Below are 114,994 nucleotides of genomic sequence, written 5' to 3'. Positions count from 1 at the left end.
CAGCCGCATATCCGTTTACCGTCTTCCAGCTAGCCTTATCCCATCTGACGATGACACTGAACCATGTACGAAATACCCTCAAGAAGAATAATCAACTCACGCTTGATTCAGTCTCGGATGGTCTAATGCTGCCTGTCAAAGACGCGGAAGATATTAGTGAAGTACATGAACACTTCTATCGGATGTTTGATGAGCTTGGTTCCAAAGTCGAGGAGAAACGTACACTGAAGCACGAAGAGTTGATTCGTAAAATCAATGGCATAATTGAGCGGGACTATGCGGACCCCAATCTCTGTCTAACCTCCATTGCAGATGAACTGGGCATGTCGCCCATCTATGTGAGCAGGCTCTACAAACAGCTCACACTGAAAGGGCTCACGGACGTGATTAACGAAACCCGCATAGCCAAGGCCCAGCATCTGCTGGTAGAGACAGAGAACTCCGTTGCCGATATTGCCGAGAGAACGGGATTCACCAACAGTTCATACTTCTATCGCATGTTCAAAAAGTTCAATGGTGTTACACCAAACGATTATCGCCGCAAAGAGTTTCATTCAGAGAACTTTTGAAATCATCCCAGACTTGAGTTTATGGAGTATAGCACATCGATTGTTAATGAAAAAAAAGAGCGACCTATGAGAATGAAACCATTCACCTCATGTGTCGCTCTTCTTTAATAAGTTTAAGTTAGATTTTGATTTTATTCCTGTTCCTGATCTTCGCCGGACTCATCAGAAGCTTCACGAACTTTATACTTGTCCAGACGTGTCTGCTGATACTCACGCAAGGCCTCTTCACCAACAATCACTTCAACCCGGTGAATGTTCATACCTTTACCCATGAATTTCTGCTCGTACTCCGTCATCACATGTTCTTCATTCAAACCATCACGATGCAGATTCAAAGAAATATTGGTCATTTGCAGGCCGAAGTCGGCAATGGCGTTGAGTGAGAAATCAAACAGTGTCTCCGAATCGGTTTTGAAATGAATCTGACCTTTGGGATTAAGCAGTTCCGTGTATTTCTTCAGGAAGCGCGGATGCGTCAAACGACGACGTGCATGTTTTGCTTTTGGCCAAGGGTCACTGAAGTTCAAATAAATGCGCTCCAGTTCTTCCGGTTCAAAAACTTCTTCGATCTGTTCAATATTTGCCAGCGCAAGCTTCAGGTTCGGAGGTGTCTCCACATCAGCCTGACTCCACGCATTACGAGCTTTCTCACTGGCACGACGCACCAGTTCATCATACATATCAATACCGATGAAATTATATTCCGGATATTTATAACTCATTTGGCTGATAAATTGGCCTTTACCCATACCAAATTCCACGAAGATCGGGTGATCATTGCCAAACAGTTCAGACCATTTTCCTTTATGTTGCTTGGGGTCCAGTACAACAAGATCAACTTGTTGCTCCAGATTTTCTCTTATCCCTTTTCTGCCACGTAAACGCATTTTATTCCTCCGTTTGTCCCATACTTGTCTCAGACTTATTTTGCCGAAGAACTGGCAAATTGTAAAGAGCAATGAAAAGGGAATCTTCGGATCTGCCACTTTGGGCAAATCTCAAAGATTCCCTCTTCGATTTATTTGGAATTGGGGTCCAACTACTTTAGTAGTTCATAGTCTACCTTATCTTGGTGTGAAAAATCAAATGTCTTTTCGAAAGCATCGCGAACTTTTTGTCTTGCAGCCGCTTTCACTTTCGGATTTCCATTAAAACGAACACCTGTTAAAGCCAGTGCTTCTTCTGCCGTCAATTCAACAGACACATGATTCAATTCTTTGTTTTTAACTTGGGAATTCATTCATATCACCTCACGGTATAGTATGGTCCATGACGTCAAAGTTGATTCAAATGCTATGATGAATAATACCCATTAGATGGTGTCTGACGCTGATTTAAATATAACATAAGGTGTAAACTATAGCAAGGAGAAAACCTTGATTTTACGGCCTATTTTTGCGTTTCGATTCCCTTTTTTTTTAGTTTTTTGATACAATGATAAAAGTTCATGAAGACACCTATAATCGCTATCCATCGTCTATGACGGAAATCGCATAGCGCTTCTTCTTTTGTTCACGTATGATTACGGTAATTCGACAGCCAAAGGAGTACCCTGAAGATGAATGCACCTGCATTACAGTCCCCTCTGTTGTGGGGAGATAAACGATTCCATACCTGGAATTATGAGATGCGAGATCAATTTAACAATAAGGTTTTCAAAGTGATGCTGGATGCTGGATTCACCTGTCCCAACCGCGACGGTTCCATTGCCAAAGGTGGTTGCACCTTCTGCAGTGCGCGTGGATCAGGCGATTTTGCTGGCAGCAGACGTGAAGATCTGGTCACCCAATTCAATACAATTCGAGATAAACAGCACCTCAAGTGGCCTACAGCCCATTATATTGGCTACTTCCAAGCCTATACGAATACGTATGCTCCGGTTGAGGAGCTGCGCGAATATTTTGAAGAAATTCTTGAGCAACCCGGTGTTGTTGGTTTGTCCATCGCCACTCGCCCGGATTGTTTCCCAGATGACGTTGTTGATTATTTGGCTGAACTGAACGAACGCACCTATCTGTGGGTTGAGATGGGCCTTCAAACGATCCATGATTCCACATCAACATTGATTAATCGCGCGCACGACACGAAGTGTTACGAAGAAGCGGTTGAGAAACTGCGCAAACGGAATATACGTGTGTGCACACATATCATATATGGTCTGCCTCAAGAGACACATGAGATGATGCTGGACACTGGACGTGCAGTTGCCAATATGGATGTACAGGGAATCAAGATTCACCTGCTGCATCTGATGCGCAAAACACCAATGGTGAAGCAATACGAAGCTGGTCTTTTACGTTTTCTGGATCAGGACGAGTATATCAAGCTGATCGTAGATACACTGGAGATGCTTCCACCGGAAATGATCGTACACCGTCTTACAGGCGATGCACCACGTGATCTGTTGATTGGACCGATGTGGTCCATGAACAAATGGGAAGTGTTAAACTCCATTGATCGTGAGCTGCGAGAGCGGGATTCATGGCAAGGTAAGTATTGGAGGCGAGCATAGATGGGCTTTCTTTCGGTTCTCAGCTGTGCGCATCAGTGGATTGCTTCCCGTCTGCAGCCAGGTGATCTGGCGATAGATGCAACGGTGGGTACAGGAGCAGACACACTATTTTTGGCACAACAAGTAGGCAGACGTGGTCAAGTCATTGGATTCGATATTCAAAGTGAAGCCCTCACGCTGGCACAGGCCCGGATTCGAAAACAAAATGATGAAGCCAAGCTTGGCTCCATCTCCATGCTTCAACTAAGCCATGATCGAATGGCAGAAGCAGTGCCTGAGTCATGGCTTGGTGAGGTTGGTGCAGTTATGTTCAATCTGGGGTACCTGCCTTCAGAAAGTGCAGATTCCTCCATCATCACCGAGACTGACAGCACGATCGCTGCACTTGAGGCTGCACTCGCTTTATTACGCCCTCGCGGAATTATTACGGTTGTGCTCTACCCCGGTCATGACGGAGGGGCACAGGAAGCAGAAGCTGTATTAGACTGGTCCTCTGCCCTTCCGGTGGAACAGGCACAGGTTGTGATGTATCGCCAATTGCAGCGAGAAACTTCTCCTTTTCTGATCGGAATCGAGAAAAAATAATTTCCTTTGTTCACCAAATACAATAAACTAGACACAATCGCAAGGCGAGCTATTAACGGCTTTTTCTTACTGCGATCTGTGTTCTACATCTACATATGCAAACGTATTCACTTGTTTGCTCATGGCGACTACATGCCCATGACTGATTAAAGCGATCCACCATTTCATATACTAGAGGAGAGATTACTGATGTCTACGCCATACCCATTACAATTCCAACCTGAGTTCAAAGAACGTGTGTGGGGCGGTCGTGCGCTGGAGCAATTCGGCCTTACGCCCCCTGAAGGACATATCGGAGAAGGATGGATGATTGCAGATCATCCCAACGGTACAACCAAGGTATTAAATGGAGCACTGGCTGGCAAGGGTCTGGATGAAGTTCGTGAACAACTTGGCACCGAATGGCTTGGAACCAAAGGTGTCTCTGAAAAAGGCGGCCGTTTCCCCCTTCTGATTAAACTTCTTGACTGCAACGATGACCTATCCGTTCAGGTTCATCCAACTGACGAGTATGAGGCACTTCCTCCTGGCGAGCTTGGCAAAACAGAAATGTGGTATGTACTCGACGCAAAACCGGGCGCACACATCATCTATGGCTTGAATGAAGGCGTTGATCGGGCAACATTAAAAGAAGCATTGGAAAACGGCACGGTGATGGATACCCTTCGTCAGGTACCTGTAGAAGCTGGTGATACGTTCTTTATCCCTGCTGGAACAGTGCATGCGCTCTGTGCAGGTGTTGTTGTCGCTGAGATTCAGCAAAACTCGGATACGACCTACCGGATATACGATTATAATCGTCCAGGGCTGGATGGCAAACCACGTGAGTTGCATGTTGAAGACTCATTAAATGTCACCGCCTATGAGGGCGCAGGTGCCTCAAAGATGAAAACAAATAACGCTACTCCTGGTGAATGGCTCAAGCTTGCGGAATGCTCTTATTTTGTAGTTGAAAAAGGTATTGTGAATAAACGTTGGGAACTCTCCACCAATCCTGACAGCTTCACAATTCTCGTTGTCTGTGAAGGAGAAGGAACTTTGGAGTGGGCACATGCTGAATCAGACAGCATTGAATTGAAAGCTGGACAATGTTATCTCTTGCCAGCCAATCTGGGTTCTTATACATTAGATGGAAATACCACTGTTCTTCGCTCTTATCTGCCCTAAATCAAGCTTATATGTAACCTGTGAAGGAGGAATTACACGAGATGCAGGAATCTACCTTTGCCTTGGTCGCTAGTGAAGGTACCCGTATTCATGTGTACCGCTGGCTTCCCGATCCGGAATGCAACGTTAAAGGTGTCGTGCAAATTGCACATGGCATGGGCGAGACGGCAGCCCGATACGCCGAATTTGCCGAGTTTCTTACCCAAAATGGCTATGCGGTTTATGCCAATGACCATCGGGGTCATGGCAAAACCGTGGAGAATGCCAAGTTGCTTGGTAATGCTGGTGTCGATGCCTTCCGCTGGATGGCGAGTGATATGATCAATCTGGGCGAAGTAGCCGCCAAGGAGAACCCTGGGGTGCCCCTGTTTCTCATGGGACATAGCATGGGCTCATTCTTGGTGCAACATCTCATGTACGCTGGTCATGAGCAGTACCATGCCTTTATTTTATCCGGGACAAACGGCAGACGTGGTCTGCTCCGATTTGGAGAGAAGCTCGCCTTTTTGCAATGCGGCATTCAGGGGGCTACTCATCCCAGCATGCTGCTCAACGCGATTGTATTTGGTGGATTTAATCGCTCTTTCCGCCCTGCAACGACACCGTTTGATTGGTTGTCCCGGGACTCACAAGAGGTTCAGCGATTCATTGATGATCCCCTGTGCGGAGCAGTCTGTACAGCAGGCTTTTTCCGCGACTTCTTCAAATTGCTGCTTGAAGTACACCTTCCACACAATATGGAGCGCATCCCCAAACACAAACCCGTATACCTGTTCTCAGGTGAGAAGGACCCTGTCGGACTTCATGGCAAAGGCGTTCTTAATCTGGTCTCCCAGTATAAGAAGCTTCAGCTGGAGAATATTGAGTATCGCCTGTATCCGGATGGACGTCATGAAATGCTGCATGAGATCAACCGAACAGAAGTGGCTCAGCACGTTGTAGACTGGCTAGAGCGGAATACCCCTGGCTCGAATACAAACGAAAGTCCGTTGAACCCTACTGAGACGGCTGACTCTATATAATAGAGTCGGAGGCAACATACCAAGAGCAACAGCAAAAGAAACCCCTGAATCGGATGTGCAGCTCACGCTGCGCTCCAGTTCAGGGGTTCTCTTGTTAAGCGATATGAATAATAGCCATGTTCAAACGTTATGGATTAACCTTCAATTAACAGGGATTCCGGATCTTCAAGCAGTTCTTTCACGGTTACGAGGAAACGAACAGCTTCACTACCGTCGATAATCCGGTGATCGTAGGACAACGCGATGTACATCATTGGACGGTTCTCCATCCGCTCTGCATCAATCGCCACTGGACGAAGCTGGATCTTATGCATCCCCAGAATACCCACTTGAGGTGTATTCAGAATTGGCGTAGACAACAAGGAACCAAATGTTCCACCATTGGTGATGGTGAACGTTCCACCTTGTAGATCAGATAACGCCAGCGTGTTGGAGCGAGCTTTGGATGCCAGGTCCGCAATGCTCTTCTCGATCTCGGCAAAGCCCAGACGATCGGCATCACGCACAACCGGTACAACCAGTCCTTCCTTCGCAGATACAGCGATGCCGATATCATAATACTTTTTGAGCACAACATCTTCGCCATCAATCTCTGCGTTAATTGTAGGGAATTTTTTCAGAGCCCCCACAACCGCTTTGGTGAAGAAGGACATGAAGCCCAGGTTGATCTCATGTTTCTCTTTGAACTTGTCCTTACGGCGTTTACGTACATCCATGATCGCAGTCATATCAACTTCATTAAATGTAGTCAACATGGCTGCTGTCTGCTGCGCCTCTACCAGACGTTTGGCAATGGTCGCACGACGGCGAGACATCCGCTGACGCTCCACCGGTTTGGTATAGGTGGAACTTCCAGCTGCCGGAGCACTTGGTGCTGCTGGAGCTTTACTCGCAGGTGGAGCAGCAGGAGCAGGCGCCTGATTGTTATGGCTCTTCACATCATCCTGGTATACCCGTCCAATCGGATCTTTGCTCTGAACCTGATCCAGTTCGATACCACGTTCACGTGCAAGCTTACGGGCAGACGGTGAAGCCGTCTTGGCACTATCGGATGACTCCGGTGCTGCCGCAACAGCTGCTGGTGGTGGTGTTGGAGCTTCAGGTGCAGGAGTAACGGCCTTTTTCTCTTCAGCTGCCGGTTCGGAAGCGGGTGCACCGCTTCCTCCTCCAGAACCAGCTGAGAGTGTACCGATCGTTTCACCGATCTCTACCGTCTCTCCTTCCTGACGAATGATCTTCTCCAGCACGCCGCTTTCTTCTGCGCTAATCTCAATATTTACTTTATCCGTTTCCAGTTCAAGAAGCACATCACCCTGATTAACGGTATCCCCTTCTTTAACCATCCATCTGGATACAGTTCCCTCAGTTATTGACTCACCCATTGCAGGTACTTTAATTTCACTCACAGCTGTTACCTCCCCAGTGGAATATTATTCTTCGTCGTTTGTTTCAACGCAGATGTAATAATCTGTTGCTGTTCCATACTATGCACAAGCTGATAACCGCTGGAAGGACTTGCGTGTTCCGGGCGACCTTCGTATCTAACGGTTGTGCCTTCCGGAGCGACTTCACGAAGACGAGGCTCCATGTATGTCCAGGCACCCATGTTTTTGTTCTCTTCCTGTACCCATACCAACTCTTTTACATTACTGAAACGGGCGAGGACACGTTTGATCTCTTCTGCCGGGAACGGATACAACTGTTCCACACGAATAATGTGAAGCCATGACCGATCTGCTTTATCTTTTTCAATAGCATCTTCCAGGTCAATGGCAACCTTGCCACTGCACAAAATAATGCGCTCTACACGATCCGGCTGTGTCCCCAGTCCAGCTTGTTCCAGTACAAGTTCAAACTTGCCTTCACTGAATTCGACTGCCGGTGATGCAACACGCGGGTTACGAATGAGACTTTTTGGTGACATCATCACAAGTGGACGAGCATCTTCCGTTTCAGTCAACGAAGCTTGACGACGCAACAAGTGGAAGTACTGAGATGCACTCGACAAGTTGGCAACCGTCATGTTGTCTTCTGCACAAAGCTGCAGGAAGCGTTCCAGACGAGCACTTGTATGCTCAGGTCCCTGACCCTCATTCGCATGTGGAAGCAACATGACCAGACTGGATTTCTGAGACCATTTGGCACGACCCGCTGATACAAACTGATCAAAGATAACTTGTGCACAGTTGGCAAAGTCACCGAATTGAGCTTCCCAGATGACCAGAGTATCGGGTGAATATACGTTATATCCGTATTCGAATCCAACAACGGATTCTTCAGACAACGGACTGTTATAGATTGCAAAGGATGCTCTTGCCTGTGGCAAGTGATGTAATGGGCAGAACTTTGCTCCATTCTCCGAATCATGCAACACCAGATTCCGATGAGCGAATGTAGCACGCTCGGCATCCTGTCCACTAATCCGAATTGGCTTGCCATCTGCCAGAATGGTTGCAAATGCGAGTGTCTCCGCAAGGCTCCAATCCACTTTTTCCCCTTCGTTCAGGGAAGTGCTCCGGCGTTGCAAAATCCGCTGTAACTTCGGATACACATTGAAGTTCTCAGGCCATTTCAGCAGATCGGCATTAATGCCACGCAGATTCTCCAGTGGTACCGCAGTCGGCGTAATCGTAACAGCTTCCGGCTCACTGATTTTCCGTTGATAATATTCATGTACTTCATTTTTCTTCATCTGGTCATAAGCTTCTTTTAATTTGTTCGTTACTCCATCGCGAATGCTCGTAATGGACGCATCATCGATAACCGATTCCTGTTTCAACTGATCCTGATACAAGTGGCTTACCGTTGGATGGTTTTTCACCTTGTCATAAACGATAGGTTGAGTCGTTTCGGGATCATCGGTTTCATTATGGCCGTAACGACGGTAACCGATCAAGTCGATCAGGAAATCCTTTTTGAAACGATTGCGATACTCTGCTGCCATACGAATGGCTGCAATACAAGCTTCCGGATTGTCCGCATTCACGTGTACAATCGGAATTTCGTACCCTTTAGCAAGGTCACTTGCGTAATACGTTGAACGGGAATCACCGCTATCTGTAGTGAAACCCAGACGATTGTTGACGATAATATGGATGGTTCCGCCATTCTGATATCCTGGCAGAGCTTTGAAGTTAAGCGTCTCGGCAACGATCCCTTCGCCAGGGAATGCTGCATCACCATGCATCAAAATGGTAGCTGCCTTCGTCACGTCCTGCTTCGGATATCCAGGGTCACGACGGTCATCCTGAGCCGCACGAGCAAACCCTTGTACAACCGGATTAACGTATTCCAGATGGCTCGGGTTATTCGCCAGAGTAAGGCGTGCCTGTACAGTTTCCCCGTCTTTTACAAAACGGTTCGCACCCATATGATATTTGACATCCCCCGTCCAACCGTAGTTGATTCCAGTCGAACCTTCCGACGGAACCAAATCTTTGTTCGGAGCATGATGAAATTCAGAGAAAATTTTGCTGTACGGTTTGCCCAAAACATGAGCCAGTACATTTAACCGCCCACGGTGGGCCATACCCATCAGGATGTGGCTTGATCCGGCTTCCGCCATGATGCGAACAGCTTCATCCAGCATCGGCACAAGCACATCGTTACCTTCGATGGAGAAACGTTTCTGCCCAACAAATGTTTTGTGAAGATAATCTTCAAACTGCTCAACTTCAACCAAACGTTCCAGCAAAGCCTTACGTTCTTTCGGCGTAAGTGGAGCCGGTGATGTACGGGATTCCGCACGACGATTCAGCCACTCACGCTCTTGAACTTCGTGCACATGACTGAATTCGTATGCCATGGGTCCAGTGTATATCTGACGCAAACGTTGGATTGCATCCCATCCGGTTGCTGTCTGCCCATCTGCACCTTCCCAGATCAGGGAAGCAGGCAAAGCTTTCAGATCTTCTTCGTTTAATTCAAAATGCTGAGGTTCCAGCAAAGATGTGTCTGTATCTTCACTGATTCCAAGCGGATCTATATCTGCAGCAAGATGACCATAGGTGCGGATGTTCCATACCAGTTTACCCGCTGTAACCGCTTTCTGTAATAATTGAATGTCTACGCTTCCGGAAGCCAATTGGGCGTTGCCGGAATTCGAAGTTGTGCGTGCATCCCTGCCAGACATCGGCGGTGCACCCCATTGTTCAAATAGTTCACGATAAGCCGGTGTAACCGAACCAGGGTCTTGAGTAAATAATTCATATTGTTCCTGTACGTATCCCATGTTGGGGCCATAGTAACTTTCCCAGGGCTTCTTGTTGCCTTCCACGATCGTCATCGACGTTCCCTCCGTCTTGATTTAGTCATAAGTTTTTGACGGAAATCATTGACTAAGCCGTAATTTGCGTTCGTTCAACATTTTAAGCGAAATTTTTCATGAAGTCCAATAATCGTGCTGTTGGTGGTAGTAACGTTAGTCCGACGCTCCCGTCAAGGTTTGTCTGCGTTTTCAAAATCAAAGTAAAACAATGATTGTATATACCGTCGCACAGATGTCGAATACTGTCCTGATCCGTTCGAAGGTTACACTTTCTCCACTTCTTCAAGTGAAGTCCGTGTTCTAATATCTATTCTATAAACTTTTACGCTCAGGAGCATTTCCTATTTTTAGTTCAATTGATGCATAAATTAGATGAATCGAATAAATCGATCAATTTGGGTAGAACAACGAACGCTTAATTACAACAAAATAGGCATACGATCTCCCATTTTACCTCCTTAATTGAATTGTGGTCCATTATGTGCAAAAACAAACCGTCAAGTTAAACATTAACCATTTGACGTCACATTCAACAAATAATTGGGGTTTTCTTCAGGAGACCCACAGCAAAAAGCTGGCCCAGACATAAATTATCCGAGCCGCTTCTTTGGATTCAGCAATTTTCACCTCAGCAAATACTTCCTATTTCTTTTCATCCTCTGTAACAGCATCCAGATCTATGGCCATACGGATCATATCCACACAGCGGATACCGTCCTCTATAATCTCTTCCTCATAATGCCTCACAAAGAAGTCACGATCAACCCCGATAATGCGAAAACCGCAACGTTGGTATAACTTCAATTGATGAAAGCTGGAGTTGCCCGTCCCGATCTCGAGAATCCGGCAGCCCAATCTACGTGCAGCTTCCATCGCTTCCTTAATCATGTGTTTGCCTACGCCTTGTCCCTGCAGTTCTTCCTGTACGGCAATATTAACAATCTCCGCAGTCTCTGGACGAGTCTTCAACAATACGAACTCCCCAACCATCTCTCCTTCATACTCGGCAATAAAACAAACACCCCGACTCAGGTACTCATCCACAATTGCCTTTGAAGGATCAGCCATCAATAAAAGTTCGTAGGGTCTCTCTTCTTCCCAGTCCAAAATCCGGAACGACAATTTCATGCCAATCTCCACCTTTTCATCGTACAATATTCATTTACGTTCTGTTTGCAGAAGCCTATGTATGGCAAATCCACAAATATATCATTCTTCATTTCAACAAACTAGTTTACTCAATCTATTAATCACACACTATTACCCACAGACTAGTCATCTCCTATAAAAATAGTAAACTTCATTATATCATAATATTTGGATATAAATATATAGATATGGATGATACATTTTGAGGCATTCTTTTTATCCTAACCCAAGCTTAAATGCTCATGGATTAATTTCCATTCCCCATCAAGCGTCGCCGCAATGTATTCTTCCAGGGCATGCTGGTATCCCATGATTTTTCCTCCTTCTGACGGTTTAACTTATTTGGTCCCACTCTGTTCAAGTACCGAATCGCTATACATCATAAATGTCTCTTGCAGTGTACGTCCGGATGACTTCTCCCAGATCACACTCCGCTCAAAAGTACCTTTTTGAAAAAAACGCGGGAAACGTTCAGCAAACCAATCCTGCATAGGCAGCTCAAAAACCCGCTTCATAGGCACCCATAACAGTTCGCCTTCGGGCGGATCTTGCAATAACTGACCCTCGAATGAAGTCGCCAAATAGTTAAATACCATGTACCGCAATCCTTGTTCGGGATCACAAAACTCATCAAGCCCTTTATACGTAATCTCATTGACTACTAGCCCCGTCTCCTCCAGAACCTCCCGCACGGCACCATCCACGATACTCTCCGGAAAGTCTACCTTCCCCCCAGGAGCGATGTATCCCGGAAATCCTTTGCGATCCGGCCGATTCATTAACAACACCTGATCATTCATTTTGTCCCATACCATACACATCGTTAAAATCTCTATTCTAGTATCCATATTCGTCCTCCTGCTAACATGCGCTTCTCTGCTGTACACTAACATTTCTGGGAATAACCTGTGTTTTCCTTCTTTATTCCCACTCTGATTCATTCGTATTTTCACCGGTCTCACAGTATAGTCTATGATGATATATATGCATGCGAAAGGCGGACGCCCTGTACACCTGTACATCAGAAGCCCGCCTGTTTTGTGATATTCTATGCTGCTCTTTCCTCAAGCCTGGAGTTGCCAGTTCTCATTTCAATTCCGTAATCAACACCCGGCGTTCCTTCCATTCAGCCCGGCGATAAGCCTGTTGCATACCAAATTTGCGGATACTTGCCTTTGGTACCGATTTATATGGTAAAACGATCGTAAAGTCCTCATCAAACGGAAAAAAAGACAGACCTACCTTTTCATTAGATAACCACTCTGCCTGAATCGGCTGTCTGGAACAGGCATCAAACGTACAACTGAGCCCTTCTGCAAAAAAATCATAACGCGCAGCAGGTGTTCCAGGTTCCTCCATACATAGAAACAGACTGAGCTGATCACAGAAAAGCATAATCTCCACATCACTTTGCAGCCTCTGTTTCAGTGCTTCAGCATTACCACCAAGCTGTTTCTCCCAATCCAGCTGACGTTCGTGTTCTTGTTGCAGATAATCTCGAATGTCATCATCATCCTGAGCATTGGCCCCCAGATTTTTCTGAAATAGCTCCGTGTACATCAAGCTACACAATAATCCGGCGTAGAGGTTTTTCTGACGAACTTCTTCAATCCCTTTATGGTAGAATACAAAACGCGGACGTAATGGAAAGTCACGAAACGAATACGGCGATTGACTGTAATCATTCCAGAACGGAGATGAATCCAGTTCAATCCAGCCACGGTCATGTTCTTTGGCCGCTAGAATCAATTCATCCCGATGCGCAGCATCGGCTAATAATTCATTTTTCCAGTGAGAAGCCATCTCTCCGGCTACTAATCCATGCTCATGCTGTGCGGTCAAAACAAAATCATGCTCTCTCTCATATACGATCATGTGCTGTCACCCTTCCGCATGGTATACGTTGACTTTAACATAAATTGGGTTAAACTTTCCTATAAGTTGTATTTCGCTCCATTTTGACGAAAGGCATTATGAAGTGCACAATGTAAAGGTGTTGTCAGTTTGCTGAAATTTGATACACTAGGTTGTGTCCACAATTATATTACATACAGAAAGCGGGATCTCATGAATTTATACTCTCCTTACATCGAGTTTAACCGCAAGGAATGGGCTGAACTTAAAGAACATCAGACCACTCTTCCACTGACGGAAGCCGAATTAGAACAGTTAAAGGGATTGAATGAAGAGGTATCGATTCAAGAAGTCGAAGATATATATTTGCCTCTTACCCACTTTATTGACCTATATGCAAGAGTTTCACGAGAGCTGAATCAACTAACGGCCTCCTTTATGAAAAAAGAAGCCCTCCCCACCCCCTACATCATTGGAATCGGGGGAAGTGTTGCCGTGGGCAAAAGTACAGCAGCCCGCTTGCTACAGGCACTGCTCGCCAGAGGTAAGAATAGCCCGAAGGTTGACCTTGTCACAACCGACGGTTTCTTATATCCCAATGCGGTGCTGCAAGAGAAGGGCATCATGAACCGCAAGGGATTCCCGGAAAGTTATGATATCAAATCCCTGATTCAGTTCATGGGTGATGTGAAATCAGGCAAGCCCGAAGTGAAAGCACCCGTCTACTCTCACCTCGCCTACGATGTCATTCAAGGGGAAGAGAAGCAGATCTGTCAACCGGATATTCTCATTATTGAAGGTATCAATGTACTTCAGATCAAAAAGGAAACGCCTTTGCTGGTTAGTGATTTCTTCGATTTTTCCATCTACATTGATGCGGAAGAAGAGCATATACGACACTGGTACGTTGAGCGTTTCAAGCTACTCCGCAATACAGCGTTCCAGAACACGGATTCCTTTTTCCATCAACGATTCGCCAATATCGATGAAGAAGAAACCGTGCGTACGGCCAACCAGATCTGGCAAGATATCAATGCCAAAAACCTGCATGAAAACATTTTGCCAACCAAAGGGCGTGCCAGACTGATTCTGAAAAAGGAAGCCGATCACTCCATTGGGCAGATTCAATTGCGCAAACTGTAGACAACACTCGTGCAGTACACTTTGATGTTATATCTAATTACCCTTAAAAGGAGAGAAAAACACATTGCAAACCCTGATTATACTCGGCAGTATTATGATGTTCCTGGCTGTTGCTTTGGGTGCTTTTGGCGCACACGCGCTCAAGCGTAAACTATCCGCTGACATGATCAAAATCTATGAAACCGGTGTTCAATATCACCTCATCCACGGACTTGGCATCATCCTGATCGGACTGCTGGCAGACGGTCTTGAATCCTCTTCACTCGTCATGCTTGCCGGGTGGCTGATGTTCGCCGGAATCATCCTGTTCTCTGGCAGCCTGTACGTTTTAAGTGTAACGGGTGTTCGCAAATTGGGAGCCGTTACCCCACTTGGCGGAGTCGCATTTTTGGCTGGATGGGTTATGATCATGATTGCCGCATTGTAAATATGCCCCGCGGATAAACGAAAAGAGTGTTCTGGCCGATATGAATAATCGCTGGAGCACTCTTTTTCCTGTTCAATCAGTCCATATTCTGCGAATGGTGAGCAGTCCTGTATCTGGTCGTTGTCTCTCCAGCACATACACATCCGGGTTAGACAGTTTGGTCCACTCTTCATAACCAAAGGATGGTTCATACTCACGAATAAGCAGTGATAACAAGTTCCCATGTGTAACCGCGGCCCCGTGCTGCTCTGGTCTGCTCCACAACTCTTCCAGTAGTGCAAGCCCCCTTGCAGCCGCGTTTCTAGAAGATTCCCCGCCTTCTTCCACCCAATCCACATCATCATATGTACGTTTCAGTACATCCATCCAGTTAGGCAGATCAAGAGAGCTAAGTATCCTCTCCTGGAGACGTTCATCCGTATGTATATGTTGCAGCGTTGCTATACCCAGTGGCATAGCCGTCTGAACGGCCCTTTTCCATGGACTGGAGACAATATACGATATGGAATGATGAGCCAAGATATCTGCAAGTTTTTCAGCCTGCCTGATCCCTTCATCTGTAAGCTCTGCACGGGGTTCCTGCCCTGTGGCCTTGGCGTGACGGATAAGATAAATGGACTGCATAGCTATCACCTCCTATGGTGTAACCTACTTGGTGTTCATCTCAAGATATTGAAGTGCACTGTACATCTTCTCCTGCTCTTCCGGTCGGCCTGATGAACTGAGGAAAGTGACCTGTTCCCCTGTTCTGTCTCCATGTTGAGCCACCAGTCCAAGCCGCTGCTTCAGATGGTTCACCGTACCTGTACTGCCATCAATAATCTGTATATGATCGGGCAGAACCGTGCGCAGAATGGACGTATAGAATGGATAATGCGTGCAACCAAGCACCACTGTGCCATACCCATGAAGATCGAGATCTGCCAGCTTGAACCGGAAATAATCAGCGATTTTGCCCGGATCAAAATCCAGCTGTTCACACCACTCCACAAGTTCCGGCAGCGCAATGGAATCCACACTGTGGTGATCATCAACACGTGATACCAGTTCGTTATACTTGGTTTGGCTCAAGGTGAGGGCCGTAGCAAATACAAGCACTCTCTTTCCACTATCACGATTCATCTCCACGGCCGGTTTCACAGCAGGCTCCATGCCAATGATCGGGATATCGTACTTGGCGCGCAGATCCTTCACAGCCAGACTTGTTGCTGTATTACAAGCAATCACGATTGCCTGGACATCCTCCTGAACGATAGCTTCCACACAATCAAAAATATGTCCTCTAACCTCATCCGCAGATTTGGTTCCATAAGGGACATGCAAGGTATCCGCATAATACAAGAATTTTTCTTCCGGAAACTGTTGTAATGCCTGATGCAAAACGGTTAAACCACCGATGCCTGAATCAAAAAAAGCAATTTTCTTAGTCAAGGATTTCACCTCTATAATGTATTCTTTCGGGTTCCAAGAACCTCTCAATGCTGCTCATGCTGACTGGAGGTGAGGTTTGTACATCCGGCTCATCACACACTACAGTGCTTGACGACTTGCGGGAACCATTCCGGTTACGGATCGTTCTTCTGATCGCTGACTAAGCCGAACGCTATCGCTTCTTCAGAATCGATTCCGCCCCCTCCATTACTTCCGCTAAGTCAGGTACTATAGAGAAGATAAGCCATTATTCTACGCTCATTTTATACTGTCTGAGCCAGTCCTTGCCACTATGCCACGCCTCTACAGGGTTAAGCTCTCCGAGCATTTCAGTACTTGCCTGAGCCATGATCCATTCCTTGAGACCATTATCCGGACTGGATTCGAGCTGCTGTAGCAGGAAAGGCAGTCCTGCCTCCGCCGTATTCAAGATGTCGTCGTAAGCCTCCCGGTTACCAGCAATATAATCATTCGGATTGCTACTGGTCAGGAGGACAGGGTCGCTAACCATCTGCTGCAACTTGCTTTCAATGGTTGCTGATAATGCTTGGTCTTCTGTCCAAGTCGAACATGCTGCTACCGTCAATGCTGTGCATACGGATAACAAACCCAGAATCAGTCTTCTGCGATTCACTATACCACTCCTTTCAACAACGAGTTAACTCAACAGATTCAGCTTTCATGCTCAAGCCCCCGGCCAACTACAGAACAAGTTCCCATTGTTCTTCGGTAAGCTCCTGACCTGACAACATCTGCTTGCGGACTTCCTTCACTTCAAAGCCCACAGATTGATATAATCTACGCGCGCCGATCAAAGACTCATTGGTCCACAGGATCACGGATGTGTAGTCCTTTTCTTTTGCAAAAAGAATGGCCTGTTCGATAAGCTTCACGCCCCATCCTGCACCACGTGCTTCCGGTTCGATCAGAAACCAGCGAAGTTGAGCCGTATTTTCATTCACCTGAGTAAGTCCTATGGAGCTGGAAGCTGTCTGATCTAACTCAACAATCCATAACATCTCCCTCGAATGATTGCCTTTAAGTCCAAACGAATTCACCGCATGGGTGATAAATTCAGCAAAGCTATGATCATAATTATACTCGTTTCGATAGATTCGGATATGTGCTTCAATGACATACTGCAGATCCTTTTGTACGAAAGTGCGGATCATCAGACATCACAGTCCTTCCTCAAATCCACAGTTGTGATACTGAAATCCACACCGAACTGGATTAATCCGAGTTTACGGGCAACATGCTGTGAAGCGAGATTATCCCAAGATGTACTGTAGATTGGCATGCATCCACGCTCCTTGACATAATACTGCCAGCACTTTACCGTTTCCGCTGCATATCCATGTCCTCTATAACCGGGTGTCGTATACAGGCTCGCCTCTGCACCATGAAGGGAAACCCTTGCAGAGCAGCACACTGCCACAGCAGAATCACCAATAACATAAGCGGCAACAGGGCTTTTTTCATGCAAGTGATCTGTTAGTTCAGGGAAATGCTCTGCCAACAAATAACGCTGCTCCTGACCAATCAACTGAACCTTCTGATTCCACTCGTGAGATATCTCAGGAAAAGCATAGGCGGGTCCCATCCACACACGGTTAACCGGCTCAAAGGTTTCCACCTTCCGAATCAGTTTCGGAATATCCAATGGAAGCTCGCAATCCTTACTCAACTCATCCATTAGATCCGGCGGTAACTGCTCATGGTAATAGATCAGTGAACCGGCAGAAGTCATGCCGATAAAAAGGGCTGGAGCCTGCCCACCACCCTGCTCGTTAATGCTTAATAGACGCTGCTGCTCATTGATTGTATATAAAGTATTGGCTTGTATTTTCAACATTTCCATAGGCGACAGGTTCGATTTCGGAACCATAACTATGAAGTTAACCTTTGCAATAATCGTTTGCCTTCACTGGCTTTACCAGCTTCCTGCTGCTCCAGAAAATCGGATAATTCACGTAAATCAGCCGGGCGATATCCAGCCCCGCACCCGCAATTATGATAGGTAAAGCCATGACGATACAGCATCATCACTTTGGTCCATTGTTTGGTATCATTTTGCTTCGGAGCCTGGAAATCCTGTCCCATGCTAACCATAGATGTGGCACATTGCGGGCACTTATATTCAAGTTGTGCCACCACCTCAGGGCTCAGGTCATGTCTGGAAACTTGTTTAAATGATTTGCGACAGTTGAAACAGGCATAGATGTCCTTGTATGGTCCTGACATGGCATATCTGCACATCATCTGCACCTCCTCATTAATTTCCATTATACGGGATTTTCAGTGCGGATACGACTTGATTTTGCATATTTGCGAAAATTCCGCCCATTCACTCATTGACCTTGCAAAGCAGTTTTTTTCCATGCCTCACCGAGTTCCGCAATCGTTGCGTACCGCTGGGACCGCTCGTCGCTCACTGCACGTATCACAACCTGATACAACGCTTCTCCAGCATCCCATCTGGCATAGGAACGATCTTTCTCCCCGCCAAGCAACGCAAACGCCGTTGCCCCCATATTGAATACATTGGTAACCGCATCTATGGGTGCGCCTAGCTCAAACTCTTCGGGTGACATAAAGCGGGAAGATCCCCACATACGCCCCATGGTATTGGTAAAAGAGCCCTTCCGATACAAATCGATATCACAAATTTTCATAAAGTTTCTGTCAAAATCATAGATCAGACTGCCATCATACAAATCAACAGCCACATAACCTCTCCGTTCCACCTCGATATGAAAATTCAGAATCTGCTCCATCGCTCGAATGCGTGTCTGCACCGAAAGCTGTCTGAACCGATGGTATGGCGAACGCGGATCTTCATATTTAGCAGGAGGCGGGAAATACCAGTGGGAGTGCAGACACTCCCCATCCACCCAATCGAATACACAGGCATACCCCTCATCCGTTGCAAAATGATCCGTTAGTCGAATCAACGTGTCATGTGCCAGATCCTCGTAGACGGAAACAGATGATTTCAGATTACGAATGGCTTCCGGGGAACTTCCCGTATGATTCGCATGAATCGTATGCGCTCCCGCATATTTAATGAACAATCGCTTTCCATCCTTTTGCACAATACCGAAGGAGAGATTCCCTGAATCCTGCTGATCGAATACGCGAAAGACCGTACCCAATGGCTGTAACCAATCGAAAGAATGAGACTCTTTTAAAACAAAGGAAATACCATCGATCTCAAGTTCAACTTGATCTGTCATCTCGGACTCCTCCTGTGCTGGTATCTTCATTCAATGTTGAATGCTCCGTATAAAAGTAATGCATATGCGCCTCATCATATCCCTGACCGTTGACTTCCAATGCGTTACGCTCGATGCCATAAACTTCAAATCCATATCTCTCGTATAAACTTCGGGCTGATTCATTGGTTGTCACTACACTCAGATTAATCTGCTTGATACCTTCCAGATGTCTTCCCCGATCCAGCACCTCGCGGAGCAAACGTGAAGCCAGCCCACTTCCCCGATATGGCGGAGCTACATAGACGCCCCAGATCATACCTTTGTGCCTGAGCTTTAGGCCATGTTCCCTTTTGAAACCCATCATTCCCGCCAAGGTTCCTTCTTCTGTGTATGCTCCCAGAATATAATCATCCGGTTCATTATGTATGCGCTCCTGCACTTCACTCATGGGGAGTTGAATGGACAACTCAAACGAAGCCCCGAAGGCTTCAGGATGTGTTTTCAGTGCTTCCAGTCGCAAAGGCCAGTAAATGTCTGCTTCATCCCGCTGAATATTGCGAATGGCATAGGTCTCTTGCTTTCGGCCTGCATTCATTCTTCGACCACTCCCTGCATCTCATAAGGATAATCGATCTGAAGTTTTACATTCGCTGCCGCTTCCTGTCCTGCAAGCAACCCAACAACATAAATCCCCAGATCAATGGACGTGGCTACTCCACCGGCAGTAATTACATTTCCATCTTTTACAATCCGCTTCTGAATCACCTCAGTGACATATGGCTCAAGCAAATTATATGCACGGGGATGTGTTGTTGCTTTTTTGCCAGATAAAAAACCAGCTGCACCCAGCAGCAGAGAGCCTGTGCACACCGAAACCTTCAAAGGCACAGACTCAGCCTGTTTCAGCCAACCTACAAAGGCCTCGTCATATCGAAGCTTGCGCGTTCCCATGCCCCCAGGGATAAACACGAGATCATATTCCGACAGGTCAGGCTTCACCCGATCCACCTTCAACGTTAGACCAGACTCATCCGTGACCTGATCTGTCATGGCACAGGTTTCCCACGTCGTTCCTTTGGTAGGTTCAAAGAAATTCAACCGATTGATCACATCATAAAACCCTGCAAAATCAAGAAAAGTCAGTCCATCAAACAAAACGAATGCAATTTTCATTGGTAACCTCCGCGTTTTAATTTGGAGCATCCTGATTAAGTTTCTGATTCCGATCCCGTTCCATTGCTTCCTTCACCCGGTCACGCGCTGGCAGCTTGCTATTGATATGAAAGAGCAGACCCACAATCACAAGAAGTAAAATAATGACGATGAATTCGAATATGGCTAACCCTCCCATTCGCAAACTGTACAATTTTGGCTCCTACCAAATCTCTATTTTAAACCACGGGCGATGATCCACTCCAGCCACTTCCAGGGTAGCAGTGCTTTACCTATGATGAGCACACGCGAACCTTTTCCGAGCGCATATCGAAGTCTTGGTGCACGCATCCGTGCAATTCGGCCGATCAGATCAGCTACCTCCTGTGGATCAGGTGCCGTCTCGCTCGCATGTTTGGAATAACGAAGAACCGCGTCCAGCTTATGCTTATACGGAGAGTCCTCGCTCCGGTGAATCTCACCCAAACCTTTATTCCAGATCGGTGTGCGATAAGAGCCAGGCTCAACTAATACCACCCGAACACCAAAAGAAGACATCTCATGCCGCAAACTTTCCGTGAATCCTTCCACAGCGAATTTGGAGGCAGCATAGGGCGCATATCCTGGGAAACCGGACAACCCACTGACGCTGGACAAATTTATAATTAACCCCTGCTTCTGTTCACGCATCACAGGCAGGACCGCACGTGTCACAGCGATTAATCCAAATAGATTCGTTTCCATCTGGCGCCGCCAATCCTCCATCGACACTTCCTCAATGAACCCGCCAACCGCAAATCCTGCATTGTTCACCAGCATGTCTATTCGGCCATTATGAAGAAGTACGGACCCCACAGCTTCCTGCACTGATTCAGCATCAGTCACGTCCAGTTGCACATATTGCAAACGTTCGGTTATCCCCGCCTGTTCAGCCAGTTTCACCAATTCTTTTCTTCGACTCAGATCACGCATTGTAGCAACAACAAGATATCCCTGCTTGGCAAGGGTGATTGCGGTGAGCATACCGAAGCCGCTGGATGTGCCTGTAATTAAGGCCACCGGAGCGTTAATTCCTTCCTTCGTCTTTTTCACTACATCAGAACCTGCATTAATCCGTCCCTGTCCGGCTTCTGTTAAGTTTTCCTCTACTGTCACGGTGTGTCCTTCTTTCCTCGGTAAATTACTTACTTCCCGTTCCTACCTATACCGCACGGCACCTACTGCTTAATCCGCCACTCCATTATGCCGTCTCTCCACCCTGCGCAGCTTCGTAAGTCCCGGTTCAAACGTATACGGTACAAATCTGATCTCAGGTAAGGTGCATTCAAGCCGCTCTCCCAGCTTCATCAGTTCCAGCAGTACATTGGTCTCAACCTGAGCCATCACTGCGTTCCCCCCAAGTCGAAGGGATACCTCCATTGTTCCGTCCCCTTGCTGCACCACACGATAATGTTCAATATCCGGCGAAGCCGCAATGACCGAACGGGTAACGAAATCCGGAAAGACCGGTACCGCCTCACCCGTATGCATGTTTGAAAAATAAAGCGTGTCATCACAGCGGCCTTCAATCCGCTCAATGGCAGTAAACGGGGAACCACAGGCACATGGCAGCGCGGCCTCGGTCAGAATATCATTCAGCCGATACCGGATTATCGGCTGTGATGTTCTGGAGAAGTCCGTAATAATGGGCACGAACCGTCGGGTGGCGGGATCAATGAACTCTTTTTCAATATGCACGATATCTTCATTCAAATGCAGTGTGCCATAACGACAGGTTGCACCCAGGAACCCTTCTGTACACTGATATACTTGATGAACGGTCTGTCCGAAGATCTTCTCCAACACCTTGCGATCCAGGGGGTCCAGCACCTCGGCAACAGAGATGATTTTATCCGGTACAGCAGTCAGATAGCCTGCCACATAGGCATCCGCCAACAGACGCAGCATGGATGGAGGAGCCACCCACACGGTAGGTTGGTAGGTTTCCAGCCGCTTAACCAAGGTCTCCACACGTTCCAGCAGATCAAAATACTGAAATTGCAATTTGCCACGCTGCACCGATTCATACAGATTACTGTTGGCTCGCAGGAAAAATGCAATCTTGGCAGGTTTCCACAGTCCACCGGGCAGCAACTTAGCCAGCACTTTGCCCGTCCACGCATCCTGCTCCCGATCACTTACCAGAAATATTCCCCGGTTCCCTGACGTACCCGAAGACAATCCAACGGTCACGCCTTGAATGGAAGGTTTGAAATCACGCGTTTCTTCACTTTCACCTGCAAGAGCCAGCGCTTCAACTTTGGTAATGCCCACCGTGTTCAGTGTATCGAAATGTTCCATCATGATTGATTTGTCAATCAAAGGAAAGCTTCTCCAGTCGGTTGCGTCCACGCCACCCCACCACTTCCGGTAAAACGGAGATCGGGCACGGATCTGATGAACATGCCGAATAATCCGGCGCTCTTGCCAGCGCTCAAGTTGTTCTCGTGTTTTCCATGTTCGCAGCCCACGTGCGAGTGCATAATGAACTACAATGCGAAAGGTATTACTCATCGTTTCTGCCCTCCTGTGCCCCAAGCGTCCAGTACATCTCGACAATGGCTCGGCACAATTCGAATGTGGGGAAACTGCTGATACAGCTGAACCAGCTTGTCAAAATTACGGTGGTATTCCTGTCGATTCGACATAATAATACCCGCAAGCGCATGAGGTCTGCGTTGTTCACGAAAAGCCCGACTCGACCACACCGCGTCCGCGCAGAGAAAATAGTCATGTTCTTCGGTACGCAACAGAAGTCCCATCATGCCTTCCGCATGACCGGATACATCCACCCCCAGCAGACTGCCATCACCAAAGATGTCATAGACCTCATCAAAAGGGAAAGCTTCCCCCGCTCTCGTCCATCGCTCAGGCTCACACGTAACAGGCCATGATCTGGCCATAAAATCCTCGGGCAACAACCCGGCAAGAAAGCCTGCTTTTACAGCCGCAATCGGACCAAGTGAGCGCACAGCATCATAGGCCCTTGGCAGATAGATAAATTGTGCCTCCGGGAAATCTCGTACACCCGCGATATGATCGCCGTGAAAATGCGAGAGGATGATATACCGAATATCCGAAGCTTTCAGTCCAATTCGAGCCAAAAAATGAACGGCACTATCCTCCTCGCGATAGACCACAGGTGTAATATGACGATACAGTGCGTTAGGCAAATGAGCCGTTTCCTTGAAAAAGCGGGAACTATATCCCGTATCCAGCAGGATCGGTCCATGTACGGGATGAATGATGCAGGCAAATCCTGCCGGGAAAGGTACTGGACTCAATCGACCACCACGCAGCGTCAGAAACTCCGGATGTGTACAGTAACCCGCCGCACCCAAATATAGTTCCACCGGAGTTGTTGTCAGCATGATTCAGCCCTCCACCAGTCTGCAAATTGTTGCAATCCCTCTTCAATGGACACCCGAGGGATGTATCCCAATTGCTCCCGTGCATCCGTAATATCCAACGTCTGTGGGATGGATAAGGATCCGACTGTATACCGTGTCAACGGAGGTTCACCCAACGCAGGAATATAGCCATGAACTCGCTCCAGCAACGCTGCCACACCATATGCCATCCGATAAGGAATGTTTCGACGACGCAAGGGCATATCCAGCATGCCAAACAGGCTGCTCACCAACTCACTGAACGCCCTTGGATCGCCATTGGAGATATTGTAGGCTCTACCAAGTGCTTCTGTAGAGGCATCGCGGCACAATAATAAGGCATCCACCACATTATCCACACAGGTCAGATCGATTAATGCCTGTCCATCACCGATCATGGGCACGCCCGATTTCGCGTTTGCTGCGACAATTCTGGGAAATAACGTCTGATCATACGGACCAAAGATGGCTCGCGGTCGAATGATGATCGACGGAAGCCCCTTCGCATGCCCCTCCATTACAACCTGCTCAGCGAGAAGCTTCGTGGCTGCATAATGATTGGCTGGTTTGGATGGCAACGGGTCATTCTCATGTACGTTATATCGTGGTATGTAGTTAAAATATATACTTGGAGTCGAGACATGTATGAATCGCTGTACTTTATTATGCAGGCATACATCAATGAGGTTTTGTGTGCCTTCTACATTACTGCTATAAAAGTCACGATATTTACCCCATGGCGATGATAGTGCCGCACAGTGAAACACCATATCCTGCCCCGCACACCCTTCGTTTACTACTGCCTCATTCCGTATATCTCCATTGAGGAATCGGACTCCTGCCGACTCAAGTTCTGCACCAACCTTTGGCTGTCGGCCCATGCCAGTGACTTCCCATCCCTCTTGGGCAAGCCGTATCGCGAGATGCCTGCCCAGACATCCCGTAGCTCCTGTAACCAATGCTCTATTCATTGTTGTTCACCGTTCCATTCTATGTCATGAGTCAAAGCTTCAGTCAGCGAGCACTTCTGCGATTTTGCCAGACGCCATGCGGCTAGCACCACTCCGAATTGTTCAAATACAGGCTGGATATCCTGCCCTACATAGACCACATCCCTGGTTCCACGCCACGCAGCTATCCATGCACGGAGCTTCCCTTTGCCAAAGATCTGCTGTACTCCGCTTCCTAACATGGGAAGCATGAGCATGGCTTTGCTGCCCCGTGCGGGCGTGATCATTTTTCTTTCTTTTACCAACGTCTCCGGTTCAGTTAGTGCACGCACCAAGTCATCTCCGGGGTGAAATAGATGAATCCCACTCGTTGCCCTCGGATTACACTCAATTGCGTATACCTGCCCATCCGGACCTTCTATAAAATCAAACCCAATCTGCCCACTAAAACCCGTTGCCTCAACAAATTGTCTCACCCACGCAAGGGCACCTTCATGTTCCACCTGTTCAAAAAAAACACTGGCTCCCACGCTTCCTGTACGATAGCGACTGTCGTAAGTGGCATGTGCAACCAGTTGCCCTTCATGCGCTATGCTGTAAGTACATAACATCTGACCAGGAATGTAGGCCTGTGCAACCCAAGGTGAAGCAACGGATAATTCCCCTTCTTCCGGAGGGTCGTTACGAAAATGTCGACGTTTCTTTTCGCTTACGTTTCCTTCCTGATCCGTCCCTACCCCAGCGTCATCGGTCATGAGTATTGGCATGCGAACTTTGGCTGCAAAGCGGGAATACACCGGCTTCCATACCCAATCTCCTAGTTTTCCCAGAACAGACTGAGCTTCCATCCATTCCTGCCGACTGTGGATCAGGCGTGTATCCGGAACCGAAAGACCGAGTGAGCCTGCAAGCTGGATAAAATCATATTTATGATGCAGCTCATACAGCTGCTCCAGAGTTGTAACCAGAACACGGCAATATACACGCAGTCTGTCTGCCCCTTGAGCAACATAAAAGACTTCTTCACACATCGGAATCAACAGGTCGATCTGCCAATCCTGTGCCAACCCTTCCAGCTCTGCCAGATACGCACGTGTGTTATGACGCGGCGATGGGACCACAGCGCACTGTTCCACTGCACGAGATGATCTGGTCAGATGCCGTACGGCACTCTCCGCGACATAGACCCGATGGCCTGCCCGATGAAGCATGCGTGCCAGATCCAGCGTTACGGGAGCCCTTCCGCCTGTAAGCAACACACGGAGAGAAGCAGCTGTACGATGTCTGGTTTCCCCAGATCTAGTAGTCAAAAATGAGTCCTCCCAATGATAATCCGGCAGCTGTGCCAATCATCAACACCCGATCTCCACGCTGAATACGCTGTTGTCTAATCGCTTCATGCAGACCCATCGGGATCGATGCCGCAATCGTATTGCCGTGATTTCGTGTGATGTCCATAAACCGATCTTCAGCAATGTCAAGCTTCTTGCGAATCAGTCTCATCGCCATGGCACTTCCCTGATGGGGAATGACCAATTGGAAATCCGCCATTCGATTCCCGGTTGCCTGCAGCATTTCGCTGATGAATCCAGGCAGAAGTCTGGAAGCCATGCGGAAGATCGCCTGTCCATCCATATGAAATAGGTAGGGCTCAGGTTGATCTGCCTTATAATTCGAAGCATGCAGCCGTGTACCTCCACCTGCAATCTCCGAGAAGCGAGCACCTCGGCTGTAGGTTTGAAGGGAAGCATGTACAATCTGCGACGATGATCCTTCAGGCGAACGTTCAATAATAACAGCGGCCGCGCCATCTCCGAACAGGGCCGCACTCTCTTTATCTGACCAATTCAGTCCGGCTGAGGCAATCTCGGTGGCTACGAGCAGTACTCGCCGGTAACGTCCAGCATCTACCATATAGGAGATCACATCGAGTCCGTTCAGGAAACTCAGGCAGGTTGCATCCATATCAAAAGCAGGTACGCCTGAATCTTGCTGCCCCATGGCCTGCTGGATAAATACCGCCGTACTTGGCAACGGTTGTTCCTTCGTGCCACTGGTACACACCAGACAGTCGATATCACTGAATTGTAATCCTGCATCCGCCAGTGCAGCTTCCGCAGCCCGTGCGCCCATGAAAGAGGAGGTTTCTTCACCCGAAGCATAATGACGTACACCTACGCCTGTAGCTTTGCTAACCCAGCCCGTAGGCACGTCCAAGCGGCGATCCAGTTCCTCATCGGTAACTTCCTGTTCAGGCAGGTACTTCCCTGTTCCTGCGATCCTTACTCTTCTAAGTTGCATTTCCCCAACCTCTTTCTGTTCATCTGACTGATTAATATAAGTTCAGCTAATTGTATTTACACAGACACTGCGATGACAGAACAACTTTCCGATCGCTGTTATCCCCAGATTTTTTTGATTCCCTTCTTAAAAAGGGAAAATCCGGGGATAAAGGCGACCGCTTCGCTTCTTCAAGTTTTTTCTGCCCTCTCCGTTATCGTGTAAATGTTTAGTTGAACATATATAATAAAGGGCAGATGCCTCTGCCCTCCCTGTTGTGTTTTATTATTTATACTGTGCTGTTACTTCTTCTTATTCAAAATCTCGGCAAGTGCGGCATCTAGTGTACCGTATGTGAACGTGAATCCTTCCCTCTCCATTCGCTCTGGAATGACCCAACGGCTTTTGAGAACCAGTTCCGTCTCGGTCTGAATAAAACGTGCGCCAAGTTCAAGCATCCAGCGAGGAGAAGGCAGTCCAATCCGAACACCCATCTGTTCTCTCAGACGCGCCATTAACTCCCGATTCGTCACCGGATGCGGAGAGGACGCATTGAACACACCATTCAAGTGTGGATGCTCTTGCAGATAAATTACCATGCGGAAGAGATCCTCGATATGAATCCAGCTGAACTGCTGTGTTCCTGCGCCTTGAGATCCTCCCAGTCCAAAACGAACCAGATTTGTCATTGGCACTATCACGCCACCCTCGCCCAGCACAATCGCGATCCGCAGTGCAATCTGTCGCGTAGACGGCAGACTGAATTCAAAGAAAGCCTGTTCCCATGCCTTGGCAACGTCGACCGAGAAGCCAGAGCCAATCTCGCCCTCTTTTTCCGTCATGGGACGATCTTCAGCATCTCTGTATATGGTTGCTGTACTCGAATTAATCCATAGTTCAGGAGGATGATTACAAGCCAGGACGGCTTCCCCGAGAATGCGCGTTGTACGGGTTCTGGATTCCAGAATGACTTTGCGATTCTCCTCTGTATAACGGCAGTTCACCGATTTACCTGCCAGGTTAATCAACATTTCTGCTTCTTCCAGTGCCCCTATAATTCCTGCACGATCCTCCCAGGCAATATGACCGGGCTGACGCGAGATAATTAACACCTCATACCCCAGCTTTCTGAACCTTTGGGCAAAATCCTGTCCGACAAATCCCGTTCCACCAGCTAATACAACCTTCTTCACGGTATCTCCTCATTTCCCATACTGGGTAAAGAATTCGTAAGGTATAGATTGGAATGTTTCTATGCATGCAAAATGCAGATATTAGATTAAACACCGCCGGTGACCCGTTAGTTTGATTTATTTCGCACCCAGGGAGGCGTACAAGCGATCCCGCTCGTCGATAGCCCATGCGTTTGCAGGGTTTTGTTCCAGCTGATATCGGAGCTCATCATAAAAATCATGGATCATGAATCCGTCCGGCAAGTTCCCTAGCATCGCTGTGAAGTTGTACTCAGGCAGTGTTCTCTTTCCTTCACTGATCTGCTTCAACCAATTCATCCAATTTGCAAGAGTAAGCACTTCCTCCTGCCATAACTCAGCCTGTAACCCAAGCGCATCCTGAAGTTGCTCGTACGCCAATGGATCGGCGAAAACGCGGCAGGCCTGAACAGCCAGTTCATACAACTCGGTTACTGCACGACGTACCTCATGCTCAAGTTCGACCTCCAAGCCTCCCATGTAATCCTGAACCTGAATGCTCTGTCCATCATCGTATAATAAAGGTGCCTGAGCCAACAGGCGTACAATCTCTTCCATCTCGTGCATTGAAACTCGCTTCTGCTCATAGAGAGCAGGTAATTGATATGCTGTAATGATCATTCACTCCTACATCGTTCTTTTATATAATGACCTATATTATAACATGGTTTGGCAAGCATCTATCAGGATAACTTGACTATCCACTACAAGTTGTAGTAGTTTATACATACTACGTAGTGTAGTAATACGATCGTTATGGACGCATAACGATGTTAAGGAGTGTTCACTGTGAACCAGATTCAAAAATTATCCGAAACAGAAATGGAGTTAATGGTTGTTATATGGTCATGCGATCCACCCGTCACTTCGACAGAACTATTAGACATATTTGCTGAGAAGGGGAAAGCGTGGAAAGCGCAGACCATGTCTACCTTTCTGTCACGGTTGGTGGATAAAGGCGCTCTTACCGTTACGAGACGTGGACGGACCAATGATTATGTACCTCTTCTACAGCCCGAAGATTACAAACTACAGGAAACGCAACATGTTCTTGATGGACTCTACCAAGGTTCAGTTAAAAATTTGGTTTCGGCCATGTATGACGGTGACAAGCTTTCAGACGATGACATTTCAGAACTGAAAAAATGGCTTTCGGAAAAGTAGGTGCAGATGATGAACATCTTTTTTGAAATTCTGTACAGCCTGACCGTGGCGGGAAGTATCGTTTCTGTTTGTATTTTGGCACTACGACTTATACCCGTATCTGTTTTTCCGACCAAGTGGCTCTACAGACTCGGTAAACTGGCTCTCTTGTTTTATCTGTTCCCGGTATCTCTTGGCCTTTCATGGCTTTTGGATATTGCATTCCAAACGACATCAACTATACCGGGTACGGAGAATGCAGCAGCTTCGGGCGCACTTGCAGGAACGTTTATCCCGGAACAAACCATTTCGGTAACCACAGCCTGGTTCTTGTTATGCGTATGGGGCATTGGAGTCATCAGTTTTTCTGCATGGCAGGTGTACTGTTATCGGAGATTTCTGAATGAATTATCTCGTACACGTACGCCAGTCCTCTGTCATAGTGAGGCAGCTATACAGCTACCATTAATCAAAGAGGCTTTGGGTCTCAAACGCAATATCACTCTTGCTCACAGCACGCTAGTACGAAGCCCTATACTGGTTGGCTTGTTTAAACCAACGATATATCTGCCACCCGAAAATACGGTGAAAATGGACATCAGCATGGTAATTCATCATGAGTTGGTACATCTGAAACATCAAGATCTGTGGGTCAAGGCTGTGACCTTGGGCGTTAGTGCCCTGCACTGGTTCAATCCCCTGATTCATATGATTCGCCGGGACATTCATACCTGGAGCGAGTTGGCTTGTGATGAAGATGTCGTGAAAGAGATGTCCCATGAAGAGCGGAGACGATATGGTGAGACGATTTTAAATGTGATGGCGGGAACCAAGAAAATGCCTGCTCAATTTTGTTCGTCCCTATCGGGTGAAGGCAAACAATTAAAAAGGAGATTGATGATTATGTTTAATGTAAAGAAACTGAAAAAGAAACATTGGATGATAAGTATGGGAGCCCTCCTGCTTATTACAGGCGTAAGTACGTCCACCGCCGTATGGGCATCAAACCATACGGTTAAAGTGGAGGCTGAGGCTTCTGAAACTGTGCCTGTTCCTTCTACTGATGGATCTTCTGAAATCGTAGCTTCTCCCAACAAGGCCCGAATTTCCGAAGCTGTAACTGCGCCTTCCACTTCCGAAACTCCTGAAATCGTGGCTCTCCCTGAGGATGAAGTTTCCGAAGCTGTGCCAGTTCCGTCTGCTACTGTACCGTCTGCTACTGTACCTTCTACTACTAAACCTTCTGAGGCTAAAGTTGTAGAATCAGCCACTGTTCCTTTTACGGGTGAATCTCCTGAAATCGTTGCCGTTCCTTCGAATACCCAATCCCCCGAAATGGTAGCTCACCCTGGGGATAAGGTTTCAGTAACTGTACCTGCTCCTTCAGAGAAATAACCTATACATTAAGGAGCAATAACATCCTTATATGCAAACAGGACGAAGCATAGATCTCCAGCTTCGTCCTGTTTTCGTTTCCTGTCATGTGCATTAGATAAATGTTTTGATCGTAGCAAAATATTCACGGATCATGTTGACGGGTTTCAGATAACCCGGTGACGGGGCCGATATGCCATATTCTGCCGCATAACCGTTCTTGGCAGCGATATACTTGGAGCGGAACATATGATAGTCACTGGTGACAATCATGATCTCGGGGTGCTCTAACCCGGATTCAAGAATGATTTTTTTGGAAAAGGCCAAATTCTCCTGTGTACTTGTGGAGCGATCTTCCATAATGACTTGGGCGGGGTTGATCCCCTGTTCAATCAGATAGTTTTTCATGGCGAGCGCTTCGGGAATTGATTCTCCAGGTCCCTGCCCACCTGATACAATGACCGGTGTCTGAGGGTGGCTGCGAATGTAGTCCAAACTTGCATCTAACCTTTGTTTTAGGGTCAATGACAATTCCGTTCCACGGATGCCTGAACCCAGAATAATGACATAGTCCGCTTGTTCCGGATCATTCGCACCAAGCTGTGTGAATACAAGGGCTTCGATAATGACAAAAGAGACGGCAACCACGCCAAATCCGGTAAGGATAATCCGTTTCAGAATAACATGCTTCTGATAGTCAATCCGTCTTAGAACGATAAAAGCCACCGTGATCATTCCGAAAAACATGACTGGGAATCTTTGGCCCCAGAAGGCCAGGAACGCCACAAAACATGCCAACAGGACAAGATCAATGATCAGTCCATTTTTGTGTAAGAACTTTTTTATCAAATCCGTAGACACTCCTTCTTGTACCCGCTATTCCGCAAATCACTTATTATTCAATAATTACGAATATATCCTGCACCTATGTAACTTTGAGGTAAATGGAGACTACGAACTCTCCGCAGATCGTGCATTAATTGCTCGTGTTTGATGATCGTCTGAATGAATGGGTTCTCATATAACATATCTGCCTCCTGCGGTTTACCTCATTGTCCTCTTATAGCTGCTAACCTTCATTCCAATATATCATGTTTACCTGGCTGCAATAAAATGAACAACGCTTGAACTTCCTCTGTACACCTTCGAATCTCTGACTAATCACGACCAAATAACCCATAAACAGCTTCGGTTATCCGAATGTTTATGGGCGACAATGATCGAGTTTGAAACGGTTAAAATTTATTTAATTGGTATCCAAATTTGTGGCGGTTGATTGGGGCCCGGGTATACTTCCAGCTCCGGCATATATGCGTGCTCATAAGGGTTGGATGGAAACCATTCCGAAATAATCTGTTTCCATAGAAGCTGCATACTCTCCGGCATCGGGCCTTCTACTTCAAATACACTCCATTTGGAAGCAGGCATGGTGAAGCTTGATAATCCTTCCGGTACTTCACCATCGTAAGTTGTAGCGATCCAGTATTGCATCTGTTTTTCCTGAATTTCGCTCTGATCCACAACGACACCGAGTAAACCTGGAATATCCCCATTGTTCAGTTCAAATAAACGATCCTCTGTACCACTCGTCCACGCTTCCCGCCACATCTTCCCGATGCCTTGCAGATGTTCTTGATCTGCATAGGAGAAAGTTTGCTCTACTCCGACCAACGTAAATTCGGGATGTTCAACGATTTTATATTTCATCGGCTCTGCTCCTTTTAGACTCACTTGAATCACCAGACGATTATACGATTGGACAGTGTTACTATTCTTTCGAGCCTCACTGGGTGCGATCCCATGTTGTCTGCGAAATGCTTTGGAGAAAGATTCCGGTGTGTCGTAACCGTATTTAAACGCCAGATCAATGATTTTGTGATCACTTTGCAGAAGCTCATGTGCCGCCAGTGTCAATCGTCTGCGTTTTATGTACTCAGCTACAGTAACATCAGTTAATAAGGCAAAGGTACGTTGAAAGTGAAAAGGAGAGATATGGGCCTGCGCTGCAATCTGCTCCATCGTCATATTTTCGAGCAAGTGGTCTTCCATATATTGAATAGCGACCTGTAATGCGTTGATCCAGTTCATGTAATAATCACTCCTTGATGTCTAATATAACGGATAAACCACCCAACAACCTGTCATGTTGTGCTTTCATATGTCCGGTTAATGTGCAAAGACGTTGTTCATATAACGCCCTACCCAGGCTTTGAACTAACCAAAGACAAGGAAGTCACAAAATTTGACAATGTAAACGATATATTATAGCCTACGAATATAATGATCGTTCTATCTTATTTTGAAGGGAGAGTATCACTGATCATGAGCAGCAAAAAAGAAATGCTTTTAAACGTGGCTGAAGAATTGTTCTACCTTCACGGTTTCCATTCCATCGGTTTAAAGCGGATTATCACGGATGCCGGGATTGCGATTATGACGCTATACAATCATTTTGAGTCGAAGGATGATCTCATCGTCCAGGTGCTCCTGCGGCGCGAACAGCGTTATTTAGAACAACTCCGGCAATATGCAGACAATAAAGCACAACCCATGTTCCTCAATCTGGCTGAAGGACATGCAACTTGGCTGAAGGAACACGAATCAAGAGGGTGCTTATTTCTACGCGCCAAAGAAGAATTCGGAGGTCATACAGATCATATCATCGTCCAAACAGTGAATGCGCATAAAAGACATATGCGAACGTTAATCCAAACATTGGCGCCTGCTGCAAGTGTTCGAGATCTATTGCAATTCTCCCTGCTACTGGAGGGTTCCACGGCACTTGCTGAGACAGAAAATGTAAATGACGTCTGCCGTGAACTGATCCATATGACGCAAACCAGTTTCAATTAAAGCTATTCCGGGTGAGTTAATATTTCAACTCACTTTTTTATTTCATAAGAAATATAATGATCGTTCTATCTAAAAGGCGGTGGATTTAATGAAAAAAATTATCTTTCCAGGCATTGCACTTATCGCTGTATGTTATGCATTCGGGCGATTCAGTTATGGATTGTTTATGCCGGAAATTTCGGAAGCCTTACAATTAAATGATGCAGCCTCTGGCGCGATTAACTCAGGAACGTATATCGCCTACTGTCTGTCCCTTCTAACTGCACCATTGTTGATTAATCGCAAGGGACATCATTATGTCATTCAATTGGCAGGGATCAGCGCAGTGCTCGGATTAACCGGCATTGCCCTGGCTCAGAATGCATGGGTTCTTACATTTAGTATATTTCTAGCAGGTTTGAGTACAGGCTGGGCCTCTCCAGCCCTCGGTAACACGGTTAATGCCGAGCTTGCACCCGATTTGCAAGCAAGAGGCAACAGCTGGATTAACACAGGGACCAGCTTCGGAATTGTAATATCAGGTCCACTCTACTGGCTGTTCACGGATTACTGGCGTCTAACCTACATCCTGTTTGCTGTAATCGGTGTTGTTGTTCTGCTGTGGAACAGACGTGTTATTCCACCTACGAAGACACTGCCTTGTACCAAGTCTCTCAGGGCATGTATGAAACCAACCAGACCAGGGTCCGCTCTGCTCATGGCTTGTCTGTTGACAGGTTTCAGTTCTGCAATCTACTGGACCTTTGCCCGCAACTTCCTCACAGACGAGAAAGGGGCCTCCGATTCGGAAGCCGTGTTGTTCTGGATTGTGATGGGGGTTATGGGGATACTCGGTGGATGCGCGGGTCGCATTATTGAACGGTTCGAGATTGGGTGGTCCTACCGAATGGGCATACTTTTATTGGCGATCTCACTGGGGGTAATCCTTCTTCCATCCATGACTGCCAGTCTCATCTCTGCGATCATATTTGGCAGCACGTATATTTTCCTGACCAGTGTATTTATTGTTTGGGCGACGAGACTATTCAGTCCAAATGTGTCCATCGGAATTAGCCTTGCCTTTCTCGCGCTGGGTGTTGGGCAATTCCTTGGCTCTTCTATGGCAGGTTATACGATCGAAGTGTTTTCTAATACAACGGCATTTCTGGCTTTTGCTATACTCGGTCTGTTCGGAATGTTAATTCGGGTGAAATAAATGACAAAACAACCTTCTGATCGCTGTTATTTTACCCGGCGAACACTTCCGGTCACTCCATGTTGAAGCTGTACGTCTGTAAAAGTAACCGTGGTCCCTTGCCCAATGGGGGATTGGGCCACAATGCCAACTTTGATCTCTTCCGCGCAGTCGAGTCCGAAATAACGAACCAGCTTCCACTTCTCTCCATCCTGAGAATAATGGAAAGCAAAGCTGTTGCCTGCCCGGGCTACACGTAAATAAGGCTTATTAACGTCTACAGGTGCGGATACACAATCATCCGAGTTACCACGAGTAACAACACTAAGAATAGACGGCTGTTCTTCAAAATATTCAAAGCAGACTTTAGCCCAATTCGTATCGTCCACCCTCACCATCAGGCAGCCTGAGTCATACTGTTCTTTCATGTCCACCTGTACTCGAGTGACGATGCTGAAATCTCCCTTGACTATCGTATGTAAAAATGGAGCTGAAGCTTTCACCGGCTCACCTCCCGGATCAATGAAAAAGTCACTGATCGGCGAAACGGTTATCGTTACTTTGCCGTCTTCAATGGACCAATCTGTTGGCTCGTTCAGCCATCCCAGGTTGGCGGATAATGTTTGACCTGAACAATGTTCGAATAGATTCGTCATGTGGCACACCCTTTGTGTTGGAGTATAAGTTCTCTAATTTCTCTATTTGTATTCGATATATATCATGGTTAATCCTGTATGTTTTACATCAAGTCCCCATCCCTCGATATCGTACACTGATATCTCCGCATGATCACTTCTTGGGATCGATGATAATATCAAATTTCTTCATAACGGTCTCAGTCACGTGTGCACGATTGGATAATACGTTCGTCCCAGACCTGTACCTCAATATATTGTTCCGGCCCCTTATCACCTTTACGGTTCCATTCCTGAGGCCACCCATAGAACTGAATAACTTCCATGATTTCATCCTTGGTATAGATCTGCTTACGATAAGGTTTAGCATCGTCAAACCTCATTGTTGGAAACAAGTCCCCGTAGGTAAAACTCACAACTTCAACTGGAAGGTCACCCCATGGAATGATTACATGATCGGGTTCTGAATACCAGGACAACAGCCATTCGCATGCACCGAGCGTCAGATAATGGGGATATGATTGTACCGGCTTCCCACCTTTGGCAACAAACTGCTCATAAGCCCTTTGTTCAAGTGTTCTGCGAATTGTCATGTAATCTGCGGGTCGCCGACTGGCAAAGTTCCGTCCCTGAAGACGGATCTTCTGGGTAACTGTTTCTGCTTCATCCGCAGACAGGCTGGAGAGATTTCTGAAAGGACCAAGGCTTTGTTCAAAATAATGATAGGCATTCCAGTTGTTCATACATTGTCCTCCTTTGCACAGGATAGATTTGGACTTTCGAAATCAGTTTGTAGAAATCGTAACTCTTTATTATTAATAAGGTAATTTTATCCAAAATATGATAAACTGGACATACGAGATTACTTCAATAATTTGAATCACAACAGGAGGTCATCGTATGTTTGGTGTTAACGTGAAAAAAGTAGAAGATCAACTGGTCATCCGCTGGCAGTTTTCCAAAATTGAAATTCCCATCGCACATATCACATCGGTCACCCTGGATGATACGTACGGTGGAAGCGAACCATCTGCCATTCGGCTCGGTCCAGTCAATGGCACAAGTGAGAGGATTCTGATCCGCACGGTTAATCAATCGTACATTTTATTCACTTCCAGCGTGACTTTACATACCAATATCCAAGCTATGTTACACCCGTCAAACTAAATGGTTGTTCGAACTGGATTTTCATGTTTTGGGAAGAGGGGTTCCATTAACAAAAGTGCGCTACCAACAAATGAAGCGTTAGTATTCGCATGAATTCTTACAGCGAATACTAACGCTTCATTGATTCCAATTCAAGTTGGACGTGGGATTCTTATAACCAACTCCACTTCGGTAACTGATCGAGCGTAATGACCTCTTTGCTATGGTACAATTCCTTCAAAAACGTTAGTTCATTATGCGTCCCGTCTCTCAGGAATCCACCTGTCCAGGTACAGAACCAACTCCAGTGTACATCCTGTTCCTTCATCTGCTTAGGGTCAGGGATGGAGCCGTTCTCGGCCAGTGCAATGATTTTACTATCCTTCACAAGCTCTCGCAGGTTGGTGTAACGTGCCGCCAGCGGGCTGTGATCTCCCGCTTCCGGGTATACATCTACACTCACAATATCCACGATATCATCCCCTGGATACCATTCCGGTTTTTCCGAGTTCCAGACCCAGATAAGATTGTGCAGCTGATGTTCTTGAACCAATCGATCATACAACAAACAATATAACTGTTTGGCAGGTTCGGGGCCTTTCGCTCCCCACCAGAACCAGCCACCCTCCGCTTCATGAAGTGGTCGAAATAATACAGGCACACCAGCATCCTTCAGCTCCTGTAAATGTGTAGCAATAACATCTATATCCCGAATCAATAACTGATATGCTTCTGATTCAGTATCAGCAAGCGCGGAGGCAAGATCATAGGTTGTCGCGTCCGTATAGAACCCCCGCCACCACTCTTTACCCGGTTCATCGATCAGATCCGTCGGTGCGTTCCAGTGCCAGCATAGTGTCACGATCCCGCCTTGTTTGTGCCAGTCTATCACATCCCGAATCTCTTGGGAGACCGCACCGCGCTCTGTTCTTGATGGCGAATATTCCATGAGATCAAAGCCAATCACAGCTGGCTTTCGGCCTGTATTTTCATTAATCCAGTTTAGATTGCTATAATCCTGCTGGCCTGACAACATCCCTTTTCGATAACGCTCGACCAGGAACGCCATCAGCTCTTTTGCTTCAGATGACGCTGTTTTATTCACCGGAACTCTGCTGATCTCACGCACTGTCATCTCTACACCTCCAATTGGATTTACCATGTTAACCCACTACACCAGAACGTTCAATGCTCTCAACGAAATACCGCTGCACGAACAAGTACAAAATAATCAACGGTGCAATCGCCAGCAAAATGCCTGTATCCACGATCATGGCCACATAGTTCGGATCGGCCTTGATGCCCGAGTTCGAGCCAAAGCCCATCAGTTGTGGAATCAACTGGTTCGCCTGAGCAGGTAAGGAAGCCACCTTCAGCGAGATCAGTGGACTTTCACTCATGAATAATGCCGAATAGAATGTATCGTTATACTGCCATACAAAGGAGAACAAAATGACCGTAATCAGTGGCGAGATCGCATTGGGCAACATGATTCGGGCAAACGTTTTGAATCCACCTGCGCCGTCAATCAGTGCGGCCTCCTCGATTTCCTTCGGCATCCCCTTGAAAAACTGCCGGAAGATATAGATGAATAGCCCCGCCTTCAGCCCTCCTGCCGTAGCAGCCGTAATCATTGAAGGCCAGTACGTATTGAGCAGGTTAATCCCGTTTTTCCCCGTGAACAACTGGATGATGCCCATAAAGTCAAAGCTGCGGAAATGCAGATACATTGGCACCATAAGTGTGCTCGTCGGCACCAGAATCGTCAGAATCACAAGGATGAAGAGTACATTACTACCCGGAAACGAAAACCGGGCGAAGCCGTATCCGGCAAGTGCACAGGATATCGCTGTCAGAAGCGTCGTGATGGTAACGAACAATAACGTGTTCGCCAGCAAGGGAAGAAAATCCATCACTTGCGCCGCTAGCCGGATATTATCCAGCGTAAAATGCTGAGGAATCATATAAATCGTTGGATTGTAAATGTCCTGTTTATCCTTGAACGCGACTGAAACTTTGAGAAATAACGGATACAAAATAATAAATGAAATGCCGATGACCAGTGCATATCTGAAAATGGAATAGAGAAGGTCCGATGTCTTGTTTCGTACCCGCTGCATGTGGTAATTCTGTTTTGGTACCACCACCATGCGATCTGTTCCTGATGCAGCCATAATCTGAAGCCTCCCTTAATGTTAACCGTCAGTTGTAGTGAACCCGCCGTGACAATACCCAGCCCACTACGATCAGTACAAGGCCAATCACCAGTGTGTACAGCCAGGACATCGCCGAGCTTAAGCCAAAGTTCTGCGTTTTGAATGCGGTTTGGTAGATGGCCTGTGTGACTGGACTCCCGGCAAATGAATCAATGATCGTATAGATGACATTTGTCAGAATCAACGGACTGACCATGGGAAATGTAATCTTCCAGAATGATTCGTAGGCTGTCGCCCCTTCGATCTTCGCAACCTCGTACATGGATCCCGGTACCGATTGCAGCGCGGCGAGGAAGATCAGAATCTGAACGCCAGAGCTACTAATAATCTCATAGATCCGCATGATGGCTTCTACAATGTAATCCACATAGGCCATCGGTAATCCCACATCCGCCAGCATCCGCACAATGGATACCACGTTGAACGAAGCACCGCCATCGGCTGATGCATCCACCGCACTCGCATCCCCCATCAGATTGATTAATCCCGCAGACTCAGCTGCTGCGACTGCACTCGAAGCCAGAATAACCGGCAGGAAAAAGATCGCACGTGCCATCGTTCTGCCTCTGAACTTCTGGTTAAGCAGTGTCGCCGTAAACAGACTGAAGAACAAAATCATCGGCACATTCAGTAGCATCGCTCCAACAGAGTCGACCAGAATCCGGTTGAACGTCGCGTCAACCAGAAGCGCATCCTTGAAATTTTTAAATCCAACGTATTCCAGAACGTACCCGCCCGGAGCAACGGACAGATTACTCAGACTGAACCGGATGGATTGCAGGAGTGGCGTGGCAAAGAGGAAGATGAAACCGATCAGCCACGGCGATATAAATGCAAGTCCAAGCAGCGCTCTCCGTGACTTCAGCGATAATCGAATGGTTCTCATCGGTTCACTCCTTCCACCACATAATCCGTCCCGCCAACCGTTGTCCCATCCACGGTTACTGCATCCGCATTGTAATTCACAAGGATGGATGTACCCCCAGTATAGGTGATCCGGACGACGCCATCCTGAATGCGTTCATGCTTCAGGATCTGCTCATTCTCCAGTTCTCCCAGCACTTCATTAGCCTGCTTATACAAAGCAACAGCATCATCCACCCAATAGCCATACTCGGTTGCGTATGCCGAATCATAATTCGTCAGCTTTAGCCTGGATGATGGTTCATAGGTCCATTGAAAATACGGAGCTGCCCCGAGTTCCAGACTGCGTAGCAACTGTTTGCGGAGATCCTGATCCCCCGACGTATTCATCGGAGATGCGGCATAGTTCATGTATCCATGAATGACCATCCCATAAAAAGGAACTTCTTCATCGGTAATATTGAACCGACTCGATCCTGCGGGTACATTCACAACATGTTGTGCACTTCCCCAAGCGTAGCTATTTGCGGCAGATATCATCAAGTTCGGATAGGACTGTTCCAGCTGTCCCAGCTGCTCCTTCACAATGTTTTTCGCCGTCTCCCGATGAATCACCCGACTATCCCGATAATCGGAAGTCAGGACCTGCCCAAGATCACGAAGGGATAACCCGCCGAGGTCCAGTTGATGGTATTTGTCAGCAAACTCACTCACTACATAAGGAAGCTTGGCCGCTGAGAGCAAATAATAGCTGTCCCTACTCTGATCCATGCGATTAAGTGCAGGATTGTACGGATACAATTCTGCTGTCTCCTTTGTGACAAAACGCGCTGCATCCGAGGAAGGAGCAAAGCGCATATCATCGTGATAAATGTGCTGGAAAGCCACATCCGGGAACAGAGCTCCACCCGACTGCTCCAGCTTGGTGGACAACGTTTGCAGTTCGGAACGACTGCCTACTTCACTGTCCAACTTCACCCGGGTTGGCGTATGATGGCTGATGCCACCGCCGAACCATCCCTGATACCGCATTTGCACGCGGTTTACACCTTCCTGCTGCAACTTCGCCGCCATTTCGGTGGCCTGTTCGTACGTCGTCATGGCTAAGGTGGTTCGATAGGGCACACTCAGGAACGAAGCCTTTTTGTCCACTGCACCAAGTACATCCAGATAGAACGGCAACTCCGTCTGTTCCGGGAGCGGCTTCAATACATCCTGTTCGATCAACTGCTGCTGATACAGGCGGGCCATACCCGAGTAACTGGCATCTTCTCCATGAAGGAAATGATAACGGACCTGAATATCTCCACGGTAAGGCTCTTCGCTAAGCAGCTGGATCTCCTGCATTTTCTGCGAGGTGTACATCTCCAGCTCATCCTCCCCGCGCAGGGAGAAGGTCGCATGCACGTGGTTGTAACTGTTCTGCCTGCCTCCAATATCCGCAGAGATACTGGCAATGCCGTCCCCTTTTTCAATGACTGCAAACCAGGCATTCTCCCCGTTCTTCAGACCAAACACAGGCATATACGCGGATTCACTAACCTGAGGACGACTGAGCGAGTTATCATTTGGGTCTGCGCCGTACACGCGCTGTACATACTGCTCTTCCTGGGTTTTCCCGTTGTTCAGGTGGATCAGGCTGCCGGAACCGTCAGGCACGAGCATATAACCCTCGCCCTTTGTATCCGCAGCACCAAAATAAGCGAGCAAATCAATGTTCCGAATGCGGTATTGCCCACTTTCTTCTATTTGGCTCAGGGGTACAGTCACAACGAGTGCCCCCTGCTCAAGTCGATATTCCACAGAAATGACGAAGCTGGGCTTATCCGATACGCCTCCGCCTTCGACTCCATTCTCCTGATTGTCAAAAGCCAGATCGTCCGCCGTGTAACCCGCCGTCTCAAAGGCACCCAGCATCTTGTTCAGCACAAGCTGCTTCGAGATCTGTCCATCCAGCCGTTCCAGAATATCCGGATTGTTCTTGGTTGGATAATAACGGGCAGATGTGTATCTTGCGACAGTAGCGTCCAGTTTGGAAAGCACTTTCTCCTCCAGGCGCTGCTTGCTGATCAGTTTGGGCAGCGCGTCAATGCCAAGCGACGTATCACCAAGCGTATAGTTCACTCGAATGCCCTGATCGATCTGCCCCACAGTGAATTGCTTGTTGCTGATGCTGGAACTGAAATTCAGGAAGTTCTCCAGTGTGCCCATCGCATCCCGGAAAGACACGTTCAGCTGGGAGGACAGCACTTCTTTTTCATATGCGGAAGCGAGACTGTCCCCATCCCGTTCTTTCGGGTTGCTATACCAAATCTCTCCACTTTTTCCGTCACGTACTGCAATTTCTGTTGTCTCCTCGTTGTAGTACAGGGCCAATCCCTGATCTTCAGCGACCAGTTGCATACCAGGTACCCCCTGCGAAGAGTCGCCAAGGAACTGCAACGGTTCCTCCGTGACGGGCATGGCTTGGGTTGTTGTATCCAGATAAGCCGCGGCTTCCACGGCAGGAACCCCCCTGTTGTTTATATACAGCAGCCCGGCTGCAATCATGATTACAGCTGCACCACCAGCCAGCACCGTATATAATCGTTGCCTTTTGTTCACGGATGCCGCCTCCTTTAGGTCCGAAAAATCAACTCACGGTAAATGTTATAACCGAATTCGTACAGCTGTTGCAGCATGCTGAAGACCAGTGCGCCAAGGAATACAATAATGCCCATCACAATGAGTGTCAGCACCATCGTAATGATTGTTCTAATCACCGTGTACTGGTGTACCGTCATCATGCCAATGAACAGAAGCAGTACAAACCAGAAGAACGCAATACTATTGAACAGATAATAAAAAGCAGTCTCCTCCTGCACCATAAAACGGCTGATCACGATCATTGGGGCATAGATCAGAATAACCGGAATGAGCGAGTAACCTGTCGCCAGAACGATTTCCTTGAACTTGCCTTCCCCTTCCATCAAAGTTGTTACCGCCCAGTTGGCCATGCACCATAGAAAGAAAGGTACTGCAACCGTGGCGATTTCGATGATGCTGTTAATCGTACGAGGATCGATGTAATTAACGAGAAATCCTGCGTACTGCTTTTGCAAAATCATCATAACAATGGTAAGCGCCAATGCTGCAAAAGCAACAAACAGCCGTCCCCGGTTATCTGACTTGAGGTCCCAGAATGCATCAATGGGGTGAAAAATGAGATGCAGCGGAAACTTAATGAAATCCTGCTTCACGATCAACCTGCCTCCTCCGTCTCCATTTAACCGTCACCCGGGTCAGGATCAGAATGACAATCAGCGCAATCGCAGCGGTCAGGAATGTACCAAAATGTTCCTTCATCATCTCCCGCCGATGCCTCTTGAACGCCACAGAATAACTCTTGCGGTCCATTCCAAGTTCGAAGTAACTTAGCGCTTCCTCGTTTTTCTTCTCCATTAATAAGGACTTGCCGATACCGATATAAGCGATGTCATAGTTGGCATTCAGCTTCAGCACTTCTCTCCATATATTTACGGCCTCCGTGTCCTCGCCCCGATAGTGGAGTGCCACCGCTTCATTCACACGGGCACCAAAACGGGTTGGCTCATAGACGACAAGGTTGTTCTTGCCCCGATCCAGAACCAAGTGATGCTCACCTGATTGTTCAATCGCGACAGGTGTTTTGAGCGTGCCCACCTGATTTCCTTTGCCACCGTATATGTAGAGCAGATGACCTTCATCGTCGTACGTGAACACCCGGTTCTGTGTCGCATCCAATACACTGTACATGCCGTCGCCCAGCACTTTCACATCGATCAGTTTGGATGGACCCGGATTGTTGCGGAACCGGATATCACCTTTGACATCGTAATAACCAAACCGCTTCAGTACATCTTCACCAGACGGATTCAGCCGTTTGATCGGTTCATTTGAGCCGGGATCAATATTCGTTGCATACACAAATCCTTTGTGGTCAATATCCGCATTGGAGAACTCCGTTGGAACAAAGAGAACCATCTGTGCGCGCTGGGCTTTGGTTGATAACATGCGCCAGATATATTCGCCGTAGTCCCGCTCCACTTTGTTGGTACCGACATATCCGATGAATTTCCCACTCTCGTCAAACTGCATAATCCCTTCGTAGACCCCCTGCGCCACAACGTACACTCGGCCTACATGATCAACCGTCAGCTTCAAGGGCTGAAACTGGAATTGGGTCGATAGGATATCCGACTCGGGCTTCGTGATGGTTTGAATCAGCGTCCCCTCTCCATCCAGGACAACCACACGACCGTTGCCCGTATCGGCGACGTATATGCGTTCTTGCTCATCCACGAATAATCCGCCCGGAAGGTTAAAGGTCTCCTTGCTACCATCCATCATGAATCCATCAATGACGCGCAGCAGCTTAAAGTCTGGGGCCAATACAACAATTCGGCTGTTGCCGCTATCCAAAATGTAGATCAACCCGGAGGGAGAAACGTTCATATCACCGGGGTCTTTGAACTCACTAATGCCGAGGTCACGACCTGATAGGGTACGCTCGGGCAGGTAGGCATCCGGTGAGGGAACAGCCTCTTTCCAATAGTTGTAGTTGTAACTCTCATACGGCGCCGGGGAGGCTGCCGCAGGCATGGCATTCACCAGCAACAGAGATACTGCCGCCAGGAGAACAAACCATCTTTTCACTGTGCGTGCCATATCGTTCCCCCTTAATCCTTCATGCCCGAACTCGCCATCGTCTCAATGATTCGGCTCTGAGAGAAAATAAATAGCGTGATCGGCACACTCATCAAAATCAGTGCTACCGCAGCACCCGCTCCTGCCCGGGATATTCCGCCCTGAATAATCTGACCTGCTGCATAATGCAGGGTCTTGAGCTGCTCGCTGTAGATGTACCCATTGCCATCACTGCCCCATAACATCTGAAACAGCAGAATGATCAATGTAAGCCAGGCTGGTTTCACATTGGGCATGACAATGGACCAGAAGATCCGGTATTCACTGGCACCGTCAATCTTGGCTGCTTCCAGCAGCGCATCCGGGATCTGCTCCATGAACTGTTTCATCAGATACAACCCGAGTGAATAGGCAAATGCCGGAATAATAACAGCCCAGTACGTGTCGATCCATCCGAGCCATGACATGATCATATAGTTTGGAATTGCCGTTACCGCAGGTGTGAACATCAGTGACAGTACGACCACTTGGAACATGAATACTTTGCCCGGAAACTTGTGTTTGGCAAGTGGGTACGCCGCTGCGGAAGCCAGTAGCACATGGCCTACGATACCGATGCCTGTAATAAACACCGTGTTGAATATATAACGTGAGAACGGCACCCACGAGTCACTCAGCAGATTCAGCAGATCTGTAAAGTTGCTGAACGTCGGATTTTTGACAAACAGCGTTGGTGGAAAGGTGAAAATCTCATCCAATGGTTTGAATGCATTGTTGATTGCATAGATCAGCGGCAGCACCATAAAGGCACCAAATACGAGCAGAAGGGCAAACAGGGAGAGGCTTCCCGATAGCGAGCGATTCACCCGCTTTTTGCCTGTCGCAATTGCAGCCATAGCTATTCTCCCACCCTTCGAAGCAGTTTCTGGACCAGCAAGTTGGTGCCCACCATAATCATGAACAGCACGGTGGCAATTGCTGATGCATACCCCATCTCAAACCGCGTAGTACCAAAGTCGATCAAATGGGTCACCACAGTCTCTGCTGCATAGTTCACACTTGGGAACCCGGCCAGCGCGATCGACACATCGGCCACGGCAAACGAGGTTGTCAGCTGAATGACTGCGCCGAACATCAACTGTGGACGCATCGAAGGCAGGGTAATGTACCATAGTTCCTGCCAGCGATTCTTGATCCCATCCACCGCTCCCGCTTCGTACAATGTCCGGTCCACCGTCTGCAAACCAGCGATAAACGCAAGAAATCCGGTTCCGAGACTCAGCCATAGCTGCACGAGAATGAGAATAGGCATAATGTAGGCTTCCGTCTTCAGCCACTGGATTGGCTCCAGCAGAAAACCCCATTTGATCAACAGGCCATTGGCAATACCATAACGATCTCCCGAGAAGATCATCAGCCAGATAAAATACACATTGCCCGAAATGGAGGGCGCGTAGAAGATCAGCGTCATGAACGCTCTCCATTTCGGTGTTAACTCATTAATGATCCACGCGAAGACAAAACAGGCAATATAACTGATCGGTCCGGTAATGATGGCGAACAACAACGTATTCTTGATTGCAATCAGGAATACATCATCCTCCAGAAACAGGCGAGTATAGTTCTGCCAGCCAATAAAACGCGGGAATTCCAGCATGTTAAAGTAGGTGAAGCTGAGTATGATCGAGATGACAACCGGAATCACGGTAAACATGAGGAACAGGAGCATATAAGGTGCAAGCAGAACATAAGAATGTTTGCTGGCCTTCATTTCCTGGAGCTTCCAGCTCCACCACGATTTCATGCCCATCCTTGACGCTTTCTCAGGAGGACTGTTTTGTCCGTCTCGGAGTGATATTTGTGGCACGATTAACCCTCCCTCTGCTTACGGAAGACCAAATTCATTACGTTTGACGCGAATCTCGTCCTGAATATATTGGGTATAATCCATAATGGATTCCCTGGCTTCCACTTGGCCAACAACGGTTTTGTAAAATGCATTGAACAGATGGCGGCCTGTAAAATAACCACCGGGTACTTCAGGAACGCCCTTCACCGTTTCGAATTGTGCCTTGAGATTGGCGTAATCCTCCGCAGGCCACGGCAGGGAATCCAGTGCCTTGATGTTGGCCGTTGGATAACGGGCAGCTGCACCCATCAGTCCTTCCATCTCCCGTCCGAATTCAGCCTGAATCGGTGTACTGGTCCACCACTTCATGAACTCCCACGCCGCGTCCTGATCCTTGGCACCCTCCAGCATCATGACTGCGCTGCCTCCACCCGGTACGTCCCGATTCAAGGTTCCATCTGCTTGAACGGTTCCCGGGACAGGAACGAATCCCCACAGTCCCCGAATCTCCGGTGCAAATACGGACAACTGGTTGTACATCGTGTAATCCGTTAGTCCAATAGGCATCTGTCCTGTCCGGAAACGGTTGGCAAAATCATATTCCCGCTCCAGCTTGTAATCGGTATAGAACTCCGTCCACTGCTTGAACGTCTCGATCCCAATCCGGGAATCCAGATCCGACTCTTTGTCATCGTTACGATAGAAGGCGCCGCCGTTCTGGAGCAGCATCGTGGCATACTGCGAGTTCGGCGGAATATTAACACCCTGCATATTCGCCTGAGTCACGATCGGCATACCAAATTCCATATGATTTTTGCTCAGAATCGCGAGCAGAGCTTCGACATCCTCCCAGTTCTGAGGCACTTCAAGTCCGAGTTCTTTGAGCACGTCTTTACGATAAAACAGCATGTTAAAAGTTTGCGTTTCCGGCAGGGCATATACGCCTGAATCATAGGCATAAGGCACGATTGCACTTTCCCTGAACTCCTGTTCCACGGTGCTATAATCACTGAATTGCGTCAGATCTACAGCCGAGTTCCGCATCGCAAAGTTCACCGGCAGATCATTGCCGATCTGCATCGCTACATCCGGACCTTCACCGGACAACGTCGCTGGCAGCAAGGTTCCCATATTCACCAGCTTCAGATTGACATTGATACCACTGTCTGGTGTGAAGGTCTTGTCAATCATCGCTTTCATCGTATTCGCCTGATCACGTCCGCTACCAATCCAGACCGTTACCGTGCGCTGATCTTCCGATGTCGCTACATTGCCGATCTGGTTATAATCAATGAAGAACGAATGATAGAATATCTTTGCTTCATGACCAAGCTTGGCGAGTGGCCCCATACCTGTTCCGGGAATATCTTGGCCAATCGAAGTGACGTACAGTGCGTCAATCTCAAGAGGTTGCTCTCGTGCCTGCTGCACCCATGTGCCGAGACCGCCCGTGTTGGTTTTGTAAGCCGCAAGCCGTCTTGGAATGGTATCCGGCTTGTCAATCATCTCGTCCAGTTGCAGAGCCATCGTCTTGATCAGCGCTTCCTGATCGCTGGACTGTCCTGACAGAAGACGAAGCTGTGCAGCCACGTCCTTGAGACGTTTACTTTCTCCGCTGAATACTTCCAGCAGGTTCGGAATCTGTTTCTCCACCCGGTAATCCCGGAATTCATCAGGCTTGGTACCTGTAATCATCAGAATGCGTCGGTACATGGAGTTCAAGTTGTACAGACTGTCCTCCACATTGCGGATAAGCGGTGCAAAGTCACCAAGGCTGTTCTCCAGCCGTAGCACATGTTTTCCTTTGTCCAATTGAAACTTGTATGCTTCCTTGCCGCCCATCACGTCAATACGATAGTCACTTTGATAACGGAAAGGTACTTTCGCCATCTCTGCAAACGGAACTTCACCATCAATGGTGAGCTTGCGTGTAGAATAGATGCCTTTGACAAAATTCTGCTGTGCGGTAAAACCGATATGATACAGTCCACCCTCCGGCACATCCACTTCCCATTCGATCCACTGCCCTGGCAGACGCCAGTTAAAGCCGCCAATCGTATTGATGCGTACCTGGGAAGCGCTATAGGGAGATACAGCAGAACTTGATCTTTCGCTTGTCGGGTATAACGTAGGTGAAGATTTGGCAATTGCGGCTTCTCCTTCAATGCGAATAAGTACATCCTTCGGCTGCCCGGAAGTATCCGACTGTTGTGCCCCTGCAGTCTCTGTGTAAGGAACGGCTGTCTTCTCATTGAAAAGACGAATGGACCGAATCACCATGGGTTCACGCGATGATTTTAGCGTTAGCGTGTGTTCCCCTTTTTCCAAATAAAACTTGAATGGAGCCTGTTCGTACCCGTCGGAGTCCTGAAACGTTTCTTCCATCCAGTGTGGTTGCTCCACTTGTCTCGGGCGTAGGTCATTACCTTGATTGTCCTGCTCCACGACATCTTTCTCATTCGCCCACACCCGGTCAAACTGCAAATAGGCGGCTTCCGCAAAAGGAAGTTCACCATCAATGTACAACGCACGCTCAATGGCCGAACTCTTGCCTTCAACGGGATAATAGATGGCGGACAGGTTATACAGCCCGGTCTCCGGCACATTAATCGTCCAATCGACTTGTCCGGTCTCTCCGGTATGGAGAGATACACCATCCATTCCCTCATAATTAGTCAGTTTGCGGACGTCTTCACCTTCGGCTTTTATGTAATCTGCTGCTTCAATGGTGATGTCCACATTCGGCTGTGTAGCCTGATCGGTTCCGGATCGATATTGTTCGTACCCCTTTTTCTGCCGGGTCTGCTGCAAGACTGCATCCACTTCAATGGCAGGCAGACTGCCAGGCGGAACGTCTGCACTCTTTCCATCAGCTCCCGAAGTTACATATAGAATGATGCAGGCTGCCGCCACGATGATTACTGTGGACAATATCCATGTCTTACGTTGTAGAATTCCAGCCATCCTACGAGTCCTCCTCATCAAGGCTGATGCCAGCAATGCCGATTTGGTGGTTCAGGAAAAGGGACTCCGTGCAACATTGCCGACACGAGCCCCTGCCTGAATCGTTTGCTGGTGATAAGTGTTGTTATTGTTTGCCGAGTTTATCAATTGCAGCTTGTGCCTGTGCTTTGTATTTCTCGGCTGTTGCTGTCACGGAAGCATTGTTTTTGATGATATCGTTCACATAATCCCCGAAAGGGTATCCTGTGTAGGCATCATCCAGCAAGATGCGGCCGGTTCCAGCGATGTGCTCGCGAATGATCGCAATATCCTTCTCGTCGGTATAACGACTCTCCAGATAATCTTGACCTGGATACTCTTCAATCTGCGGGATGTCGAAGGTCTCTTCATAGATTTGGTAGACGATTTTTGGATCTTCCACACCTTTTGGAATGAACTTCGCCGATGCCGCGTTGTTTGCATACGTTACCTCTTTGCTCCCCTGTGGCCCGTTCGGAATTGGTACAACGCCGACAGCAAAGGTGAGATCGCCCAACTGCCATTCAGCAGCGGTGAACAGAGCTACATCTCCATCTTTGAACGTATTGCTTTCCTCCCAGTTGGTTTTGTCGCCGGTTTTGACCTTCACGACATTTTCCACGTTATACAGGCGTTTGACGAATTCGGCAGCTTCAATCGTTTTCGGATCGGATAATCCTTCTTTGCTATTGGTATCATCCACGATGGTTCCACCGTTGGCTGCAGTAAAATGACGAACGACATCAAGGGCCCAGCCAGAAAATCCGTATACATCTGTTTTGCCGTCATTATCCGTATCTTTGGTTGCCTGTTTGGCAAGCTCCAAGAATTTATCCCAATCCCATTTGCCTTGGTTATACAATTCTTGAGGATCAGGCAAAGATAATTTTTTGAACAAGTCACGGTTATAGTGAAGTCCCAGACCAATGCTGGTTGGAGATTCGAAGGCATATTCGTTGCCTGCAATGGCAGGAAATTTTGCAATCAGGTTAGCCTCTTGGTTGATGTTATTCTCAGGTGTAGTGAATTCGGAGATGGGCAATAGTTGCCCTTTGAGGATGGCGGGTAATGCGGATTTGTACTCCATCTGAACGATGTCGGCGAACGGTTCGCCAGCCAGTGCAGACGTTGTGAATTTGTTCATGTATTCTTCAAAAGGTACGTTAACAAACTCCAGTTTTACGTTGTATTTCTTCTCGACCTCTGCAATTTTATCAAGTCTGGCCTTATCGGAGGCCGTCTCTCCCGCCGGTTTCAAGTCCCACCAGGCCGCGACCTTGATGACACGCCCACCCAGATCAGGCACATTAACCACAGCTTCTTCCGCTTCGCCCTCTTTCTCTGTCTCAGCGACCTCGGTGCTGTTACCTGAGTTCGTTGTTCCCTCTGCTTCGGTCCCCGTCTGCGCTGTCCCCCCACCACTGCAAGCGGATACAAAAAGCATCACAGCCAATAACATCAGAGGTAGAACATTCCATCTTCTCATCATGATTTTAACAACCTCCCCGAATGTGTATACCAATCATGGTTCACCCCAAATCGTTAACCCCATTCATCAACCAATCGAAAATAAAGAACCACCACCATTTGTTATTTTCTTGTTTGTTTTTGACAAACAAAATTTAACACAGCGAAATGTAAGCGTCAACATTTTTGTTGTTAACATTTTCTAATTATTCTGATAAAATGCTGATAAAGATATATTTCAGCTGTGTTACAGCTTATTCAATACCCTCGATCCTGTGTACACACTTATTAAAAGCATGACTATAACTCTGTTTATTTTGTTATTATTATAAAATAACAAAATAATAATTTTGTAGACAAAATTCGTCATACTATCTGAAAATATGCTTACCGTCACGTTGAACGTTCATCCTAAAATACTGTGCATCACTAACATATTGAATTCTCTGTCCGTTATTAGATTAAGAGAAATACATCATGCTATACTAGAATCGTTGGATATCGCTCCAAATAAGGAATACGGCAGAACTACGAGTGTAAGGATGGTATGATGAAGACAAAGGTAACAATTCAGGAGATTGCACATTTTACGGGTTTGTCGAAATTCGCGGTGTCACGAGCTTTGTCTGGAAAATCGGGAGTTAGCGATCAAACGAGGGATGTCATTCTCAAGGCCGCTGGCAAACTTGGATATTTCAAAGATAACAGCATGTTGTCTGGTGAACTGTATAACAGCCATGAATCTCAGGAACCGAAGAACACACGTTCAACCGGGACGATCTTGATTTTGTTTCCCAATGTTCGGTACCAAAATCAAGACTCCGTATACTGGGGACCCGTCTTTAACGGGATCTCTTCCAAGCTGAACCAAAAAGGTATTAATATTCTGACCTTAACGGAACCCTCAGCAGACCAGCTATTTACCCTGCTCAACCCGGATGCCATTCGAGGAATCATTACCGTTGGCTCTATCTCGACCCCGATTCTGCTTGAAATCAAACGTCTCAGTATTCCGGTTGTGATGGTGGATCATCTGGACCCTGTTTTTCACAGTGACAGCATATTCACCGATAACTTCGCATCCATGCGAGAGATCATGCTCTATTTGCTCCGCAAGGGTTTCAAAACATTCCAGTTCGTTGGCAATATCGCGGATGCTCATAGCTTCTATGAACGCTGGATTGCGTATACTTCTGTGCTTATGGGTCATGGAATGGAAATACATCAGATTCCCGAGTTGAGTAATCAGGCATTGGATGATTTCCGCCAGACGTTCACTTCGGTGATCAGTGAGGATAACCTGCCTGAAGTGTTTGTATGTGCGAATGATTTCTATGGGCTATACACCATTGAAGCCCTTGAGAGTATGGGTATTCGTGTACCCGATCAGTGTGTTGTCACGGGATTTGATAATCTATACGACAATATCCCATTACTTGCCACAGTTAACGTGAACAAGGAGTTGCTCGGTGCGCGTGCAGTGGATCAGATGTTATGGCGCATTGCGAATCCAGAAAGCAACGTCGAGAAAAAATTAATTCTTGCTGACGTCATTATTCGTGAACAGTTCGGCAGGCATAGTGGGTAATATGGCAGAATATCAAACACCCCTTTAACCGTATTCGTGCGGCTATAGGGGTATTTGCATTGTTGTATGTTGTGTTCTACGTATCTGTACGCACATCATCCCAGTCCTGATCCAGATAACAGATCAGCCAGTTCAATGCACGATGACGTTCATAAGCCACTCCACCATTCAACCCTAAGGGAGGTATTTTTTCATTCACACGACTATCGACACACACCCAGTTATAACGGTAGATTAGATCTGCTTCATCCAGAATCTCTCTCTTGTTACGCAGAGATGCATCGGAGAGAAAGTCGGTAAAGCTATCCTTCTGTTGCAAATAACCGACATCCTTCCCTACGTTACATAACTCCGTTGGTGCACCCAGTTCCTTCACATAACCAAGCGCCCACAACATCACGTGGTACGCTTCATATCCCCAAGAGAAGGAGATGATCTCCTGCTGCTCTGCTCCGTGCTGGTCGATAAACCTCTTCTCTACGGGTGAGAAAAAGGATTCGGCCTCATACTTGTCGATCACTTCCTGAACAAGAGCTGCGGTATCGTCTGCACTTTCGCCTGCTCCCAGACACTCTCCCTTAAGCGCGGCAAGACATAGGGCAACCGCACGACGCGCGACTTTCTCTTTACTCCGAATCGTGGTGTGTTCGTCTCCGGCCCTTGCAGGCAAGTTCGCATTATACGGAATGCCTTGTTCAGTCAACAGTTGCTCTGAACGCGCTTTACGTTGAATGCCAGACTCCGACTGGGGGCTGTCACCGTCAAGGAAACTGCTGTGCGCTGTCACCGTCAAGGAAACTGCTGTGCGCTGTCACCGTGTAATCCTCCACCTCAGATTCTCCATTCACATCCAGCAATAGCTGGCCTTGTGCATTCAGCAGAGATCCACCTCCCCAGAAGATAACAGCATCCAGAGCATCAGCCAATTGCAACAATTCGCCGAAGAATTCTTCCGATATATCCTCTTCCGTCTCAATACCAACCACCATATTCAGTGTGGAACATTTGATCAATACCTTTTCCTGGAGCGAAGCATTGCGTCCCTCAATCTGACTCAAAAATCCAAGCATCCCCTGAATCATTGTCGTAAATTCCTCAGGATGTGTCTGGCTGGTCATGATATTAAAGCCTTTGGTTTTTTTACTGAGCCATTTTTTCTGAATCACTTGAATATGAGTCTTGTCTTCCCGGCGTTTAATCGTCCCCTCAGGATAAATGGATTGAATTACTTCAAACAGCTGATCCAGGTCAAACTGAGAGCTATATATCGCACAATTTCTCATTAAGTTCACCCTCTTTTCTGACTAATCCTTATACGGATCGAATTCATTACCTCCGGCCATGGCGACGCCTACTGGGCGCAGCACATGGTTGATTTTCAGCGTATTCGCATGTGCGTTCAGCACGTCTTGCAGTTTCTTATACACAAACGGACTTTCGTCTGTGCCCGCTCCCCGCAGTTCGACACCATAGGCACGAATCGCCTCATGCATCTGTGCTTCGCTAATCTCGCCACCCATGCGTGTGCGCAGCTTGTAATTCATTTTGCCAGCCGCCTGGGTTCGGCTCATCGTGCGCCCTGCCCCATGAACAGTGCTACGGAATGACTCGGTATTCTCCTCGCTGTGGATCCCTTCCACAATTACCGAGATATCACCCATACTGCCTCCAACAAAACCGAGTTGCCCGGGTGCCAGTGGCGTTGCACCTTTGCGGACCACAACTACCTCTTCACCCATGTGTTGTTCCTTCCAGGCAAAGTTGTGATGGTTATGTACGGCGTATTCAGCACTTGCCCCCAGAATTCCGAGCACCTGTTCAATAACATAGTCGCGTCCTGCATAGGCGTATCGGCCCGCCAAAGTCATTCCATCCCAATACATATCACCCATTTCGCTGTTCAGGTCAAACAACGTAGGCGGTTGATCCATCGATTCGCCCGGCGCTTTGCCACTGAACTGACGCCCTGCGGCAAGGTTAAGGAACCCACTCGCCACTTTATGACCGAACCCGCGGCTGCCAAAATGATTTGCAATCCACACCTTCCCCGTTGCTTCTTCCACAAAAATATCCACGAAATGATTACCACTGCCTACGGTTCCAAGTTGGTTGCGTGCAAGTGTCTTCAGCTTATGTTGTAATCCCGGTTCAATGGTATCAAACAGCTTCCAGCTCGCGTCATCGAACAGTTCATGATCCACGCGTGTTGGATTGTTACGACCCACGCCGAAAGATATGGTCGAATTGATGTCATCCATGATCGTTACAATCTGATCCCGAATATCTTCCCACATCAGATTGGTGCGCACAGCCTTGTTGCCACAAGCAATATCATATCCGACCCCTGACGGACTGATCATATTCCGATAAGCGACAACACCACCGATGGGTTGCGAGTAACCTTTGTGATGGTCGGCCATCAGAGCCACACCCAATACATCTCCATATTGCGAACAAGTCACCGCCTGACTTACGGCGTTCTCCAGCGGCTCCCCCCAGACTTTAATGTTATCTACGATCCGCATGATTGTGTTAACCTCCTATGTACTTTTTTTGAAAATACATCTTTTATTTCTATACTGTTGTTCTCATTAGTTTAACAAAGATCAGCGTTGCTCGAAACGTCGTCTTCCTTCAGTTCACCATTATCTGCGCATAAAAAAAGAGAGCTCGGCTCCCTTTTCTCACGGTTGGTTCCTATTCACTTCTTGCTAATCTTAAACTTGAACGCCCAAGTCGCTGTGTTACCAGAATATCGACCTCTGTTCTCCGTCACCACCACGGAAAGTGTCTTGTTGGTTGATTTGGAGAACGAAGATAGTTTGACGTTGGTGCTTTTATCCCCGTAATCAGGAATTTTGTCCTGTTCTTCGGCGATGGCCTCCAGTTTCAACGTACCCGTGGATTTCAGGTTTAAGGTGACTGACGAACCCTCTTCCAGATCTTTGCCGTTCACACTTGCTCCGATGGCCCACTCATTACCGACAGAGTTATTCTCGACAAGTTCTGCGCTCACCAGCGTAACGGTTACCTTGACCGTTTTGGCGGCAGCATAGGAGGTTGGGGAACATACGGCGAATACCAGGCTCAGAACCACGAAAACATTAGCCCATTTTTTGAACACGAGAGTGCCTCCCTCTTATTCAATTCTTTTGTTCAGACTATGCCTTATTCGCCATGTTCCTTAAGTAATCCTTCCACTTGTGTAAGAACTTTTCTCATGAAGTGCGTGTTAAAGATGCTTCCGGTAACCCTGAACTTTCTCATCCTTGAAACCTAACTTCTCATAAAATATATGTGCTTCCTTACGCTGATCGCCAGACACCAGAATCATGTAACCACAACCCATATCTTTGGCAATCCGCTCAATCTGGAGCATTAACCTCTGCCCAATGCCCTGCCTGCGTACCTGATCCGATACAATCACATTCTCCACAACCATGAACGGTTTGCATGGCCCCACCAGATCCATACACTCAACCCCCATAACGGACCCAACCAGTTTGCCATTGTAAAATGCCCCAAGCACATGATAATGGCCATTCTGCTGTATGTAATGGAACATCTTTTTCATCTGCTGTTCATTGGTAGGCATTCCCACCAACTCATTGTATAGCTGGCTTAGTGCCGGTAAATCTTCAAGTTCGATTCCTTTAATGGTAACCATGATAACCCTCCTGATTTTTCCTATTTCGCACGCTTTGTCTTACATGAGGTCCTTTTTAAAATAATAATGACTGTGTCCGGTCGGTGCATTCTCGATCGTTGTGATCAATTGGTAGCCATGTTTCTTGTAAAATTCCGGTGCTTGATAGGAGAAGGTGTTCAACATGACAAAATCACAAGATTTCTCGCGCGCAATTCGCTCAACTTCAAGCAACAACTGTGAACCATATCCCCGATGCCGTTGTTCAGAATCCACCCAAAGAATATCAACCTCCAGCCAGTTCCAGCAAAGTGTGCTAAGCACACCTGCAACAATCTCGCCAGTCTCACTTTTGATATTTAAATTCAGTTCTTCGTTCCGATGCCTTAATTCCTCGCTCACATGGGTCGCATTATATGCGATAAGTTGCTCGCGAACATACTCTGAATCCTCTGAAGTACTTGGATTAATATTTATTTGGGACATCTCCTAAACACTCCTTTTATCTCAACAGTTTATAATTTACGATAATGTAATTCATTCCGGATAAGAGAGTAACGCCTGTTGCAACCCATAGCAATGCCACATCCACTCTGATATCAGTCAGCAAACTAAACGGAACATTATTCAACAAAATGGCAATGATGGCTGCCACCTGAAGCACCATTTTGATTTTTCCATAACGATCAGCTGCAAGAGCAATACCCTGTTCTGTGGCTACCATTCGCAATGCAGTAATGACAATTTCACGTCCTATAATGATTACAGCAATCCATGAACTGATCATATTCTCCTGAACCATCATGACCAGCGCTACCGCAATCAACAGTTTATCCGCCAGCGGATCAAGCAACTTTCCCAGATTCGTGATCTGATTATATTTCCTCGCCACATATCCATCCAATTTATCCGTACCTGCTGCTACTGCAAATATAATTAGTGCAATCATCACGCTTTGCTGATTGAGAAAACAGATCATAAACAATGGAATCAACGCGATTCTAGCCAACGTGATTTTATTTGCCAGATTCATTAGACATCTATTCTCCTCTCATCCATGTTGGCTAAGTGACCTCTTTTCCATTTACGTAATCGGGTCCGAAAGGATTTAAAAGGAGCTACCGAATTAATCTGGATCCACTTCACCATGGCCCATCCAGGCTTGGTACCCGTCCACTGTCTCATCCCTTGTACAAATAATTCCTCTTCGCTCAGCGAGTCAATCCAGTTCTGCCATTGTTGTTCTGTCTCCCGAAACAAAGAGCGTAACTCCTCCAGCGTATAGCCTGAATACTTTTCGTAAAATGATTCATTTAATTGCCCCAGTTGGTTCCATTTATACCCTGGTGCAGGCATATGACATTCATGTCCCAACTGTTCATTTCGCTCCCAATCCATCACCAGGTTCATCCATCCTAACTGGTAGGAGATCATCTGGGCAGGCGTCTTATCTACACCTTCAACCCACTTATCTTTGTCACTGTTATGGATGTCATTGAATTCACCCTCAAACAATACATAGGTGCGTCGAATCGTCTCACTTAATTCTTTCTTCGAGGCATATAGAATTCCAGGCACGCTACTTCACTCCCTCGTTTCACCGTTATACATGAATCAGAAGCATGGACTCTATCGTCATTTCGACTCAATTCCATAATCATCCTTTTTTTTCATGAGGCATTATACTTAGAAAAAGAAAAAAGAGCAGTCTGTAAACAATACAACTGCCCTTTACTCAATCTATTTTTGATAAATCAGCATACTCCTGATGCCAATTCTATAAAGCTTCCTTAATCACCCGTTTATAGTACCACACAGACAACAGACCAAAAATCGAATATAACAATGTATAGACTATCATGACAATGACCGTTGGTGTCGCCAGCTCCGTACCAAAGAAAAACCAACCTGATTTCACGGCAAAGTAACTATGACTCAATCCCACCACAAGCGGAATACCGAAGTTAAACAACTGCTTGATCTGAATTCCCCTCAACAGATTGCTTTGTGTAAATCCAAGTTTACGAAGAATGGTATAATTGCCCTTCTCCTCTTCACTCTCGTTCATTTGTTTAAAGTACAGGATACATCCCGATGTGATTAAGAACGTCAAACCAAGGAAACCAACAATGAACATAATTAAGCCCATATTGTTACGTTGGTTATTTCTGAACTCAATCTGGGAGAAGCTCGGTGCTTCCAACTGTAGCTCCTTATATACGGCATATGCCTCTTCAGCCTGCCCCTCGTTTAGAATACGCACACCATAGTAGTCAATCCGCTCGGGTTTCTGCAGCTCGGGATCGATATCCTGTCGCAGCTGCTGATATACCGTTTCATCCACTACCGCAACTGGCGTCCCCCCAGTGTAGTACGAAGGAAGCACTCCCTGTTTGGTGGTTCCGATCAGTTGTTGCTCTAGCGTTCGCTTCAACCCATGCAAGACGATTGGACCTGTCTCCTGAATGGAAATCAACTGCTGAATGGCATTTCCATATCCCATGAAGACCACTTCACCTGGTTGCAGATCGATGTTATCTACCATTTTGTCACTGACTACACTACTGAACAGGTATTGTTCCGTCATGGACTCATCCATCACTGCTTGTGCATCAATTTCAATGTAAATGGGCTGTCTATGCTTCTCTTCATATGGAATCTGTTTGTGTTCCAACTCCGTTACAAAGCGATTTTTCACCTCCGCCTGAGCAAAAGAGAAATCCTCCGGCAAGCTTTCCTTCGCCTGAGCCTCTGCCGAATAATACGAAATGTAACTGAGTGACAGCATGCCAATAGCGAGCGCCGATACGGTTGTAATAATCGTGAGCAGCAATGCATTAGATTTCATGCGGAACATGATTGAAGATAAAGACAACACCTCATGAATGGTAAGGTATCCGTTTTTACTTTTGCGAATCAGATTAAAAATAAAACTTACCGAACCCTTATAGAACAGGTATGTCCCCAGTATGACCGAGAAGAGAATCAGGATCATCGTATACATCAATTGCTGCATATCCATTGCCTCACCGCTGAACAGCCGTGCAGACATGATGTATCCATACACAATCAGAGCAATACCCAAGACGCCAACAATCATCTGTCCGACAGACATCTTCTGCACCTGCTGCTCCGAAGTGGCCGACACCCGAAAGAGCGAGAGAATGCTCTGTCTCTTGATAAAAGTGTAGTTCATCAGCATGATGAGCAAATACATTATCGTAAAGACAATCACCGTTTGCATCAGTGCCATCGGAGAGAAGTACAATTTCGTAATCGTATCCACACCGAGAATTTTGAACAATATCATCAATACCAGCTTGGACGCAAGAAACCCAACTAACACACCAATGGCCATGGAGCCAAAATAAAGAATACTGTTCTCCGCACTCAAAATACCAAAAATTCTGCCTTTCGTCAGTCCGATCAATTGAAATAATCCAATTTCTTTGCTACGCCGCTTGATAAAGATCGTATTGGCAAAGAGCAAAAAGATGCCGACAATGACGACTAACAGTACCGAAGATGCGCCTATAGCCGCCGCACCTTTTGTTGAAGCAGCCACCTCATCCATGGAAGGATCATACTGTAACGTCACAAAGGAAAAATACAAGGCCACACTGAACACAAGCGCAAATACATAGAGATAATAATTCTTCAGATTTTTTCTGAGATTGCGGAAGATAATATAATTCAAGCTCATTGCTGTACACCACCCAATACGCCCTGGGTTTTGATAATATCGTTGAAGAACGATTGCCGTGACTCGTCTCCTTTATTCAACTGGGTGTAGATCTGACCGTCTCGAATAAAGATCACTCTGCTGCAATAACTTGCGGCAACCGGATCATGGGTAACCATAATAATAGTCGCTTTTCGTGCGCTGTTCATCTCACTTAACTTGCCGAGCAGATCCGAAGCGGACTTGGAATCCAGTGCTCCTGTCGGCTCATCCGCAAAAATGATACTCGGTTCGTGGACAAATGCCCGTGCTGCCGAAGTCCGCTGCTTCTGACCCCCTGAAATCTCAGATGGATACTTGTCTTTCAACTCGTAGATTCCCAGTTCACGGGCAATCTGTTCAAACTTCCGGTGTGCCTCCTGCTTTGGAATGCTGGTGATCGAGAGCGGTAATAATACATTTTCCTTCACCGTAAGGGTATCCAGAAGATTATATTCCTGAAAAATAAAGCCCAGATGATGTTTGCGGAACTCAGCCAGCTGTTTCTCCTTCATTCCGGTGAATTCCTTGCCCTCAATATCGATCGTGCCCTGGCTCACCCGATCGATGGAGGAAAGTACATTAAGCAGCGTTGTTTTACCCGAACCCGAAGGCCCCATAATACCAACAAACTCTCCCTTGCTTACTCCAAGATCAATCCCCTTCAGCACTTCCTGTTTATTCAGTTTATTACCATAGACTTTATGAATTTTTTTGGCTTCCAGTATCCACATATCCCACTCACTCCTCTTAAATCTTCTGCAAAATGCTCATGTCTATATCATAATCGGGATGTGCAGTGTTATCGTGTGATTCACCGAACAAAACCAAAAAGCATGTGACATTGTTGTCACACGCCTGCAAGATGCACCATGTCGTTTTTTCGCGGAAAAGTAAGTGTGACGGTTGTGCCCTCGCCAAGAGAAGATTCTACATGAATGTTCATATGAAGCGTCTGGACCACCTGACGAACCAAATATAGCCCCATCCCGGTAGCCGCCCCATCCATTCTGCCTCGGGTGGACGTAAATCCTTTATCAAATATACGTGGCAGATCTTGAGTCTCAATCCCTCGCCCGTGATCTTGAATCATGAGTATGATGTGTCCATCCTGTTCCCGACTTTCAATGAGGATGTCCGATGAATCACTATACTTCACCGCATTGCTCAGCAACTGCCGGAGGATGAAGCCTAACCATTTGCTGTCTGTGAGCACGCGCGATACCATTAAAGACACATCAAAGCCAATACCCTTGGAAATGCACCACGATTTCAACGCTCGTATCTCGCTATTCAATATCGGTTCAAGTTCCGTCTCTTCGATGAACAGATCATTATGCATGAATGGAATACGCTTCTGATGAAGCTGCTGATCCAGCAACTGATGGATTCGTAACCATTCATATGTCATTTGGCTCTGTAACTTGTCATCTGGCAAGCGCTCGATCATCAGTTGCAACGCTGTCAGTGGGGTCTTCACCTCATGAATCCAGGATAACATCTCGTCCTTCTCCTGTTCCAGAGCGATAAAATGGTGTGACGTCTCCTTACGATACCGCTGTGTCTGGGAACTGACCGCCTCATGTACAATCTGCTCATATGGACTTTCGGCGATATCGAGTTCTCTCAGATCATAGGTATGATCCCAGATGCTCAATTTTCTATAGAAACGGGTCTCTTTCAGGTATCTCGCCCAGATAAAAACAAGACATACCACCACATTCAGTCCTACGATATACATCACAGATTGGAATGGAATGGACGAGTCCAGGTAGGCCACCAATAAAATAATAAGTTGCATGCTTACCAGTAGCCATAACCAACTAACCCTTTCTCGTATGTACTTTCCGATCATGCTTCTGCCTCTTCCGTTGCCATGTATCCCTGCCCTACTTTGGTTTCAATGTACCGCTCCAAGCCGATGGGTTCAAGTTTCTTCCGTAACCGATTAACGTTAACCGTCAGCGTATTGTCACTCACGAAATGCTCGTGATCCCACAAGCTCCGGATGAGGTCCTCACGGGAAACAATCTGATTTTTGTGCTCGACCAGCACTTTAAGGATGAACATCTCATTTTTGGTTAACAGAACAGATTCATCCCCGCAGGTCAGTGTATTTTTCACATATTCAATAGCAGCACCGCGCCAGGTTCGGAGTTCAGTATGCTCTGTATTATAGTTATACACCCTCCGCAATGTCGCTTGGATCTTGGCAATCAATACATCGAAGTGAAAAGGCTTCTGGATAAAATCGTCTGCACCCAAACGCATGGACATGACCATATCCGCAGGATGATCCCGTGAGGACAAAAAGATAATCGGCACATTGGAGTGCGAACGAATGATCCGGCACCAATGAAACCCGTCATATTGGGGTAACTGAATATCAATAATGACCAGTTGCGGCTGAATTACGCTGTACTCCTGCAATACCTTGCCAAAATCCTGCACACCATACACGTCATACGACCATTGGGACAAACGTTCCTTGATTTCACTGAATAACGACTCGTCGTCTTCAATGAGCATAATTTTAAACAAGAGATTCACCACGTTTCTGATCTTCTAAGGTTGAATAAGGTAATCAGACTCCATTGTTGCAGGATCACCTTTACCGTTACGAATCGTTCTTCCGATCGCTGATTCCAGTGTACAGGGAAGTTGGACTTATTTCAAAAGGTATCCATACTTATTACTTCACAAGAAAACAGGCAAAACGAAGTATACGATATTAACTCTCGGTGGATTGTATAACATGGCTTGCATCAGTGTGTTCATCGATCCGCTCGATCAACTGCTTCGCTACATCTTGTGGCGATCTTAATTGTCCTGCTTCATATACTTGATTGAACATACCCACAAGGGCGAACTCCTCTGCACTTTTGCCTCGTGCAACAGCCTGCAATTCCGTATCAACCATCCCCGGATCAAAAGCAATAATCTCAACAGGGTTCTGTTGGCCCGTTTGCTCCAGAGATACGCATTGGGTGAACATGTTCATGCCTGCCTTGGATGTACAGTACACTGCCATTGAAGGCGCGGGATAACTTCCCGAACCCGATGAAAGATTAACAATTTTACGTCTGGCGGACAGGTGATTTGTTTGTTGAATAAAAGATGAACTCAATATCATTGGCGCTGCGAGACTGATATTAAGACTCTGACTTATCTCTGCCGCGCTACACTGATCGATAGGTCTTAGTGGCTCCAGCATCGCTGCATTATTAATAAGTCCAATGAATTCAGCTTCTTGAGAAGGTATTTGGTCCAATATGCGTGTAATCAAATCATCGATCCCATTCAGGTCGGCAAGATCGTACTGAACATGGCGGTAACGCCCGCTCCATTCCTCGCCTGATTCCAACAGATGCGAACCCCCGCGTGAAATACCGTAAACGTGATCCCCCTTAGCCAATAATAACTCTGCAAGTTGTAAACCGATCCCTTTGGATGTGCCTGTAATGATAAAGTGTCTTCTTCCTGTTCCTGTTCCTGTTTTTGTTCCCATTCCGATACCACTCCTCTTCTATTTTCAATGAATGTAATTCCCCTACTCTTACGAGTTTTTCTTTCTCCACAACGTGGCCCATAGAAAAGGTACACCAAAACATGGTTCATGCTGCTCCATCGTCTTCATTGCACGGAACTCCACACATTCAAAGCCATCTTCCAGCATGTAGCGAAGCTTCTCCTCCGTGAACGCAAGACCACCGCGCATCGACTTCTCTTGATACACCTGCCAATCATTCATAACGATCTCAGGCCCACCAATATCGCCAAAACCAGGAGCAAAACAAGTCATTCCAAAGTATCCTCCAGGCCGGAGTGCATTGTGAATCATCTCTATGTAGGGAATGCGCTGATGTGGCAACAGATGATGCAGACAACCCGAGTCGTAGACAAGATCATATTCTTGCTCTGGGGACAGTTCGAACACAGATCGACATTCAAAATGCACGTCCAGTTGCTCCTCTGCCGCCCTCTCTTTAGCCCAAGCAATAGCTGTCTCCGAAAGATCATAAGCATCTACCTGATATCCTTGGCGGGTTAAATACAACGCATTTCTGCCGGGGCCACACCCCAGTTCCAGTGCCTTGCCGCCGCTTAGCACACCTTCGTTCACATGCGCTACCAGATTCTCATCCGGTTTGTTTGGGAAAAAGGGGATTGGTCTGTTCCGATCCTCATAGAAAGGTTCCCAAAACTGCTTGGCAGATCTGAAATCCGCATCGAGCATATCATATAGATCCTGTACACTTTTAATCGTCTTTTCCACAACCACATTCCTCCTTAAATTCTCCATCCAAACCTTCATTTCAGACTATTCATTCCTCGTCATTTTCAATAAATCAGCCACACTCTATTATAACATTTTTACCCAGTAGTTCTCTATTTTTCTTGTGTTTTTCTACTCCAAAACATAAGCTTTTTCCCAAGAAAAAAACGACCGACATGAATGTCGATCGCTTACAGGCATAGCGGTTTTGAATTGTAACTTACTTCGCCCGTTCCAAAACTGCAAAGTAATTTCCTTCGTTATCAGCAAAGTTGAAAACACGCCCCGTTGGCATCTCGACAATCTCTCCGACCGTTACATGTTTACCAGCCAAGTCGGCATATAACTGATCCAGATTTTCGGTGAAGAACATTAACGAAGGTGTGCCCAGATTTACACCCGCCGACATCCGTTCAACGAACTCTTTGTCATGGAGTATAATGCTTGTCTGCGAGTCTGGGGTAGGCGCAATCTCAATCCATCTCATGCCCTCGTCAAGGTTTACTTCATCCACAATGTGGAATCCTGCGACTTCGGTCCAAAAAGCCAGTGATTCATCTTGATTATTGACATACAACATAACCTGACCGACTTTGCTAAACATGGATCAATCACTCCTCTGATCATCTAATCTCTCAACATCCTGCTTATCATTCTTCAAATTCCAATAGAGTATAACATGCAGGACAGGTTTTTTATCATCTTTCTTTGCAAGTACTAACTACACATTAGACTTATTGCGTGGCTTTTAACTTCTTCGTAAGATAAAGTACAACATCGTCGTCCATAATCGTTTCTTCACCCGGCTGAATGTAATGATCATGTTTGTGTACACCGTGACCGTCTGGTATGTACCCGCGATGAGCATATAGAACTTGCGCTTTGCCATAATCGGAAAATACGCCTACACCAATGCCTGCTACATCCGTTCGTTCCAGAATAACTTCCTCTGCTCGGTCCATCAACCGTGAACCAATACCTTGGCGCTGGAACTTCATTAGTACATTAAAATCGTTAATTTCGGGAATGCCTTGTTCCCTGAAAGACGGGTAGCTGGAATTCCACAATACATTCACGTATCCGGCAAATTCTCCATTCAACTCGGCTACCAAGGTTACGCGTTCCCCATTCTGTTGTTCATCCAAGTAATGAGTATACTGCTCAGCGAATCTCCCCCAACCCTGCTCCTGAAACGCCTTTGATATGATTACAGGATCGCTCTCATTTAATAGTCTGATATGTACACTCATTGATAATTTCTCCTCAACAAGATATTTTTTCTAGCTATATTCCCAGTCGATCCCGAAGCGATGTGATGTGAGCAACATGGTGTTTGCCATGCCAAGCATACATGCCCAGATTGTAATCCAGTCTTGTCGTTTCTTCCGATGAGGGATGATAAAATTGTTTGGCATAATCTGCATCTGTCAACGCGTTTAACAGAAACACCCAACGACGATGGAGGGCATCCAGAATCTGAAGCGAGAATTCCACATCCAGGTCTCTTGAATCACTCAATTCAGCCCAGCGCTCTTCATAATAAGGCCGAATCGTTGGTGTATCCTCTGTCAGGGCCAACTTGAAACGAATCATACTGTTCATATGGCTGTCTGCCATGTGGTGAATGACCTGTTTGAGCATCCATCCACCTTGTCGATACGGCAGACTTAATTGCTCTTCACTCAGTCCCTTTACCGCTTCTCGTGCGCGTTCAGGCAACTCAGCAATGTCCCGAATCCACTGCTCTCTCTGCGCGGGCGTAACTTCGCCCGTATGTACAAATGGTCCTAGCGGATATCTTTCATCCATCCATTATTCCTCCTTGTTTATATGATTCAAATAACTTTAAACAGGATCTACAGGGCATATTCCATAAGCCAACAGTCTCGCATCTGTCCTTCGTGCTGCTCATGTTTCTCCAACAGCTTAATCTTTTGGAAACCACATTTCTCGTAACAGGATATCGCTCGCAAGTTCCAGGATTGAGGGTCCATAACCACTTTACGGGCTTGTTTTTCATTAATCAGATAAGCCAGCATGGATTACATCAACTGCGTACCAATGCCTTTATTCCAGTAGTCTGTCTCACCAATAAACTGATCCGTTCCATAGATGATCTCATCCGTGTCTCCATAACCATACTCCGTTCGTTCTTCTTCCTCAAGCTTATAGAACTGAATGTATCCAATCGGATGTCCTCCATACTCAACGATACAACGAGTAGCACCATCTTTCTGATTGTAAAAATGCTCTCTCACCTGTTCCAGATCATGCGGCCGATCACGCCCTTCATAGTATTGAAGAACTTCCGGGTCTGACAGCCACTTCACCAGATGTTGTTCATCTTCTGTGTCCAAGAAACGTACAGTGATTTCATTCGATTCATATACATTCATCATTCTGATTACTCCTTATTGATCTCCAGATTCTCACCCGTAACCCAACTCAGATCCTTCCCTAACAAATGCTCGTTGTGAACATAATACACCATGGGATTCTCAAGCGGTTGAGTCGTTCCATCCAAAGATCTGAGCGTTAACCGCAACTTGTAGCTCCCTATCTCATCAGGTATCGCAAATCCTATCAGATTATCAGCTGATTTCATGGTTTTCCCCTGCGCCTTCAGATACTTTTCCAGAATGACTTGATCAAGATAGGAGCTGCCAACGGACGAAGGCATGTACCACGCATCATCTTGTTCTTCAGTGAATGTGACCCCTTCCCATCCAGGGACAACAGGATACACCATATGTCGATCCTTGTCTTCTCTTTTTCGCGTTATCTCTAACTCTACCTCAACTGCGTCCGTATCAATCTGCCTGATTGTGCCTGTCATCACAACATCCTGTGCACTCACACTTGGAATAACATAGCTGTATATGAGCAGAGTCACCAAGAGGATTATCGTTATTCCCGTAATCCAAAATATTGTACTTTTACGCATCTGTCTGATCCTCCCGTCTGGTTAATCATACTTCTGGAGTAGCTCCTTCTCTGTTAAAGATTGAGTTAACCTATCCAACTCAGGTGATGCCGTCCAATCACTGGAGGTGTTCAATCCATGCTTGATGGTATGTATCGAGCTATGTGCAGACATGTATATATTATGGTGGATTCCAGGTTGGACAATGATGTGCTCTCCTGTACGCATCACTCGAATCGAAAACATCTGATCGTCTCCATAACTGGCATACGCAATCCATCCGGTTTGCACCACATAAAACTCCGTTAAGTTGATATGTACATGACTGTTTTGCCATGCTCCGTGGGGAGAGGCAACAGTTCTGCAATAATAACTGCCATCTTCTGCTATCATTTTATATTTTTGTTCCCCGTTCGCCATCTGCTCGAAGCTGGTTTTGACACCCGTTTCACCATATTTCTGTTCCGAAAATTCTGTGTTCAATCGGCTTCACCTCCTGTCAAAAAATCCCTTTATTTAAACATTCGACATAGGTAAGTCGATTCTCCTGTTTGGATATGCGATATATCTTTGCTAAAATATGAAACGCTTCTCTTCCAGCTTCCGTATTAAGGTCGAAGCCGTATGTATCCCATATAATAAACCATCTGATCTGGAGGTTGAGCGCATGTCATTTTTCAAGAAAATGTTAGCCAGTGTAGGTGTTGGAGCAGCCAAAGTAAATACGGAATTGCATACACCAGAGGTCACGCCTGGAGGAATCATCTCGGGGGTTGTGTACATTGAAGGTGGAGATGTGGAACAGAATGTAGATCGAATCTATCTTTCAATCAAAACCCATTACATACGGGAGCGCGATGATCGCAAAGTAAAAGAAACAGCCGTTATAGCCAAATATTTGCTCACCGAAGGATTCACCTTACAGCCTGGTGCCAAATTGGAGAAAGACTTCTCATTTGACCTGCCAGAAAACCTGCCAATTACACTACATCGTGCAGAGGTGTGGGTAGAAACAGGCCTTGATATTTCAAGTGCTGTAGACCCCTCAGACCGGGACAGACTGCATGTTGTTCCTACCAAAGACATGAACACCGTGCTCGATGCAATTGATATCCTTGGTTTCAAGCTACGTGAAGTGACCAATGACTACGCACCAAAGCTGGGCGGTAATCTGCCATTTGTGCAGGAATTTGAATTTGTACCAACAAACAAATTCCGTGGGCATCTGGATGAGTTGGAAGTCCTGTTCTATCCGATGGGCGATTCGCTGGAGCTGTTATTACAGATCGACCGCCGCGCTCGTGGGCTCAGTGGAATGTTCTCCGAAGCCATGGGCACGGATGAAAGTTTTGTCCGCCTGCATCTGTATGAAAAACATCTGGCGCGGGGTGCACATTCTGTCGCTCAGGGTCTGGAAGAAGTCATATCCAAACATATCTAATCTATAGTTTGTGTAAACGAATAAAAACCGTCCTCTATCAGACGAATCTGACGAAGGACGGTTCTTCCATTTTCCAAAAGGGAATTTGAAAAAATGGGGGATAAAAACAATCGTAAAGTTGTTCTGTACTCAAAGTGTCAGTGGAATTATCCTTAGTGAACTTATATATTAATACACTTCGGTACTTTTCAGACTCAACGTTTCACATACAAGTTGGGCAAAGGCATCGAAGCTGCTGCAGGATCTCAGGCTTTCCAACTTCTCCTCCTGCCGGATCAATTCTACAAACAGATCATAGATCCCCATCGCCTGTTCGTAATCCTCTTTGCAGATGGATAACATAAATACCGCATGTACTTCATTCTCCTCATCCCACGGAATCGGCTTCTCAAGCAGACATACCGATACGGTTGTACGGGTTGAGCTCAGCTCCATGGGATGCGGAATCGCCACACCTCGTCCAAGCGCCGTTGAAGCCATCTTTTCCCGTTCCTGCACAGCGGGCCAGAACTGCTCCGTCACGATTCCCTTCTCCAACAGTGCTCCGCTCATCTCGGCCATAAGTGTCATTTTGTCAGGCTGATCGGACCGAAACATGAACAACGCTGGATCAAAGTAACGTAGCAGCGTCATTTCCTCCTGCTCATCACTGGTTCGCACCAAATGAGTGATCGTTGCCATGTCGCGTTCCGATGGAATCGCAGCAATGACAGCCGACGGCTTGCCTTTGGACTCCCGTAACCGGATCGTGGAAATGACCATATCTTCAGGCACACTCCCCATCTCCTCGTACTCCCGTAGTGAAACCACTCGAGATACTTCCAGCTCGGCAAATAACGAACGCAATCTGGATTCAAGAATTCGGGCTGTGCCGTATCCTGATCCACAGACCAGCAGCACGGATTTCCGTTTGCGATGAGGAATCTGATATTTACGCTCCAATGCTGCACCAATATGAAGAGCCAGGTAACCTATCTCACTGTCATTGATCTCATGAGGTACGTATGTCTGCAGCTGTTTCACTGCACTGATCGTAATCTCATAGGCCAGCGGATAATATTTACGTATATGTCCAAGCAATGGATTCCGCATATTCATGCCATGTTCCAGGCGAGTAATCATGGGCTTCAGATGGGCATACAGATCATTCGGCAATCGTTCATCATCACGCAGATCATAGGTGTACCGATCATAGATATGACCCAACATTTGCTGTACAGCAAGATATAACGGGTCACTTCGAAGTCCATTCCAATCGGTAGCGGTCATTTTTTTGCTAACAATGTGCAGCAGCAGATAATCTCGCTCTCCAACTGGACAGTGAATGGAATATAACAACTCCAGATCCTGAATAATCTGCTGTGCAAGTTGCTGATCCTGAACATTCGCCTCCACTTTCTCGAATCGCTCTAGTTCATGCCCCTGCTTAATACGTAATACCATAACAGCCAGATGCGTAATCAGATCTTTCAGTGCCACATCTGCAATACGAACATTCTGTTTGCCTACATGGCGAATGACGATCTCGCGGATGTGTGCGGGTTCGATTGGATACAACAAACGTTCCTGTGCAACGGTCATTCCTTCGGGGCCCAGTTCTTCATCTCGCGCATCGGCGTACTCGGCAAGGCAATAGCGAAACCTTTGCTCGTCTCCGACGACCTTCACACCATGTCCTGGCTTGATCTGAAGCTGAAGCTGGTAGTTCTCCAAAATCTGACGAATGATTTTCAGATCATTGTTCATTGTTGCACGGCTTATAAACAGCTGATCAGCGAGGTCTTCCATCTTGATATGACCCGGTTCACCAAGCAGCTTGAACAATTCATAACGGATACGCTCATCAGGCGAACCAGGTACTGGAGCACCTTTTTGCCCATCATCCTTCCGTTCCTCCAACAGCTCATTATACCGCTTCGCATCATGCACACGAATGGAATAACCCCGCCCACGCTTGGACTCCAGGCTCCCGCCATACCCTGCAAGGATGTGATCCAACTTTTTCAGATCATCCCGAATGGTACGCACCGTAACCTCCAGCCTGTCTGCAAGTGCTTGGCTCGTCCAAGCCTGTTCCTGTCCTTCAGCATGAATGAGGTGGAAAAGCTTTTTCAACCGTTTAGTTGGAAAAATCATACCGATATCCGACCTCCCTTCTGATCAGGATTGTGTCAAACTAAAGCTCACCTTATATCGATACAAGTACCGTCATCAATTTACAATGTGCGAGTTCCGGCAAACGAACAACCTCTTCTCCCTCGGTTAACCTCTGCTGAGGCCCCAGTGGTTGTTCACCAAGAGATACACGCTCTGCATGTACAGGTTGATTAAAGTGTATGTTCACGTTAGCAGACTGTGACAAATACGGATTGAACACACGTATAATGTAACCCTCACTCTGCTCTGCTTTCTTGAAGCTGCTTAACACCACGTTGGAATCGTCGCTGAACGACATCAGGCTGTAGTCTGTATCAAGAACACGTTCCTCATCGCGGAAAGCAAAGATCAGACGTCCATTCAAAAAGTCGCATAGCTGATAACTGCTGATCGGTGTCAAATATTCACGTGCAGCACGGGCCACATTCGCTTCGTCGAACCCGGAAGTCTGGATATGCAAGCCAAAGGTAAAGGAGAGCTCGCCAAGTAATTGCGCGTCTGGTGTTGCTACAATTTTCTCACCGGAAGCCCGGCCAGGACGATACAACAGGTTTTCCTGACCCATGAAACCGAATGTGCGGAACAAGGTCAGGGCAATGGTATCCATTTGCTCACCAATAATCTCGTACTCACGTACACCTTCCGTCATCACAGCCATACCATGCGAACCATTGTTCAACCCGGCATAACTCTGCATCGCTTCAATGGTGATCGGTTTCTCCTGCCATTGTTCGCGCTCCCATACGTCCACTTCTGGCAATGAGGTTGGACGAGCAATGACTCCAAACGGTTGATCTGCAATGGATAGAGCGGAAGCAATTCCTGTATCAAAAAGGACACGCAGACGGTGGCTAAACACCTCATTCTGCACCTGAACCTGGAAACGGATCAGATTCTCTCCTTTGCGAAGAGATATCTCCACTTGCATTGGCAATGCTCCCGACGTGATGCCTGCGGCGCGCTCTTCCAGATCGTAGGGGACATCCAGCGTGAAACGCAGGGATAGTGTCTGAGATACAGACGTTTGGGTGGTCGTTGCACTCATCTGGCTACCTGCCGAAGAAACAATCAGATCCCGCTCGGGAGGAGAATAATTGTAGGAATCTCCGTCATCCCCGTTATCTTCGAAGACCATTTGATCCGCATACACTTGGCCAGATCGCTTGTCCGTAATTTGCAAGGTGCCGTTTGCTTGTAGCGCAATGCTGAAATGTTCATTTTCAATCGTGTCTCCGTTACGCCGCTCAATAACAGGTGCAGCGCCCTGACTGAAATCAAAAACAATCTGGGTGTAACCCATCGCCGGGACCTCTTGCAGTTCCACCAGCAATTTGGCGCGATATACGCGTTCTGGCAGATGCACTTTGCGACTTGGATTCAGGTCAATGTGTTGTCCAAGCACATAATCGGTCTGATCTGCTTTTTCTACAATGGTGTAATCCAGCTCGCGTCCCTTCGTATCCCGAATGACAAAGGATTCTTCCGGAATATAAGCTTCAATCTCAGTAACCCCGCCTCGCACATACGGTAGCGTGTTGAACAGGGTGAACGCAAATGTCTCCTCCTGCTGTATCGTTGAAGCAATCATCCGCATATGCAGGTCGAGCAGATTGAGTGCGATATCATAGGCCTGTTTGTAACGAAACGCAACGTCCTGATTGGTTGTATCACTGTTACAACCACCGATGCTGTCATGTGCCGCATTCTCAAACAACAACTTCCAGATGTCCTCAACAATGCGATGCGGGTAATCATGCCCGAGAGAATGACTAATGGCAAGTACAGGTTCTAGCGTATTGGCGATCAGATTCTCAATCCGGTTATTCTGTTGCTTGAGATCTGCACGGGTGGAAAAAATGGACTTGTGAATCCGCATGTGCTTGGCTTCCATTAATTCACCCCGAAGTACAGGCAGGTCCTGACTATCCGCTTCGATCTCCGCCAGAAAACGTTCCGGTTCATTCATCACATATTCGCGTTTTGTATCCATCGCATTGAACCGTTTAATCAACTCCGGCAGATTCAATCGCACAGGCGCCTGATCAAATCCATTAGGGAAATAGATATGTTTGGTGGAGGCTTTGCGTTCCAGCGCACCAATCTGTTTCTCCAAATAAGGGATCAGATCTTCTTCATTCTCCGGAATGTTACCGCCGTAGTAATATCCGAATGGCATCTGTACAGCAAATACACGACTGCCATCCGATCCTTCCCACGTAAACTCGGTATGTGGATTCGTATTATCCGAGACACCACGCCAGAACAGGAAACGTTCAATGCCGAACTCGCGATAGATCTGCGGCATCTGTGCTGATTGTCCAAATGCATCCGGGACATAACCAACCTTCATCGCATGTCCGTACTTTTGTGCTGTTTTCATACCATAATACAGGTTTCGGACCATGGATTCACTGGAAATAACCAATTGATCCGTCTGTGTATACCAAGGTCCAGTCATCAGTCGTTTGGCTGTAACCAGTTGACGGATCCGTTCCTCATCTTCGGGACACCAGCGGATGTAATCATCCAGCAGCGAGCCCTGTGCATCCAGCAGGTAATAATGGAATCCATCGATATTCTCCAGTGCATCCAATACTTCCTTGACGTGTTTGACAAGATACACTTTGGAACGGGAGGTTGTAAAATACCATTCCCGGTCCCAGTGCGTATGTGGAATAACATGTACTTTGGTACGGTTTCTCTCACTCATATCTCTATATCCCTCCAGATTCTTTTTAAAGGTTGTTCAAAAAAGTCCGCTTTTGATTACGAGGGATGCCTGTTGGCATCATCAGCATCGAATATGAAATTCAGCCGAAATGTCCGTTGCTCACGTAGTTTCCCCTACGCTCCGCTACTCCATTTCTACCTTCATCCCATCTTCTCGATACTGAAAACCGATCTTTTTGAACATGTACTTTTAGTCAAAAACGAGTTCGATTTCTTCCCCGTTTTTCTTCACTGAAGCTTCCTGAGTCTTGGCAGGTTGTTTCTCTTCTTCATCACGGAAGTTCACCAGCATGGTGCCCCCCGCTACGATCAGTGCGCCGACAATGCCTCCGGCAAGGTACGCGATTGGGGTACCTACTGACACAGCTCCATATAAGCCGCCAATTGGTGGCATGATGATATGTGCTCCCAGCAGTGCAGTCAAGGCAGCGCCCGTTGCACAGGCAAACATGTTGACCAGAATCATTTTGGCAGGGTTACGCAGTGTGAACGGAATTGCACCTTCCGTGATACCGATCACACCCATAATCACTGCACCTTTTCCCGCTTCCTGATAGGTTTTGGAAAAACGTTTCTTCATCAGCAATGTCGCCAAGCCATAACCAAGCGGTGGAATGCAGATGGCAATATTGATGAAAATATTCGGCAGATAGACACCGGACAGGAACAGGGCATTGCCTGCCATCCATGCCGCTTTGTTGACAGGTCCGCCGAGATCAAATCCGATCATCCCTCCCAGAATAATAGCAAGTAGAACGGTATTCGTTCCGCTCTGGCTCATGTTTTGAACCCAAGCAATCAGATACTCATTCAGCGCGCCCAGCGGGCCACCCAGAATGACCGCCATCAGAAATCCGGTTAAACCAACGGTAATCAGCGGTAAAATAATTAACGGTACCGAGCCAGCAGCCGGACCTGTAATCTTAACTTTGTTTTTGACCCACAAGGTGATGTATCCGGCAAAGAAGCCTGAGATCAACGCGCCCAGGAAACCGGCGTTGGTCTGCTGTGCCAGCACCCCTCCGATCAGACCTGCGGCCAGCGCAGGTTTGTCAGCAATCGAGTAGGCAATATAACCGGACAGGACAATCGTTAATAATCCGATGCCGCTCCATCCTACATTTTGCACGAGATATAAAATATGCAAGAATCCGCTTCCATCTTTGTATGGATCAAGATCAGTAATGCCCATTGATAGTGCGATAATTTTGCAGATGGCAACGACCAGGGAACCCGCGATAATGACCGGCAGCAGATAGGAGATACCTGTCATTAGATGTGTTTTTGCTTCACCAAACCATTTTCTCATCGTACTCTCTCCTCATGTGGAAGGTGGGGTTAAGCTTGTGCGTTCACAGCCTCGACGGCTTTGGTTAATACCGCTTCTGCCTGACTTACGGCATGACCGATTTTGACACGTACGACTTTTTTATCGCCAAACCGATCCATGTCCTTCACCGTTTGATCCGCTGCAATCAGTACAAAATTCGCTGCAGCAATATCTTCTTCCGTCAGCTTATTGACTTGTCCCATAGCTCCCTGCTGTTCCACTTTGATCTCATATCCCAGTTGCTGAGCTGCTTTCTCCAGTGCTTTGGCGGCCATCGGGGTATGGGCGAGACCTGCGATACATGACGTTACACCTACGATTTTCATTATGACACCAGTCCTTCCGTATATTGATGAAGCAACGTATATACATCTTCCGGCTGCACCGCTTCTGCGATGGCCTCTTTGAATGAATCTTCCAGCAATAAGGTGGCAAGTGAAGAGATGATTTGCAGATGGGATACGTCTACATGACCTTTAGGCACAAGGATGGCAAAAATATATTTCACCGGCTTGCCGTCATGAGATTCCCAATCAATGGGCTCCCGCAACCGAATGACCATCACTGCCGGACGTGTTACAACTTCACTCTGGGTATGGGGAATCGCAAAGTGATCCTGAAGCCCGGTGGAGTAGACACGTTCGCGTTCCCACAGATCAGCCGCAAGTTGCGCACGGTTTGTAGTGATGCTGTAACGCTCTGCCTCCGCAGATATAAAATCAAATACATCCTCTTTACTATGCAATGTCTGATCGAGATAAATCTGATTGGTTGTAATCATGATCTCTGTCTCTCCTCCTCTCTCTATCCAAAACGATAAGCGCTTACAACATCATTGTAACGGATTATTCCTTGACCTTGGATCTAGAAAATTTCCCCTTCGAAGCGGAAAAACATTAGCCATAGCAAAAAACCTGAGTCGAGTGGACTCAGGGCAGTTGTAAATGAGTTTCAATTGGTATGCTGCAAAGGCAGCGTAAGTAAGTACAGACATGGCCGGATAAAACATCAGGAATGCTGTGTCCAACGCTGCATTCCTGATCGAAGACCGTAATATGCTGCGGCGAGCAAAACAAATCCGGCAACAGCCATGATCATGGATGTTGTATCCCACCGAACAATAGTTCCAAAAGCAACCTTGGATTGCAGTGGGGTACCCGAAGAAGCGGTGTTCATGAGATCAGGTACGTAATTCATGGTCATGATCATGCCTTGAACGATATTCCAAGCTACAAAACCGATGATGAATAACAAGGTAACCAAAAAGGATTCCATCGCTAATCGTTTGTTCATGCTTGTCATTTTGCCCCCTCTTCCCACTCAATTAGACAAAACGTGTTGCATCTCCTGTTTCAAACGATCTTTATTTTCGTCCACATATTGATACAGCAGGTCAAAGCTTTCTTCGTTATCCGATTGCATGCTCAAATTCGCGGCTTCCAGTTCAATCTGCTGTAATACCTCATGAATCTGTTCCCCGTGTGTTTGCAGGCTTGTCGTGATGTCATCTTCGGACAGGCCATTCACATTATCTCGTAATTGCCCGTGCGTTACACCGCTTTCGGACAACATCTGCTCGATCTTCTTCAGGATCACGGCATCTGCATCATTGCCGATCCGCTCCATAGCTGTTATCGTCTCACCCAGATACTGTCCGCTGGCATTTTCAAGGAAACCGGTCATCCCGTTCATGGACAGCTCGGTATCCAGATCAATGATTAGAATGATATCTCGCAATACTTGTGGAAGTTCCGGCCCACTTTCTCGAATCGTCGAAAATTCAGCCCGATAAAGGTCCATGGCAACACTCCCCACCACTTCTTCACCTGACATCTCTTCAAGCTGATCAAGTGGTAACAACTCCTGCAATTCCTCTTGTAACTTGTTCATCTTTCTCTGCCTCCTGTATCTCTATCTATATATACGCCGACACGTTATTACATCATAGCAGAATACGCTATATAAGTTGAACTTATGGAAGTTGGTATAGTATATCCTTTATCAAATTTACAGGGAATATCGTCAAGTTAACGTGCACTTGACCTCTGGAAAATGTTCCGCTGTTATGATCTTGGCATCACGAGTCTTGGGAGGGGTAATGATGCGCCTGGCCTTGTTCACAGACACCTATCTTCCGGAAACCAATGGTGTTGCTGGCACGCTCCACCGCTTGAGTAACCATCTGAACCGCAGAAGAATTGAACATCTGCTGTTTACTCCGAACTCCGTCATTGAAGGAAGCCATGAGACTCAAGTCCGATCGGTTGCCAACATCCCTTTTTTTCTGTATCCCGAATGCCGCATTGCTCTACCCAACAGAGCAAACACACACAAACAGCTACAAGCCTTTCAGCCCGATCTGCTGCATATCGCTACACCTTTTAATATGGGATTGCTTGGTCTGAGGTATGCACTCAAACACCATCTTCCGCATGTTGTCTCCTACCATACCCACTTCGATCGTTATCTCGAATACTATCGGTTAAAAAGTATGATTCCGCTCTACTGGAAATATATCCAATGGTTCCACCGCGCCTGTGATGCAACCCTAACTCCATCGCAGGAAACATTAAACACCCTGCAAGCCCAGGGCATTCAGCGTCTGAAGCTCTGGTCCCGAGGGATTGATTGCAACCTGTACTCCCCTCATAAACGCAGCACGGATATCCGTGAACGATACCACATCACCGCTCCCCTTATTTTACTCTACGTTGGACGCATTGCCCCGGAAAAAGATATCGCTACACTCACGACTACCATGCAGCAGTTGCCCCAGGAAATGCAGTCCCGTGTACACTGGATCATCGTTGGCGACGGCCCCTCTCTCCCGAAAATGCGTCTGCAATCCCCACCCAATGTCACCTTTACAGGTTATATGCATGGCGAAGAACTTGCTGTTATGTATGCTTCGGCAGATCTGTTTGTGTTTCCTTCCTCTACGGAGACATTTGGCAATGTGGTACTGGAAGCGATGGCTTCAGGACTCCCTGTGGTGGCGGCCAATGCTGGAGGTGTAAAGGATCTGATATCCCCTCACCGCAATGGTGTGTTATTCGAGCCAGGTCAGGCTGATGCACTGATTCGGGAGATATGTCTCTGGGGAAATCACGTGAACCAATTGAGGATAATGGGACTGGAAGGCAGAAAGCTGGCTGAGCAGCGGTCGTGGGAGCATATTTTTGATACACTAATCAGGGATTATGAGGAGGCTATAGAACATCGGAACAGACAAACAAAAGATCGAATTATTACAGCATAATTTGACGAAATGAGTTTCTTCCAACAACCCATAACAATCGCCTCTGCCCTATGCAAAGTTAAACTGGTTCGCCCGTTCAGGCCGACCGTAGTAGCATGTGCACGCTGCTACAGTCGGCCTGAAACATGTTTCCAATGCACTTCATAACAAAACCTGCATCTTGTAATGGGTTGAGCCATTTACACGGTATGTAGAAACATAGAAGCCGAAGTTATTGAAATTATTTAGAGTATTTTGAAAATTGTATATATAGAAAAAGACATGATCTCATTGAACTGGATCATGCCTATTATTGCATACGCTCTATTGGTTGAATTTACTGTACGGGACTTTGATATCTACAAACCCTTTAGCGTAAGGGGCAACCTCATAAGGGTAGAATCGGATGACGATCCCTTTATCATATAAAAAGAATTCAGATGTTTGATCAAGCTGAAAATCATAAATATTTTCTTCAAAAATAGAAACTCCTGCATTGTACATGGCTAATAGACTGTTGGAGATTGATTTCTCTACCTTCTCCATCTGAGTATCGTCTTTAACATACTCGCTTAGCTTCAATTCTTTCCCCGTTCTTATGTCATAGTTATATGATTTTGTCGCATCCATTCCATGTGCTCCTCCAGTGTACACATGATCTTCATATACCACAGATAACTTTTCTTTTGCATTGTATTTTACACTGGCCATGGTAATGTAGAAATAATTTTTGTTTGATTTCTTTTCTTCTTTATCCAGGCGAGCTGCTTTCACTGCGTGGAGTTTAAATGTCTTGTTCAGCTTATCCGTCACAGATTTATTTCCACCTGTTAGATGTATGTATGGCTGTCCTTTGTAATATTGGACCTTCGTTTTCACTGTAATCGTGCTGCCTGCCTCTACATGACTACTCGGAAGAATGATAGCAATCAGTACAGTGATCAACAGGTAATTGATCCATCTCAATTTTTTTCTTTCAGTTCTATATTTCAACATTATCGATTAACCCCCTTTGGCTCAAATGATATCGTTTCTTGCATTCTGTTCCATATTACCTGTGGAGTGCCCTTTAGGTCTGTTCCGCTCTGAACGTTGCCAATCCAGATGTCTTCTGCTCCCGGATGTTGTAAATAGTGCCGAAGCGTTGCTTTGATCAGAATAGACGAATGTAAGTCCAACACCTCATCCAGCGGTATCCAGAATAACTCGCCTTCATCCGAGGGTACAAAATGTCGATGCGTGGTCTCTCCGAAATATACAAACTGCTGCCAAATCTCACCACCGTTAACCTCCAACAGAATATATCGAAGCCGAAAGTGTTTGACATTCTCTTGCTTGAACCCGGTCTCTTCTTCAATCTCCCGATAGCTGGCGCTCATGGGTACGTTCAGTTCCCCTTGTTCCAGATGCCCGCCGATACCACCCCAGAATTCAAAATCAAACAATCTGCTACCCGCCTTCTTCATCATCAGCATGTCTGAGCCATTGCTCAAAAACGCTGTTGCCATCTGTCTAATCTCCATATGTTCCTCGCTTTCCAGACTATGATTATAGTAATCTACTTGTTTATATAAACTGAACTAAAGAATATTTACACTAGTCACTCCGATGACAGAACAACCTTCCGATCGCTGTTATCCCCAGATTTTTTGATTCCTTTCCTAAGGGGAAAAATCCGGGGATAAAGGCGAACGCTTCGCTTCCTTAGGTTATTTCTGTCCTCTCCGTTTTGTGTAAATGTTATATTCAATTTATATAACCGTCTTCTACAGCAATTCCTTTAGCTCACTTAGATGTTTAATCGTATGTAAAGGCCCCGACGTAATGCGATCCTGCCACGGTTGGTTGACCTTCATCCAGATGGTGCTCATGCCTACGCTTGCTGCTCCTTCAATATCGTTCACCGGATGATCGCCAATGTAAATGCATTGCTCTGGTCTTAGACCGAAATGATCGAGCGCAAGCTGAAATATGCGTGGATCGGGCTTTTTGACTCCAGCCTCTTCTGAAACAATAATATGGTCGTAATCCTCCCGGATACCGAGTTGATCGATTTTTCCATACTGAATATCGGTCTGCCCATTGGTAATTAACCCGGTTTGATATTTCCCCCGAAGATGCTGAACGACTTCTCGCGCCTGTTCCATCAGAACTGAACTTCGCACATACTCTCTGCCATAAAACTCCATCAGTTCTGCATGTGGCGGATACTCTGCCCAAGGCAGTTCATTCAACAACTCGTTGAACAGAAGGGGTTTGTCTTTATAACCATCCTGGTCGAGTTCAATAATTCGCTTGCTTATATCTTCGGTTGACTCCAGGTGACCAAAATAGGTCTTGATTAAACGCTGCGTGAAGCCGCCAAAGGTCATCGTTCTGTTCAGAATCGTATTATCCAAATCAAAAATAACCGCTTTAATATGCTCCATCTTCCTTCTCCCCCAATTCCAGTACATGCGTTATCTTCTCCGTACTCGTCACTTCTCTAAATCCCAAGTCGCGATAAAAAGATCCAGCAACCGGTTGATCCGTGTACAGAACCAGTCGAGCGTAATGATTTCCCGCTTTTTGAATAACCGCATCCATCAGCCTGCGCCCAACCCCATGTCTTCGAAATTCCCTCATCACATAAAGCCTGCGAATTCTTCCGGTATCAGTCACTTCAGAATAAGGATCTCTGTTCAAACCGCAGATCCCAACAACCTTATCGTGCATTCTGCATTCAAAAAGCGCTTCATCTTCTTGCTCGAATGTATTGATTCCTGTCTCATATTCATGGATTAATCGCTCGATATGTCTGAACCCCTCACTGGAGCTTTCGACCAGCATCGCCACTAAATCGTCATGATTCCACACCGATATCTCCTGTATCCGCATGGTGTAACCGCCTCCATCATTTTAAATCAATGGTACACATACAAACCCAACCATACATTGAACGTGGCCGGGTTTATCTTGTAAAGCTCATTCTCATTTTTTCTTTTTGTGATAGTGATAACCCGTGCACAGACCCTTTTGTTTGGATTTGGCTGAACAATTATGTCCACCATTCTTATCCAGTCTGCCTGGATGAGCATAAGCGGACGAGGATACACCAACAAGTACGACAAGAGACAGGATTACGATAACAACCTTTTTCATAAGTCACCCTTCAATAAACACCCTATGCTTTAGGGCTTAATACATGCTATATCATTCTACATGAAAATCCACAATTTGGATATCCTTCATCTTTTTAGCCGGTTCATTCTCATAAAATCTTAAATTGCTTCAATGCATGGGTGACTCCATCTTCACTTGCCCGCAGGGTGACATAATCGGCGCTTTGTTTAATCCGTTCTCCGCCATTTCCCATCGCAATTCCGATTCCCGCATACACTAGCAGATCCACGTCATTCTCCCCATCGCCAAAGGCTATCGTATCTTCCCTGGATATCTTCAGGTAGTCGAGAACATTCTCTGCGGCTATAGATTTGCTAACTTCGCTCGCTTCCAGCACATTCACTACATACGGATGGAATCTCACGAATCGTAAGGAAGGAAATCTGGACTGGAATTTCTCCGTCTCCGCTTCATCCGCATATAAACAAATGCAATATACGTCCTGTTCCAACGTACCGATTTTCTGCGGCGCATCCATGAGTCCAAGCGTATCTCTTAAGGCGTCAGTAACACGACCATCTGCTGTACACAACCCGTTCGTATCCAATGACTCTGTAAAATATGAAATACTGTGCCCCTGCAACTCGGCAAACTCACTAAATGTTCTAACCATCTGTGCTGAAAGTACAGACTTATGTATCACTTCATCACCTGCTTTGATCAATGCTCCGTTAGCCGAAATGATCGTATCGATTCCGAGATTTCTGAATTCTTCGCATAAATTATAGGGCCTGCCTGTGACGAGTACGACTTGAACGCCTTTACGAATCAATTCCCTGATTGACTCAGTTGTACTCGGAGATAAACTCCGATCTATTTCGCTCAGCAATGTACCGTCCACATCAAAGAATACAGCTCTAATCAAAATGTTCTTCCTCCTCTGTCTTCAATTTAAAAAGAGCAAGTACAGAATAACCTTGTTTGGTCTTCCTGCACTTGCTCTTGCAATTAACGGGTCTGAACATCTTGGGTACGTTCCATGTACCATAATTGAAATGATTTCGCCGTATCCAGGGAAATGTCATGTGCCCGATGATGCAGTACTGGTTTGGCGCGGTTTACCGTATGAATGGAAGCCACACCGAACCAACGCTGTAACACATTACGGGTGATCTGCACTTCGATGACTTTCTCACGTTTGGAGATGAAGAGTGTTGACGTGAGCGCCCCGGTTCGAAGTTGAATGAAATTCTGATGCAGAATGTATCGGGTATGGAAAAAGTCCATCACTCTGCATGTTGCAATCCACACGAGCAGAATCGCGGAAATCATCCACCAAGCATGTTTCTGCCCAAACACCAATGGTTTGAAATACCACAATAAACCCGTAATCATGATCCATCCCCAGCTTGGTTTGAGCAGGCGCAGCCATAGTGATATTCGTGGAAGTTTTTCCATCTCCTGCGTAACCCGATAGGATGGCAGGATCTCCTCAATCAGGGTGTAGGCTTGCTTCACAGGCAAGAAGGGATAGAGCGAGTTCACCTCCTGCTCGGATTCCCCCAGACTACCCGCAGTGGTTAGTTCTACTTCCGCTAGTCCAAGCAGCCTTTTCATCGGAGACTGTGTAATTTTCACGGCCTGGACTCGTTCTTTCAGGATTGAAAATGAGGTTTGCTCCATCATGCCCTTCGAGATATAGATGCGCTTGGCATCCGAGGTGATCTGGAAATTGCCATATTTTACGAAGGTTCTGACTATGCCCAAAGCAATAGAGATGATCAATAAAACTAAAATCATCAAACCGGCAATCCACCAGGAATCAAGCCAGGTTAATAACAAACTTTCCGTTACTTCTTCATCAGGGAAGAAGTCCTTCACCCAGGAATAGAGCGTAGCCAAGACCGGAATCAGTACGAGAAAACTAAGCGAGGTAAAGGATGCTTTGAATATGTCCTTGCGGGTGGAATGATAATGAACAACCCGTTCCTGTTTTTCTTTTGCAGGTAGAGACGTGACTTCATCCGTTATAACAGGTTCGGATTGCACCTCTCCTTCTTCCATAACCTGAACTACATCCAACGTATCATGTTCCTCTGTTGCTCCTGCTGTTTCTGCTTCTTCAGCCATATGACCTGCTACAATTTTCTCCAGCTGTTCCGCTTCGGAAAGTGAAACAACGTGTAACTGAAAGGTAGCATCTTCTCCCTTAATTCCGGTCTCGAATCGAATTGACGTCACCCTGAACAAACGATGAAATAGCGTTGTATGACGATTCACATTCTGGACCTTCGTATAAGGAATCGTTCTTCGGGTACGGTTAAACACACCACTATAGATATGAAAGGTCGTATCGTCTGCTGCATAACGCGAGGTGAACCACTTCAAGATAATTGAAATAATACTGATGGATATCCCGATGTAAAAGGTGATTCTTCCATAGAAAACCCATTGGGACTCTGAGCCCTGACGGAAAATAAACAAAAACAGGATGATTGCAAACGAATTTTTCACCAGTTTCCACAAGCTCCACAGCATGGTTAATGGATGATGTCGCTTCAGATCGATCATTCATCCACCTCATTAATCCGCGCATAGGACGCAATCTGATGACGGAGTGCAAGTGCGACTTCCTCTGGCAAGGCCGGGATTTCATGCGATGAACCCATCGTGCCAACCGATACGGAATAGAGTCCATATTTTCGCATTAAAGGTCCCTGATTTGTTGTAACCGATTGCACTTTCGCCATGGGGATGATCTGATGTACCTTGGTTAGCGCCCCGCGCTTCAGTTGCAAGAACTCCTCATTCACATCATAGTACCAATGCTTGTATAACCATGAAGGATGGATGAAGATATCCCACACCGCATAGACCACCGATATGGCCGTAACGCCCCACAAAATCCACCCAATCCACGTTTTCCATCCATAAATGGAGTCGAGTATTAACAGTACGGCAAGGATCAGAAAGCCTATTACATTCCATATGATGGCGCTAATTCTCCACAAGTTTACCGCATGAGGGGACAGCCGTTGCTCGGGTGTATTCCACTGTATTGACATATGTTCACTCCTTTTTCCTCGGGTACATAAAAACACACATGGTACACTGTACGAACAATCGTCCACGATCGATGCAAAAAGATAAAGAGATGACCCCTATACAATACAGGTCGTCATCTCTTTTGTTCATTTCATTTTACTTTAGTGCATGTTCAAAAATACTGGTTTTCAGTACCGAGAAGATGGGATGAAGCTAGAAATGGAGTAGCGGAGCGTAGGCAAAACTACGTGAGCAACGGACATTTCGGCTGAATTCCATATTCGATGCTGATGATGCCACTATGCATCCTTCGTAATCAAAAGCGGGCTTTTTGAACAACCTCTATAAAATCCTGTACTTCACACAGCCAAACCATATGATCTGTTCCTTCGCCCCAATAGTTGTTCGCCACCACATAGGGTTCACCGAATTTGCGTTGCCACTTCTTCTGTGCAATCTGGTAACCGCTATCCAGACAGAATTGCTGAATTCCCAGCCGTTGCAGTTCAGTAACCAGTGCGAGAATGAGCGCCGAACCAACCCCCTGCCCTTGAACCTCGGGCAACACATACAGGCTACCCAGTTCTCCGATATCGTTCAGCCGGCCCTCTGTACATTCTCGAATCTCCTTACCACACGGTCCATACGAGATTGTGCCAACAATAACATCTCCCATTTTGGCGACGAGGAAAAATACACTTGCTTTGATGTTGTCCTTTGCTTGCAATGCCTTGTGAATCATCGCTTTTTTCTGTGTTATTTCATCCTGAATATCATCCAGAAGCGAGCCTATTCCCTCCTGATCAAATGCTGCGGGAATGGTTGTCTCGAAGACCTGATACACTCCATCTGCATCCGATCGCGTCAAAGGTTCAATGGTAATTTTGTCATCCACAGGTTCTTCTCCGTTCCATATATCTTCTTAATCTGTACGTCGCTGAATCAGTCTTCTTAGTTGATTCGAATCCTCAAGAGGAATGCTATATCCAGTGTGCGTGTCTTCATGATTTACTAACGCCTTGCATCTTGGGATCCATTCCTAATGAAAAATCATATCGTGTTATCGAGCTGTCCGCATTTGTTATACTCAAATCGTACTGTGTACCATAATCAAGAATGCCGGGCAAACGCTCGGCCTTATGTATGGCCTCCATCATGATCCGAATCTCGTCAGATCGATCAAACTCAACATTTTGGCATGGTTCCAAAGTGAGATTTGGATTACAGGTTAAGGTGATCAGCACAGGAAGCCCTTCTTCCGCGTTCGATTCATTCGGTTTGCCGCACCCTGCAATGAACGTGGCAATGACACATACGAGCAACACTCCTACATATTTCACCATACTGCACGCCTCCCTGACTTAGTATTAAATAAACTAGTAATGAGTAGAGAAGTAATAAATCCAGTATATAATGACTCAACTGCACTAACTATCTATATTCATATCAAGTTACGTAACTCCGGGTCCCATGAAGACAACAAAGCTATCAGTCGCTCTACGGTCTCTTCCACAAATACCTGAACTCTCTCACCCGTAATGAACTCAGGAGTAATTCCCGGTTCTTCCCCATTAAGAAAAGAAAACGTGTGGTCCCGCCAGCGTACAATCTCATCAGCAGTTAAACGATCCGCCATGTCATATCCTGATGAACCGTTAAGCACCTGCCACACTTCTTCGCTCCAACTTGAACCTTGATAGAGATTGAAGTCGATCTGGTCCGTCTCCTGATAATATAAACGCGCTAGTTCATCCTTCAATCTGCTATTGCCTGTATGTTGATCTACCTTGTTGACCCGTTCGACGAATTCGGGATGCACACTCCGGAACCAGTAATAGTCTGTCAGCACATGCATAAAGTATCCTCGCACAAACCACTTCCATCCTTCATCGGTAAGTTGTTGCATATAGCTTGAGTAGAGATCCTTCAGTTCACCAACGTAATCTCCATTATCTTTCGGGTTAAAATGGGTGTATTCCTTATCATCTCTGGTTGTACCTTCGCGCATATGTATGGAATCTGGGGCGATATTCCCCAGATAGAATGAACCTCGATCAGTCTGAATTTGCAGCGAGTCTGCAATCAGATTAGCAATATTGAGATGAACCATAGGTAACGGCATAGAGTTAATCTCCTTTTATTGGGAAGTATTCTACTATACTTAGAAAAAGAAACGATATAACCTACTGGTGCAACGCAGATCACTGGAATAGTGAGACTTCGCTAGGTTCCACCTTTTTTTCACCGTAGATGCGTGATTAACCCTGAGTTCTCTCCACTTGCATGCGGTCAAACAGCTGCTCCAGATCCGTATGGTACTCTGGATGCTCCTTCACAAGCAGACTAATATATTCCGACCCACACTCATAGAATACTAGACGATTAAACGGAGCTGTATCTCCAAAATGATTGCTTTCCTGCCCAAATTTTGCCCGAATCAGATTCTCAATATAACGAGCGTAACCCTCGTTCCACTCCAACCAGCTCCAATACTCGGCTTGTTCTTCATTTAATGAACGGAACAGCGCCTTTCTAGCTGTCTGTACTTGTGTCAGGTCTTTACTCTTCAAAGCAGACAATAATGAGTTAATCCGCTCTACAACGATTTCGTCTTCATACGGAAACTCATAATCCAGTTCCCATGTTACACGCTTCAGTTGGTCCATTTTATGCTTAATCTGAAGACGGTTGACGATCCGTTCATCATATTTCTCATATACATAACAATGAACATATTCGTGGAACAGATAAACTTTCTGCTCCAGATCTTTGAACGCTGTATCCGTTACAATCGCACACATTCGTCCGTCCATATGGTGCACCGGCATCGCAGCAAGGCATTCATCTGGAATATATAAATCGTCCGGAACCGTCTTCACCCACTCATATTGCTGCGTTTTGGACGAATAATCATAGATATATAATAAAGCTTCATAGGCTACAACCACTGGATAATGTTCTGCAAACAAAGGATGTAGGCTGACCAAGTCTTTCTGAAGCTCGTTTAACTCGTTAATTTGCTCTAAAAAAGCATCCATATCATTAACCCTCTCTTTACTGGATTGATGCGTTAATCATACTAGAATAGGAAAGATAAAACACTGAGAGAAAAATGATAATTCTGTTCGAGTATGAGATGGTGAACGTTAGAAACGCTCTCCTCGTTTCTCATACAGGTAGATATCCAGTGCCTGAATCCCACGTCGGGCTAGCTTAATAAACAGGATCAGCGCATACACGCCCAGTCCATATAACAACACATTAATCAACATTGCTAATATTGTAATGATAGAACCAAACATCAGCATTATTCCCCCTAATTAGTCTATTAAATTATCACTCCCTATTCTAGCATATTTTTCCTCAGCAACTTTTCTGGTAGATGTAAGGGGCATTTAGCGTGCTTATCAGTTAAAAATAAAAAAAACCTTCCATACCCGTGCGAGAAGGTGGAAGATTTATAATCCGGATACAGCTAGTTAGTTCTGATATATCCTGCCTTCTTCAACACATATTCCGTAAACGGATTGATCTCAGGGATCGGCTGATTCAGATCAAAATATCGGAGTTCCAGCCCTTCATCATCCATAATGGTTGGGCTACCCTTGATACCTGAAGCTTCATAAACAGCCATGACGTTGTAAACTTCATCACCATGTGGGTACTGATAGTACATGTCCTCACCTGAAAAAATGCTAATGAGTTTGTACGATTCCGCTCTCAGTCCGGCTTCTTCATATAATTCCCGCGCAGCTGCTTCCTCCAAAGACTCCCCGGGTTCCATGGATCCCCCAAGTGTGCCCCAATCCAAGCTATCTGTACGTTTTTGCAGCAACAGGTGACCTTCCTCATTGAACACGAGTACACATGAGCCCGCCATAATTAGGGGACGCGGGCCCACCAGTTTTCTTAGCTCCATGATATACCCCATTCATGCTTCTCCCCCATCTTCAAGTGCATACGTCAAAACGTATCCTTATGATTTGGTCAAGATTCCCTGATCCACGGATTTCTGAATAAGTTGCTGCGCATACTCCCACAATGTTTCGGAACCGTTTGCAATCTCACGGTTTCTGTTTAATACCTGATCACTGGTAATGTTATATTTCTGCCACGTATCTCCCTCATTCTGATGATTATGGATCAGAGGCTGCAACCGATCGAGAGATGAAGCAAATTGCGCTTCAGGGGTCTGTTTTGCTTCAAACTCTAACCATAAATGGAGTAATTCTTCAGCCTGTTCCTTAGGCAATATACCAAACAGCCGATGAGCTGCTTTGAGTTCACGATCATATTTATCCGTGTGTCCCACCGTATCATAAGCGAACGTATCTCCGGCATCAATCTCGACCAGATCATGAACGAGAAGCATCTTAATGACTTTGAGGATATCCACATCCTTGTTGGCATGACTCTGCAAAACCAAGGCCATCATCGCCAGATGCCAGGAATGCTCCGCATCATTTTCAAGTCTCTCACCATGCATAATTCTCGTCTTTCGTTCAATCGTTTTGAGTTTATCAATCTCAATGAGAAATTGAATCTGATCCTGTAATGATTCGCTCACAGCACATCCTCCTTCATTTTTCCGATTCACAATCTATATAGAGAGGTCATACCAGTAGACTTTATAGTTAAAATTCAGTGACATGCCCACACCCTGCGCCAGACGAATTGAGCCCGCATTATCCGGTGAACAATCCCAATACGGATGTATGCCTACACGACCGCATTCTTCTACAAAAGCTTTTGCCACCATCGCACCATAATTCCTTCTTCTGTAGACTTCAACCGTTTCAATATCAACCGCATGTGTCTGATCTGCGATAAATGCCGAAAGGCAAACACTCGCGATATCATCGTTATGCACTGCAATATAGCCAAAGCCATGTTGTAAAAAATCATCTATTGTCGTCCAGAAGTGAGAGATTTTATTTTTCAGACATGGAGAATTGTTATATCTTTTCTCTCCTAATAGTACTTCATCTATCCTCAGAATTTTGACTTTCTCGTCCTGTGAAGCACATATGTCGAGAGGTACTTGCTGACTTATCGGATTTGGATTCAGTTTGTATACATGCTGAAAATCACTGGAGATATCTCTTTTCCCAGAGATATGCTGAAGAACATCTTCCCAAGTTTCATCCACCACACCAATTTCAACAGCATGAATATGTAAGTTCAATAATTCAGGTTCAATACGTTCCCGCATGTACTCTTTCAATTCATTCAGAAAGGGTTCACTTCGAGAATCTCCGATCAACTGAAAACCAGATTGTCCATGTATCCAAATTAGAGCTGCTGTGATATTCTCTGCATCATCTACATATATCCGTCCCGGGTTCAAGCCATACGCCACCCCCTTGACTTCAATATTCGGACACGAGTCCGTGAGATGTTTTACTTTGTGGAAATCATGTTTATTAATCTCGGTAATCATAGGTTCATTCCTCCCGAATTCAAAACAAAGCCCTAAAACGTGTGCAACCTCTATTAAATCTGATATTCATAGATTCTCGTCTCTTCATCATCAAGCAGATATCCTTTACCGATATAGGCCCAGTTATTTTTTTCATAATAATCAGTCAGATCAGTACATAAATACAGCTTGTCATACCCTTTTGCTTTCACCTCATTTAATGCATGGGTCTGAAGTTGTCCACCCAGGTTCTGGCCCCGATATTCTGGATCAATATGAAGACACGCAAACCATGGAAAGAGATCCTGCCTACTATTCAGATCGCTTCGTAACAAAGCATACCCACCAATAATCTGGTCTCCGTCCAGCATCACATAAAATCTTGGTACATCACTATCTGTTTCCACAGAACGCTCTATACAATCTCGATAAAAATGGAAGCTTGATTCTGAGCCCCATTGTTTCCAGAAATACTGTACTGCTTCTTGCAGCACGTCCGGCTTCTGCCGAATATCAAAAATATGCAAAATGTTAATCTCCTCCACGCTTTTTGCTTTCGTATAGGATCAGGTGTCCAATTCAACGTTTAGTTCACGCACAAATACAGCTGTCCCCTTCATTCTGACATCCATATCCTCACCATCCCGAATCACACTCACTTGAACCTTTCCATCTCTTCCAATCTCATGCCCTTGCTCTATCACAAACTGTACCTCATCAATCTCCGGTTTCACATAGGTTAAATAATAAGCACCCATCACCCCGGAGGCTGTTCCAGTCACTGGATCTTCAGTCGTACCAGAGTAAGGTGATGAAAAATGTCTGGCATGCATCATCGCATCGAAATCACGGGTTTCGAAACAAAAGGGATGCAGGGAAGCTTTGGGATTATCAATTAAAATTCCTGGGAACAGGGAAGAATCCGGTTTCATCTTCATAAAAGAGTTCAGTTCACGAATCGGGATTAATACCGTCCAGGTTCCCGTACTTCCATAAACAATTGGCGTAGAAAGGTCAACCTCATCCAGAGTGAGATTGATGGCGCTTACCAGCTTCTCGATATCCCCCTGGAATGGTATAAACTGCGGCTGATCCTGTTTCATTTCCATGTAAATGGTGTCGGCATTGCGCTCAAATCGTATGGGTAATGTACCTACATTGGTTTCAATTGTGATCAACTCTTTGTCACTTAACATCCCACGCGTCTTCAAACCATACAGTGATGCCATTGTGGCATGACCACACAGATTAATCTCATGCCCCGGTGTAAAATAACGTAGTCTGACGTCAGCTACTTCAGAGTTCAACACAAATACCGTCTCATTAAAACCAACCTTATAAGCGATCTGCTGCATCTCCGTCTCACTGAAATGATCAGCATCAAAAACCACTCCTGCCGGGTTACCTTGACCGGGAACGGTAGAGAAAGCATCATAATGATAGACCGTAATATTACTCATGACCAGACCCACTCTCTCTGTAATCTAAGAAACGCACATGTCCATACAACTCTATGCTTTCACCATCCATTACAAGCCCGCCACCATCTTGGCACACATAAACAGCCGTACGATTAACACGGGTATACTCTCTTAATGAATTCAGGGTGTCTTCCGAACCATCCCAGTGCGGTGCAATCTCAAAATCAACGAGCCCCAGCGCTTTTATATCATTCAAACCCACATTGTTCTCATCTGCATCTTCCCCAAACCCAGCGATCTCTATCGTAGGTGTAGTCAGAATACTGCCTGCGCTGACCCCAATCAGAATGCCGCCACTCTTCACATAGGAACGCAGCAGACCAAGCACATTTCTCTTCTGTAATAAACTTAGAAAATAAAACGTATTTCCACCGGATAGATGAATCGCATCACATTCGAAAATAGAGCCAAATGTGCTTTCCTCATACTCCAGATCAAGATCATAATATTGAATGTTATCGATTCCTACTAGATTATAGTAACGTTTAGTGTGTTCAAAATATTTCCGCTCCAGGTCGGAGCACGAAGGGATATATCCGATGGAAGGCTGTTCACTGTTAAATAAGCGTAGTATTCTCTGATCCAATTTATCGTTAGATTTGAATACCAAATCACTTAGCAGAACCAATGTATTCATCAGATTTCCTCCCGTACCTATTAGACTGACTTAAACTCTCTATCCAAAATCGAGAAAAAATACTGGTCTGTCCACTGATTGTTCCACCATAGTTCTTCCTGGAAGACGGCCTCCCGTGTCATACCCACATGCTGCATCAGTGCGGCTGAGCGGACGTTTTGTGAATTGCACATGCCGACGACCTTATGAGCTTGTAACTCTTGAAATGCAAATTGTAGCAAAAGTCGGGTAGCTTCACTCCCGTATCCTCTACTTGAACATTCCGAAAGTACTGCGAATCCAAGTTCCCAGCTTTTGCGGTAATCCACATAACTCCACATTTGAACGATACCGATGGGTGTGTCCTCCGGATCATTCAAGCGACGTATAACGAAATCATAGGCATACGGTTTCTCATCTGTGACAGCAAAATGGTTGCGATATTTCTCACGGACCTTTTCCTCATCCGTTTCAACAGTTTCCTCAAAGCTCCATATGTTTGTGTCACATTCAAGTTGACATATGAAGTCGAGGTCCTGCTCTGTGACGGATGTTACTCTTACCCTCTCTCCCACGAATTCCATGTGGATTCATCTCCTTTGGATTATGCCATCGTTCCCATAGACTACTGCATTTGCCCATTAATATACCTTCTGTGACTTGCAGATGCTTCCTGAACCCACAAATCCAACTCCACTCTACTAACAAAAAAATTATCCTGAACCTTAATGAACGGAAACATTCTCCCATCAAAGAAACCTGACACCGTAACACTCCCTTGCTCAGCCTTAATAATACTCATCACCTGTTCTTCAGTCATACTCAGATACCCGGCAGTTTCTTGAATCGTCATTAATACTTTGTCATTAGATACTTTTTGCTCTGCTGCCTGAGTCAGTTCACTATTTCTCTCCTGAGTCGTTAGCAATATACAGCCAATAATAAACGAGATACCTAAAATGACACTGGCCAAGAGTATAGAGAACGGAATAGATTTCATTGTTTAGGAATCTCCCACTCTGTATCAAACAAACCTCTACCAATGTTCCATTTGGCAAGCAAAGCTCTCTGTTTGTTTTCCAGATCAAGGTATGGTACTGCAACACAGGATAACGTGTCAAACATATGGATAAAATGAGGCCCTTCCTTGAAACGTCGAAGCCCGCCATATTCTTCATCATCTGCGGCCCATACAATCTTTTTAATACCCGACATTAATATGGTACAAGAACACATAGGACAAGGTTCACAGGTAGTATAGAGCGTCAGTTCTTTCTTCTTCGTGAATCTCTTCTTGTCTACATCCAGCAAATGTCTTCCTGCCCGACGAATGGCATCCACTTCAGCATGTGCGGTGGGGTCGCAATCCGAGAAGACTCGGTTCCTGCCTTTACTCACGACATTCCCATCCACATCAACGATTATCGCACCAATCGGATACGTTCCTTCATTAAGTGATTGTTCTGCTTCTTCCAGAGCTAAAGTTAAATATTCATAATCCGATAACTTCATTGAAAGTCCCCCTTAGTACAGTTATAGACCACTTACAAAACAGACGCCTTGTGTAATGTGTAGTAGAAGAGATTGATGGAATCTCCTTAGATCGTTAAAAGTTCCTGATCGTGTACTGCCCTGCTTCACCAAGATAATCACTTTTGGTTAACCCTTCTTCTCCGAGTAACATCCTGTAGTTCGATATCGTACCGTCATGGGAAATGATAAACGTATTGCCGCTCTGTTGACTGCACCATTCAAGAAGCTTTTCAACTAATATCTGGAACCGATGTGCATCCATCTGATTAATACTTTCTTCCCAATAATCCAACCCCAGCTCAACCAATCTTATGTCAGTATACTGATGACTGAGCTCTTCTTTGGAATAGATCTGATCACAGACGAAAGGAACAAACTCTGGATTCTGAGGAAACATTCTTGGGCCAACCAGTGGGCTGAAGAACGCAAGATTTTTGTTAGGGATTAGGAGTTGTGCTGTTTCAATAGTACGTTTCGTTGGACTAACCAAAATGACGTCTTCAGGAGCAAAAACCACTTGTTTACGCAACGCTATAACCTGACTTTTTCCCAATTCAGTGAGGCCAGGGTGCAGGCAATTTAATTGATTAGGGTAATCTACCAAGTGTTCGCCATGACCATGACGAATAAATGTAATGTCCATAGGCACCTATTCCTCTATATCTGAATGAAGTGTTTGATGCCTTTTGCATCAAGAAGGTTACTCAGTTCCTTTTTCAAAAACACAGGATATACTTCCATCCGCTCCAGTTCGTCTAAGGAAAACCATTGGAAAGTTAACTTACCGTTATCCTCTAGACCTTTGAATTCTATTTCACTATAAAGCTTATGGGCTTCCGGCAATGTGATGACATAATAAAAACCAACTTCATGATACTTCAGGCCATCATATTCAAAGAAATCTTCACTAACATATGCGAGCCTGTGCGCTTCTACATGAACACCCAGTTCCTCCATCATCTCTCGCACAATAGCCGCTTCAGTTGTCTCGTTCAATTCTACCCTCCCTCCGGGCAGATTCCAGAAATCATCCTGTTCAGTCGTATGCAAAAGAACTCTTCCCGCATCCATCACAATACCTGCCACACGAAAGTTGAATTTGTTGTTATTTTGTTTATACGATACATTATTGTTATCTGCAGTGGTCATCTCGCTGACCACCCATCAGCAAATCCGTCCATGAATCCCATGATGAATGAGGGAATGATGAGTACGAGCAATAAAATTAAACTGGCTATGCCCCATCTAAGAATTACTTTCCGTTTGCTTCGAACACCTATAATAATTAAGATTGCGGTTGTTGCAATTAAGGCTAATCCATAAAATGTCATAAAACTGACCTCCGGTATGTATTCGTATTTCATTAAGGTTACTGCAGAATCTTTTCTAGCTTGTGCCTACAAGCCTTGCGGTCATAATCCGAATTATCCAGCCATACCTTATCCATTTGTAGTAACCCATAGATTTCGGACTCCAGCTTCTTTCTTTCCTGCAAAACCTGTACCGTACCCTCAACACCCTGATAACCCTGTGCCTGCCCCAAACCCTGGTTCGTATAATAATTAATGAATCCCTCTGACCATTCTTTTGGTCTTTCACTAACCGCCTTATCAAATGTATAGGATATATCTTTCTGGTCGATATAGATGAGAAGCGGGTTCAGAGCATGAATGATACGCTCCAGTTCCAATACATACTGTACGTTCTGCTCTTTGGATTGATTGCATTTTACAAGACCCATAGTCAGTAGATTCTGGATGAAACAACACTCAAATATCGTGATGCAGTCATCATTCGTGCTTAACACGTTTTGGGTGAAATCTTGCCACTTCCCGGTGATCAGCTTCACATTTTGCTCAAAAGGAATTTCGTAAATATCTCGTCTGAAAATATCCTGTACAATGTGATCGGGAAGCTCTATTCCCCATTGCTCTTTCATCTTACGGTATGGAATCAGGAAACCTTGATCATGAGCAGTCGCATTGCTTTCCAGAATCTCTCTGTATTCTTCATGTGTTTTCAATAAAGCCTCGAAGTCTCCAGCATAATAAAAAGATACGCCCTCGTAATCAGCAGGGTGATCCAGGTTCCCTTCTTGAAATAGTTGTACCTCCTTGCCTTGTTCTATCAAAATTTCGGATACCATTTTGGCAACCGTTTGACTTGCCTGAACCCGGTAATCCTTCAATCAGTATTAAACGCCTTGCCATCATTACATCACCCTTTATTTTGTGTGAAGATATGGATCTTCCATGTGTCAGACACTATGTTATTAATCAATATCTGCAATAACCCATTGCGCCTTATCGCCATCTTCTTTCTTTTTCCAAAACACCATCGTATTGTTATACTCTTCATTGTTCTCTTTTAACTCGTTAACCGTCACCACTGCCTGAAAGAGCTTCCTTTGCTCCTGTATAGTTATGTCGCTCATGGGAGTAACCTTGAGAACTTTGTATCTTCCCATACTTGATATAGGAGATTTTGGATCAAAAAGATTCATATATCGCTTTTCATCCTCTTCGTATAAATAACGCATACGAGCATTCATAAGTTTGACGATTTCCAATTTGTCCCCTGTATAGTTTGTTTCATCGAGATACTCTGGTGGGATGTCTTCCTTCTCTTGGGATGTCGATGATTGTTGTGCATCTTCAGTGTTTTCCTGGTTCTGACAGGCCACTAGAAGTAGAAATAATAATGAAACTACGGTTAACTTTTTCATAATCAGCCCTCCATTTAGTCATGGATAACACTCCCCTGGTAAAGACCTTAAATGACTTTTATTTAAAATAGAGACTTCCTATGTATGTAAAATTTTCTCTCAAGGTACATCATAACCCATAATGTGGAATTTGCGAATAAACGAAGTTAACCATCTCTGTTTCTATCGTATTTCGCGCAAAAAAACACGCTTCTCTGCACGAGATACATCATGCAAAGCGCGTGGTTATCAGCAGAACTTTCACTCAACTTTTGTAACTGTCCACAATCTACCTATCTGTTAAATAGCATATTCATTATGCCGATCGCTTCAATCTGGATCTCTTTTTCTTCATTATCCGAGAAAAGGTAACTATATGTTGAAAAGATTCCCATATGCCGTATATGTCCACCTTTAACATGAAGATTTCTTCCCTCACCATCGATTTTCTGCACAAACGTCCTGTCTTCAATCACATTATACGAAGAATAGATGTTATGTTCACTTGCGAGCCATGCGACAAAATCTTCTTCGTTTGGATTGGTCATTACAAGAATAACAAACAGAACAACTAGCACAACAATGCCCGCTCTTAGTCCCGCGCCCCTCTTGCTACCATGCTGCGTGTTTTCACGCTCCATTCCGTTCACCCCATTTCTTGAACAGAAATCTCTACGTTCTTTGCCAAAACCCAACCACTCAATCCATACGAGGATGAGATCACCATATACTTGTATTTCTCTTCTATCAGCCGAGTTTGCAATTCGTCATAGGAATCATAACTGGCAGGCCACCCCTGACCCATCCCCGATTCTAACAACTCTCGATTATAAGGGATAAAATGCTCTATTTCCCACTCATCCAGATCCAAAATAATGCTGCCATTCAGCGGTGTATCAAACGCATGGGCCATTACACCAGAGAATAAGACATCCATATTTTTCGGCACATCATGACTTGAACGAGTACGCATCCTAATTCTTTTGTTCTCTAAATCAACTTCGTAACTTAATATGATGTTGTCATGCAAACTTGGCATAGTCCCCCTCCTTCCATACCTTATAAATCCGAATTAAGCACCATAACATTGTTTATAGTGTGAGACCCATTCCACGTTGGAAAAATCAACAAAGTCATACGGCTCGCACTGTCTAAGGTAAAGCAACTCCTTGTGCGCCTGTTCCCCGTCCATATTTTCCAGGTAAAACAATGTCTCCTCATACCCTGCACCACATAATAACTGCACATCAATATAACTGCCCGTATCCTGATTCTTTCGTTTGGCTTGCCAGATCAGCGTGGTGTCCTCCACATTTCCAATACAGAATAACATGATGCACAATAGTCTTAGAACCTCGTTATCCTCTGACTTTCGGTTCTCAATCTCTTGCTGAAGCAGCTGTCGGATGGCCTCCCGGTGTACCTCATCAGGTTCCACCCCGTACAACTGCAACAATTCTTCCTCGTTCATACGTGTACTCCCTACCTACTTGAGAATGTTATTTAACTCTTCCGCTTTTTTCCTGCTATCTATTCTAGCATAAAAATAAAAAGCGATGACGTGCAGCACGATAGATAATAACCACATGCCGGGGAACCAGGGAGCGATGAATTGGAACATGTCTACCGAGAATAACCATACCATCGCCATACTTCCTGCAATATTGAATGTGGAAGAAATGACGATATTCCATACCGGTTTTAACGTAAAATAGTTCCACAGCATGTTATACATCATTCCAAACAACACAGCAACAATGAAAGCAATACCCACTATGTTCCATAAATAGGACATCTGAATGGGCAGATCACCAAAGAATATTGTTGCCAAGAGCGTGATCCATAGCGTCATTATAGTGAATACTTGAAAAAAAGAATGTCTAAGTTGAATCATCATGATAATTTCCCCCTAAAGTTTTTAATATAAAATCGACTGACAAAGTAACTGGAGCTATCGCTCAGGTCTACTTTAATCCGGGCATGCTCTGTTGCAGAGAATGCGATGATATACCGTGTGTTGATGATCGTTTGATTATTGATTTTTACAAAATGAACGTCATCCAGATCCTCTTCTACAAATTTCAGACGTTTATGAAGCAAGTACCTCTCACCTGAGATAACCCGAACACAACACATCCGGTCCTCTGATTCAAAGGCAACCACCGAGCTCAATTGGATCTGAATATTACGATTATTCTTGGCATGGATGACCGTTAGTTGGGTTTCCGATTCGCAGATCGCCTTCTGAATACGATCCCACTTCGACCTCTCCTCAGGATGAGTAACGACTTTGACCACCCTTTTTTCAATTGCTGTGTTCTCTTCAAAAATGACTTTCACGTGTTGCCCTCCTCTCACAACTCATATTACAAGCATAGTTATGACTATCCCACTGTATTGCGTTTTGTTGCATGATTTTGCAGGTTTGTTGCATCGGCACTACGTAGACAATAAAAAAACCACTCCATAGGAGCAGTTCTTCTATGTACTCATCCAGGGTATTAAAGGCATGAGCTATTCTTTTTTATCAAGGTGCTGCCTTAACCTACTCGACCTCCAGATACATCTCCTGATTTTGCAGAATCATCTTGTTCATGTGTGTTATAGCTGCTTCTGCCACGATCTGATATGCAGCATATAATGCCTCTGTTCTCTGGAGCAGGATTGGGTCCTTCTCCAGATCCGTTGGCAGCACCTCACGCCACTCATCATCCACCTTATTTTTGTCCGTAATGAGAATTTCTATCTGGTCCAGTACAGTTACCATCTCATCTAAATGAAAAAAGTGCATCCCTTTTTTGATCCCATTCCAACTCTTGATCTCGATGATGTTATACGCCGAAAACCAATAAAATTCTGCCAGACTTTTCGTGTGATTGTGATAGGAATAGAACAGAAATAAGGCTTGTTGCCCTTCGTGTAACTGTCGGTATATCTCTGTTTTGGCGGCCATATCTCTGCCCCGTACCGAAACAAGCATCGGTTGAATACACAACCAGCTAAGTTGCTTTGAATGTACATCTTCTGCTTGCACTCTAGCCTTCATAACATTCTCCTCTCTGTTCAACGTTTAAGGATTCTCTGGTGCTTCCACTGCCGGGTCATTCTCTCCGCCCATTCTGCGTCTGGATGTTTCCATCCTGCCTGTCGCTGGCACATGTTCAGACGCTTTAGCTAATCCGAACTTTGGCATATTGGCATATATGGTCTCGAAGGAACCTGACTGAGCTTTGTATGTCTCATGGTAGATCCCCACAGTTCCATCGGAACCAATGGAGCGGTTGAATCTTTTCCAAGCCTCCAAGTGCAGTCCACCTCGTGCGTATTTCTCCAATTCATCGTAAGAGCGCCAGTATTGTAGTAACGTCACCCCGCGCCAGCTTATAAAATACTCTGTACTCAGAAATCCGGTCTCCGGATTCGTATACAGTTCTTTAATCATCGGGCCCATGGACTTAAAGACAGGCAGCCATTTGTGTATAGCCCACAAACGATTGACCCTCATTCCGATGATAAACACAACAAATTCTCCCTCAATTTGAGCTGAATATCTTCCCTTATATATGTTTGCCACATCACCCCTCCTTCTCGACAAAAACAATCGATTTCATCGGATCTGGACAACCCTTCCTATCCGCTCATAGGCATCCAGAGGAAAATCAAAACTCCACCGTTTGTGATATTCCTCCAGTCCCATTTCCTTCAATTTGCTTAGCTCTCTGTAGAACAGCTTAGTCAACTTGACCAAGGTTAACTCCTCGGACATAAGTAAACGGCCCTCTGTAACGGCTTCCGTGCTAAAGTTATCACTCATCTCATACACCATAAATTGAACGATTACCTGTGAACGTTTCTTGATCCAGAATCGATATTCCCCAGGTTCGGTCTGCATGGTCATGGTTACCTCTGCGGCTCCCTTGTGCAATGCAACGAATTGACGTGCCATCTCATCAACTGCATCCGACAAAAAAGAAACCGGAATCTCTATCTGTTCTCCTTGATTAGATTTAACCAGGATATCCAGCCATCCGTGCGGTTCAAGCGTCATAACGATGTCCATAGTCATCCTCCTTTATGTGATTCTATGATGCAAGATTAACTGGAAACCCACTTTCGGATATAACCGTAGTGCCGAAATATTTCCTTCAATTACAGCTAAAATAATCTCATTAATCTCCGAATGCAGCTTGTGAACGAATTTGTTCAGTGCCTTCATCGTTGCGTAAATCTTCATAAACATTCCATTTTGTATACAATTGTTTTAGCGCTAACGCCGTTTTATGTATGAACTCTTCCATAGCTTCCATGGATAAAATATTTAAATCACCCAAAGGTTCGTTGTCAGGGTTAACTAACAACTCAAGTTTCTCTCCTCTATACTGGTACACCTCAGATTCCAGCAATCCACCTAAATCAAATGCTCTCCCCACATTCAGCTCATTTAACCAATCGTTGGCCCTGTTCCAATTCCGTAAAATCATAAATTCTAGCTTTGTGACATCCTGTGTATATACGCTTCTTCCGTTAGGATGGACTTCATATGCAGGATAGATATCGAATGTCCACACACGATCCGTATAGATATGGGCGATGTAACCGCACAGATATTGCAGGAATTTGGGATCACTATAGGCTAACTTCTTTTGGGTTTCAAAAAATTCTTTAAGTTCTTCGTCTGTTGCGAATCTTCCTGCCTCTGGCATGAGATGGGTTTTTGCCTTCTCGGTACGAAGATTAGTTCTTACGTGAATGGAATCTGGAGCGAGACTTCCCAATAACAATTCAGGGGATGGCTTGGATATCAATTCGGATGCAATTGCAAAATGAACCATCGGCCAAGGCAATATAAAAACTCCCTCTTTATTAAAATTGATGTTCTATGAACTACAAAGCTAAGTGCTCACTCTCTTGTACATGTATCAATTCAATATCCTCACAATAAAATCCTAATATTCCGTCCTCATAGTCTTCAACGTAATATTTCATCGGATGATATCCGTGGTCTTTCAGATCTTTAATATTAAACCCACTTATCTGAACTAGAACACCATGAGGCTTATAATGAAAATTTTCAATATTAGTGAATCTAAAAAGTAATTCATATGTAAGATTGGAGAATTTCATTAAAAATGTAATATCTGCTATCGAAATATTTTCATAATATTTGTCTTGTTTTATATACAGATTCAACCCGGCAACCCACTCCAAATTTTGAACAGAAAATGCTGGAATAAAAGGTTGAATTAATTCCATGTTTTTCATCATGATCTAACCTCTATTCATTTTGAGTTATTCTATTGACGCTGTCACTCACGTAGCAATTTAGACTCTCCTTGCTTCAAGTCTACAAATATAGGCTTCTGCACACTGTTAATTGTCGAAAAATCAATCTCATCCAGACTTTTAAAAACAAGCTGTAATGACTCCTTTTGTTCATCTTCAAATACAAGAGTAACCTGATCATCACAGAGTTTTCCTTCCAACTCCGCAATAACGTCAAATAAAAACATTACAAATACTACTTCATTTCCATCCGGATACGTATAGTGCATCCTCTCGCCCGTGTATATGGAGGCCAATTTATAAGAACTCACCTCAAGCCCTGTTTCCTCTTTCACTTCTCTAATCATGGTTTCTTCAATACGTTCACCTGGCTCCATACCTCCACCGGGTAACCCCCAATCTCCATAATCTGATCTCTTTTGTAGCAGAACCCTCCCCATATGATCTCGAATAATAGCTCCACCCGTAACTACAATACGACTAGTCATTACTCTTTCTCCTCTCTGTTGGGTTGCTTCTCAACAGCTTACGTTTTCTATTGATTCATATCCCAAAATGCACAATGCATTTCCCATTTACCTCAGCGTACTTTGCCATGTTCGCAAGCTTATGTAATTCGTTGATTAATTCAACTTTGTTGTATACTAGTTTCTCGTAGTCGCCCTTCCGTTCTCCTCCATCAACACAGTAATTCCCTGTCAGCACAATCGGATCCACCGCATGGCTGAATAGATCAATCCAAGCCCGAATCAGTTGATGAAATTTCAACAAAACATTCTGCTCTTCAATAACGGTTATTCCATAGTTGTTCAGTCCACTACATCTCATACAGGTAGATGGATTCCATGTATCCAACCAGCAAAGGGAATCATAGATGTAAGCAATGAATTCGTCTTCCAAGGTCGCATGATTCTCTGTGGTTAACCCACTTCCATGTATTCTCCCTTTTGAATCCCATGAGTAGGAAGTATGAATATTCCCGTTTACTCGCTCTTTGTTTTCGATAACAAAATGATGCTTTGGCATTCCTGCGTACTTCCCCCTTACACGTCACTCCCATAGACCCTCTTAATTCATCATAACCCATGTATTGGTAAATGGAAATTGAAAAAGATCCTATCTACCTCCCAAATCAGGAGAAGTAAAATAGGACCGTGATAAAAACTTCCTTACATTCATAAAATCCTTCGTCTACTCAGAAACGCTGTTCCTTCTTCTCGGTACATCTCTATAGATTCATTGGTCACATGATCATGTCTCAGTGTTCCCATATAATCTGTTCCAGGGTTCTTTGGTCTATAATCTGAATCAATCGTGAAGATATTGAAGTGCACCTCATCTTCATCCTCTGACACATCTGTTTTATCAAAAAGTGAAATCATCTCATCTTTACCAAGATACCTAAATGGATAATCCTGACGCTCTATAATATAAAATGGATATGTGAGGTTTTCTATTTGAATGAATTGCTGGTATCCCTTAAGCTCATCAGGTATGAGATCCATGTACTGTCTAGCTACATCTTCTGCCTGAAATACTCCTGAGACCCACTTCAAACTCCCTTTGGTTGCTACGATAATAATCAAACTAATCACCTTCTAATTTAAATATTATTTCTCTCTTCCACGCACAAAAGTCTGGGACAAAATCCGGTGGGTGCCAGCGATGTTGTCAATCTCAATGTTATATTCAGACTCAGTATGTTCAATCTGATGCTGCTCATAATATTTTTTCCAGAATGAAACTGCTGCCGCATTATTAGCGAGCTGTTCTACGTTGAATGTACCCTCAAATTGAGCAAAAACCAAGTCAACCGCTTGTGCTGCTAGCCCCTGTCCGCGATACTTTTTAACCAGGAACAGCTCTTGCACGGTATAATCCACACCTTCCGGCACATATGGAGGTGAGCACACCAGTACGAATCCAATAACCTTTCCTTCATACTGAATCAAAAACGGATGTAATTCATCGCGTTCCAGATATAGATAGGTGTTCGTTGGATCATATTTCCCCTCTTCAAGTAGATCCTCACCAGAAAATTCAGACAGATCATATAAATACAAGTTGTACAGGTTGAGAAACAATTCCTTTTGTTCTGCCAAAATACTCGTAATTTGCACATTCATCTTCATTGCACATCTCCCTTAGTTAATGAGTTGGTTAGTGGTCCATACATGACATTACCGATGTCCACAACGAGTTTGCTGTGCCCTGTTCTCAATATATCCTTTCAACCACAGCAGATATAGGCAAAGTTTGGTTTAAACCATGGAGTAACCTTAACTTTCGTAGTGGAAGTGTACATTTGTGCAAAAAAAAAGACTCCCTACAGAGTCCGATTATTGGTCTTGTCTTTATTTTTCACCAAGTATCCACTGGCAAGCGCTGCGGGAGCGATAAAAGGTAAGAATGTCAACCAATCCATGAAAAGAAGTATAGGAACGAAAATAAATATTACACTGATATACATCATGACTGGAGATTTTTTCTTCAATCCCTGAACGCCGAAGGCAACGCCTGCCAATGAGATCACAAGGACAAAAGCAATGTGAAGCACGTTCATCACCATCACCTCCATTTTGGATATAACCGACACTTAATGGATTAGATAATTAACCACAGGATATGAGATCACATTGCGATCTCTGTACGTTGAAGTCACCGCTTCATGATGGGTGCTAAGAATTCCGTTTTGCAACATCACCGGCCGGAATCCTCGCTCCATTGCTCCGTTGTAGGTGAATAGAACACATTCCTCTGCAGCAAAACCGGCGATAATCACCAATTCAATTCCGTGACTCTTCAACACCTGCTCCAGATCAGTTTGCCAGAAAGCATTGGAAGCTTCTTTGGTAACTGTGATATCCTTCTCATTCACATCTACCTCGGGAATAATACGATATTCTTCCGGTGGTGTCTCCTCCATGCCCTCCACATCCTGCACGTGAACGACCACATGATCATTCGAGCGCAGCACGTTAGCTACATGGTTAATGTACTCGCAAGCATGGCCTATCGAGCTCTGATCCATCTTTTTTCGCACAATACTCTCTTGCATATCAATGATTATGAATCCTACTTTCATCCAATCTCTCCTCATACAAAATGTAGTTTTAATCTTGGTATCACAAAATTCAATTTAGTCTTTAAACAATTCATTCAGCATCCGGTCACGGTTCTCCAGAAAGCTGCGGGTAATCTGATAGTGATCGGTCTCCTCATAGGTTACCTCTTGAATATGGCTATCGTCAAAACTTAAAATCTCTGCCCCCGGATATCCCAGCAAAATCGGTGAATGCGTCGCAATAATGAATTGTGAAGTGCCTGACAGATCATGAAGGATACGCAATAAGGAGAGCTGCCTAGCTGGAGATAAAGCGGCTTCGGGCTCGTCAAGCAGATAGATGCCTCTAGAACTGAAGCGATTGACGAACAGACTGAGAAAAGACTCCCCATGTGATTGTTCATGCAATGAACGTCCGCCATAATATGGAAGCGACGCCGGCATCTCATCGACATGCGATGCGAATTGATAGAAGGATTCAGAGCGCATGAAGAAACCATTTGTTATTTTGGGCAACCATGCCAGCCTGAGATAATTCCCGAGCGAGGATTCCGAAGCATGTGTCTCATAGGTATTATTCCTGCCGCCCCCTGCGGTATTGAATCCACATTGATGAGCAATGCCTTCCAGCAGCGTAGATTTCCCTGAACCATTTTCACCTACAAAAAAAGTAACGTTATTCGTGAGCTCCAACCGTTCCAAGGACCGGATCGAGGGGATGTCAAAAGGATATTGGTCCCGATTCTCGATCTTGGACGACAAGAGTTCCACACTTCGAAGATACATAGGCATACTCCTATTCATGTTAGATTTGGCTCCATCTATGACAGGTACCTTTTCGTTTACACATTCCCTATATTAAACGACGAACAGGTGGATGACAAAATTATGGTTGACGGTGGCAGATCAGCTTATATATTATGTAGGAAGAACGTTCTGATAAAAACATAAAATGAATTGGCGTGTTACCACCCCAGAGGGCATGAGCCAAGAAGCGAACATGAGACTATACTCGCTTCTTGGCTCTTTTTGCGTTCCGGAGGCATGAAAGCGTTAACTTTAGAAACGAGGAGGCGGTGAACCGTGAGTAAAGGAATGATTCTGCAGGTGGAGCGGGTCGTCGGCAGCAATATTGTTCTGGCCCGGTCGCACCAGAATACCAAGGAGTACGTACTGATTGGCAAAGGGTTGGGATTTGCGTTCAAGGTAGAAAGCACCGTTCAGTCCGATGATCCGCGGATTGAGAAAAGGTTCCGGCTGGAAGACCGGGAGGAATGGGGGCAGGCTCAGGAGCTGATGAAAGACTTGGATCCCAATGTCATCGACATCTCTGACCGAATTATCCGTCTCATCGCGGATCAGTTTCCCGGCAAGTTGAATGACAAGATATATCTTGCTCTTCCGAGTCATATTCAGTTCACCTTATATCGTATCCGCAACGGGATGGAGATTCTGAATCCTTTCCTTGCGGAGACAAAGCTCAGTTTTCCAAAAGAATTCGAAATCGCCTCGGAAGCGGCGGCCATGATCGGAGAGGCTTTTGGCGTAGAGATACCGGAGGATGAGGCGGGGTTCCTGACATACCATGTGTACTCCTCTGTAAATCACGTCCCTGTCGGACAGTTGGTTAAGGTATCCAATGTGATCAGCAAGCTTCAGTCGATTATTGAAGAGGAGGGTGGCATTCGCTTTGATCAGGGCAGCCTTAGCCAGGCAAGACTCATGATACACCTGCGCTTCTCCATGGAACGCCTGTATCAGCAGCCGATGACGGCCCCCACCTTCGCACAATATGTGAAAAATGAATATACGTCCGAATACCAGCTAGCCAGAAAACTGAGCGCTGTAATGGCCGAGGATTTGGGTACAGAAGTGCCCGAGGAAGAAACGGCTTTTCTCGCCATGCATTTATACCGGCTTTTTCAAACCCATGCCAAAACCAACAACAGAAAGGACAACACACAATGATCTGGAAATGGAAAAACAACAAATCTGCCAAAACATCTGAAACAATATCTGTCGCCTCCCCGCTCACCGGAACCTGCGTCAGTTTGGAAGAAGTACCTGACGAAGCGTTCGCGCAAGGACTTATGGGACCGGGAGTTGCAATGATTCCCCAGGAGGGCAGGCTGGTCGCCCCTATCGACGGCACTGTGGTACACCTGATCAAATCGCACCATGCCGTAATAATTGAACATGCTTCCGGGCTGCAGCTGCTGCTTCATATCGGTATGAATACTGTCAGCCTGAAAGGACAGGGCTTCACACCCCAAGTGCAGACCGGGGATCAGGTCACTATCGGTCAGACTCTGATTGAATTTGACCTGAATGCGATCACTTCGGCCGGTTATCCGGTCATCACCCCTGTCATCGTTGCAAATGCGGCAGAACAGCCGTGGGAGTCGCACCCGGAGTATGGCAGCGTAGAAGCAGGCATGGGAACTATCATGAAAGTCAGCTTGTCCAAATAACCTAATTCAAAAAAAGAAAGGAAGAACAATATGCTGAAATCACTGCAAAAGCTGGGAAAATCCCTGATGCTTCCTGTAGCAACCCTGCCTGCGGCAGGTATTCTTCAAGGCCTCGGTCTTCTTAATTATGAAAAGGATATTCCGCTCGGTCCCGTGATCGGGGGATTCCTTAATCAGTATGTAGTTCCATTCCTGAATGAGGGAGCGGGGGCGATCTTCGGCAATCTTGCGCTCATCTTCGCCATTGGGGTGGCAATCGGACTGGCGGGGGATGCGGTCGCCGCGCTTTCCGCCCTGATCGCTTATATGGTGCTGACGCGGATTCTGGGAGCCGTTCCAGGTGTATTCGGCTATATTCCTGACGATGTCAAGTTGGATATGGGCGTATTGGGCGGGATATTTGCCGGACTGCTTGCAGCCTATATGTATAAAAAATACCATAATATCAAGCTTCCTGACTGGCTCGGCTTCTTCTCCGGCAAACGCTTTGTGCCGATGGTCACCGCCGGCTCCATGCTGGTGTTGGCCATCCTGTTCGGCATGGTCTGGAGCCCGATTCAGGATGCCATCGGCGCTTTCGGTGCCTGGATTGTAGGTTTTGGAGGCGTTGGCTCCATGGTGTTTATGATCGCCAACCGCCTACTCATCCCGCTCGGTCTGCATCATGTCCTCAACTCCATCGCCTGGTTCCAGATTGGAGATTATACCAATGTAGCCGGGGAAGTCGTGCACGGCGACCTGACCCGCTTCTTCAACGGAGACCCTACGGCAGGCATGTTCATGTCTGGCTTCTTCCCGATTATGATGTTCGCTCTTCCGGCGGCGGCGCTAGCCTTGATTCATACAGCCCGGCCTGAAAAGCGCAAAATGGTCGCTTCGATCTTTATCGGCGCAGCGGTGGCTTCGTTCTTAACGGGTATTACCGAGCCGCTCGAGTTCTCCTTCATGTTCGCGGCGCCTCTGCTGTATGTGGTGCACGCTATTCTTACCGGTGCGGCGGCCCTAATCATGTACCTGCTGAATGTTAAGCTGGGCTTCGCCTTCTCTGCAGGTCTGATCGATTACCTCGTGAACATGAAGCTGTCGACCAATCCGCTGCTCATGATCCCGGTCGGACTCGCATTTGCGGTCGTCTATTATTTCCTGTTCCGGTTCATGATTGTCAAGTTCAACCTGAAAACGCCGGGGCGCGAGGATGACGCTTATGATGCCGATCCCCCCACTGATACTTCCGCCGTGGCAGCGTCTGCCGACACCAAGGCTGGCAAAGTGCTCGCCGAGATCGGGGGAACAGATAATATTGAGAGCATTGACGCCTGCATCACTCGCCTCCGGCTAGTTGTTAGGGACGACAAAGCCGTCAACGATCGGGCGCTCAAACAGCTTGGCGCTTCCGGCGTCATGAGGCTCGGTGGTGGAGCTGTGCAGGTCATCTTCGGCACCCAGTCCGAAATCCTGAAGGATGAGATTAAGAAGCTGATGTAACGCTCGTCCTCCTGTGAGTTTAAAAGGCCGAGAGCAAGGGTATTCTTACCCCTGTTCTCGACCTTTTTTGTTAACCAAGAAGCGCAGGATATTCTTTTGAAACGGTTTGGATTGAAAGTAAGAGAGCAAGTCATAGGCTTACTCTCTCTGTGTTAAAAGACAAATCTGCGCTGCGCCCAATAGCTGAACAGGAAGATGGATACCTCGGTCAACAGCTTGGCTGCGAGCAGCGGAATAATCAATTTTTCATTATAAAAATACAATAAACCATAGTTTAATAGCAGCACCAGTAGAACAAGTGAGAAGTATTTGGGCAAAGACTGCCGAACCTTCGAGTCCTGTCCAGCAGAGAATACGTACTTCCGATTAATCGTATAGTTGAAGATGGAGCTGCACAGTCTTGCTGCGACAACCGACAGAAACAGATTATGCGTGAAATACTGGATGACGAATAATAGTCCAAAATCAATCAGAGCGGACAGCACCGATGATGTGCTGAACATCAGGATTGGCATATAGATCCGGAACGAATCAACCAACGGGCGGAAATGGGAGGACTCATTGTGATCCAGATACACCGTATCAATAAACTCCTCCGTAATCTCATACCCTTCCTTGTGTGCCGTTAACAGCATGTTCATCTCGTATTCAAACCGATCCCCCGGAATCTGGTTCAGCCAGCCTAGCATGGAGTATGGAAAACCTCGAAGACCCGTCTGCGTGTCATATACTTGGGTACCTGTCGTGAGCGAAAAAACTGCCCGGGTGACTGTGTTGCCAAAACGGCTGCGTGCTGGGATTTTCCCGCTGAAGCGACGGCTGCCAAGTACAATTCCTGGTGTCGTTTGTGCGAGCAGCACTTCGAAGATACGCTTAATATCATGTGGCAGATGCTGCCCGTCACTATCTGCGCACACTACACCGCCCTGAGGTCCGTACTCCTTAATATATTGAAAACCCGTCTTCAACGCACTACCCTTACCCAGATTGACGGGATGTGTCAGGACCTTACAGCCATAGGCTTCTGCCGTTTCAAAAATCCCACGGTACCCTGGGCCACTGCCATCATCCACAATCACAATGGGTCCAAGTTTAAATGTTTGCAGTTGCAGAACGAGATTCAGTAAACGTACATCGGGTTCGTATGATGGAATTAATATCGTCATGATCCTTGTCCCTCCGTCAGATATAAAATGTCACTTACACCCCGTTCCTGGTTACGCTCCAGCGGGTTATTGACAACTCTGCCCATAAAATACATCGTGGATGAACCGCCTCCGTCCAAGTTGTAGGCTTCGGTTGCTCCAAGACCTTTCATGACATCGGCCAGTTCTGCTAAGGTCATGCCACGGCTGTCATCCTGCCGTCCGTCCACCACCACGAAGACGTAATGATTCGGAGCAATCATGCCGATCGCTGTTCTTGGATTTGCATCCTGAATGGAGCGATTACCGAAGTTGTTATCGATTTTCACACTGCTAAAATCACTGATAATCTCGCCATCCTGAATCAGAATGGGCCCAAAGGATAACGTATTGGTTGCACCTTCGGCCAGAAGTTCCGAGGAAGAAATCTCATTCTCGTTATATGTTTGCATCGTACCGTCGTTGAACAGGGCAAGCGCATCCCGCGTTGGGCTGTCCCGGTACAACGTTCCATTTCGGATAATGACACCATCATCACGGAATCCGTAGTAGTCACCATTAATGGCAAAGATCGCATTGTTGGCAGCAGCAATCTCTGACGTATTTTCGGTAATATTCGTTCCAAAACTATTGTCTGCCAGCGCAGTTCGCAGGCTGCTTGCATCCGTTAGCTGAACATCAGCGACATAATACGTAATCTGATCCGAGCCAGAACCGGTCTGTACCTTTTCAATACTGACATTCATATCATCACTCGAATAATTCCAATCATCTGACGTTGCATTCACCTCAGTTGCGGTTGTCGAAGTGCTACTGGAATCATTGGCATTGTTCGTTGTTGCCGTTGCCGTGTTCTCATCTGCCACAACCACCTGCACATGCCGGATCAAGTAACGGTCAGCCAGGCTGTACAGGATTCCACCTACCGCAAGCACGATGACAAGTGTAATAATGAGCCATCTGCGCTTTCTTGGAGAGATTGGTCGTTTATGTGGTTCTTTCCGGGTTGGTTTCTCATAGATCTTCATCATGTGAAGCTCACCTCTTCATCTAAGTTCTTAAGGCCATATTAGGCTGAGTAGCTTAAATGAATCTGAAACCATATTAATTGGACTAAAGATTATTTACACTAGCCACTCCGATGACAGAACAACCTTCCAATCGCTGTTACTGTGTAAATGAATAGTTCAATCAAAAAAGGTGATCCGTTTTCCAATTAAGGAAATCAGATCACCTTGATTTTTTAATCTATAGAACCCTAAAGGTCACTGTTATCGTGTACATATCTCGTTCAACATTCATATCACATATCTTCATCAGCTCTTCCTGTTATGCATCTGCAAAAAGAGCATCGTATGCGGGACAAGGCCGCTTCTCCAGGAATTCTGTTAACGCCGGTGGCTGCTGAGCGTATATATCCTTCAAAGACGTTCCAGTATAGATGTTGCCAATCACAACAGGATGGCATAACTCACAGATGAGAATATCCCCGTTGCCGTGCAGGTGCAGCTGTTTCGTGCCATCCACACAATTAGAGAAATACACCCCAGGTTGTTCACGCAGATTCAACTGCCCAGCAAACCGATCCATACAGGTAAAATAGAGCGTTGTATCCGGCTTTTTATGTTCTATCAGCTCCGTAACAGATCGAACAAGGGACTCTTTGGAGACAACCTGACTCCAATCGGTATGTGGCATCTTAATGCTGTTCTGGATCTCATGAATGCGCACACCCAGGTCATACACCTTATCGCTAATGGCTTGCATGTTCGCTTGGTTACCTTCAAACAGTAACGTTTCCAGTACCGTCTCCAGACCGGCTTCCGTACACAAACGGATATTCTGCTCCAGTCTCTCATACATGCGAGGATGCACGCGGTAGTACGCAGCATACGACTCCGCATCCGTATAATTGAACGAGATATGAATGTTGGACAAGCCTGCATCACGCAACGCAAGAATCCGTTCTTCTGTCAGCAGACTTGCATTACTGTTCAATTGTGTATCGATGCCATGTGCCGCACAGTACGTCACAATCTCCAGGCAATCCTGATATTTCAGAGTAACTTCTCCCCCTGACAATCGCACTCTCTTGAGACGAGGAAGCTCACGAATAATACGGATGACTTCCTGACTATTGATGCACGCTCCATCATCCCGATTGTAGGCGCAGCAATAGTCGCATTTATAATTGCAGTTCGATGTCACTCCCACCTCAAGCCCTTCCAGCTCATATACGCCGGGGGTTTCCAGTTCGAGTGATTTATATTTGTTTTTGGCTATCAATTCGTTGTACCTCCTGGTTCCTTCATTCAATCCACATTTGGATAACTTGAAGATTATAGCGGAAAGCACCAGGTTCACGATATGACATTATGTACGTTGGTTGTTAAAAACAACATAAACCCATTTTCCCAACTATCAGGAGTGATGTGGATAATCCCATAATCCTCTATTGTATGTCATCCATGTTGAACTCAGGATTATAGGCAAACTCATGGCTCGCCAGCATGATGAATGACACACGCCCCTTCTGATCAAATGCCATGGACAATACTTTCATGTTCTCATATCCTCCTTCCAATATTGCATGGTCAAAGGACGGTATAACATGGTAATTGCCTTGTTTATTTTCCTCCATAACATATGTAATACTTTTTACTTTTCCTTTTTTAGTATCTATAAAAGCTTTCTTGCCATATTGTTGGAAGACCTCCTGGACTGTACTTCCATAACCTATCCCGCATGGCGTTTTATACGTTTTGAACTTTGCCGGGTCATCAATCATGATGCCATCCACAATGCCATCTTTGTAATGAATTCTCATATCTTTGTACTGGTAGACATTCGTATGCTTATAATAATCTACATGTGTTCCAAGTTGCTGCTCAATCTCTTCACGAGTACTTCCTAATTTAATCGTAATATCTTGGATTTAATCTGAAATTGGAACTCATCTTCAGTAAATATCTTAGTCGAATGAGATGCAGGAGGTTCTTTTGAAACGGCATTACGATTATATGTCACTTCTGAGCTACTTAAAAAGGTCATGAATAACATAAGATACAGAATTCCTTTGTTCAACCACGATCGCCCTTTCAATAACACGTTCTTTATTTAACACGAGTATAGAAGTCTTCTTTTACGATAGCATACATCTTCAGATCTTGAAGCTCGTTTTTCACCTTCATGTATTTCCTCAGCACACCTTCGAATTGCATGCCTGCCTTCTCCATGACCTTGGCGGAACCTGTGTTTTTCACCAAACATCTGGCCTGGATTCGCTCGAGCCCCACTTCGTCAAATCCAAATTGGATGATTCGTTTCACTACCTCGGTCATGTAGCCTTGATTCCAAAATTGATCAGATAACACATATCCCAGTTCAACTCTCCTGTTATCGCTGTCACACCCTAAATAGTTACAACTACCAATCAGCCTCTTGGTGTCTTTATCTTCAATCCCCCATGGGCCAATTAAATCCGTCTCATAGCGACTCATGACAAAATTCAAAAAAACTTTGGTGTCTTCTTTGCTCTGATGCGCATCCCAGGTGGTGAACTCCGATACAGCAGGTACAACGCAGTAACTGTACATATCCTCCAGATCATCATAGGTAAGAGGTCGGAGTAACGTCCGTTCGGTTTCCAACACGGGAAATGGTTCGAAGAAACTTTCAATCGTTTTCATAGATTTATCCTCCCTCAGATTGTTAGGAAAAAGAAACACACAGCAGCTCGCTTCATATTGCCTGACTCATCTGTTCTAAAATCAAGGCCACAATCTGAGTGACTTCCACTGCCCATCTTGCATCACATATTGGACTCGTACATGCTTGCGCTCTGGATCTCCCTGCCAAAACTCCACCTCTTGTGCATTCACGGCATATAAACGCCAATTAGGTGTAACGACACCGGGGTCACGAATTATCTTTTCCTTCTGAGCTTCAATGGAACTATCCAACACTTCCTCGCTATCCAAAACCTCACTCTGATGTCCTGTCATAGCAACTGCTCTTGCTCCAGCTGAACGTTTGCGGAAATCATCAGCACCCGCTTCATCTCCCCGATCCTCGGCAATTCCCCTTATCCGAATCTGTCTTCCAAGGGAAGGCCAGTAGAATGTCAGGGCCACATGAGAGTTCTCCTTCAACTGCTGGCCTTTTCGACTCTCCGAACTGGAGGCAAAATAAAACGTTTCGTCGATTACGTTTTTCAAAATCAACACCCGCGCATCGGGATAACCGTCTTGATCCACGGTTGAAATCGTCATGGCATGAGGTTCTTTCACTTCATTCTCAACCGCCAATCTCAACCACTCCAAAAATAGCTTCCCCGGCCGCTCCGGCAACTGCCCCATATCCCACGTTGGAAAAGGGCCGGATAAAGACTTCAACCTTTGTAGCGGTTCAATGGGTTGATCGCTCATGTCATCGCCTCCGTCTTCTATTTAACATGGAAAAACAACTAATCTATATAAATTGAACTAAAGAATATTTACACTGCTAACTTTCCAACCATGCCTTCCCTTTTCAACGGTATGTACACTGGTGTTGTCCATGGGATAAAAGCTGGACTTATTGCTCCATTCCCTCTTCTCAAGCAGATAATACAGGATGTTAATCACTCCGCCGTGAGTAATTAATAGAACATTGGACTCTACTGTTTTCTCCTCCATAACTCTGAATAGACTCTCGAATGCTGTGCTTATCCGGTTATAAAAATCCCTCGGGCTTTCTCCTCCCGGAAACAGGGAGTCCATCTCAAGAGTGTTGAAATAAACCCCTGGGTAATGCTCTTCAGCATCCTTATGTAGCATGCCTGCCAAATCTCCGTTATTCATCTCCCGCCATTCTTTCATTAAGCTAGCCTGCATGTTTAAGTGTTTCTCAATTTCCCGTGTCGTCTGCACTGCACGAGGAAGATCACTGCTAATAATCGTATGTATGTTGTACTCCTCAGCATGATGATGCAAATGCTCTCCCAGTTTCCTGGATTGATTGATTCCCTGTTCCGTAAGTCCACGACCGCTCCATCCGCCTCGATACCCTTCCTCATCCATCCCATGCCTTACCAGGTAAATTTTCAAGATCTCTCCTCCTTTTCACTTCTATAATGAACAATATCCTTTACACTGTATGACAGCCCCGCATATATAATAAACCCGACCTCAGATAGCTTCTATCCAAGATCGGGTATTTCCTACTTACCATTTATCTCACAAATGTGTTATGAACTCGCTCGGATTTGATAAAATAAGGAATCCAGATGGCACAAGTAAGTACCGACTTGCCAATATCTCTCAAAGAGTTTCCATCCTCAAGTTCTCTCGCCATCGGAATCTGGAGCAACAATAGATAATCAATGATGCTAACGGCTAGACTGACACTATAAAACATGATCATAAGACGAGGAAAGATCGATTTTTTACTATACAAAGCAATGATAGTATATATGCTAAACACTAAAAACAGTGCGTTATATACCGTTTCAAAAATAACGACCGGTCCCCATAGCGGGTGATAATATTCAGATTGCTTCGAAGTTAGCAACTCCCAAGTCTCTGTTGCAAGCATGGGCAAACAATACAGAACCAATTGGAGAGCCAGGAAAATCAACGTAAGAAATAATCCAATCTGGACGAGAATCAGCCAACCACCTAAGCCCGATACGCCTAGTGGACGGTAGTCTGTCTTTTGCTCTTGAATATGTGGTTCCACCTCTTAACACTTCCTTAACTAGTTTTGTTTTTCTGAGATGAGTCTTCATCTTAATATTGCACATTGAACCTACGGGTGATTCTCACCCCTTCATTCACGTACGTTGTATGTATTTTCAAACTCTCCTTATAGCGATCTCTTCGCC

134 protein-coding genes and 1 pseudogene (1 of these 135 running past the window's edge) are annotated in these 114,994 nt (G+C 45.8%); 18 read left to right on the top strand and 117 right to left on the bottom strand.

Going from position 1 to position 114,994, the window contains the following annotated elements; all coding sequences use genetic code 11:
• Positions 1–569: the end of a helix-turn-helix domain-containing protein gene (locus MKY66_RS08705; protein WP_076209225.1), read on the top strand. It extends 1,684 nt beyond the left edge of the window; only the last 569 of its 2,253 coding nucleotides appear in the window; the start codon falls outside the window, past its left edge; its stop codon occupies positions 567–569.
• A gap of 131 nt (positions 570–700) precedes the next feature.
• Here MKY66_RS08705 and trmB read toward each other — a convergent pair whose 3' ends face one another.
• Entirely contained in the window at positions 701–1,456 is a 756-nt protein-coding gene (trmB, locus tag MKY66_RS08700; protein WP_076209226.1) for a tRNA (guanosine(46)-N7)-methyltransferase TrmB, read from the bottom strand.
• Between the two features lie 152 nt (positions 1,457–1,608).
• Complete coding sequence (locus MKY66_RS08695) at positions 1,609–1,809, bottom strand: hypothetical protein (RefSeq protein ID WP_017689675.1); 201 nt, start codon at positions 1,807–1,809, stop codon at positions 1,609–1,611.
• Positions 1,810–2,127: 318 nt separating this feature from the next.
• Here MKY66_RS08695 and MKY66_RS08690 point away from each other — a divergent pair, with 318 nt between their 5' ends.
• The 4 genes from MKY66_RS08690 to MKY66_RS08675 all read left to right on the top strand — a co-directional run bounded on the left by MKY66_RS08690 (position 2,128) and on the right by MKY66_RS08675 (position 5,855).
• Positions 2,128–3,081 (top strand): TIGR01212 family radical SAM protein, encoded by a 954-nt coding sequence (locus MKY66_RS08690; RefSeq protein WP_076209227.1) that lies wholly within the window; start codon positions 2,128–2,130, stop codon positions 3,079–3,081.
• Positions 3,082–3,666 carry a class I SAM-dependent methyltransferase gene (locus MKY66_RS08685; RefSeq protein ID WP_076209228.1) on the top strand — a complete coding sequence of 195 codons (585 nt, stop codon included), beginning with the start codon at positions 3,082–3,084 and terminating at the stop codon, positions 3,664–3,666.
• A gap of 189 nt (positions 3,667–3,855) precedes the next feature.
• Complete coding sequence (locus MKY66_RS08680) at positions 3,856–4,833, top strand: type I phosphomannose isomerase catalytic subunit (protein ID WP_076209229.1); 978 nt, start codon at positions 3,856–3,858, stop codon at positions 4,831–4,833.
• 41 nt (positions 4,834–4,874) lie between these two features.
• A complete protein-coding gene (locus tag MKY66_RS08675; protein WP_076209230.1) occupies positions 4,875–5,855 on the top strand; it encodes an alpha/beta hydrolase in 981 nt (326 codons plus the stop codon).
• 134 nt (positions 5,856–5,989) lie between these two features.
• On the opposite strand, the gene odhB is transcribed toward MKY66_RS08675, so the two are convergent.
• From odhB to MKY66_RS08650, 5 genes are all read right to left on the bottom strand, one after another.
• Positions 5,990–7,261: a 2-oxoglutarate dehydrogenase complex dihydrolipoyllysine-residue succinyltransferase gene (odhB, locus tag MKY66_RS08670; RefSeq protein ID WP_076209231.1), complete on the bottom strand. Its 1,272-nt coding sequence runs from the start codon at positions 7,259–7,261 to the stop codon at positions 5,990–5,992.
• A 5-nt stretch (positions 7,262–7,266) separates the two neighbouring features.
• A complete protein-coding gene (locus MKY66_RS08665) occupies positions 7,267–10,140 on the bottom strand; it encodes a 2-oxoglutarate dehydrogenase E1 component (protein ID WP_076209232.1) in 2,874 nt (957 codons plus the stop codon).
• Between the two features lie 624 nt (positions 10,141–10,764).
• Positions 10,765–11,250 (bottom strand): GNAT family N-acetyltransferase, encoded by a 486-nt coding sequence (locus MKY66_RS08660; protein ID WP_076209233.1) that lies wholly within the window; start codon positions 11,248–11,250, stop codon positions 10,765–10,767.
• Between the two features lie 359 nt (positions 11,251–11,609).
• Complete coding sequence (locus tag MKY66_RS08655) at positions 11,610–12,119, bottom strand: 8-oxo-dGTP diphosphatase (RefSeq protein ID WP_076209234.1); 510 nt, start codon at positions 12,117–12,119, stop codon at positions 11,610–11,612.
• A gap of 238 nt (positions 12,120–12,357) precedes the next feature.
• Positions 12,358–13,146: a DUF3891 family protein gene (locus MKY66_RS08650; RefSeq protein WP_076209235.1), complete on the bottom strand. Its 789-nt coding sequence runs from the start codon at positions 13,144–13,146 to the stop codon at positions 12,358–12,360.
• Positions 13,147–13,338: 192 nt separating this feature from the next.
• On the opposite strand from MKY66_RS08650, the gene coaA reads away from it, so the two are divergent.
• The gene (coaA, locus tag MKY66_RS08645; protein WP_036610217.1) at positions 13,339–14,268 is read left to right on the top strand and encodes a type I pantothenate kinase; all 930 of its coding nucleotides are present in this window, start codon (positions 13,339–13,341) and stop codon (positions 14,266–14,268) included.
• 64 nt (positions 14,269–14,332) lie between these two features.
• A complete protein-coding gene (locus MKY66_RS08640) occupies positions 14,333–14,695 on the top strand; it encodes a DUF423 domain-containing protein (protein ID WP_076209236.1) in 363 nt (120 codons plus the stop codon).
• A gap of 72 nt (positions 14,696–14,767) precedes the next feature.
• Here the strand turns inward: MKY66_RS08640 and MKY66_RS08635 are convergent, their stop codons facing one another.
• From MKY66_RS08635 to MKY66_RS08550, 18 genes are all read right to left on the bottom strand, one after another.
• Entirely contained in the window at positions 14,768–15,319 is a 552-nt protein-coding gene (locus MKY66_RS08635) for a histidine phosphatase family protein (RefSeq protein ID WP_076209237.1), read from the bottom strand.
• A gap of 24 nt (positions 15,320–15,343) precedes the next feature.
• Positions 15,344–16,126: a glutamate racemase gene (murI, locus tag MKY66_RS08630; RefSeq protein ID WP_076209238.1), complete on the bottom strand. Its 783-nt coding sequence runs from the start codon at positions 16,124–16,126 to the stop codon at positions 15,344–15,346.
• Between the two features lie 247 nt (positions 16,127–16,373).
• Positions 16,374–16,760 carry a hypothetical protein gene (locus MKY66_RS08625; protein ID WP_076209239.1) on the bottom strand — a complete coding sequence of 129 codons (387 nt, stop codon included), beginning with the start codon at positions 16,758–16,760 and terminating at the stop codon, positions 16,374–16,376.
• A gap of 67 nt (positions 16,761–16,827) precedes the next feature.
• Complete coding sequence (locus MKY66_RS08620; RefSeq protein ID WP_076209240.1) at positions 16,828–17,298, bottom strand: GNAT family N-acetyltransferase; 471 nt, start codon at positions 17,296–17,298, stop codon at positions 16,828–16,830.
• Positions 17,298–17,987, bottom strand: a complete 690-nt coding sequence (locus tag MKY66_RS08615; protein WP_339807121.1) for a GNAT family N-acetyltransferase — start codon at positions 17,985–17,987, stop codon at positions 17,298–17,300. Before MKY66_RS08615 ends, MKY66_RS08620 begins: the two co-directional genes overlap by 1 nt.
• Before the next feature lie 29 nt (positions 17,988–18,016).
• Positions 18,017–18,412, bottom strand: coding sequence for a hypothetical protein (locus tag MKY66_RS08610; protein WP_339807120.1), 396 nt, complete (start codon positions 18,410–18,412; stop codon positions 18,017–18,019).
• 65 nt (positions 18,413–18,477) lie between these two features.
• Positions 18,478–19,362 carry a serine/threonine-protein kinase gene (locus tag MKY66_RS08605; RefSeq protein ID WP_076209243.1) on the bottom strand — a complete coding sequence of 295 codons (885 nt, stop codon included), beginning with the start codon at positions 19,360–19,362 and terminating at the stop codon, positions 18,478–18,480.
• Entirely contained in the window at positions 19,346–19,939 is a 594-nt protein-coding gene (locus MKY66_RS08600) for a GNAT family N-acetyltransferase (protein ID WP_076209244.1), read from the bottom strand. The genes MKY66_RS08605 and MKY66_RS08600 overlap by 17 nt, the downstream gene beginning before the upstream one ends.
• Positions 19,936–20,517 (bottom strand): DJ-1/PfpI family protein, encoded by a 582-nt coding sequence (locus tag MKY66_RS08595; protein ID WP_036669691.1) that lies wholly within the window; start codon positions 20,515–20,517, stop codon positions 19,936–19,938. The genes MKY66_RS08600 and MKY66_RS08595 overlap by 4 nt, the downstream gene beginning before the upstream one ends.
• A 16-nt stretch (positions 20,518–20,533) precedes the next feature.
• Positions 20,534–20,710 carry a hypothetical protein gene (locus MKY66_RS08590; RefSeq protein WP_179088474.1) on the bottom strand — a complete coding sequence of 59 codons (177 nt, stop codon included), beginning with the start codon at positions 20,708–20,710 and terminating at the stop codon, positions 20,534–20,536.
• Positions 20,711–20,730: 20 nt separating this feature from the next.
• Positions 20,731–21,651 (bottom strand): SDR family oxidoreductase, encoded by a 921-nt coding sequence (locus MKY66_RS08585; RefSeq protein WP_256704117.1) that lies wholly within the window; start codon positions 21,649–21,651, stop codon positions 20,731–20,733.
• A gap of 69 nt (positions 21,652–21,720) precedes the next feature.
• On the bottom strand, positions 21,721–23,049 hold the full coding sequence (locus tag MKY66_RS08580; protein WP_076209245.1) for a F390 synthetase-related protein: 1,329 nt from the start codon (positions 23,047–23,049) through the stop codon (positions 21,721–21,723).
• Entirely contained in the window at positions 23,046–23,906 is an 861-nt protein-coding gene (locus tag MKY66_RS08575; protein WP_076209246.1) for an MBL fold metallo-hydrolase, read from the bottom strand. Before MKY66_RS08575 ends, MKY66_RS08580 begins: the two co-directional genes overlap by 4 nt.
• Positions 23,900–24,895 (bottom strand): NAD-dependent epimerase/dehydratase family protein, encoded by a 996-nt coding sequence (locus tag MKY66_RS08570; protein WP_076209247.1) that lies wholly within the window; start codon positions 24,893–24,895, stop codon positions 23,900–23,902. The genes MKY66_RS08575 and MKY66_RS08570 overlap by 7 nt, the downstream gene beginning before the upstream one ends.
• Positions 24,892–26,184: an ATP-grasp domain-containing protein gene (locus tag MKY66_RS08565; RefSeq protein WP_083656927.1), complete on the bottom strand. Its 1,293-nt coding sequence runs from the start codon at positions 26,182–26,184 to the stop codon at positions 24,892–24,894. The genes MKY66_RS08570 and MKY66_RS08565 overlap by 4 nt, the downstream gene beginning before the upstream one ends.
• Complete coding sequence (locus MKY66_RS08560) at positions 26,174–27,175, bottom strand: beta-ketoacyl-ACP synthase III (protein WP_076209248.1); 1,002 nt, start codon at positions 27,173–27,175, stop codon at positions 26,174–26,176. The genes MKY66_RS08565 and MKY66_RS08560 overlap by 11 nt, the downstream gene beginning before the upstream one ends.
• 281 nt (positions 27,176–27,456) lie before the next feature.
• Positions 27,457–28,347 (bottom strand): TIGR01777 family oxidoreductase, encoded by an 891-nt coding sequence (locus MKY66_RS08555; protein WP_076209249.1) that lies wholly within the window; start codon positions 28,345–28,347, stop codon positions 27,457–27,459.
• A gap of 117 nt (positions 28,348–28,464) precedes the next feature.
• Complete coding sequence (locus MKY66_RS08550; RefSeq protein WP_076209250.1) at positions 28,465–28,986, bottom strand: hypothetical protein; 522 nt, start codon at positions 28,984–28,986, stop codon at positions 28,465–28,467.
• Between the two features lie 168 nt (positions 28,987–29,154).
• Between MKY66_RS08550 and MKY66_RS08545 the strand changes: the two genes are divergently transcribed.
• Together MKY66_RS08545 and MKY66_RS08540 are read left to right on the top strand one after the other, a co-directional pair.
• On the top strand, positions 29,155–29,529 hold the full coding sequence (locus MKY66_RS08545; protein ID WP_076209251.1) for a BlaI/MecI/CopY family transcriptional regulator: 375 nt from the start codon (positions 29,155–29,157) through the stop codon (positions 29,527–29,529).
• Between the two features lie 6 nt (positions 29,530–29,535).
• Positions 29,536–30,903 carry a M56 family metallopeptidase gene (locus MKY66_RS08540; RefSeq protein WP_256704118.1) on the top strand — a complete coding sequence of 456 codons (1,368 nt, stop codon included), beginning with the start codon at positions 29,536–29,538 and terminating at the stop codon, positions 30,901–30,903.
• Between the two features lie 93 nt (positions 30,904–30,996).
• Here the strand turns inward: MKY66_RS08540 and MKY66_RS08535 are convergent, their stop codons facing one another.
• Both MKY66_RS08535 and MKY66_RS08530 read right to left on the bottom strand, forming a co-directional pair.
• A complete protein-coding gene (locus MKY66_RS08535; RefSeq protein WP_083656928.1) occupies positions 30,997–31,731 on the bottom strand; it encodes a YdcF family protein in 735 nt (244 codons plus the stop codon).
• A gap of 393 nt (positions 31,732–32,124) precedes the next feature.
• Positions 32,125–32,970 carry an AraC family transcriptional regulator gene (locus MKY66_RS08530; protein ID WP_076209253.1) on the bottom strand — a complete coding sequence of 282 codons (846 nt, stop codon included), beginning with the start codon at positions 32,968–32,970 and terminating at the stop codon, positions 32,125–32,127.
• A gap of 234 nt (positions 32,971–33,204) precedes the next feature.
• Here MKY66_RS08530 and MKY66_RS08525 point away from each other — a divergent pair, with 234 nt between their 5' ends.
• Both MKY66_RS08525 and MKY66_RS08520 read left to right on the top strand, forming a co-directional pair.
• Positions 33,205–33,735, top strand: coding sequence for a TetR/AcrR family transcriptional regulator (locus MKY66_RS08525; RefSeq protein ID WP_076209254.1), 531 nt, complete (start codon positions 33,205–33,207; stop codon positions 33,733–33,735).
• 88 nt (positions 33,736–33,823) lie between these two features.
• The gene (locus MKY66_RS08520) at positions 33,824–34,930 is read left to right on the top strand and encodes an MFS transporter (protein ID WP_076209255.1); all 1,107 of its coding nucleotides are present in this window, start codon (positions 33,824–33,826) and stop codon (positions 34,928–34,930) included.
• Between the two features lie 26 nt (positions 34,931–34,956).
• Here MKY66_RS08520 and MKY66_RS08515 read toward each other — a convergent pair whose 3' ends face one another.
• Positions 34,957–35,565 carry a DUF1349 domain-containing protein gene (locus tag MKY66_RS08515; protein WP_076209256.1) on the bottom strand — a complete coding sequence of 203 codons (609 nt, stop codon included), beginning with the start codon at positions 35,563–35,565 and terminating at the stop codon, positions 34,957–34,959.
• Between the two features lie 179 nt (positions 35,566–35,744).
• A complete protein-coding gene (locus tag MKY66_RS08510) occupies positions 35,745–36,287 on the bottom strand; it encodes a hypothetical protein (protein ID WP_076209257.1) in 543 nt (180 codons plus the stop codon).
• Between the two features lie 157 nt (positions 36,288–36,444).
• Here MKY66_RS08510 and MKY66_RS08505 point away from each other — a divergent pair, with 157 nt between their 5' ends.
• Positions 36,445–36,711 (top strand): hypothetical protein, encoded by a 267-nt coding sequence (locus MKY66_RS08505; protein WP_076209258.1) that lies wholly within the window; start codon positions 36,445–36,447, stop codon positions 36,709–36,711.
• Positions 36,712–36,862: 151 nt separating this feature from the next.
• Here the strand turns inward: MKY66_RS08505 and MKY66_RS08500 are convergent, their stop codons facing one another.
• From MKY66_RS08500 to MKY66_RS08455, 10 genes are all read right to left on the bottom strand, one after another.
• Positions 36,863–37,825, bottom strand: a complete 963-nt coding sequence (locus tag MKY66_RS08500) for a glycosyl hydrolase (RefSeq protein WP_076209259.1) — start codon at positions 37,823–37,825, stop codon at positions 36,863–36,865.
• Between the two features lie 28 nt (positions 37,826–37,853).
• Positions 37,854–38,864, bottom strand: a complete 1,011-nt coding sequence (locus MKY66_RS08495; RefSeq protein ID WP_083656930.1) for a carbohydrate ABC transporter permease — start codon at positions 38,862–38,864, stop codon at positions 37,854–37,856.
• Between the two features lie 28 nt (positions 38,865–38,892).
• Entirely contained in the window at positions 38,893–39,792 is a 900-nt protein-coding gene (locus MKY66_RS08490) for a sugar ABC transporter permease (protein WP_076209260.1), read from the bottom strand.
• The gene (locus tag MKY66_RS08485) at positions 39,789–42,374 is read right to left on the bottom strand and encodes a DUF5696 domain-containing protein (RefSeq protein WP_076209261.1); all 2,586 of its coding nucleotides are present in this window, start codon (positions 42,372–42,374) and stop codon (positions 39,789–39,791) included. The genes MKY66_RS08490 and MKY66_RS08485 overlap by 4 nt, the downstream gene beginning before the upstream one ends.
• Before the next feature lie 14 nt (positions 42,375–42,388).
• Positions 42,389–43,009 carry a YIP1 family protein gene (locus tag MKY66_RS08480; protein ID WP_076209262.1) on the bottom strand — a complete coding sequence of 207 codons (621 nt, stop codon included), beginning with the start codon at positions 43,007–43,009 and terminating at the stop codon, positions 42,389–42,391.
• Positions 42,990–44,456 carry an NHL repeat-containing protein gene (locus tag MKY66_RS08475; RefSeq protein WP_076209263.1) on the bottom strand — a complete coding sequence of 489 codons (1,467 nt, stop codon included), beginning with the start codon at positions 44,454–44,456 and terminating at the stop codon, positions 42,990–42,992. The genes MKY66_RS08480 and MKY66_RS08475 overlap by 20 nt, the downstream gene beginning before the upstream one ends.
• 11 nt (positions 44,457–44,467) lie before the next feature.
• Positions 44,468–45,331, bottom strand: coding sequence for a carbohydrate ABC transporter permease (locus MKY66_RS08470; protein ID WP_017689719.1), 864 nt, complete (start codon positions 45,329–45,331; stop codon positions 44,468–44,470).
• 2 nt (positions 45,332–45,333) lie between these two features.
• Positions 45,334–46,245 (bottom strand): sugar ABC transporter permease, encoded by a 912-nt coding sequence (locus tag MKY66_RS08465; protein ID WP_047842211.1) that lies wholly within the window; start codon positions 46,243–46,245, stop codon positions 45,334–45,336.
• Between the two features lie 75 nt (positions 46,246–46,320).
• Entirely contained in the window at positions 46,321–49,248 is a 2,928-nt protein-coding gene (locus MKY66_RS08460; RefSeq protein ID WP_076209264.1) for an extracellular solute-binding protein, read from the bottom strand.
• 124 nt (positions 49,249–49,372) lie between these two features.
• Positions 49,373–50,752: an extracellular solute-binding protein gene (locus MKY66_RS08455; RefSeq protein ID WP_076209521.1), complete on the bottom strand. Its 1,380-nt coding sequence runs from the start codon at positions 50,750–50,752 to the stop codon at positions 49,373–49,375.
• Positions 50,753–51,280: 528 nt separating this feature from the next.
• Between MKY66_RS08455 and MKY66_RS08450 the strand changes: the two genes are divergently transcribed.
• Positions 51,281–52,321: a LacI family DNA-binding transcriptional regulator gene (locus MKY66_RS08450; protein ID WP_256704119.1), complete on the top strand. Its 1,041-nt coding sequence runs from the start codon at positions 51,281–51,283 to the stop codon at positions 52,319–52,321.
• 76 nt (positions 52,322–52,397) lie between these two features.
• Here the strand turns inward: MKY66_RS08450 and MKY66_RS08445 are convergent, their stop codons facing one another.
• The 20 genes and pseudogenes from MKY66_RS08445 to MKY66_RS08350 all read right to left on the bottom strand — a co-directional run bounded on the left by MKY66_RS08445 (position 52,398) and on the right by MKY66_RS08350 (position 67,370).
• The gene (locus MKY66_RS08445; protein ID WP_256704120.1) at positions 52,398–53,108 is read right to left on the bottom strand and encodes a DUF4272 domain-containing protein; all 711 of its coding nucleotides are present in this window, start codon (positions 53,106–53,108) and stop codon (positions 52,398–52,400) included.
• A complete protein-coding gene (locus MKY66_RS08440) occupies positions 53,083–53,604 on the bottom strand; it encodes a hypothetical protein (RefSeq protein WP_256704121.1) in 522 nt (173 codons plus the stop codon). Before MKY66_RS08440 ends, MKY66_RS08445 begins: the two co-directional genes overlap by 26 nt.
• 21 nt (positions 53,605–53,625) lie before the next feature.
• A complete protein-coding gene (locus MKY66_RS08435; protein WP_076209266.1) occupies positions 53,626–54,846 on the bottom strand; it encodes an RtcB family protein in 1,221 nt (406 codons plus the stop codon).
• Between the two features lie 176 nt (positions 54,847–55,022).
• Positions 55,023–55,445 (bottom strand): hypothetical protein, encoded by a 423-nt coding sequence (locus MKY66_RS08430; RefSeq protein ID WP_076209267.1) that lies wholly within the window; start codon positions 55,443–55,445, stop codon positions 55,023–55,025.
• 108 nt (positions 55,446–55,553) lie between these two features.
• Entirely contained in the window at positions 55,554–55,988 is a 435-nt protein-coding gene (locus MKY66_RS08425) for a GNAT family N-acetyltransferase (protein WP_076209268.1), read from the bottom strand.
• A 39-nt stretch (positions 55,989–56,027) separates the two neighbouring features.
• Entirely contained in the window at positions 56,028–56,453 is a 426-nt protein-coding gene (locus MKY66_RS08420) for a GNAT family N-acetyltransferase (protein ID WP_076209269.1), read from the bottom strand.
• 16 nt (positions 56,454–56,469) lie between these two features.
• Positions 56,470–57,000 (bottom strand): CDP-diacylglycerol--glycerol-3-phosphate 3-phosphatidyltransferase, encoded by a 531-nt coding sequence (gene pgsA, locus MKY66_RS08415; protein ID WP_036610288.1) that lies wholly within the window; start codon positions 56,998–57,000, stop codon positions 56,470–56,472.
• Positions 57,000–57,545, bottom strand: a complete 546-nt coding sequence (locus MKY66_RS08410; RefSeq protein WP_076209270.1) for a ClbS/DfsB family four-helix bundle protein — start codon at positions 57,543–57,545, stop codon at positions 57,000–57,002. The genes pgsA and MKY66_RS08410 overlap by 1 nt, the downstream gene beginning before the upstream one ends.
• 199 nt (positions 57,546–57,744) lie before the next feature.
• Entirely contained in the window at positions 57,745–59,670 is a 1,926-nt protein-coding gene (locus MKY66_RS08405) for an ABC transporter permease (RefSeq protein ID WP_076209271.1), read from the bottom strand.
• On the bottom strand, positions 59,667–60,422 hold the full coding sequence (locus MKY66_RS08400; RefSeq protein WP_076209272.1) for an ABC transporter ATP-binding protein: 756 nt from the start codon (positions 60,420–60,422) through the stop codon (positions 59,667–59,669). Before MKY66_RS08400 ends, MKY66_RS08405 begins: the two co-directional genes overlap by 4 nt.
• Positions 60,423–60,538: 116 nt before the next feature.
• Positions 60,539–61,543 carry a sensor histidine kinase gene (locus MKY66_RS08395; RefSeq protein WP_076209273.1) on the bottom strand — a complete coding sequence of 335 codons (1,005 nt, stop codon included), beginning with the start codon at positions 61,541–61,543 and terminating at the stop codon, positions 60,539–60,541.
• Positions 61,540–62,229 carry a response regulator transcription factor gene (locus MKY66_RS08390; RefSeq protein WP_076209522.1) on the bottom strand — a complete coding sequence of 230 codons (690 nt, stop codon included), beginning with the start codon at positions 62,227–62,229 and terminating at the stop codon, positions 61,540–61,542. Before MKY66_RS08390 ends, MKY66_RS08395 begins: the two co-directional genes overlap by 4 nt.
• Before the next feature lie 190 nt (positions 62,230–62,419).
• A complete protein-coding gene (locus MKY66_RS08385; RefSeq protein ID WP_076209274.1) occupies positions 62,420–63,196 on the bottom strand; it encodes an SDR family NAD(P)-dependent oxidoreductase in 777 nt (258 codons plus the stop codon).
• Positions 63,197–63,244: 48 nt separating this feature from the next.
• On the bottom strand, positions 63,245–63,991 hold the full coding sequence (locus tag MKY66_RS08380) for a class I SAM-dependent methyltransferase (protein ID WP_076209523.1): 747 nt from the start codon (positions 63,989–63,991) through the stop codon (positions 63,245–63,247).
• A gap of 193 nt (positions 63,992–64,184) precedes the next feature.
• A complete protein-coding gene (locus MKY66_RS08375) occupies positions 64,185–64,568 on the bottom strand; it encodes a VOC family protein (protein ID WP_076209275.1) in 384 nt (127 codons plus the stop codon).
• A gap of 130 nt (positions 64,569–64,698) precedes the next feature.
• Positions 64,699–65,214 carry a GNAT family N-acetyltransferase gene (locus tag MKY66_RS08370; RefSeq protein ID WP_076209276.1) on the bottom strand — a complete coding sequence of 172 codons (516 nt, stop codon included), beginning with the start codon at positions 65,212–65,214 and terminating at the stop codon, positions 64,699–64,701.
• Between the two features lie 34 nt (positions 65,215–65,248).
• Complete coding sequence (locus MKY66_RS08365) at positions 65,249–65,773, bottom strand: YfiT family bacillithiol transferase (RefSeq protein WP_076209277.1); 525 nt, start codon at positions 65,771–65,773, stop codon at positions 65,249–65,251.
• A gap of 47 nt (positions 65,774–65,820) precedes the next feature.
• Positions 65,821–66,360: pseudogene (locus tag MKY66_RS08360) on the bottom strand (GNAT family N-acetyltransferase).
• An 8-nt stretch (positions 66,361–66,368) separates the two neighbouring features.
• Positions 66,369–66,908 (bottom strand): hypothetical protein, encoded by a 540-nt coding sequence (locus MKY66_RS08355; RefSeq protein ID WP_076209278.1) that lies wholly within the window; start codon positions 66,906–66,908, stop codon positions 66,369–66,371.
• 21 nt (positions 66,909–66,929) lie between these two features.
• Positions 66,930–67,370 carry a hypothetical protein gene (locus MKY66_RS08350; RefSeq protein WP_076209279.1) on the bottom strand — a complete coding sequence of 147 codons (441 nt, stop codon included), beginning with the start codon at positions 67,368–67,370 and terminating at the stop codon, positions 66,930–66,932.
• Between the two features lie 184 nt (positions 67,371–67,554).
• Here MKY66_RS08350 and MKY66_RS08345 point away from each other — a divergent pair, with 184 nt between their 5' ends.
• Positions 67,555–68,328, top strand: a complete 774-nt coding sequence (locus MKY66_RS08345) for a sporulation protein (RefSeq protein ID WP_076209280.1) — start codon at positions 67,555–67,557, stop codon at positions 68,326–68,328.
• A 168-nt stretch (positions 68,329–68,496) separates the two neighbouring features.
• On the opposite strand, the gene MKY66_RS08340 is transcribed toward MKY66_RS08345, so the two are convergent.
• The 7 genes from MKY66_RS08340 to MKY66_RS08310 form a co-directional block, all read right to left on the bottom strand.
• Complete coding sequence (locus MKY66_RS08340) at positions 68,497–70,464, bottom strand: PRD domain-containing protein (protein WP_076209281.1); 1,968 nt, start codon at positions 70,462–70,464, stop codon at positions 68,497–68,499.
• 52 nt (positions 70,465–70,516) lie between these two features.
• Positions 70,517–73,195, bottom strand: coding sequence for a mannosylglycerate hydrolase (mngB, locus tag MKY66_RS08335; protein ID WP_256704123.1), 2,679 nt, complete (start codon positions 73,193–73,195; stop codon positions 70,517–70,519).
• A 210-nt stretch (positions 73,196–73,405) separates the two neighbouring features.
• Entirely contained in the window at positions 73,406–74,524 is a 1,119-nt protein-coding gene (locus tag MKY66_RS08330) for a PTS fructose transporter subunit IIC (RefSeq protein ID WP_076209283.1), read from the bottom strand.
• A gap of 29 nt (positions 74,525–74,553) precedes the next feature.
• A complete protein-coding gene (locus MKY66_RS08325; protein WP_017689749.1) occupies positions 74,554–74,871 on the bottom strand; it encodes a fructose PTS transporter subunit IIB in 318 nt (105 codons plus the stop codon).
• Positions 74,871–75,326, bottom strand: a complete 456-nt coding sequence (locus MKY66_RS08320; RefSeq protein WP_076209284.1) for a PTS sugar transporter subunit IIA — start codon at positions 75,324–75,326, stop codon at positions 74,871–74,873. The genes MKY66_RS08325 and MKY66_RS08320 overlap by 1 nt, the downstream gene beginning before the upstream one ends.
• Before the next feature lie 227 nt (positions 75,327–75,553).
• Complete coding sequence (locus MKY66_RS08315) at positions 75,554–75,838, bottom strand: hypothetical protein (protein WP_143760263.1); 285 nt, start codon at positions 75,836–75,838, stop codon at positions 75,554–75,556.
• Positions 75,839–75,865: 27 nt separating this feature from the next.
• Complete coding sequence (locus MKY66_RS08310) at positions 75,866–76,435, bottom strand: hypothetical protein (protein WP_076209286.1); 570 nt, start codon at positions 76,433–76,435, stop codon at positions 75,866–75,868.
• A 208-nt stretch (positions 76,436–76,643) separates the two neighbouring features.
• Between MKY66_RS08310 and MKY66_RS08305 the strand changes: the two genes are divergently transcribed.
• Positions 76,644–77,804, top strand: coding sequence for a glycosyltransferase family 1 protein (locus MKY66_RS08305; protein WP_256704124.1), 1,161 nt, complete (start codon positions 76,644–76,646; stop codon positions 77,802–77,804).
• 303 nt (positions 77,805–78,107) lie between these two features.
• Here the strand turns inward: MKY66_RS08305 and MKY66_RS08300 are convergent, their stop codons facing one another.
• From MKY66_RS08300 to MKY66_RS08090, 43 genes are all read right to left on the bottom strand, one after another.
• The gene (locus MKY66_RS08300) at positions 78,108–78,779 is read right to left on the bottom strand and encodes a DUF3298 and DUF4163 domain-containing protein (protein ID WP_076209288.1); all 672 of its coding nucleotides are present in this window, start codon (positions 78,777–78,779) and stop codon (positions 78,108–78,110) included.
• Positions 78,779–79,291, bottom strand: coding sequence for an NUDIX domain-containing protein (locus MKY66_RS08295; RefSeq protein ID WP_083656932.1), 513 nt, complete (start codon positions 79,289–79,291; stop codon positions 78,779–78,781). The genes MKY66_RS08300 and MKY66_RS08295 overlap by 1 nt, the downstream gene beginning before the upstream one ends.
• Before the next feature lie 258 nt (positions 79,292–79,549).
• Positions 79,550–80,212 carry an HAD family hydrolase gene (locus MKY66_RS08290; protein WP_076209290.1) on the bottom strand — a complete coding sequence of 221 codons (663 nt, stop codon included), beginning with the start codon at positions 80,210–80,212 and terminating at the stop codon, positions 79,550–79,552.
• On the bottom strand, positions 80,199–80,660 hold the full coding sequence (locus MKY66_RS08285) for a GNAT family N-acetyltransferase (RefSeq protein ID WP_076209291.1): 462 nt from the start codon (positions 80,658–80,660) through the stop codon (positions 80,199–80,201). The genes MKY66_RS08290 and MKY66_RS08285 overlap by 14 nt, the downstream gene beginning before the upstream one ends.
• Before the next feature lie 93 nt (positions 80,661–80,753).
• Positions 80,754–80,924, bottom strand: coding sequence for a YHYH domain-containing protein (locus MKY66_RS08280; RefSeq protein WP_094030640.1), 171 nt, complete (start codon positions 80,922–80,924; stop codon positions 80,754–80,756).
• 109 nt (positions 80,925–81,033) lie between these two features.
• Positions 81,034–81,810, bottom strand: a complete 777-nt coding sequence (locus MKY66_RS08275) for a Cof-type HAD-IIB family hydrolase (protein ID WP_076209292.1) — start codon at positions 81,808–81,810, stop codon at positions 81,034–81,036.
• A gap of 83 nt (positions 81,811–81,893) precedes the next feature.
• A complete protein-coding gene (locus MKY66_RS08270; RefSeq protein WP_076209293.1) occupies positions 81,894–83,456 on the bottom strand; it encodes a PH domain-containing protein in 1,563 nt (520 codons plus the stop codon).
• The gene (locus tag MKY66_RS08265; protein WP_076209294.1) at positions 83,453–83,950 is read right to left on the bottom strand and encodes a PH domain-containing protein; all 498 of its coding nucleotides are present in this window, start codon (positions 83,948–83,950) and stop codon (positions 83,453–83,455) included. The genes MKY66_RS08270 and MKY66_RS08265 overlap by 4 nt, the downstream gene beginning before the upstream one ends.
• Positions 83,951–84,246: 296 nt before the next feature.
• On the bottom strand, positions 84,247–84,825 hold the full coding sequence (locus MKY66_RS08260) for a GNAT family N-acetyltransferase (RefSeq protein WP_076209295.1): 579 nt from the start codon (positions 84,823–84,825) through the stop codon (positions 84,247–84,249).
• Between the two features lie 106 nt (positions 84,826–84,931).
• A complete protein-coding gene (locus MKY66_RS08255; protein WP_076209296.1) occupies positions 84,932–85,273 on the bottom strand; it encodes a hypothetical protein in 342 nt (113 codons plus the stop codon).
• A gap of 98 nt (positions 85,274–85,371) precedes the next feature.
• Positions 85,372–86,052, bottom strand: a complete 681-nt coding sequence (locus MKY66_RS08250; protein WP_076209297.1) for a zinc dependent phospholipase C family protein — start codon at positions 86,050–86,052, stop codon at positions 85,372–85,374.
• A 136-nt stretch (positions 86,053–86,188) separates the two neighbouring features.
• A complete protein-coding gene (locus MKY66_RS08245) occupies positions 86,189–86,968 on the bottom strand; it encodes a hypothetical protein (RefSeq protein WP_076209298.1) in 780 nt (259 codons plus the stop codon).
• Between the two features lie 108 nt (positions 86,969–87,076).
• Entirely contained in the window at positions 87,077–87,232 is a 156-nt protein-coding gene (locus MKY66_RS08240) for a hypothetical protein (RefSeq protein WP_179088487.1), read from the bottom strand.
• A gap of 173 nt (positions 87,233–87,405) precedes the next feature.
• The gene (locus tag MKY66_RS08235) at positions 87,406–87,861 is read right to left on the bottom strand and encodes an NUDIX hydrolase (protein WP_076209299.1); all 456 of its coding nucleotides are present in this window, start codon (positions 87,859–87,861) and stop codon (positions 87,406–87,408) included.
• A gap of 45 nt (positions 87,862–87,906) precedes the next feature.
• Entirely contained in the window at positions 87,907–88,497 is a 591-nt protein-coding gene (locus tag MKY66_RS08230; protein WP_076209300.1) for an HD domain-containing protein, read from the bottom strand.
• Positions 88,498–88,530: 33 nt separating this feature from the next.
• Positions 88,531–89,370: a GNAT family N-acetyltransferase gene (locus MKY66_RS08225; RefSeq protein ID WP_076209301.1), complete on the bottom strand. Its 840-nt coding sequence runs from the start codon at positions 89,368–89,370 to the stop codon at positions 88,531–88,533.
• A gap of 53 nt (positions 89,371–89,423) precedes the next feature.
• Positions 89,424–89,876, bottom strand: coding sequence for a GNAT family N-acetyltransferase (locus MKY66_RS08220; RefSeq protein ID WP_076209302.1), 453 nt, complete (start codon positions 89,874–89,876; stop codon positions 89,424–89,426).
• A gap of 39 nt (positions 89,877–89,915) precedes the next feature.
• A complete protein-coding gene (locus MKY66_RS08215; protein WP_076209303.1) occupies positions 89,916–90,809 on the bottom strand; it encodes a PhzF family phenazine biosynthesis protein in 894 nt (297 codons plus the stop codon).
• Positions 90,802–91,467: a Type 1 glutamine amidotransferase-like domain-containing protein gene (locus tag MKY66_RS08210; protein WP_076209304.1), complete on the bottom strand. Its 666-nt coding sequence runs from the start codon at positions 91,465–91,467 to the stop codon at positions 90,802–90,804. The genes MKY66_RS08215 and MKY66_RS08210 overlap by 8 nt, the downstream gene beginning before the upstream one ends.
• Before the next feature lie 20 nt (positions 91,468–91,487).
• Positions 91,488–92,030 carry a GNAT family N-acetyltransferase gene (locus tag MKY66_RS08205; RefSeq protein WP_076209305.1) on the bottom strand — a complete coding sequence of 181 codons (543 nt, stop codon included), beginning with the start codon at positions 92,028–92,030 and terminating at the stop codon, positions 91,488–91,490.
• A gap of 41 nt (positions 92,031–92,071) precedes the next feature.
• Positions 92,072–92,446, bottom strand: coding sequence for a hypothetical protein (locus MKY66_RS08200; protein ID WP_076209306.1), 375 nt, complete (start codon positions 92,444–92,446; stop codon positions 92,072–92,074).
• Entirely contained in the window at positions 92,443–92,958 is a 516-nt protein-coding gene (locus MKY66_RS08195) for a nucleoside deaminase (protein WP_076209307.1), read from the bottom strand. Before MKY66_RS08195 ends, MKY66_RS08200 begins: the two co-directional genes overlap by 4 nt.
• Positions 92,959–93,052: 94 nt before the next feature.
• A complete protein-coding gene (locus tag MKY66_RS08190) occupies positions 93,053–93,622 on the bottom strand; it encodes a phosphoglycerate mutase family protein (protein ID WP_076209308.1) in 570 nt (189 codons plus the stop codon).
• A gap of 14 nt (positions 93,623–93,636) precedes the next feature.
• Positions 93,637–94,128 carry an NUDIX hydrolase gene (locus tag MKY66_RS08185; protein ID WP_076209309.1) on the bottom strand — a complete coding sequence of 164 codons (492 nt, stop codon included), beginning with the start codon at positions 94,126–94,128 and terminating at the stop codon, positions 93,637–93,639.
• 220 nt (positions 94,129–94,348) lie between these two features.
• Positions 94,349–95,167 carry a hypothetical protein gene (locus MKY66_RS08180; RefSeq protein WP_256704125.1) on the bottom strand — a complete coding sequence of 273 codons (819 nt, stop codon included), beginning with the start codon at positions 95,165–95,167 and terminating at the stop codon, positions 94,349–94,351.
• A gap of 84 nt (positions 95,168–95,251) precedes the next feature.
• On the bottom strand, positions 95,252–95,704 hold the full coding sequence (locus MKY66_RS08175; RefSeq protein WP_076209311.1) for a hypothetical protein: 453 nt from the start codon (positions 95,702–95,704) through the stop codon (positions 95,252–95,254).
• A 272-nt stretch (positions 95,705–95,976) separates the two neighbouring features.
• Positions 95,977–96,324, bottom strand: coding sequence for a hypothetical protein (locus MKY66_RS08170; RefSeq protein WP_076209312.1), 348 nt, complete (start codon positions 96,322–96,324; stop codon positions 95,977–95,979).
• Between the two features lie 5 nt (positions 96,325–96,329).
• A complete protein-coding gene (locus MKY66_RS08165; protein WP_076209313.1) occupies positions 96,330–96,722 on the bottom strand; it encodes a hypothetical protein in 393 nt (130 codons plus the stop codon).
• A 33-nt stretch (positions 96,723–96,755) separates the two neighbouring features.
• On the bottom strand, positions 96,756–97,154 hold the full coding sequence (locus MKY66_RS08160) for a hypothetical protein (protein WP_076209314.1): 399 nt from the start codon (positions 97,152–97,154) through the stop codon (positions 96,756–96,758).
• Positions 97,155–97,169: 15 nt separating this feature from the next.
• A complete protein-coding gene (locus tag MKY66_RS08155) occupies positions 97,170–97,580 on the bottom strand; it encodes a hypothetical protein (RefSeq protein WP_076209315.1) in 411 nt (136 codons plus the stop codon).
• Positions 97,577–98,023 carry a LytTR family DNA-binding domain-containing protein gene (locus MKY66_RS08150; RefSeq protein WP_076209316.1) on the bottom strand — a complete coding sequence of 149 codons (447 nt, stop codon included), beginning with the start codon at positions 98,021–98,023 and terminating at the stop codon, positions 97,577–97,579. Before MKY66_RS08150 ends, MKY66_RS08155 begins: the two co-directional genes overlap by 4 nt.
• Positions 98,024–98,228: 205 nt before the next feature.
• Complete coding sequence (locus tag MKY66_RS08145) at positions 98,229–98,729, bottom strand: hypothetical protein (RefSeq protein ID WP_076209317.1); 501 nt, start codon at positions 98,727–98,729, stop codon at positions 98,229–98,231.
• Between the two features lie 24 nt (positions 98,730–98,753).
• A complete protein-coding gene (locus MKY66_RS08140) occupies positions 98,754–99,257 on the bottom strand; it encodes a DUF4188 domain-containing protein (protein WP_076209318.1) in 504 nt (167 codons plus the stop codon).
• Positions 99,258–99,290: 33 nt separating this feature from the next.
• Entirely contained in the window at positions 99,291–99,743 is a 453-nt protein-coding gene (locus tag MKY66_RS08135) for a hypothetical protein (protein ID WP_076209319.1), read from the bottom strand.
• Between the two features lie 109 nt (positions 99,744–99,852).
• Complete coding sequence (locus tag MKY66_RS08130; protein WP_339807117.1) at positions 99,853–100,515, bottom strand: hypothetical protein; 663 nt, start codon at positions 100,513–100,515, stop codon at positions 99,853–99,855.
• A gap of 52 nt (positions 100,516–100,567) precedes the next feature.
• The gene (locus tag MKY66_RS08125) at positions 100,568–100,948 is read right to left on the bottom strand and encodes a hypothetical protein (RefSeq protein WP_076209321.1); all 381 of its coding nucleotides are present in this window, start codon (positions 100,946–100,948) and stop codon (positions 100,568–100,570) included.
• A 41-nt stretch (positions 100,949–100,989) separates the two neighbouring features.
• The gene (locus MKY66_RS08120; RefSeq protein WP_076209322.1) at positions 100,990–101,454 is read right to left on the bottom strand and encodes an NUDIX domain-containing protein; all 465 of its coding nucleotides are present in this window, start codon (positions 101,452–101,454) and stop codon (positions 100,990–100,992) included.
• Between the two features lie 55 nt (positions 101,455–101,509).
• Entirely contained in the window at positions 101,510–101,992 is a 483-nt protein-coding gene (locus MKY66_RS08115; protein WP_076209323.1) for a hypothetical protein, read from the bottom strand.
• 149 nt (positions 101,993–102,141) lie between these two features.
• Positions 102,142–102,552 (bottom strand): hypothetical protein, encoded by a 411-nt coding sequence (locus MKY66_RS08110; protein ID WP_076209324.1) that lies wholly within the window; start codon positions 102,550–102,552, stop codon positions 102,142–102,144.
• A gap of 24 nt (positions 102,553–102,576) precedes the next feature.
• The gene (locus tag MKY66_RS08105; RefSeq protein WP_256704126.1) at positions 102,577–103,098 is read right to left on the bottom strand and encodes a GNAT family N-acetyltransferase; all 522 of its coding nucleotides are present in this window, start codon (positions 103,096–103,098) and stop codon (positions 102,577–102,579) included.
• Positions 103,099–103,292: 194 nt separating this feature from the next.
• Positions 103,293–103,529, bottom strand: a complete 237-nt coding sequence (locus MKY66_RS08100) for a hypothetical protein (RefSeq protein WP_076209325.1) — start codon at positions 103,527–103,529, stop codon at positions 103,293–103,295.
• Positions 103,530–103,562: 33 nt separating this feature from the next.
• Positions 103,563–104,051, bottom strand: coding sequence for an isochorismatase family protein (locus MKY66_RS08095; RefSeq protein WP_076209326.1), 489 nt, complete (start codon positions 104,049–104,051; stop codon positions 103,563–103,565).
• 54 nt (positions 104,052–104,105) lie between these two features.
• On the bottom strand, positions 104,106–104,816 hold the full coding sequence (locus MKY66_RS08090; RefSeq protein WP_076209327.1) for an AAA family ATPase: 711 nt from the start codon (positions 104,814–104,816) through the stop codon (positions 104,106–104,108).
• Between the two features lie 297 nt (positions 104,817–105,113).
• Between MKY66_RS08090 and MKY66_RS08085 the strand changes: the two genes are divergently transcribed.
• Genes MKY66_RS08085 through MKY66_RS08075 form a run of 3 tightly spaced genes read left to right on the top strand, consistent with a single transcriptional unit; the run spans position 105,114 to position 107,986 of the window.
• Complete coding sequence (locus MKY66_RS08085) at positions 105,114–105,998, top strand: PRD domain-containing protein (protein ID WP_256704127.1); 885 nt, start codon at positions 105,114–105,116, stop codon at positions 105,996–105,998.
• Entirely contained in the window at positions 105,995–106,501 is a 507-nt protein-coding gene (locus MKY66_RS08080; protein ID WP_076209328.1) for a PTS glucose transporter subunit IIA, read from the top strand. Before MKY66_RS08085 ends, MKY66_RS08080 begins: the two co-directional genes overlap by 4 nt.
• Before the next feature lie 30 nt (positions 106,502–106,531).
• Positions 106,532–107,986 carry a PTS transporter subunit EIIC gene (locus MKY66_RS08075; protein ID WP_076209329.1) on the top strand — a complete coding sequence of 485 codons (1,455 nt, stop codon included), beginning with the start codon at positions 106,532–106,534 and terminating at the stop codon, positions 107,984–107,986.
• 152 nt (positions 107,987–108,138) lie between these two features.
• Here the strand turns inward: MKY66_RS08075 and MKY66_RS08070 are convergent, their stop codons facing one another.
• The 8 genes from MKY66_RS08070 to MKY66_RS08035 form a co-directional block, all read right to left on the bottom strand.
• Complete coding sequence (locus MKY66_RS08070; protein WP_076209330.1) at positions 108,139–109,152, bottom strand: bifunctional glycosyltransferase family 2/GtrA family protein; 1,014 nt, start codon at positions 109,150–109,152, stop codon at positions 108,139–108,141.
• A complete protein-coding gene (locus tag MKY66_RS08065) occupies positions 109,149–110,162 on the bottom strand; it encodes a phosphodiester glycosidase family protein (protein WP_076209331.1) in 1,014 nt (337 codons plus the stop codon). The genes MKY66_RS08070 and MKY66_RS08065 overlap by 4 nt, the downstream gene beginning before the upstream one ends.
• 298 nt (positions 110,163–110,460) lie before the next feature.
• The gene (locus MKY66_RS08060) at positions 110,461–111,417 is read right to left on the bottom strand and encodes a radical SAM protein (protein ID WP_076209332.1); all 957 of its coding nucleotides are present in this window, start codon (positions 111,415–111,417) and stop codon (positions 110,461–110,463) included.
• 166 nt (positions 111,418–111,583) lie between these two features.
• Positions 111,584–111,958: a hypothetical protein gene (locus MKY66_RS08055; protein ID WP_076209333.1), complete on the bottom strand. Its 375-nt coding sequence runs from the start codon at positions 111,956–111,958 to the stop codon at positions 111,584–111,586.
• A gap of 286 nt (positions 111,959–112,244) precedes the next feature.
• Positions 112,245–112,820, bottom strand: coding sequence for a GNAT family protein (locus MKY66_RS08050; RefSeq protein ID WP_076209334.1), 576 nt, complete (start codon positions 112,818–112,820; stop codon positions 112,245–112,247).
• Between the two features lie 81 nt (positions 112,821–112,901).
• Positions 112,902–113,558 carry a pyridoxal 5'-phosphate synthase gene (locus tag MKY66_RS08045; RefSeq protein WP_076209335.1) on the bottom strand — a complete coding sequence of 219 codons (657 nt, stop codon included), beginning with the start codon at positions 113,556–113,558 and terminating at the stop codon, positions 112,902–112,904.
• Positions 113,559–113,615: 57 nt separating this feature from the next.
• Positions 113,616–114,218 carry a histidine phosphatase family protein gene (locus MKY66_RS08040; RefSeq protein WP_076209336.1) on the bottom strand — a complete coding sequence of 201 codons (603 nt, stop codon included), beginning with the start codon at positions 114,216–114,218 and terminating at the stop codon, positions 113,616–113,618.
• 124 nt (positions 114,219–114,342) lie between these two features.
• Entirely contained in the window at positions 114,343–114,849 is a 507-nt protein-coding gene (locus MKY66_RS08035) for a DUF2569 domain-containing protein (RefSeq protein ID WP_076209337.1), read from the bottom strand.
• Between the last annotated feature and the right edge of the window lie 145 nt (positions 114,850–114,994).

This window comes from Paenibacillus sp. FSL R5-0766, from assembly GCF_037971845.1.
Classification (GTDB): domain Bacteria; phylum Bacillota; class Bacilli; order Paenibacillales; family Paenibacillaceae; genus Paenibacillus.
Note: the sequence above shows the minus strand (reverse complement) of the source record. Positions and strands in the feature narration are given on the sequence as shown.

Excerpts from the sequence above, each read along its gene's own strand:
- MKY66_RS08170 (WP_076209312.1), bottom strand. The coding sequence starts at position 96,324 with ATGGAGCGTGAAAACACGCAGCATGGTAGCAAGAGGGGCGCGGGACTA.
- MKY66_RS08425 (WP_076209268.1), bottom strand. The coding sequence starts at position 55,988 with ATGGTTACCATTAAAGGAATCGAACTTGAAGATTTACCGGCACTAAGC.
- MKY66_RS08435 (WP_076209266.1), bottom strand. The coding sequence starts at position 54,846 with ATGCGGATCGTAGATAACATTAAAGTCTGGGGGGAGCCGCTGGAGAAC.
- MKY66_RS08695 (WP_017689675.1), bottom strand. The coding sequence starts at position 1,809 with ATGAATTCCCAAGTTAAAAACAAAGAATTGAATCATGTGTCTGTTGAA.
- MKY66_RS08080 (WP_076209328.1), top strand. The coding sequence starts at position 105,995 with ATGATCTGGAAATGGAAAAACAACAAATCTGCCAAAACATCTGAAACA.
- MKY66_RS08500 (WP_076209259.1), bottom strand. The coding sequence starts at position 37,825 with ATGACAGTGCGTGAGATCAGCAGAGTTCCGGTGAATAAAACAGCGTCA.
- MKY66_RS08225 (WP_076209301.1), bottom strand. The coding sequence starts at position 89,370 with ATGATTACCGAGATTAATAAACATGATTTCCACAAAGTAAAACATCTC.
- MKY66_RS08405 (WP_076209271.1), bottom strand. The coding sequence starts at position 59,670 with ATGAGCTTGAATTATATTATCTTCCGCAATCTCAGAAAAAATCTGAAG.
- MKY66_RS08090 (WP_076209327.1), bottom strand. The coding sequence starts at position 104,816 with ATGTATCTTCGAAGTGTGGAACTCTTGTCGTCCAAGATCGAGAATCGG.
- MKY66_RS08345 (WP_076209280.1), top strand. The coding sequence starts at position 67,555 with ATGTCATTTTTCAAGAAAATGTTAGCCAGTGTAGGTGTTGGAGCAGCC.
- MKY66_RS08550 (WP_076209250.1), bottom strand. The coding sequence starts at position 28,986 with ATGATCATTACAGCATATCAATTACCTGCTCTCTATGAGCAGAAGCGA.
- MKY66_RS08470 (WP_017689719.1), bottom strand. The coding sequence starts at position 45,331 with ATGGCTGCAATTGCGACAGGCAAAAAGCGGGTGAATCGCTCGCTATCG.
- MKY66_RS08160 (WP_076209314.1), bottom strand. The coding sequence starts at position 97,154 with ATGAACGAGGAAGAATTGTTGCAGTTGTACGGGGTGGAACCTGATGAG.
- MKY66_RS08240 (WP_179088487.1), bottom strand. The coding sequence starts at position 87,232 with ATGTTTGGTTCTATCATTACAATATTAGCAATGTTGATTAATGTGTTG.
- MKY66_RS08450 (WP_256704119.1), top strand. The coding sequence starts at position 51,281 with ATGATGAAGACAAAGGTAACAATTCAGGAGATTGCACATTTTACGGGT.
- MKY66_RS08095 (WP_076209326.1), bottom strand. The coding sequence starts at position 104,051 with ATGAAAGTAGGATTCATAATCATTGATATGCAAGAGAGTATTGTGCGA.
- MKY66_RS08690 (WP_076209227.1), top strand. The coding sequence starts at position 2,128 with ATGAATGCACCTGCATTACAGTCCCCTCTGTTGTGGGGAGATAAACGA.
- MKY66_RS08320 (WP_076209284.1), bottom strand. The coding sequence starts at position 75,326 with ATGATTACAACCAATCAGATTTATCTCGATCAGACATTGCATAGTAAA.
- MKY66_RS08265 (WP_076209294.1), bottom strand. The coding sequence starts at position 83,950 with ATGTCAATACAGTGGAATACACCCGAGCAACGGCTGTCCCCTCATGCG.
- MKY66_RS08665 (WP_076209232.1), bottom strand. The coding sequence starts at position 10,140 with ATGACGATCGTGGAAGGCAACAAGAAGCCCTGGGAAAGTTACTATGGC.
- MKY66_RS08580 (WP_076209245.1), bottom strand. The coding sequence starts at position 23,049 with ATGAGTAATACCTTTCGCATTGTAGTTCATTATGCACTCGCACGTGGG.
- MKY66_RS08200 (WP_076209306.1), bottom strand. The coding sequence starts at position 92,446 with ATGAAATCTATTCCGTTCTCTATACTCTTGGCCAGTGTCATTTTAGGT.
- MKY66_RS08650 (WP_076209235.1), bottom strand. The coding sequence starts at position 13,146 with ATGATCGTATATGAGAGAGAGCATGATTTTGTTTTGACCGCACAGCAT.
- MKY66_RS08660 (WP_076209233.1), bottom strand. The coding sequence starts at position 11,250 with ATGAAATTGTCGTTCCGGATTTTGGACTGGGAAGAAGAGAGACCCTAC.
- MKY66_RS08055 (WP_076209333.1), bottom strand. The coding sequence starts at position 111,958 with ATGAGAATTCATTACAAAGATGGCATTGTGGATGGCATCATGATTGAT.
- MKY66_RS08655 (WP_076209234.1), bottom strand. The coding sequence starts at position 12,119 with ATGGATACTAGAATAGAGATTTTAACGATGTGTATGGTATGGGACAAA.
- MKY66_RS08475 (WP_076209263.1), bottom strand. The coding sequence starts at position 44,456 with ATGGCACGCACAGTGAAAAGATGGTTTGTTCTCCTGGCGGCAGTATCT.
- MKY66_RS08270 (WP_076209293.1), bottom strand. The coding sequence starts at position 83,456 with ATGATCGATCTGAAGCGACATCATCCATTAACCATGCTGTGGAGCTTG.
- MKY66_RS08460 (WP_076209264.1), bottom strand. The coding sequence starts at position 49,248 with ATGGCTGGAATTCTACAACGTAAGACATGGATATTGTCCACAGTAATC.
- MKY66_RS08310 (WP_076209286.1), bottom strand. The coding sequence starts at position 76,435 with ATGAACAAGTTACAAGAGGAATTGCAGGAGTTGTTACCACTTGATCAG.
- MKY66_RS08395 (WP_076209273.1), bottom strand. The coding sequence starts at position 61,543 with ATGATCGGAAAGTACATACGAGAAAGGGTTAGTTGGTTATGGCTACTG.
- MKY66_RS08465 (WP_047842211.1), bottom strand. The coding sequence starts at position 46,245 with ATGGGCATGAAATCGTGGTGGAGCTGGAAGCTCCAGGAAATGAAGGCC.
- MKY66_RS08675 (WP_076209230.1), top strand. The coding sequence starts at position 4,875 with ATGCAGGAATCTACCTTTGCCTTGGTCGCTAGTGAAGGTACCCGTATT.
- MKY66_RS08605 (WP_076209243.1), bottom strand. The coding sequence starts at position 19,362 with ATGACAGATCAAGTTGAACTTGAGATCGATGGTATTTCCTTTGTTTTA.
- MKY66_RS08125 (WP_076209321.1), bottom strand. The coding sequence starts at position 100,948 with ATGATGAAAAACATGGAATTAATTCAACCTTTTATTCCAGCATTTTCT.
- MKY66_RS08400 (WP_076209272.1), bottom strand. The coding sequence starts at position 60,422 with ATGTGGATACTGGAAGCCAAAAAAATTCATAAAGTCTATGGTAATAAA.
- MKY66_RS08250 (WP_076209297.1), bottom strand. The coding sequence starts at position 86,052 with ATGCCGTTACCTATGGTTCATCTCAATATTGCTAATCTGATTGCAGAC.
- MKY66_RS08155 (WP_076209315.1), bottom strand. The coding sequence starts at position 97,580 with ATGATGATTCAACTTAGACATTCTTTTTTTCAAGTATTCACTATAATG.
- MKY66_RS08620 (WP_076209240.1), bottom strand. The coding sequence starts at position 17,298 with ATGATCCGCACTTTCGTACAAAAGGATCTGCAGTATGTCATTGAAGCA.
- MKY66_RS08420 (WP_076209269.1), bottom strand. The coding sequence starts at position 56,453 with ATGTCCCAAATAAATATTAATCCAAGTACTTCAGAGGATTCAGAGTAT.
- MKY66_RS08615 (WP_339807121.1), bottom strand. The coding sequence starts at position 17,987 with ATGGAAATGTTGAAAATACAAGCCAATACTTTATATACAATCAATGAG.
- MKY66_RS08515 (WP_076209256.1), bottom strand. The coding sequence starts at position 35,565 with ATGACGAATCTATTCGAACATTGTTCAGGTCAAACATTATCCGCCAAC.
- MKY66_RS08385 (WP_076209274.1), bottom strand. The coding sequence starts at position 63,196 with ATGGGAACAAAAACAGGAACAGGAACAGGAAGAAGACACTTTATCATT.
- MKY66_RS08300 (WP_076209288.1), bottom strand. The coding sequence starts at position 78,779 with ATGTTGAAATATAGAACTGAAAGAAAAAAATTGAGATGGATCAATTAC.
- MKY66_RS08295 (WP_083656932.1), bottom strand. The coding sequence starts at position 79,291 with ATGGCAACAGCGTTTTTGAGCAATGGCTCAGACATGCTGATGATGAAG.
- MKY66_RS08235 (WP_076209299.1), bottom strand. The coding sequence starts at position 87,861 with ATGGGGTATATCATGGAGCTAAGAAAACTGGTGGGCCCGCGTCCCCTA.
- MKY66_RS08355 (WP_076209278.1), bottom strand. The coding sequence starts at position 66,908 with ATGCGTAAAAGTACAATATTTTGGATTACGGGAATAACGATAATCCTC.
- MKY66_RS08135 (WP_076209319.1), bottom strand. The coding sequence starts at position 99,743 with ATGGACATCGTTATGACGCTTGAACCGCACGGATGGCTGGATATCCTG.
- MKY66_RS08455 (WP_076209521.1), bottom strand. The coding sequence starts at position 50,752 with ATGAGAAGATGGAATGTTCTACCTCTGATGTTATTGGCTGTGATGCTT.
- MKY66_RS08130 (WP_339807117.1), bottom strand. The coding sequence starts at position 100,515 with ATGGTTCATTTTGCAATTGCATCCGAATTGATATCCAAGCCATCCCCT.
- MKY66_RS08115 (WP_076209323.1), bottom strand. The coding sequence starts at position 101,992 with ATGCCAAAGCATCATTTTGTTATCGAAAACAAAGAGCGAGTAAACGGG.
- MKY66_RS08570 (WP_076209247.1), bottom strand. The coding sequence starts at position 24,895 with ATGAATAGAGCATTGGTTACAGGAGCTACGGGATGTCTGGGCAGGCAT.
- MKY66_RS08600 (WP_076209244.1), bottom strand. The coding sequence starts at position 19,939 with ATGAATGCAGGCCGAAAGCAAGAGACCTATGCCATTCGCAATATTCAG.
- MKY66_RS08165 (WP_076209313.1), bottom strand. The coding sequence starts at position 96,722 with ATGCCAAGTTTGCATGACAACATCATATTAAGTTACGAAGTTGATTTA.
- MKY66_RS08490 (WP_076209260.1), bottom strand. The coding sequence starts at position 39,792 with ATGAGAACCATTCGATTATCGCTGAAGTCACGGAGAGCGCTGCTTGGA.
- MKY66_RS08305 (WP_256704124.1), top strand. The coding sequence starts at position 76,644 with ATGATGCGCCTGGCCTTGTTCACAGACACCTATCTTCCGGAAACCAAT.
- MKY66_RS08185 (WP_076209309.1), bottom strand. The coding sequence starts at position 94,128 with ATGACCACTGCAGATAACAATAATGTATCGTATAAACAAAATAACAAC.
- MKY66_RS08610 (WP_339807120.1), bottom strand. The coding sequence starts at position 18,412 with ATGGAAATTAATGAGGAGGTGCAGATGATGTGCAGATATGCCATGTCA.
- coaA (WP_036610217.1), top strand. The coding sequence starts at position 13,339 with ATGAATTTATACTCTCCTTACATCGAGTTTAACCGCAAGGAATGGGCT.
- MKY66_RS08050 (WP_076209334.1), bottom strand. The coding sequence starts at position 112,820 with ATGAAAACGATTGAAAGTTTCTTCGAACCATTTCCCGTGTTGGAAACC.
- MKY66_RS08075 (WP_076209329.1), top strand. The coding sequence starts at position 106,532 with ATGCTGAAATCACTGCAAAAGCTGGGAAAATCCCTGATGCTTCCTGTA.
- MKY66_RS08530 (WP_076209253.1), bottom strand. The coding sequence starts at position 32,970 with ATGAACTGGATCAACGCATTACAGGTCGCTATTCAATATATGGAAGAC.
- MKY66_RS08045 (WP_076209335.1), bottom strand. The coding sequence starts at position 113,558 with ATGAGCGATCAACCCATTGAACCGCTACAAAGGTTGAAGTCTTTATCC.
- MKY66_RS08175 (WP_076209311.1), bottom strand. The coding sequence starts at position 95,704 with ATGAAAAAGTTAACCGTAGTTTCATTATTATTTCTACTTCTAGTGGCC.
- MKY66_RS08105 (WP_256704126.1), bottom strand. The coding sequence starts at position 103,098 with ATGAAGATGAATGTGCAAATTACGAGTATTTTGGCAGAACAAAAGGAA.
- MKY66_RS08525 (WP_076209254.1), top strand. The coding sequence starts at position 33,205 with ATGAGCAGCAAAAAAGAAATGCTTTTAAACGTGGCTGAAGAATTGTTC.
- MKY66_RS08380 (WP_076209523.1), bottom strand. The coding sequence starts at position 63,991 with ATGGAGAATTTAAGGAGGAATGTGGTTGTGGAAAAGACGATTAAAAGT.
- trmB (WP_076209226.1), bottom strand. The coding sequence starts at position 1,456 with ATGCGTTTACGTGGCAGAAAAGGGATAAGAGAAAATCTGGAGCAACAA.
- MKY66_RS08285 (WP_076209291.1), bottom strand. The coding sequence starts at position 80,660 with ATGCGGATACAGGAGATATCGGTGTGGAATCATGACGATTTAGTGGCG.
- MKY66_RS08145 (WP_076209317.1), bottom strand. The coding sequence starts at position 98,729 with ATGAAGGCTAGAGTGCAAGCAGAAGATGTACATTCAAAGCAACTTAGC.
- MKY66_RS08495 (WP_083656930.1), bottom strand. The coding sequence starts at position 38,864 with ATGGCTGCATCAGGAACAGATCGCATGGTGGTGGTACCAAAACAGAAT.
- MKY66_RS08120 (WP_076209322.1), bottom strand. The coding sequence starts at position 101,454 with ATGACTAGTCGTATTGTAGTTACGGGTGGAGCTATTATTCGAGATCAT.
- MKY66_RS08540 (WP_256704118.1), top strand. The coding sequence starts at position 29,536 with ATGATGAACATCTTTTTTGAAATTCTGTACAGCCTGACCGTGGCGGGA.
- MKY66_RS08315 (WP_143760263.1), bottom strand. The coding sequence starts at position 75,838 with ATGAACAAACGATTAGCGATGGAATCCTTTTTGGTTACCTTGTTATTC.
- MKY66_RS08340 (WP_076209281.1), bottom strand. The coding sequence starts at position 70,464 with ATGATTTTTCCAACTAAACGGTTGAAAAAGCTTTTCCACCTCATTCAT.
- MKY66_RS08245 (WP_076209298.1), bottom strand. The coding sequence starts at position 86,968 with ATGGATGCTTTTTTAGAGCAAATTAACGAGTTAAACGAGCTTCAGAAA.
- MKY66_RS08370 (WP_076209276.1), bottom strand. The coding sequence starts at position 65,214 with ATGAGTGTACATATCAGACTATTAAATGAGAGCGATCCTGTAATCATA.
- MKY66_RS08195 (WP_076209307.1), bottom strand. The coding sequence starts at position 92,958 with ATGAAGTTATCGGATTATGAATATTTAACTTTAGCTCTGGAAGAAGCA.
- MKY66_RS08100 (WP_076209325.1), bottom strand. The coding sequence starts at position 103,529 with ATGAACGTGCTTCACATTGCTTTTGTCCTTGTGATCTCATTGGCAGGC.
- MKY66_RS08375 (WP_076209275.1), bottom strand. The coding sequence starts at position 64,568 with ATGTTTAGCAAAGTCGGTCAGGTTATGTTGTATGTCAATAATCAAGAT.
- MKY66_RS08210 (WP_076209304.1), bottom strand. The coding sequence starts at position 91,467 with ATGAATACATTGGTTCTGCTAAGTGATTTGGTATTCAAATCTAACGAT.
- MKY66_RS08635 (WP_076209237.1), bottom strand. The coding sequence starts at position 15,319 with ATGCAGTCCATTTATCTTATCCGTCACGCCAAGGCCACAGGGCAGGAA.
- MKY66_RS08575 (WP_076209246.1), bottom strand. The coding sequence starts at position 23,906 with ATGCTGACAACAACTCCGGTGGAACTATATTTGGGTGCGGCGGGTTAC.
- MKY66_RS08190 (WP_076209308.1), bottom strand. The coding sequence starts at position 93,622 with ATGGACATTACATTTATTCGTCATGGTCATGGCGAACACTTGGTAGAT.
- pgsA (WP_036610288.1), bottom strand. The coding sequence starts at position 57,000 with ATGAATCTGGCAAATAAAATCACGTTGGCTAGAATCGCGTTGATTCCA.
- MKY66_RS08685 (WP_076209228.1), top strand. The coding sequence starts at position 3,082 with ATGGGCTTTCTTTCGGTTCTCAGCTGTGCGCATCAGTGGATTGCTTCC.
- MKY66_RS08255 (WP_076209296.1), bottom strand. The coding sequence starts at position 85,273 with ATGGTGAAATATGTAGGAGTGTTGCTCGTATGTGTCATTGCCACGTTC.
- MKY66_RS08560 (WP_076209248.1), bottom strand. The coding sequence starts at position 27,175 with ATGCAACTTAGAAGAGTAAGGATCGCAGGAACAGGGAAGTACCTGCCT.
- MKY66_RS08330 (WP_076209283.1), bottom strand. The coding sequence starts at position 74,524 with ATGAGAAAATGGTTTGGTGAAGCAAAAACACATCTAATGACAGGTATC.
- MKY66_RS08440 (WP_256704121.1), bottom strand. The coding sequence starts at position 53,604 with ATGAGAAATTGTGCGATATATAGCTCTCAGTTTGACCTGGATCAGCTG.
- MKY66_RS08065 (WP_076209331.1), bottom strand. The coding sequence starts at position 110,162 with ATGATGAAGATCTATGAGAAACCAACCCGGAAAGAACCACATAAACGA.
- MKY66_RS08325 (WP_017689749.1), bottom strand. The coding sequence starts at position 74,871 with ATGAAAATCGTAGGTGTAACGTCATGTATCGCAGGTCTCGCCCATACC.
- MKY66_RS08365 (WP_076209277.1), bottom strand. The coding sequence starts at position 65,773 with ATGGATGAAAGATATCCGCTAGGACCATTTGTACATACGGGCGAAGTT.
- MKY66_RS08505 (WP_076209258.1), top strand. The coding sequence starts at position 36,445 with ATGTTTGGTGTTAACGTGAAAAAAGTAGAAGATCAACTGGTCATCCGC.
- MKY66_RS08680 (WP_076209229.1), top strand. The coding sequence starts at position 3,856 with ATGTCTACGCCATACCCATTACAATTCCAACCTGAGTTCAAAGAACGT.
- MKY66_RS08510 (WP_076209257.1), bottom strand. The coding sequence starts at position 36,287 with ATGAACAACTGGAATGCCTATCATTATTTTGAACAAAGCCTTGGTCCT.
- MKY66_RS08215 (WP_076209303.1), bottom strand. The coding sequence starts at position 90,809 with ATGAGTAATATTACGGTCTATCATTATGATGCTTTCTCTACCGTTCCC.
- MKY66_RS08520 (WP_076209255.1), top strand. The coding sequence starts at position 33,824 with ATGAAAAAAATTATCTTTCCAGGCATTGCACTTATCGCTGTATGTTAT.
- MKY66_RS08280 (WP_094030640.1), bottom strand. The coding sequence starts at position 80,924 with ATGAAAAAGGTTGTTATCGTAATCCTGTCTCTTGTCGTACTTGTTGGT.
- MKY66_RS08290 (WP_076209290.1), bottom strand. The coding sequence starts at position 80,212 with ATGGAGCATATTAAAGCGGTTATTTTTGATTTGGATAATACGATTCTG.
- MKY66_RS08595 (WP_036669691.1), bottom strand. The coding sequence starts at position 20,517 with ATGAAAATTGCATTCGTTTTGTTTGATGGACTGACTTTTCTTGATTTT.
- mngB (WP_256704123.1), bottom strand. The coding sequence starts at position 73,195 with ATGAGTGAGAGAAACCGTACCAAAGTACATGTTATTCCACATACGCAC.
- MKY66_RS08070 (WP_076209330.1), bottom strand. The coding sequence starts at position 109,152 with ATGACGATATTAATTCCATCATACGAACCCGATGTACGTTTACTGAAT.
- MKY66_RS08205 (WP_076209305.1), bottom strand. The coding sequence starts at position 92,030 with ATGGAATTCGTGGGAGAGAGGGTAAGAGTAACATCCGTCACAGAGCAG.